This window comes from Myxosarcina sp. GI1, from assembly GCF_000756305.1.
GTDB lineage: Bacteria > Cyanobacteriota > Cyanobacteriia > Cyanobacteriales > Xenococcaceae > Myxosarcina.
The window spans coordinates 57,672-173,014 of record NZ_JRFE01000016.1 but is presented as its reverse complement, the minus strand read 5'-3'; the positions used below and the strand labels follow the sequence as shown (position 1 = coordinate 173,014).

Sequence of the window (115,343 nt, the reverse complement as noted above, 5' to 3'; positions counted from 1 at the left end):
ATCGCCCAATAGCATCGCCAGATCTTTTAATTCAAAAATTTGCAAAGCGATTAAAATATCTTGAATTTTTCCTTGGCTTATTGATGCTCTACCATCTACTTCAATGTCGTCAGCCGTTTGTCTAAAGCTACCTTCTAGCTGATAGACGCTGTCGCGCTGCTGAAACTTCCCGTTTTGCAAGGCAAAATAATTATCGCCATATTGAAAGTCACCAGTCAGTCGCTCGCCTTTGATACTAGCCCATGATGGCGAATCGATAACGACATTTTCACCCGAAGTTGCCAGGGTATTAAGGTTAAAAACAAACTTGCCCGATAATTTGCCCCCAATTGGCTGTACGGCAAAATTTTCTGGCACTTCAATATCTTCGCTTTTTATCGCTACGGTTTTGAGAAACTCTAAAGGAACATTATTGGTAGTTAATTCTAAAATTTCTGCTTCGCCCGTTCCTGTAATAGCAATATTGTTGCGGACGATCGCCAGTCGGACGGGTAAAAAGTCGCGATCTAGTACCAGTTCGATCTTATCTGGTTGAGGATCGCCAGCATCGGTTTGAGATAACTCTAAGTTGACACCGCTATCTACAGAAGTTTGAATGCTGCCAGTTAACAGGGAAGCAAAAGCAATATCTTCAACTCGAAAGTTACGTAAATTAATGCCACCGTCGATATCTATCGCCGCAGGAACACCGCTAATGCTGCCTGAAAAGTCGCCTCTGCCTGCATAATCTAAATTAGTCGCCCAACTCGGTAGGGTTACTCGTAATTTTCTAATATCGATCCAGTCAGCTCGATCGACATCAAATTCAAAATAGTTTACTGCCGCTAATTTATCGGGAATATCGCTAAAAAATGATTCGTCTAAATCTATATATCCCGTCGCTGCTAGTCCTTCTCCCTTTGCCTGTAAGACATCTAGGCGGCTACCGTTCCAACGTACTGCGGCAGAAAAAGGTTGTTCTAAAAGATCGATCCCCTGGCTAAAGGTAACATTCCCCGTTGCCGCGATCGCTGTAGGATCTAAATTATTGACATTGCCCGTTACTTCTAACTGTCCTCCTAACTGTCCATTAAGTTCGATATCGTCGGAATTAGGATCGGCAAACAAACTCAAATCGACATTCTGAGGAATAACCGTAGTTTTAAACTTACCGTTGGCGATTGCCAGATTTTGTGCCTCAAATACGCCTTCGGGCAGGGTTAAACTACCGTTACCTCTGGCAGTAATTGCTTCGGGAGTAATATTATCTGTAGTTCCCGACAGTTCCACAGTACCGTCGATTAAACCCGCAAACTGTTCGGGTGTACTGGAACTCAACTCTTTTAGCTGTAAATTACTTCCTGTGGCGATCGCCTTCCAATTTTCATCTACTATATTTAAGTCTCTAACTTCAACTCGTCCTTTTGCCAGATCGAGATCGCCAAAACCGTTGATAATTGCCGTGTCTTCTGGTTTGGTAGGAATATTGCCCGTAAGATAAAACTCGCCGCTAAGATCGTCATTAAATTCTGGAGGAACTTCGGGAAATAACCGCCGTAGTTGTAAATCATCAGTATTAGCGTCGGCTTGCCAAGTGCCGTTAGCTATTCTTACCTGTGGTAAAGCTATTTGTCCCCCTACCGTATCGAGATTGGCTTTACCCGTAGCGCGAACCCGATCGATATCGCCGTCGGTTTTACCAGATACATTAAATACGCCATCGACCAAACCTTTAGCTATTGTCGGCGCGCTGCCCTTACCAAAAGGTAAACTACCAAATTCTACATCTTGAGTTTCTACCTGTAGTTGCCAGTTGCCTTGACTGGAATTGAGGTTTTGCAGCCTAACCGTACCATTACCCAAAGCAAAATTTGCCGAACCATTATCGAACCGCAATGTTTCGAGATTACCAGCCTGGGCGAATAATTGAGTTTGACCAGATACTACGCCAATATCAATCGGTAGGGGATTATTATAGCTATCAGCGATCTTTTTTGCCGCAACATCTTGGGCAAAAATGCCAAACGCCAGATCTTGGCTATCGTCTAATTCTAAAGTTCCAGTTCCCCTTATTTGTCCTCCAGATAGAGGCAAGCTTTGAAACTCTCGCACGAATAAAGTCGTACCAATTAAATCCAAGTTTGCGGTAATCTGCTTAAAATCGATTTTATCGATACGGCTAGGGGTGACGGTATTTACATCAAAACTCACGACGGGAGTTAATATATCCCCTCTAACTCGCACGTTTCCCGCTATTTTGCCTTGTATGGGTACAGCAGGGGGTTCTATTTCCAGGGCTTCTACCACTTTATTAACCGCTACTGGAGCGATTTTAGTATCGACTTGATAATCTCCTTCTTCAGCCAAATCGATAGTACCGCTAGCAACTCCCGATACTTCTCCAAAGTTAGTAGCGACATTATTTAACTCTATTTCCGTACCGTCAAAGACTAGTTCGCCGTTGCTATTGCTAAAAGGTTTGACTAGTTCTGGTATTTGCAAGCTGACATCGTTTAGGGTTGCTTTCCCTTCTAATAGAGGAATGGGAAGATCGCTTATCGTAACGCCAATGGTTCCCGAAATATCTCCTTGCTGTAACTCGATGGGTAAAGCTAGCAAATTACTAACTTCGGTTGCGTCTAACCGTTCGGCTTCTAAAGTTAGATCGATAACTTTAGTTTTGCTAAAGCTTTCTCCGTTGACGGTAAAGTTGCCTCCCGCTGCTGCCTCTCCTGTGGTTGCAAACTTTATCTGTTCTCCGTCATCAAGCAGATTGACAATAGTGCGATCGAGTTCTAGCTCCACAGGGGGGTTTAAATTTCCCGTTTCTAGCTGCCGTGCGGCTAAAGTTAGTTTGCCTTTCTGTAGCTGAATAGTTTCGACATCGACTTTAATACCACCATCTTCCGTTGACTCGCTACCAAAATTAGTAGGAGTCCAAATTCGATCTTCGCCTTGTTCGAGATAAATATCGGGACGTACTAAAATAATGTCTAGCTGTAAAATGCGCCGACGCAAGAAATATAAAGGATCGAGTTTTACTCTGACTGCTTCAACTGCGATCGCATCGGGATTATTGGCAGTAGCGGGCAACGCGCTATTACCAAAACGCGCTCCCCAGGGAGATATTGTTTGCAGGTCGCCCAATTCTAAAGGACGATTGAGATATTTGCTAGTTTCGGTTTCAATTACAGGAATTAGTTTGTTTTGAATTAAATACCAACCATAAACTAAGCCACTAACGGTACCACCGAGAAGCAAGATTGCTATTGTTATTAGTATTTTGCGCCACTGAGGAGAAGTTTGGCGATCGCCAGAAGTATGGTGTTTTTCTAGGTTGCGATCGAATTTTTTTTTCATCTTGGGTCGGTTTATACTGAAAAAGGCGATCGTCGCTATTTCGCTAATCGTATATATATAAGATTCTTAACTTACTATTTGGTTTCCAATTGTTTTAATTTTGCGATAAAAATTAAGTATGGTTAATATCAACTGTTGCTAACAGTCTTAATTATTAAATTTAACTGGTTTTGTTTGTCATTTCTTCACTTTTTTAACAGCAAGCAAATGTCCGAGCTTGGCGAGCAATTGACCGATTGGGCGATCGCTATATCTTGAAGCTCTATTTAAACAGCTAGATTATAGCCTTGTTGTTAGTTATTTTATTTAATTAAATATACTTAAATTTATTAAATCTCGTAAAAATGAAAATTAAGGTAAAAGTCAAGCTCAATAGCAAACAGCAAAAAATAGAAACCGTAGACGATAATAATCTAATAGTAAAATTAAAACTACCACCGTTTGTTTTCAATATATTTAATAACTCTTTGATGAATATTTTGTGGGGTTTTAGTAGCATCAATGCTTAAAAATTTTCCCTTATAATTACTAAATATTTGCTGATAACTCTGACGCACTTTAATTAGCTTTTCTTTGGTCTCATAAATCTCTTTTGAAGAACGTTTGTCTAATCTATTCAAAGATTCTTTTACCGAAAGATCGAGATAAATAGTAAGATCGGGATTGGGAAATCGTGCATTTAAGCTGCTAACAAATTCAAACTGTTCTTTAGTGTCGCAATTGTAGACTAAAGAAGAAAAATAATATCTAGTGCTGATAACATGATACCCGTCGGCAATTAACTTAAAAACTCCATCAAAGTCATTGTATAAATGATCGTGGCGATCTGCGGCAAACAAATAAGCCATTTGTTCGTCAAATGAGGCGCGATTGCGACTAAAAACGATTTTTTGTTTCAATGCCTGTCTAATTATATTACCGACAATACCGTTAGAGGGTTCGGAACTAATTATTACTTTTTCTTCCTTATTTATAAAGTAGTTTAATAATAACTCTGCTTGGGTTGATTTCCCCGAACTATCAATTCCTTCAAAGACAATAAAAAGTTTTTTGTTTGTCGATTGCGATTGGCGGTTAATCATTAGTTGTTTGTGTACTTACTTGGTTATTGTCTATTGCTAGTTTTTATAAATAATGCTGAAGTGTTTGCTAACTAAAAACTGTCACGAAGCATGCTATTTTTTTCTAAAATCGAACCAAGTTTCTAGTAAGTTTAGCAACATTCGGTTTTTTGACATTTTTTGTAGGTAATATGCTCTTGCTGCCTGTTGCCAAATTTGAGCGAAGCTGAGATAAACGGCTGGAAAACTTACCTGCAAAAATCCCGTTATCGCAAAACGATTGAGTTTTATTTTTTGCTGCATTGCTAAAGCGATCGCACCAATTAATTCGGCAGCGCGATCGCCAATTAAAGTACAGCCAAGAATTTCGCCATTTTTACTCACTAATAACTTACACAATCCTGTAGTTTCACCTAAAATTTGCGCTTGGACAAGTCCTTTTAAATCTAGCTTGACTACATATACATTTTTATGCTCTTTTTTTGCCTGGGCTTCAGTCATACCTACTCTAGCAACATTAGGTTGGGTAAATATTGCCCAGGGAATACAACGATAATCTGCATGAAATCGAGGCAGAAATAAAGCATTTTTTAACGCTATGTTTACTTCATACCGAGCAATATTTGGCAGAGAATAACCGCCAAGAAGATCGCCGCAGGCATATATATGAGGATTGGTAGTTTGTAATTTACTATTTACGATTAAGCGATCGCGTTCGTATTTGACTTCAACTCCTGCTAAATTTAAACCCTCAATATTAGGAGTAAAGCGATCGCCAAAAAAAATAGCATCGGTTTCAACGGCTTTATTGCCTACCTGTAACCATTGAGTTCCTGCGATCAATTTGATTTGAGTAACTGGAGCAATTATAATTTCGATTCCTTCAGCCTCTAATTGCGCTTGAATTAGCCGAGAGGTTTCTGGTTCTTCTCGAGGTAAAAGCCGATGTTCGAGTATTAAAGTAATACTTTTACCAAATCTTGCTAGAATTTGGGCGATTTCCAAACTGCGAAGCGAACCACCGACAATAGCTATACTTTGGGGTAAAGTTGTTAATGCTCTTTGCCAAAGAGCGTCAAGAGTTAAATAGTTAGTTTGAGCAATGTCGTAAGCTGGCGAGAGCGCCAATCTCGAACCAGTAGCTAATAAATATTTGCGCGATCGCAAGTGTCGTTTACCAACATTAAAACCCAACTTAGGTAGCCGACAAAATTCCCCTTTACCAAAAATTACATCTACACCTAAAGCTGCCAAACTTTCTAAAGAATCTTCAGCGCGTACATTTGAATTAACGATTTGTCCCAAATCTATAGCCTCAGTTAAAGAAGCAGGTGGTGCAGCATCAAAAGCGATCGCTAAAGGTTTTTTTTGCTGCCAATAGAGCCAACGCCCTACTTCACTAATACTATGTTCGATAACTAAATTATTGTCCAAATAGTCACACTCGCTTTGTGTTACTAAAGCAACGCGAGCTTGAAGATAGGTAGCAGAAGCGGCAGCATAAATTCCTTCGGGGCTGCTACCAACTACTACCAGATCGTAATCTACCGCCATAGTTTAATTGAGAATTTTTGACCTAGATTAAACGATAGCAATTTTAGAGAAGCGATAAAGAAGGTCTGTTTAAATATAGTATTTGAGCCACAGCTTAAACTATTTAGAGTCTATTGCGCAACAACTCTAATATCAAACACAATCGGATATCGGTTTGCGATCTAACTCTCGACAAATTTTTCCCCGACAGTTGCGCAAACCAAGCGAGCGACGAGCATACTCTTTAATCACTTCAGGCTTAGTTGTTTTAGCTATATTTTGCAATTGATAGGGATCTCTGGTAAGGTCGTACAGTTCTCGATCGCCATTATCGTATTCAATGTAAGTACAGTTGGATGTCCGCAGACCAATATAATCGGGAATCATCGGAATCATCTGTTTGTTTTGTCGATGTTCGACTAAAAAAACTCGTCGCCACGAAGCAAGCGATCGCGAGTTATCGCGCCATAATTCTACCAAAGAACGACCATCGACAAAATTAGGAACATTTGCCCCTGCAAGTTTCGCAATAGTTGGTGCTAAGTCAATATTTCCTACAATCTCGTCGATAATTTTACCAGCAGGAATACCCGCTCCTCTCAAATAAAGTGGTAAATGAATATCTTCTTCGTACGCCGTCTCTTTTTCGGGAGGTAAACGATGTTGACCGAGGTGAAACCCATTATCGGAGGTGAAAATAATATAGGTGTTGTCTAACTGCTTATTGATTTTAAGCGTATTGATGAGTTTGACTAAACCTTCATCTACTGCTTGGAGCGATCGCAGTCTTTGACGATAGAGTCGGTCGATTTTGTTTTGTTGCTGCCGATTCAATAACGGTAAGTTACGAATATGTTTGGGTTTATCGCTTACATCTGTTTCATTAAAAGAGGGAATACGTGGCGCACTCTCTTTAGAAAATAAATGTCGATGTCGGGGGGCTGGAATTGCAGGCTGATGCGGCGCAAAATAGGATAGAAACACAAAAAAAGGTTGCTTATCTTTGATTGATTGAGTAATAAACTTCCTTGCCTTATCGGTATACACATCGGCACTGTAGTCTTGAGGGCGGTTTCTGTAACGAACTAAATTGCCATTTTCGTTAAGAGTATAGTTATATTCCAAATAACCAGTGTCATAAATTGGACTATCCCATTCATCCCAACCAGGAGGAACATAAGTTTTAGAGGCTCGGCGCGGATAGCCATTAAGATATTTTCCCATATAGGCGGTACGATAGCCTTGTTTCTGTAACCAAGTTGCGATCGTCGAGCGTTCTAAGCCCCGTCGATAGAAATAAATAAAGCTACCGTTGAGCTTGTGATTGGTAAAAACCCCCGTATTGTGTGCGTATTGTCCTCTGAGCATGGTAGCTCTTGAGGGGCAGCAAAGAGAGACATTGACGAAATAGTTACTAAAGCTTACTCCTCTGTCTATCAGCAGCGATTTTAGATGGGGCATATAGCCAACAGAAGCAGTATCTAAATCGTCGGTAAGGATAAATAAAATATTAGGAAGGCGATCGACGTTCGAGGATCTAAAAGGATTACAAGAAACAATAGCAATAGTTAACAAAAAGAGCGAACATAGACGCAAACCTAAGTAATGCTTTGATTTCAAGTTTTTAATCGAGACTCTTTTACTCAAAAAATACACCACAACTACTTATGGCTGACCAAATTAAAATTTGCTTTTAAATCGTTTTTGAAGCAATTTTTAACCATAACTGCCAGCGTTGGAAACGAGGGTCTTCTTTTGGAAGAAAGATAAACTCAATAATAGCCGATCGCCAGAGCTATAGGCCTTACAAAATTGACATATTAAAGACACACAACAGACAAAAATTTGTTCTAATATTGCTCCAGATTTAAAGGCAATAAACCAGGCTAGCAGTCTGGCACAAGCCCGCACTATATAGGTGCGGCTTTCGCGATTCAAGTCAATTAAAACTGGCAAAGTCCGAAATTTATTATCTTACCCTCGAACAATTTCACACAATAGCCGTTAATGAATACTCAAGTACCTCAAGAAATTGCTATAGAAAAAATCAAAATGCTTGCTTCGTTCAAAGAAGATATTTGCCGTTGGACTAATAGAGATTATCGTGCTTCGGATGTCGAACTGCTTCGCACTAAAATCTTGCAAAAGGTTCGGCACGTTCGTAGTATAGTTGTAGAAACTAACTGTCTCAAACTAATGCCCACTAAACCACCATCAATTACAGGAGGGTTGTTAATCAGAGACTACGATCCTTTTACCAACGTCTTGGAAACTCCTTGTTTTGGTATTTCTTTTATCCCAGAAATCATCAAGATGATTGATGAGGCAATTAGGGTTCTCAAAAGTCCTAAATATTTAGCAAAGTTGTTTGTCTACTTAGATAATAGGGATAAAACCACCAAAAGCTACACACAAGAAGGCTAGAGCTTCATAGTTTCTAATAGTTGTTCCATCTCAGCAACACTTAGACCCCTTTCTATGTATTGTGGTTCGTTGGGGTTATAAGGACTTACAAGTCGGTCGATCGCTACAATTTTAGAATCTGAGGCAATTACGGGTATGTCTGGATTGTAAGGTGTGGGATTGGTGAGGGAGCTAGAAAAGCCGTTGTAAATTGCGACTGTCTCTAGCTCGCCTTTAGCAGTTTTAACCTCAACCATTAAAACTTCTTGGCGTTGAATAGTGTATTGTTCTAAGCGTAAACCAATTAATTTAGACATTGTATAGTCGTATAAAAAATAATGTCCTAACACTTCCAGGTATTGCTATAACTATCTAAAATCGCACCAAGCTGAATATTTATTGTTCCATAGCCGATCGCCCTTGTTTGCCAAGACGAATCAAAATAAAATAAGCTAAATAAATTAAATAAATAACCAATCCTACTGCCGCAAAAAACCCTAAAACCCCCTCATTTCCAGGTTCGGAGTGGAAAAGTTGTCGATAGAGTAGAGGTGCTTCCAGCCAAACTTGACAAGAGGCGGTACTTAGAATTTGGTCTGACCAACCGCAAGGCAGGAATAAAGCATTAGCGATCGCTCCTAACAAACAGTAAGCGGTTATCGCCCAACGCCAGGAGCGAAAAATTAATTTTAAAGTACTTTTGGGGATGTCGCGAATTTCTTCATTCAAATCTACCCAAAACCAGAGCGAAAAAGGAATTAAAATACGTGCGGCTAATGCAGTAAAAAATCCAATTTTCCAGCCAGGAATTAGTAAATACACGGTAATCATCAACAAGCTTGCAACTCGCCAATAAATAATTAGCAATCTTTGCATTGCCTCTTGTCTTTGAAATAACGACCAAATTAGTAATACAAAAGGAATGATTACGGTGATTAACACTCCTAGTCGATAGTCCATCCAGACTAAAGGTCTAAACCAAACTTCGTTCATCGATTTAATTTAACTGTTTTTACTGCCAATACTCGAACCACTCTAAATTATCTCTTGCTAAAAGACAAAAAAATTCTAAAAAATTTTTACGGCAAAAGTTATTTTATAGTCGCTCTCAAAAAAAAGTGGGAATTGCACACAGCACTCCCACCCTTGATGACCAAAGAATATTTAGTAAATGTAAATTAAAAGATAATTGACCAAAGGTCACAGCAAAGCCATTTATTCAACGGCAAGCTACCTTCAGCAATCCCTGCCTCTTTAACGTCTAGTCTTCGTATACGCGACATTCGGGTGCATCGGGATTATCTTCACAATATTGCTCTAAAGAGTTTTTCTTAGGAGCTTTGGTGCGTTGATGAGATGCTTCTGCTTGCAGTTCTTCTACTGTATCCCAGGCAACAGCACAGTTTTCTGAAGAGTCTCCTTCAGTACTGCATACCTCTCTAGCTTTTTGTCTCTCCTGGTTGATTCTTTCTTGTATATCGCTCATTATTCCTCTTATTGCAACTTGTTTTAAATTATAATATGCCGAGTTTAGCTAAGATGAAACTTTTTAGGTTCGGTTTGCCGATTGGCTATTGTCGTAAGTATAGTTCCCGATCAAAACACCATTAGTTATGTTTTGGTGTTATCGCCTGTTTTCTCAAAATATAGCATATAGCTTTTTTGATAAGCCATTGCTCTTCAATTGACATCTTGGCATTTTAAAGTTTTTGTCTCACATACAGATTGAAAAAACAAACGACATATTTTTTCAAAATATGTTTATATGCGTTTGTGCTACAATATTTGAATTATGTAAGTAATTTATAATATATTTTAATTTTATTACTAATAACGATTTCATCCACAGTACGAAAAACCTAAATTATAAAGTTTCTATAACTTTATGTAATTTGTAATTGCCATTACAGTTTTAGGCAAGACAGAATATAAAACAACAAACGATTTATATTGTCACCCAATTAATTATTAAAAATTAAATTACTATACAAATTAAAATGTCAACCATATTTACCCATAAATCGGGATATTTAATATCAGTAAAATTACTGGCAAACAAAAAGACTATTCGTAGTTCAAAACCAAAGCTCGAACAACATTTTTTAGGCGATCGCGAAGCTGTTGAAAATATTTTATGTCTCGAAGAGCGATCGAGAACTATAGACACAAGCTCTTTAACCAATGAAAATAAATTTTTAATTGACGCAAAAGACTATAGTGACTATCCTCTGGAAAAACCTAGTTTTAATCGACTAGAAATAGCTATTAATAATTTTTTACTGGCATCTTTTACAATTGTTGCTGCTATAATTGCTGCATTTTTTATACCTTCGTTTTTAGTTTCTACAATCAAAAGATGCTACGGTAATACTAAAATAAGCTCTCTTTGGCGAACAAAATTTAAGTATTAATCTATTTCTACTATTCGCCAACATCAATAATCTTTTGCTGTAGTTCTTGTTGTCTGATTTTTACTCGTTCGTAAAGATAAATCAATTCTTCGTCATCGAGTTCTTCGGTCAATAAACCGTTTACCGTTTGCTCTAAATATTCAGCGGACGAGCCTAAAACACCTTTGGCTGTAGCCAGACAGTTAATAATTTGTTCTGTAGATAAATTGTTAATATACATTGGGTGCTGAGAATTAATAGTAAAGGCGATCGCCTCAAATTCTTGACTACCATCGAAAGCTTTAACCCAGGTAGGAAGGTAAGAACCAACTACCATTTCTCTACGCCAGAGTAATAGTAGTTCTGACTCTAAATCGCTGTCAATTTCCAAACGATAAGCAACACCGTAACAGCTACCACCTTTTTCTAAACCTAATACCAATCCAGGATTATCTAAAGTACCTCTGCCTAAAGGAGCTTTAAGGCAAAACTGACGATGCCAACCGTCAAGACTAACGATGCGGCGTTCTCGATACTCAAACAAAGGATTCCAAATTAGAGAACCGTAAGCAAAAATCCAAAGTTGTGAGAGATTCTTCTGTTGTAAGGTTTCTCGAATTGAGGTTAGTAACTCCTCATCACTCAAGATAGTTAAATTTAATTCGGGATGAGCTAACAGTTTTTGTAATAGTTTGGATTCGAGAGCTTGACGATTTAAGACCATTTCTGAGAATGACAATAAGTTATGCTCAATAGTCTAACAATGTGTTTATGCAGTAGGAAGAAGATTAGCTTGTTGCCAAATTCAACTTCACTTTCTAATCGAACTAACGTTTGATTAAAGTTGTATTATCAAGCACACTATTATCCTGTTGAGACTGAGGAAAATAACTTAAGGCATCATCGAGATGTTTTACTAGAGTAGTTTTAGGTAATGCTCCCTGAAGATGCTGCCAGGGTAAAATGCGATCGCGATGCCAATCTTGATGAACGTAGTAGTCTAAATCTGGGATTTGTCCTCTTAGCTGTTTGAAAGCTCGTTTGTAACTGCCAACCGACTCGCCGTAGGTTCTAGTCAACTTTAATAGTTTTGCCAGGCGGCGATCGCCTCTAGAAATTAAGGCTTGAATTATCGACCAATTATAGCTTTCGGGACGAAAATCGATACCGCGCTTGCCTAATTGTTTTTCTAAATACTTCAATCTTTTTTTTGCATCTGGGTTGACTCCTAACCATTGAAAAGGAGTGTGAGCTTTAGGCACAAAAGTACTGCACCCCAAAGTCAAACGCAAACCAGGTGCGGCTTGTTTGACTGCCTCCATCATGGCTACCGTTTGTTCTACATCGGTAACTTCTTCCCCTGGTATTCCTACCATGCCGTAAAACTTAATTGCTTTTAAACCACCTGCTTTAGCATTGACTGCCGCTTGAATAATTTCTTCATTACTTAGTTTTTTATTAACGATTTGGCGCAGTCTTGCCGAACCGCTTTCAATGGCAACAGTAATCGAACGGGTATCTCTGGCGGCTAGAGTTGCTGCCAGTTTTTTGGTAACGGTATTGGTGCGTACCGAAGCAATGCTGAGGCGAACATCACGATACTGAGGTTGTGATAAATAGTCCAGTAAAGCTTCAAATTCGGGATGCTGAGTTACCGACGCGCCAAGTAAACCAATGCGGTTAGTTACTTCTAAACCTCTTGCAATTGCAGGTATTAAAGAACCAGCTAAAGAGGCAGTACGAAACGGTAAAGTTAAATAGCTAGCCAAACAAAAACGGCACATTTCGGGGCAGCTACGGACTACTTCTACCATATAAATATTTTCCCAGGCAGCATTTTCGGTAACTACAGTAGAAGCCGATAGAACGTTACCGCGGTAAGTTTGTTTCTGTACCGTGTCGGGAATATCGGGGATGGTTGGCGCAATTTCGGTAATTTCTCTTTCTGGACTGTAGTAGCTTACCCGATACAAATTCGGAACGTAAACTCCTGGTACGGTTGCTAAATGACGTAATTTAGTAGCGCGATCGCATTTTCTAACTTCCTGATAGGCAGCGATAAAATTATCTAATAATTCTTCTCCGTCGCCTAGTAAAATAACGTCAAAAAAATCGGCAAAGGGTTCGGGGTTGGCTGTCAGAACCGAACCACCGCCAAATACTAAGGGATGATTGTTATCGCGATCGCAACTATGAAGCGAAATATCTAAAGACTCTAATAGATTGAAAATATTAATATAGTCTAGTTCCCAGGAAACAGAAAATCCCAAAAGTTCGGGGTTTCTGGGTAGCGGTTCGTGAAGATCGACAAACAAACGGCTGACATTTACATCGCTTCTCTGTGCCAGAGTCGCCCAGACTATCTGATAACCAAGACTAGTAATACCAATGCTATATTCATTGGGAAAAGCAAAAATAACGGGGACTGCGTCGCTATCTCCTGAGACGGGAGTAAATAACAGTTTTTCTTGTTGGAATACACTCACAAATAATTTTTATATCTAACAATACATTTTTATTATCGATCGCTTTTAGATTATTTTTCGGTCGTACGAGGTAATAAAGTTTATAAAAAACATTCTTGAAGAAACTGAGTAAATACTTTTACTTTAGTAGCAAGCTGGCGATTTACGGGATAGATAACACATAAGCTTAATTCTGGTGGATGATAATCGGACAGAACAATTTGTAGCTCTCCTCGCTCTAGTTCTCTTTCGACAATAAAAACTGGCAGAATAGCAATTCCCAAACCTCTAACAGCAGCATCTCTTAAAACTTCACCGTTATTAGAACAAAAAACTCCTTCAATTGCCACTCTTTCTTCTGCTTCTTTACTAATTAAATGCCACTGAAAACCCGTTGCTAAGTAACCGTAATGCAAACAACGATGGTTTTTTAGTTGACTTGGTTGAGTAGGAACTCCTGCTGTTTTAAGATAACTTGGTGCTGCACAAATAACGCGAGGTAGGGTAGTAAGATTTTTTGCTACTAAACTAGGTGATTCTAATGGCGTACCAATACGAATAACTAAGTCATAGCCTTCAGCGATTGGATCTACAAACCGATCTTCCAAAGTCAACTGAATTTTAAGATCTTGATAACGAGCCATAAATTCCGCTATTTGTGTTCCCAAAACCGAAACACCGAAAGACATGGGCGCATTAATTTTAAGTATGCCTTTGGGTTCGCTATGCTGTTGTGTAACCGCAATTTCTGCTTCTTCTACACTGCCAAGAATTTCTATACACCGTTCGTAAAAGGCTTTACCAGTATCTGTAGGTGTAACCTGACGAGTCGTGCGATAGAGTAACTGCACGCCTAAGCTATCTTCGAGGTTGATTACTAGCTTGTTAACAGCCGAACGGGATAGCTGCATCTTTCGCGCAGCAGCAGCAAAACCGCCTTCTTCTACTACCCGTGTAAAGGCACGCATACTTTCAAATTTATCCATAGATTGTAGATTTTTTGAATACAATGTGTCTATCAAATACTATATTGTCTTTTTTTGTTAAACAATACATAATATAACTAAGAACAAAATAATTCTCAAACAAGAGGTAAAAAAGATGATTACCGTTCGTCCAGCCCAAGAAAGAGGAAATGCTAATTTTGGTTGGCTCGATAGCAGACATACCTTTTCTTTTGGTAACTATTACGATCGCAACCACATGGGATTTGCCAGTCTGCGGGTAATTAATGAAGATTTAATCCAGCCAGGTATGGGTTTTGGTACACATAGCCACCGAGATATGGAAATTATTACCTACGTGTTGGCAGGAGAATTAGCTCATAAAGATAGTATTGGTAATGGTTCTGTTATTCGTCCTGGAGATGTGCAAAGGATGTCTGCGGGTACTGGTATTGCTCATAGCGAATTTAACGCCTCAAGCACCGATTTAGTTCACTTGCTACAAATTTGGATTTTGCCAGATCGTTCGGGAATCAAACCCAGCTACGAACAAAAACATTTTTCTTTAGCTGAAAGACAGGGAAAATTAAGGTTGGTAGCATCTCCAGATGGTAGAGATAATTCAGTCACAATTCATCAAGATGCCAATCTTTATGTAGCTAGTTTAAATGAAAGCGATCGCCTGGATTACATTACAGACAACAACCGCTCATTGTGGCTACAAATAGCCAGAGGAGCGGTAGAGATCGATGGTAAAGTTTTCCAGGCTGGTGATGGTGCTGCTATTACCCAAAAATCCGAAATTGCGATCGCTGCTACTACCAACGATACCGAAATTCTGTTGTTCGATCTTGCTTAATTAATAAAGGCAAGGCACTGCCTTGCCTCTACAATTATTTAATTAACGTTTGCCGCAACCTTCTCTCTATGATGGGGTTGGTCGAGATTGGTAAGATCGGGTCCAGCGGGAATAATTCCTCCAGGGTTGAGAGGGAATAAATTACCGTAATAGTCTCGTTTGATGCTTTCTAAATCGCAGGTGGCGGCGACTCCTGGTAACTGATATAAATCTCGCAGATAAGCCCCTAAATTATCGTAATCGCGAATGCGGCGGCGGTTGCACTTAAATAAACCGTGATAGACAATATCAAAGCGAAATAAAGTTGTAAACAGCCGCACATCAGCTAAAGTAACCGTATCGCCGCAGAGATAGCGATTGGTATTTAAAGCGCGATCGATTTCATCTAAAGTAGTAAACAATTCTTCGCAAGCGCGATCGTAAGCTGACTGAGTTTGAGCGAAACCGCAGCGATATACCCCATTATTAACTGTGTGATAAATTTTGTCGTTCCAGCGATCGATCTGCTCTTTTAGCTTATCTGGATAGAGATCTAAATCCGAATTTGTGCCGCAGCCAAACTTATTCAGCATCACGATGATTTCGGCACTTTCATTATTTACAATTGTCTGGTTCTTGCTATCCCACAATACGGGAACGGTGCAGCGTCCTTTATAACCAGGCTGCGCTAACTGATAGAGATCGGGTAAAGTCTGACAGCCCAATTCGGGTTTTTCTAATACCCAAATACCTGAATCTACAGAAGGGTAAACCAACGATACAGCGATCGCATCTTCTAAACCTTTTAAAGCTCTAGTTACCAAAGTACGATGCGCCCAGGGACAGCCCAAACCGACATACAGACGATAGCGATTAGCTTCTGGTTGGTAGGGGTTATCAGCTTCGGTGCTAATAAAGTCTCTAAACTGACTTTCAGGACGAATGTATTCTCCAGAGTCGCTGCGCGGCGCGAGTTGCGACATCATAATCTGCCACATAGTCGTCCAGACAAACTTGCCAAGTTTGACAATAAATTTGCTAGGAAGAGATTTATTTTTAGACATTGTGTAAAATTTTTTTTATCCTCTATTTTTATTATGGTGCAAGTAACTTTGTAGAGGCGATCGCTAATTTAACTTAATCGAAATAGCTAATAAGCACAAAATTCCAAACAAAATGATTGCTAAGGTGGCGATCGAATTAAAAGGACGACTGGGAAAAAGTAGATAATTATTACGCTCGATCGCTCTAACCTGTAATGAATACTGCCTAATTGCTAAAATTAATAAAAATATTCCCACACCAACAAAGGTCAAGCTTAAAAAATAAACAAGTTGTATTTTGAAGGTAAGATCGGTTAGAGGAAATATAACTTTAATACCTATATATATTTGCTCGAAGGCTACGCCAAAACCAATTAAAGCTACGCTTCTTTGTATCCAGCCAAGCAGAGTGCGTTCGGCAGCAGCGCGGTTGCGTTCTTTGGCTAATTCATTAGTCGAACTCATAGTTCTGAAAAATAGATTTACCTAAATGAGTTAATTACAATACCAGCAAAGGCAAATGCACCGATAAAAATCAATCCAATTGCTACAGTCAATCCTAAAGAGCGACGGGGTTTGTAGAAATATTGCTCTTTTTGAATATGAGTGAGTTCTTGTTGGTGTTCGATCGCTGCTGCTAGCATGGCGTAAGTACCCAGGGCAATAAATGCCAGTCCGAGAAGGCGAGATAGATGCAGAGAATTAAAACGTTCGTTTGCTTGAGAAGCATCAATTGCCGCTACGACGCGATCGATTCCAAAACCAAAGCTAATCAGCGAAAGACAGGTGCGAATCCACGCCATCAAGGTGCGTTCGGCAGCAGCACGATTGCGTTCTTTGGCAAGTTCGGTAGCGACATTTCTTGAATTTTCAGGAGGTATTCGGCTCATGAGCTACTGATAAAAAGTTATTGCTGTTTTGCCGTAGGTTTTAGTGCGATAGATTTCTAAGCCTGGTATCTTTTTGGGTTGCCACAGTCGAGGATCGTGTTCGACGGCAATTTCACCTGCGGGTGCCAGTAATTTTAAAGAGGAAATTGCTTTGAGAACTGGTAGGTATAAGTAACTGTCATAAGGCGGATCGAAATAGATGCGATCGAACTGTTGTCCTGCCAGTCGCTTGATTTTAGATAAAACATCTCCTTTAATAATTTGCCAGTTCTGTTCGGGTTTGGCTAGCTGTTGCCAGTTTTCGCGAATTACGCCACAGGCTTTACCATATTTTTCTATTCCAACTACTTTTTGAGCGTCGCGGCATAAAGCCTCTGCACCCATCGAGCCGTTGCCAGCACACAAATCCAACCAGCAACAGTCTGCAATTTCTCCCTGCCAAATATTAAAGATTGCTTCTCTGACTTTGGCTGATGTTGGGCGAGTGGCTTGTCCTGGTATGGTTTTTAGCTGTCGATTGCCATAAATTCTCATTGGGTTTTAAAATTTAGTTTGGCATAATCTCAGAACATATTCTCCGTTTTTTTAGCGATCGCTATGTAATTGATTTTGCATAAGCATAAGTTCTTATAAGAACTGGCTAGTGGCGATAATTAATATATAAATATGGTGGTTATAAATCTTATTTTTCAAACCATTTGCTATTTTTCTATCCTCGCTCAAAAGTAAAAAAGGTGAGTTAATAATATTAACCCACCTCTTTTAAAATTAATTTCAAAAGACTAACTAGCTAGCTTTATACCAGGTAACATCTTTTTCTTTGCTAGACCAGAACATATCGTGGATTTTATGAACTGCATCCATTAGTTCGTTAGCGTGTTGGGAGCTTACTTCTACCTTACAAGCAGAGCAAAGTTTGGCTGCTTTCCAGAAAGTATCATGTAAATCGGGGTATTGTTCTAAATGTTTGGGTTTAAAGTAATCTGTCCACAAAATCAAAAGCTCGTCTTTGGTGATTTGAGCTTGTTCTTCTTTAATGGTAACAAAGCGAGACAAAGTATTATGATATTCAATCATCGCTGACTTGTTACCAATGTCGGGATGCTCTAATTCAAGAATTTTTTTAGTCATCGAAACTACTGCTTCGGCAGCAATACGAGCCGATGCAGGGTCGTAAACGCCACAGGGACCATCGCAGTGTGCGCTAACTTCTGGTGCGGGAAAGAAATTTTTAAATGTAGTAATTAGTTGTTTCAACATAGTTTATTTTTGATGGGGTGTGCAAGCTCGAACCGAGTCGCGCTCGCGTTCGGTCGTAAATGTTTGCATCGGAAAAGAAAAGATTGTATTTTTATATCTTTGTTTTCTTTTCCTATTTAGAGCTTAGTGCGATCGTGTGTTGCTTTGCAAGAAGTATACATTTTTAAGGCGATAAGCCCAGAAGGCTTATGCTTTGCAGTCACATCTATTCTTGACTGGAACTAGCATTAGAAGTAGCGGGAGTAACATTATCTATTACTTCTAGACTGCCATCATCTTTTACTTGCCAGACATCATAACTACCGACAACATCGCCATTACTATCAATATCGACATTACCGCTCGCTCCCTGATAGTTAATATCTTCACCATTACGAACCAACTCCATCGCTTCGCAAGCATCGCTGACTTCCGTACCAGGAGCATTAGCTACTTCAAGAATATTGTTTTTAATTCCTTCACCCGTATTTTCATCGGCAGCTTCGGCAGCTAGCATCATTAAAACTGCGGCATCCCAGTTATGAGGTAAAAAAGCCGTTAATTCTTTACCCGTTTCTTCTTGCCAGAGTTGGGTAAAAGATTCTAGTGCTTGTCCGTTAGCACCAGGAACCGTTCCTAAAGCTCCACTAATAATCGATTTGCCATCTTGGGTTTCACCTACTTGCCTGATAAAATCTTCGGAATACACGCCATCGGTTAGTAATACCGTTACCCCATCAGTCAAACCTTGCTCGTAAGCAGATTTAAGCAATACGCTACCAGTTTCGGCATAAAGTATGGCAGCCACAGCATCGGGATTATTACTAAAAGCAGCTTTAGCTTCAGTATCAAAGGTAGCGGCTTTAGCATCGTAGCGGACTGGTTGGCTTTTATCAGTAATTTTACCGCCCAAACCTTCAAAAGCTTTGACGAACTGTTGCTCGAAACCAACACCGTAGTCATTATTGATTACCACAGTAGAAACATTTGTAAAGCCCTGTTTTTCTGCTAACGCGGCTAGAGCTTGGGCTTGATAGGTATCTGGAGGAGCGGTACGCGCCCAGTAGCCGTTAAAGTCGCCATTACTGGCACGTTCGGTAAATACGGGGCTGGTGCTACCTGGCGAAACCATCATCACGTTATTGCGTACGGCAATATCTACAGCCGCACTAGAAACGCTACTGGCAAAAGCTCCGACTACGCCAGCTACTCTATCTACTTCCGCTAACTGGGTCATCGCCGTACTACCTGCCGTAGGATCGGTTTGACTATCTTGAGTAGTTAGGCTGACAGAACTTTCATTTACTCCACCACACTCATTGATGGTATCTACCGCTAGCTGAACGGCGAGAGGCCAATTTTGCCCAATAGAAGCCAAATCACCAGTTGTAGGGGCTAAAACTCCTAACTTCAAACCATCTCCACTCTCGCCCCCTGCATCGGTTTGACCGCCACTACCCGAATCCCCACTCTGGCAGCTAACCGTCAGGAAACTGGTAGCAACGATCGCCGAAACAGACAAAGCAAATTTGTGGTTGGAGCGATCGCCGTTAAAAATTTTCATATTTCAAATTCCTATTCAATTTAGAGCTATTTTACTCAATTGGAATTTAATATAATGCTTTTGCGCTCTTGTCAACCAACTAATATATGATTTCCTGGCTTTATAAGGTACACTTTGCTCTTGAGAGGCGAGAAACAAGAGGCAAGAGGCAATAAAAATTCTAGCTATTTTTGTTTGATTATTTAACGCTTTCTGGCACAAAGTGCGAGCCATCCAGGATTTTTGTTTCCTTGCTGATTAGCATAATAACCAGGGACGCGATGAAGTTTAAAGTCTTCTGGCTTAAATCCAGCAGACATCGCATAGGTTTGAAAGTCTGGTAGCTTGGAAGAACCTAAATAAGGTTCTGAATTAACCCATACTTCGGTATCTCGAAAATAACGAGAAAATAAGTTGGGCGGCGATAAAAATAACTGACTTTCCAAATGAACCATGATGCCTCCTGGTTTTAATAGTCGATAGCTTTCAGCGAACACTTGTTTCCTGGCACCACAAGGAATTTCGTGTAGCAAGATATGACTGACAACTAGATCGAAAGAACTATCTTTAAAATCTGTTTTTTCGGCATTTTGTTGGGCAAAATAAACTTTTTTACTTAAAGCTTTGGCTCTGGCACTAGCGTATCTTAATAAAGATGCTCCTAAGTCTATTCCCCACACCTCGGCATTGGGATATTCTGAAGCATAAGGCAGAGTGCTATGACCGACCGAACAACCCAGATCTAAAATCTTTTGTGGGGTAAATTCGGGATAATAATTACGCAGAACATTGTTTATTAACGTGTAGCCCAATTCATCATTTAGACCGCCAAACCATCCCTGTCCGTAGAGAAATACGCCGTGGTCGTAAATCGCTCCCGTCCAAAAATCAGCTTCATCTAAGCTTTGTAAATAGCCTCCAGGCATCCGATGAATATCGACTTTTGATTGATAGCGGGGATAGACAAATTTTGAATCTAATTCTACTCTCCCCTTTTCTTCGAGCTTTTGATAGCTTTTAAATTCCTTTTCCAATCTCTGGCGATCGCTTTCAAGCTCGCTAGTAGCTTGTTGCCAAAGACGATCTTGCAACTCGCTACGGCGTTGGTGTGCTGCCTGGATTTCTGGAGTTGCGTCTAATTCTTTACGAATATGACGATAAACTGATTCGGAATTTTGAGACTCGGAATATTTAGCCTCTAATTCTTCAATTTTATTTTTAAGTAATAGAAAAAAATCTCGACGAAAGTTTTTAGTTTCGCTAGCCAAAGCTAAATCTGCTTCGGGCGAATGAGCTTGAGGAATCAGAGGATGTATGGTTTGAGGATAAAGAAAGACCATGATTTTAAATTGAGTGCCTTAAACTCTCTAATTATTATTTTAGTAGGTAAGAAATTTAGCGCGTTTTGTTGGTAACGAGCGATTTAATTAAGATTTTTTTGCTATCTTCTGGCAAGATCGACTGAAATTTGGATTTGTCACCCAGCTAAATGAACGAGCGAATAATTTCTGTACTCGGATTAATAGTTTTTGTCGGATGCGCTTATTTGCTTTCTGTCAATCGCCGAGCAATTAACTGGTCTACAGTACTTTGGGGAATAGGTTTGCAGTTAATTTTAGCGGTTTTTATTCTTAAAACGGCGATCGGACTAACTATCTTTAAATTTTTAGGCGATCGCGCCCAACAGTTTCTCGATTTTTCCGATTCGGGCGCGAGATTCGTCTTTGGCGATGGTTTTGAGGAACACTTTATTGCTTTTAAGGTTTTACCGACAATTATCTTTTTTTCGGCTTTTATTTCTTTGCTCTATCACTACCAAATATTACCAAAAGTCGTCGCTGCTTTAGGCTGGGTGATGATGCGAACCATGAAAACTTCGGGCGCAGAGTCTTTAAGCTGTGCGGCTAATATTTTTGTCGGACAGACAGAAGCACCATTGATGGTCAAGCCCTACTTACCCACACTAACTATGTCAGAACTTCATGCAGTGATGACTGGCGGTTTTGCCACCATTGCAGGAGGGGTAATGGCGGCATATATTTCTTTTGGCATACCTGCCGAACATTTAATTGCAGCTTCGGTAATGTCTGCACCAGCAGCGTTAGCTATGGCAAAAATCTTTTATCCAGAAACAGATAAACCTCTTACTACAGACAAAATAAAAGTCAAAACCAAACAAACTTATACTAATGCGATCGATGCAGTTACTATCGGCGCGCTAGATGGCTTAAAACTAGCTTTTAATGTCGGGGCAATGTTAATCGCCTTTTTAGGACTGCTAGCTTTGATTAACGCGATTTTAGGCTGGTTGGGAATGCAATTGGGATTGCCACAGTTATCTTTGGAATGGATTTTGTCTTATTTGATGTTTCCCGTAGCTTGGTTGATGGGCATACCTATAGCTGACTGTCTGTCAATAGGAAGCGTGTTGGGAAAAAAAGTCATTCTCAATGAGTTTATCGCTTATTTAGATTTAAAAGAGCTAATGCCGACTATTTCTCCAAGAGCTACGATTATTACTACCTACGCTTTATGTGGCTTTTCCAATCTCGGTTCGATTGGCATTCAAATTGGAGGTCTTAGCGCGATCGCGCCCAGGCGACAGCAGGATTTGGCAGTTTTAGGATTGAGAGCAATGATTGCAGGTTCTTTTGCCTGTTTTATGACAGCTTGTGTTACGGGGATACTATTGTAATCTAGCGGTAGATGTTTCTATTAGACAATTGGATAATTAAAAGAAAGTTATTAGCAATTAGTGGATGAATAAGCCAAAGACCAGCAGTAATAAGTTTTGGCAACACTTAAACAATAGTCAGTTAGTTCGCTATCTGTTGTTATTTGGGTTGGCTTGGGCGATCGCCGAGCTAATAGCCTATTTTGAAACTGTATTAATAATTTTTATCTTTGCGACAATTGTGGCATTTTTGCTCGATTACCCGGTTAGCCGAGTGTCACGCTTCATGCCCCGATGGTTAGCAGTTATTCTAGTCTTTTTGCTGGCACTGGTCATTTTAGGCACTTTAATGGCAACTCTGGGATTGACGATGGTTTCTCAGATACGGCAACTACTAGAACAGGCTCCCGAACTCTCGTCTAATGCACTCGAATTTCTCAATAACCTACCTTTTTTACAAAATAATGAGATCGATCTTAATGCTTTCGAGGCACAGTTACGCGAAAAAGCACTTGGTTTGATTGGTAAGGGACTGGCTGGAATTCAAAACGTACTGGTTAGCCTGCTAGATTTGGTTTTGATTGCTGTGGTTGCTTTTTTTATGCTGCTGGATGGTAAGCCGTTATGGAACTTTGCCCTCAGCCTTTTTCCCGCCCATTTACGTGAAGATTTAACAGTGGCAATTTCTAAAAACTTTCTGGGGTTTTTCTGGGGTAGATTGCTACTGTCAATTTTCTTCGCCCTGTCTGCATTTTTGGTATTTGTTTTACTAGGCATTCCCTATGCTGTGGCATTAGCTGCGATCGCAGGAGTCTTCGATCTAATTCCTGGTATTGGAGCAACATTGGGCATTGGCTTGATTTGTCTGATTATCTTACCCCAGGGAATTTTGCTCGGTTTCAAAGTATTAATTAGCTGCATCTTACTACAGCAAGTAGAGGAAAATTTGCTCATGCCCAGAATTATGCAAGGTTGCATTCAAATGAATCCAGTAGTAATGTTTTTGGCATTGCTAGTAGGTGCTAGAGTTGCTGGATTGATTGGTGTATTTCTTTCCATTCCTTTAGCAGGGATTTTAATTAGTCTTTTTAATGTAGATGAAATACGTGGCAAAACCTAAAGTAGGGAGAATTTATATAACTACTTTCTAGCTATTGCGATCGGGCATCGGTCTTCCTTTGGTTTCTGGCAAACTCGGATTGGGTTTATAGGGCATAGGGATATACTGTACTGAAGGTCTACCACCTGAAGGTTGGGGATATAGTTCCATCAGGCTGTAGATAAATTTAGGCAAGCCTACAGTTATTGGCAAACCAATTTCGCTAGCTTCTTCTGCTGGAATGGGGCAGTCGTGGGTAATTTTTCCCGTTGTTAATAACTCGATAATTCCTTCAACGTTTTCGGGAGCAATTTTTGGCTGGGGAATTTCATCTTTAAGTAAGGTACGTACAAAACGCTGTACTTGAGCGATCGCCTTTTGCGAAAGATCTGCCATAATCAAGGTTTGGTCATCGATTTTTTCAATCGGTTTTTGCTTTAACACCTGCAAAATACTTGCTGCTGCCTATTACCCAGTTGAGGATCTACAGGACCAAGTACGGCATTTTCGTCCATGATAATTTCATCTGCTGCCAAAGCTAACATTGTTCCACCACTCATTGCATAGTGGGGTACGAATACCGTTACCTTAGCTCGATGGCGGATTAAAGCCCTGGCAATTTGTTCGGTTGCTAGAACCAAACCGCCAGGCGTATGCAAGATTAAATCGATGGGAGTATCTGGAGGAGTAAGCCTTATGGCTCGCAAGACTTGCTCTGAATCTTCAATGGAGATATAGCGTGAGAGGGGAATACCTAGTAAACTAATAGACTCTTGACGATGAATCAATAAAATAACTCGACTTTTTCGCTGTCTTTCTAATTCTCTAATTGCCTGTATGCGTTGAGCTTCGATGCGGCGACGTTGCCAAACTGGTTGCAAAGAAGAAATAGCCAGAAAAACCCAGAAAAGATCGAAAAAGTTAAAGTTCATAGTTACAACCAGGTAAATTATCGAATATACCCCGTCTATTGTTTCAGTTTTTGGAACTTTGAAGATCTATCTTGAGTTGTCATGTGCATTGCCTGTTGATAGGTTCTAGTAAGACGATAAGTACATACAGCCATGTTTAAAAAATACATTGGTTCTCAATCGTATGAGGGACAGGGGTTGTTTAAGCAGGGGAGCAGGGTGCAGGATGCAGGGGGATTTTTGTCCGACTAATTTACCCCTGCTCTCAAGCGAAGCGATACTTCATTTCCTTAAAGGACGAAGCAAGGTTCCAATTCTCTGCTAAATTATCGCTAGTTTACACAACCAAAATTGTCAGAGTGCAGTTTAGTACGCCACTGCCTCTAGACTGTTGAACCACGTTAGTATCTACACCTGAAAGCCTGACTTCAATTTCAGATGAATTAGGAGAATACTGGGCTGAAATTTCAATAACGTTAGTGCCAATTGATAAATAGGGTGAGAGATTAAGATGTGAACGATTGCTGTTTAACTGAGCGACTGCTTTACCGTTTACTGTAACAGTACCGTTGAGACTAGCGGCTGAAGTATTTACATTGAGATTATAAGGGTAGTTGATATTAGCTGCATCGAGATTAACAAAAGCTTGCTGAGAAGCAGTGCCGCTAGACGAACTCGAACTGCTAGAACTTCGAGTGTACTGTCCGCTGCTTACAGCACTAAAGCTGCTCGTCCGTTGTTTATTAGTAAAACGAAAGTCTTTCATGTTGGTTAACTCCAATAATTAGCAAGTTGTTTGCGCCTTGACTTAAAAGTATCGAGCGTATTGTAAGCTGTTTTAATTTTTCTATAATGCTTAGTTTTACTTTATTCTTCGATACTACTAGTTATGAAGTTTGAATACTACTAGTTTTAACCAACTGCAACGTAAACAAAACTCTAGCAGCTAAGAATCTACTGAAAGTTGCCTTTAACTACATCAAACTGAAACATAAAAATAGCCACAATCAGTAGAATTAGAATAATTGTCCAAAAAGTAGTTACGATTCCAGTTATTTTGCCTGCCTGAAATTTTTGCCACCACTTCTGTGGACGAATATCCCGCAGCCAAAAGGTAGCGATCGCGGCTAAGTTGAGACAAGCAATATTAGTTAGTACCAAAACAGCAGTTTCTACAGCAGGTTGCCACAGTTGAGAACCAATTAGCATCCCCAAAGCTACCAAAGGAGGTAATAATGCCACCGAAACCATTACTCCTACTACCGCGCTTTGTTCTCCCACCGTTAGCGAAATAGCACCAGCCGCTCCCGAAGCAAAAGCTAATACGACATCGGAAAAGTTTACACTAGTTCTAATGGCAATTTCTTGCATACATAGATTGACTGGCACCAGGATGCCCAAACAGATTGAAAGTAATAAAGATAGAAAAATTTCTGTCAGACCTACTTTAACGGTTTTAATTGCCAGAGATAAATCTCCAAAAGTAGTAGCAACGGCTAGTGCCATATTGGGTTTGAGCAGAGGTGCAATTACCATCGCCCCAATAATTACGACTTCACTCCCTTCTACCAGACCAATAGCTGCGATCGCCGTAGAGAGAATTACTAAAGAAATTTCGGTACTGCAAAGATGAATACTTTCCGCTACTCGGTCGTAAATTTCTTGATTGCGTTTGTCTTTATGGTAAAGGGAATTTTCAGCTGACTCTGAATCATTTTGAATTGGCAAGCTTTCTACTGGCAACAGCAATAGTTGAAAATCTTCCAGGTGAGCAAATTTTTCTTTTAGTTTGCTTGCCACACTCTCAAGCCATTCTTCTTCGAGTAAGATTTGAACTAAAAGTTGCTCTTGTGACTTAAAGATAGATTCCTTCGTCCAGTGAGAATCAGACGAAAGCAGTTGCCGAATATTTTTTTCTTCCGTTAGAGGTAAGAAAACTTCAATTAAGCGTAGAGCCATTAACTTTTTAACCAAATTGTATTAAATGTATTTGGTACGAACATCAGCGATCGCAACTCAATCATAGCCTGAAAGATATTAAATTGAATTTTAGACTGCATTTGGGCGATCGCTCAGTAGACGTTTTAGGTATTGTAAAATTCCAAAGCCAAAAACAATCGAAATCGCACAAATTAACCAAAAATAGTTGATAAATCGATCGTGGTCTAAAGCCCAACCACCGAGAGGAGGTCCGATAAAATAACCAATTGCCCAACATTGAGAATTAAGAGAAAAATAAACGCCTCGCAAAGATTCTGGTGCTAAATCGGCAACTAAAGCCGAAGCCGATGGCGTATAGCTAGTCATGCCTAAAGACATCACCCCCAAAGTCAAAACTGCCCAAACTATAGTCCAGTCTTTTACGACTCCCGTTACCATGACTAAAATAAATCCTACGCCCCAGAATACCAAAGACAACATCAACCCGCGAATGCGAGTCAGTCGATTGAGTAGTCTTGCCATTGGTAGCTGACAAATAGCAGCAAAGACAATATGCCAGGTAAATAAACCGCTAATAGCCTGTTCGGAAAAGCCAACAGTTTCTCCCATTTGGACAAAGTTTTTGAAATAAAGCGGAATGGTGCTTTGAACCTGAGAGAGATAGGTCGTAAACAGAATACTGACGAGCAGATATACCATTAAGGCGCGATCTCTTAATGCCGCTCCCCAACCACTGCTAGTTTTAGGTTGTTTTTCGTCAAATTTATAGGTTTCGACAATGGCAAAGTAAATAACGCCAAAAAACACCACAAAAGAAATTCCGTCAATGATAAATAAAGTGCGGTAACTACCCGAATTAGCAATTAATGCTCCTCCTAAAACCACACCTAAGCCCAAACCCAAGCTATCGGCAAGTCTGGTAATACCAAAGGCTTCATTGCGCTGTTCTTTAGTAGTTAGATCGATAATTGCGGCTTCGGTAGCAGGCCAGTACATCCCAACTCCAAAACCCATAAGTAAATTGCCGATAACCAACATGGGAAAATTGCCAGCAGCAGCCAAAAAGACATCGGCTAAAGCCGAAACAGCGGCAGCAGCCAACAAAATCCCCCTACGACCCCATCGAGGTGAATCTGCACCTTGTCCGCCTAAAAAACGTCCTACCACTCCCGAAACCGAACCGCTACCAATAGCAACACCGACTAAAGTTGCCGAAATTCCTACTTGATTGACAAAAAATATTGGTGCGTAAAACAGGGTAAATCCAGTGCCAATTTCTAGCAGCAACCTCCCAGTAGCTAAAATCCAAACTTGGCGATCGAAATTAGGTAAACGAAATTGAGATTTAAACATTAATCATCGGCAACAGAAGCTTTTACAGCGAGGTTCTTATTAGATAAGTACAAATTTCGATCGAGTAATAATCGTTAAAATTTCTAGAGCTTAGTGCTCGGTTGCTAGTGCCTTACCAATCCAAAGTTTACCTAATGTGACTGATAAATGCTGTTTGAGTTGACAAAAAAAAGCTTCGGTTGACAAACCGAAGGCAGAGTTCAGGAGAAATCGATTGTTAAATGAGTTGTCAGCAAAACTACTTACTGTTGCAGACAGAGATAAAAATTACGCTATATTTAGCAAGCCTATATATTTAGATTGGCTGGCGTTTTTTAACTTATGTAAATTAGTGTAACAAAAAATTTACATAACGACAACTACAAAAATTGGGGGCAATAACTAAAATGCCCCCACAAGAGTGAAACTATTTAACTATTATCCCGAACTATTACTGCCATTTTTCAGCGACTAATTCTGCCAAATCGACAACTCGTTGCGAGTAACCCCACTCATTGTCATACCAGGCAATAACTTTAACCATGTCACCGTCCATAACCATAGTTAACGAACCATCGACAGTTGAAGAAACATCAGTTTTACGAAAATCGCTAGATACCAACTCTTTGTCAGTAAAACCTAAAATACCTTTCATTTCGCCTTCAGCAGCAGCTCTTAATGCACCGTTAACTTCTTCGGTAATAGTCTTTTTCTCAACTTGAGCGACGAGATCGACAACCGAGACGTTAGGAGTAGGTACGCGCAAAGCAATACCATTTAACTTACCTTTGAGTTCTGGTATTACTAATGCTACTGCTTTAGCTGCACCAGTAGAGGTGGGAACGATATTAATTGCCGCAGCTCTAGCACGACGAATATCGCGATGGCTGGCATCGAGAATACGTTGGTCGCCTGTATAGCTGTGCGTAGTAGTCATCGACCCTTTGATAATGCCAAATTTATCATGGATGACTTTAGCTACAGGGGCAAGACAGTTAGTCGTACAGCTAGCGTTACTGAGAACATCAAATTCACCAGGTTTGTAATCTTTGTCATTGACCCCCATAACATAAGTGCCAATTTTACCTCCTTTTCCAGGAGCGGTAATGATTACTTTCTTGGCACCAGCCTGTAAATGTTTGCCCGCACCTGCTTCATCACGAAAAACGCCAGTAGATTCGATGACGATGTCAATATCCCATTCTTTCCAAGGTAAATTTAAAGGATTGCGGTCTGATACACATTTAATAGTTTTGCCGTTGACAATTAAAGAATTTGCATCGGCTTCAATATCAGCATCGCAAATGCCCAACATTGAATCGTATTTCAATAGATGAGCATTAGTATCGGGATCGGAAGTATCGTTAATTCCTATTACCTCTAGGTTACTACTGTCTCTGCTCAACCAGCATCTTAAAAAATTACGTCCAATACGTCCGAAACCGTTAATTGCTACTCTAACCACTACTTATTGCCCTCTAATTCTGTAGGTTAATTGATTAATACATACTTAATAAGACTAATAATATCGTAAAGCACGAACATTTCATGAGGTTAATTGCAACCGATTGGATGAATAAAACTTTTTTGAGAAGTAAAACTAAGGTTAGTGAAGAAAGCCAAAAAACTGTCGAATTTCAAACCGATCTCGCACCTAGAGGAATTTTCGGAAACGACCAGCAAGAGTATGTTTCCTCTTATTACCGAATCAAAGATTCTGTGAGGTTTTAAAAAGCTCGGATGCTAGCCTTTGTAACCGAACTTCAACCTTAAAAAAATATATCTCGTATTTTTTTAAGAAACGTTAATTAAGCTCTAAATGGCATCTTTTAAAAGCTAGAGATGCGATCGCGCCACATTTTAGTTGTTTATCAATTCAAATCATTAATTTGGGTATTTATAACTGCTTGTTTTTAACTAACTCTAAAAAATTATTGCTATCATAGCCCGTATTGTCGAGCAGCAATGCCGCAGCCATAAGTTCACATCGTGTGTGTTACGCAAGGAGAATAGAGAGTGTCAAAAGTAGATCTGACAGGCAGACCGTTTCATTTTATTGGAATTGGCGGCATAGGAATGTCGGCATTGGCTTATGTTGTTGCTCGACGCAAGCTGCCAGTATCGGGTTCTGACCTCAAAGAAAGCCACATTACCCAACGTCTTCAGTCTTTGGGCGTAAATATTTTTAATCGTCAAGAAGCCAAAAATATACAATTTTTTAGCGATCGCTTTAAGGAACGTCTGCCCATATCGACACACGCAGCTAACTCAGGCGAAGAATTAGTCACAAGGTATAGTGTTGCAGCTAAAGATGCAGCAGATTTTTTACCACAAGTTATTTGTTCTACGGCGATCGCTAAAACCAATCCCGAATATCGCGCAGCAGTAGAATTAGGCTGTCCGATTTTTCATCGCTCCGATTTATTGGCAGCATCGATCGACGAATATGAAAGTATTGCCGTTTCGGGAACGCACGGTAAAACTACCACCAGCAGTATGATTGGCTATATGCTATTGGAAACAGATTTAGACCCCACAATTATTGTTGGCGGCGAGGTAGATGCCTGGCAGGGTAACGCTCGCGTAGGTAATAGCAACTATTTGGTAGCCGAAGCAGACGAATCTGATGGCTCTTTAGTCAAACATTCTCCGAATATTGGAGTAATTACCAATATTGAGTTAGATCATCCCGATCGCTATAAAGATATTAGAGAAGTCGTAGATATTTTTCAGATTTTTGCAGGACAGTGTAATACTTTAATTGGCTGTCTCGACGATCGCCTCATTCGCGAAGAATTAGCCATCACTATTAGTTACAGCCTCGACCCAGAACGAGGAGCCGACTATACGGTGACAGAAGTAACTTATGGCGATCGCGGTAGTAAAGCTAAAGTTTGGGAACGGGGTGTTTGTCTGGGAGAATTGCAGCTACAGCTACTCGGCAAACACAATCTAAGTAACGCTCTAGCAGCAGTAGCAGTAGGCAGAAAGCTGGGTTTGGAATTTGGTGCAATTGCTAAGGCTCTAGCTGGTTTTGGCGGCACTAAACGACGGTTCGAGCATCGCGGGGAAGCTGGCGGCATCACCTTTATCGATGACTACGCTCACCATCCAAGTGAAATTGAAGTTACTCTAGCAGCAGCACGTTTGAGAGTAGAAGGAGACAATAATTTTAAAAGAGTTGTGGCGATTTTTCAGCCCCATCGCTATACTCGTACGGAAACTTTTCTTCAGGAATTTGCGACTGTTTTTAGTGATGCCGACCTAGTAGTAATTACCGATATATATAGTGCGGGAGAAACTAACGTTAACGGCATCAGTGGTAAAGACTTAGTAGCAGAGATTGCCAAAAATCATCAACAAGTTTACTATCACGACGATCTGGCAACTTTAGATAAGTTTCTCAACAGCGAGATTTTACGGTCGGGAGATTTGGCAATGTTTCTGGGAGCGGGAAATCTCAATCAAATCATACCTAAAGCGATCGAGATAATAAACGATGAACGATGAAAGATGTCTAATACAAGCTGGCGTATCTCTAGCACCCCAAACTTCCTATAAAGTTGGTGGCAGTGCCGAGTGGTATGTAGCACCGAGAAACTGGGACGAACTTGCCGCTAGCTTTGAATGGTATCTCAAGCAGGATTTACCCCTAACTCTACTGGGTGCGGGATCGAATTTACTGATTAGCGATCGCGGCATTGCTGGGTTGACTATTTCTACTCGCAACCTGCGCGGCTATGAGTTCGATCCCGAAACGGGTTTGCTAACTGCAGAAGGGGGAGAGGCGATCGCCAAACTGGCTTGGAAAGCTGCCAAAAGAGGTTTAAAGGGGCTGGAGTGGGCAGTGGGTATTCCAGGTACTGTAGGCGGCGGAGTAGTGATGAATGCAGGGGCGCATCAACAGTGCATGGCAGACATTTTGGTCAGTGCAACTGTGTTATCTCCCGACGGAACTATAGAAGAATTAAAACCTGAAGATTTGGCTTATGCCTATCGTACTTCTAACCTGCAAGGAGATAACCGACTGGTAGTTAAAGCCACCATGCAGCTAGAGCCAGGCTTTAGCAAGCAAGAAATATCGGCGATATCTCAGCAAAACTGGACGCAGCGTAAAACCACCCAGCCCTATCATCTTCCTAGCTGTGGTAGCGTATTTCGTAACCCTCAGCCCCGCGCTGCTGGCTGGCTGATCGAGCAGCTTGGCTTAAAAGGCTATAAAATTGGCGATGCTCAAATCGCTCAGCGCCACGCCAACTTTATTCTTAACTGCGGCGCGGCTAAAGCAGTTGATGTATTTAACCTGATTCGTTACGCTCAAGAGAAAGTAGAAGCTCATTGGTCGGTAACTTTAGAGCCAGAAGTTAGACTAATAGGGGAATTTTAGGCGAGTCTATTTTATAGTAAAATTGTCCGCTCTAATTAATTTTGTAGTTAACACAATAGAATAAATAATCAACATGGTAGGAAAAGGATTTGGTCCACTCGGAAAAATGAAAGAACTTGCCAACGCTTTTCAAAAAGCGCAGGAAGTTCAAAAGGGAGCGCAGGCACTTCAAGCTGAGTTAGAACAGCTAGAAATTGAAGGTACTAGCGCAGACGGCTTAGTTAAGGTAGTAATGAGCGGTAACCAGGAACCCCGTCGCGTAGAAATTTCTCCCGATGCTATGGGTCAAGGTGCGGAAACTCTGTCCGAATCTGTCTCCACAGCAATGAAAGATGCTTACGACAAATCTACAGAAATGATGCGATCGCGCATGGAAGAACTTACCAGCGGTTTAAATCTTCCTGGAATGTAGAACAAAAGGTAAAAGGTAAAAGGTAAAAGGTAAAAAAGAATATTTTAAAATTCTGATCCTTTATCCCTTACCCTTTACCCTTCAAAACCTTTTTGCTTCACTACACTTTTTATTAGTTGCGATTCCAGGTAGTTACGCCGCCTGGTTTATCAATAAGCGTAATTCCCTGTGCCTGTAGTTCGTCTCTAAGGCGATCGCTCTCGGCATAGTTTTTGGCTTTTCTGGCTTCGTGACGCTGTTGAATTAACGCTTCAATTTCTGCATCGCTCATGCCGCCCGTAACCTCTTGACTGTCTGCTTCTAGTTTGGCTTTAAAGCCCAAAACCTCGGCAAGCTCTACTAAAGTGCGCCACTGAGTTGCTAATTCCTCAGCAGCAGTTAAGATTTCTCCCTGATGAACTAAAATATTACCTTCTTTAGCCAATTTTTTAGCGATTTCAAACAGAACTGCCAAACCACCAGCAAAGTTAAAATCGTCATTTACCGCTTCTCTAAAGCGATTTATCAGAGTTTCGTCGGTTTTTTCTGGTAAAGTAGCAAAACCCAATTGTTTGCCAAAGCGATCGCCAAATAACAATCCTTCTTTGAGAGTGTGCCAACCGTTAGTAGCTGCCGTTAATGCCTCATCTGTAAAATCAATCGGTTTGCGATGCTGTGCCTGTAAAATAAATAACCGCACCGCCATCGATTCTACTGGACGGTCTAATAAATCTCGAATAGTCGTAAAATTACCCAACGACTTAGACATCTTTTCGCCGCCTACCTTGACCATGCCGTTATGCAGCCAATATTTAGCTAATGGCTTGCCCGTTACCGCTTCAGATTGAGCAATTTCATTTTCGTGATGGGGAAATACTAAATCGCTACCGCCAACGTGTAGGTCAATTGTCTCTCCTAGCCTTTCTCTGACCATTGCCGAACATTCAATGTGCCAACCAGGGCGACCTTTACCCCAAGGAGATTCCCAGGAAGGTTCTCCCTCTTTCGCCCCTTTCCACAGCGCAAAATCAAACGGATCGCGTTTTTTGACAGCTTCGGTGTCTTCTACCGCCACTCTGCCACTAGCACCAGCCTGAAGATCTTCCAGCTTGCGTCCCGATAGCTTACCGTAGGTAGGAAATTGACGCACCGCATAGTAAACATCTCCTGCCGTTGGATAGGCAAAGCCTTTTTGTTCCAGTTCGTAAACCAAACGTTTGATGCCGTCTAGGGTATGAGTGGCGCGGGGATAGGCATCGGCTTGACCCACTCCCAACCGTTCCATATCTTCAAAATACGCCTCGATAAAGCGTTCTGAAACGGCTTCCATCGAAGTACCTTCCTGTCTGGCGCGATTGAGAATCTTATCGTCAATATCGGTAAAATTTTGAATATACTGCACCTCGTAGCCCCACCACTGTAAATAGCGGCGCACTACATCCCAAACCAAACAAGTGCGTGCATGACCTAAATGGCAGTAGTCATAGACTGTTATTCCACAACAATACATCCGTACCCGATTGGGTTCGATAGTTTCAAAAGCTTCCTTGTTACGAGTAAGGGTATTGTAAACAGTTAAAGACATGAGGATGTATTGATGTTATTGCAGACACGCAAATTATATAGCAATTCACGGTTTAATTAGATGTCTGGCTACTTTCGACTTTCCTAAAGATGCCATACTTCTCCATGTCCGCGACGACGGCTCAAAATTGCTTCGGCGCAGCGTAGAGAATTGCTTGGTGCTTCGATCGCAATTAAATATTTACCTCGCTGAAATAACCGCTGAAAAAACTGCCAGCTTTTGTCTGAAGAGTTAAAAAAATGCTTATTAAAGCGATCGCAAGTACGCAAACCTTTTAGCCAACTATATTGCCAACAGTTTTGAGAAATAAGCGTAATCCACTTTAAGGGAAAACCCGCATCTTGCAAATCTTGCAAAGCCACTTTAGCATCGCGATGGTGAAGAAACACACCTACGGTACGACTGTTGTTTTTGGCAATAACGTTATTAGCAAATGTACGATTGACTCGGTTTTCTGTTCCTAAAGCTGGAGTTATCATTGTTTGTGCATATTATATTTATTAAACTTATGTTTTAATCTAGCGACAGAATTTGTCATTGAGATGACAAAGTTATGAAATTGTTGTCTTATGTCATTTTGTCAAGAATAGATATTACTCTAAAACCTTAAACTAGACACAAAAAGATCGCTTCTAACGATTATTGTTTTCTTAAGCTGTTTGCTATTTGCCAACATCCGTATATACCGACAATAAACATTCCTTCTGCAAAGATTTTTATCGAATCTTCGATCGCGCCAACCCATTGTTGTATCGATAGTTCGAGAGTAGGATCGTCTGTCATCATGGAGATAAACAAGTTGTTGTTACTAAATATATCTAGCATTACCATTGCTAGAGTTAAAACAAATCCCAGCTTGAAAAAAATAAATGATGGCTGAAAAATTTTAAGGTTTCGCCATTGAAAAGCCACAAAAATTGTTAAGAAAACTAAATATCCTCCAACAATAAAATCATCTGCCAAATCCGTTAACTTTGTTTCTTCGATCGCCAACAGATTATGTAGCCATAAATCTATATGTTCGTGAATTTCAAATATATCGTCTAATGCTAAAAATAATAATCCAATAGAGCTTACTAACCAGAAAAACCTGCTTTTTGCCAACTTTCGTGGAGTTTTAGCTATTCGGAAAATCTGCCAAGCCAAAATAGCAGCGATCGCAAACTGCAAACAGGAAATATAGGTAACGTAACCTTGGCGATCGATTTCGCTAAAGTAAGTCGTCGGCGATCTGTCTAAGATAACTGCTCCTGCAATTGCTATAGTAACAACTAGACTTTCAATGAATAGGGTAATAAATAAGATTTTTTTAGTTGTAAAAATTGAATTATTTCGAGCCATTATTAAGTAAACATTTGCCCTCTTTTTAATTCTTGCCAACACAGATACAAAGCGCGGGGTACATGAAAACACCCCTTCCATTTTCCACCTTTAAGATTTAAGATAACTTCGCCTCGGCGATCGCAATAGCCAAACCACTCCCCATATTCTTTGTCGCTAAAATGCTGCCACGAATAGTCATGTACTCGCTCGAACCACTGCCAGCACTCTTTTCTTTGCGTTAGGTTATAACCCTTTAATAAAGCTACTAAAGTCTCTAAATGCACCCACCAGAGTTTTTGGTTCCACTCCAACTGTTGAGGAGGATGTCCTTTAATATCCATAAAGTAATAGATTCCACCATATTCTTTATCCCAACCAAAATCGAGTATATTTAAGATCGTATCTACAGCTTGGTTAATTAATTGAGTATCGTTACGACGATGGGCAATATCCATCAAAAACCACATCGCCTCGATGCCATGTCCTGGATTGATTAATCTACCGTCAAAACAGTCGAGATGAGAACCATCGGGAGTTACGTTTTCATACAATAAACCCGTTTCGGCATCGAGAAAATCATTCATTACTTCATTTACAGTGCGATCGAGAACGGTTTCTAATTCTTCTCCCGACAGCAACCAATCCATTTCTAAAGTTAAATTGGCTAAAATCATCGGCACTGCCATAGTTTTGAGCGATCGCGTTCCAGGATAGGCTTTGTTGTATTTTCCTTTGGGATTATCCTGACGGCGTAAAACGTTGTGATAAGCCTGTAAAGCCACCTCTTTTGCCCAACTTTCACCCGAAGCTAGGGCATATTTACTAAAAGCCATTGCCGCAAAGCAGTCGGAAAAAACATTGTAGGGTTGCACCAAAGGTTCTCCTTGGCGATTTAAAGCAAAGTACCAGTTACCATCGCTATCTCTACCATGTTTGGCTAAAAACTCAGCACCATGACGGGCAATTGTAAGCCAATCTTCTTTTTGCTCCAAGCAGTTGTAAAATACCGAAAACATCCATACCTGACGATTTTGCAGCCAGATAAATTTATCCGTATCGTAGACATTGCCTTGACGATCTAAACAGCTAAAATAACCACCATAATCCCAATCTACTGAATGCTGCTCCCAAAATGGAATTACATTTTGCAGCAGGGTGTTTTGGTATAGTTCGGCTAGCTGAGGCAAATTTTTATTCATTATCACTAAAACAAATAAATATTTAATTTTTGTAATATGGGCAAGGTACTGCCTTGCCCCCTACGATACTATTTCTACCGCAAGCTTATAGATTTTTCGGCGCGAAAAATTTGATATTTTAGCCAAATAGCTGCTAGCTTGCGATCGCGTCATGCCCTGTTTTAATAGCTGCTCTAATTCGGTAATTAATTCTGCCTCAGTAGCGATCGCAACTTCTGGTATCGCTCCTGCAACCACTAGTGTGTATTCTCCTTTTGGCTGACGACTAGTTTCATAAAGTGCGATCGCTTCATTAATGCTTCCCCGCCAAAATTCTTCGTGAATTTTGGTTAGTTCTCTGGCAATAACGATTTGTCGTTCAATTCCCAAACTAGCGCCTAGATCCTTTAAGGTTTGTTGGAGACGATGGGGTGCTTCGTAAAAAATTGTCGTTCTGGTTTCAGATTGTAGTGCGTCCAACCGCTCTTTTTTGAACTTATTTTTTTGCGGCAAAAAGCCTTCAAACACAAACCTATAAGTAGGCAAACCCGATGCGGCTAAAGCACAAACTGCTGCTGTTACTCCAGGAATGGGAACTACTGTAACTGAATTGGCGATCGCTTCTCTAACAAGTTCGTAACCCGGATCGGAAATACTGGGCATTCCAGCATCGGTAACTAAAGCTATTTTTGCACCTTGTCGAAGACGAGCTAGTAGATTCTCAATTCGGGAGCTATGATTGTGTTCGTAATAGCTAATTTGAGGAGTATCGATTTGTAAATGTTGCAATAATTTGCCAGTTCTACGGGTATCTTCAGCAGCAATGGTATCTACCTGTTGTAAGATGCGTATTGCTCTTAAAGTAATATCTTCTAAATTTCCAATAGGAGTTCCTACTAAGTAAAGTATTCCCGAAGATAAATCTTCCATTATGTCAATTAGTTAATAAAGTAGACATCACATTTGTTTTATCGAGCCAAGCTCCAAAATAATAAATATTTTCGTAAAAAAACTACGACTTTATGACTACTTTATTGTAACTAGATAAACTCTATTTTAATACAGATGAGTGCAAACAATAATTTAGAAAATTTTTTGATTCCTCTGCCACGACAAAAGTTTACAGGTGTTGTAACTGTAGAGACTCAAAAAGATAAACAATGGAAAATGTATTTTTACTTAGGGAAATTTCTCTGGATAGAAGGTGGATATCATCCTAATCGCTTCTGGCAAAAATACATGAGCCAACATTTTTCAGATCTAGATCTAAAACTGATGGTTTTAGATCTAGATCTGTTGTCAAAAAGTAAAAATAATTTAGAACAACTAAAGTATAATTTTTTAGTTTCTTTGGTTCAAAAAAATCATATCAAACCAGAAAAAGCCATAGCTTTAATAACAACTAGAACTCAAGACAGCTTTTTCGATATTATTCAGCAAGAACACAAACAAGAATTACAGTACCAAAAGCAAAATTACTCGGCGCATCAAATACTTAAAAGTGGTTTTAACTTATCTTTAGCGCGAATCGATATAGAGCGCGTAATGTTTGAATCGCAGCAACAGTGGTTGGCGTGGAAATATAAAGGTTTAGCTTCTTGTTCGCCCAATTTAGCTCCTTTACTAACAAATGCTAGAGAATTGGAGGAAAAACTACCAGACATGATTTTTAAAAATATGTCTCGTCTGCTTAACGGAAAACATACCATACGCGATCTAGAACTTAAAATGAATAAAAGTTTACTAGATGTAGCGTGCGGACTAATACCATACTTTTTTAAAGGTTACTTAAAATTTAAAGAAATTCCAGATTTAGCAGAGATAGATATATCCAATTTATTAACTTACAAATTGATGTTTGAAACCTAACAGTATGGTTGACCCTAAAGCTAATTTAAATAATATTCAAGAACCGATAAATTCTGCATCTCCAGAAGCAAAAGCCATAATAGAGCGAGTGCTAAAACTAGAAAAAGATAAACTATATTTAAAAACACCAAGAAATATAAACGAAGATATTTTAAAAATTATCAAACAAGTAGTTCGATGAAGCTAAAATCTTTACAGCTATGTAATTTCAGGCAATTTTATGGTAGAACACCAGTAATCAAATTTGCTAGTGGAGAACAGAACACTACCGCAATCTATGGCAATAACGGTGCGGGAAAAACTAGTATTTTAAATGCTTTTACCTGGATACTATATGAAAGATTTACGGCAGCTTTTGCTTCTCCTGAGCTACTAATCAATCAGCGTGCGATTAATGAAGCTAAAGTCGGTACGGCAGTTGAATGCTGGGTAGAGCTTCAGTTCGAGCGCGATCGCAAGCTGTATCAAGTCAAACGTAAGTGTTACGCAACTAAAGAATTAGATAGCGTTCGCTATAGTTCCACAAAATTATTTATGTTGGTGGCAGCTGATGATGGACGCTGGTATCCACCATTAGAAGCACCAGAAGAAATTATTGAAAGTATTTTACCTGCTAGTTTGCATCAGTACTTCTTTTTTGATGGCGAGCGCATCGACCGCTTTTTTCGTGGCGAGAGAGACAATAATATCGCCGATGATACCAAAGAGTTGCTAGGGGTTAAAGTTTTAGATCGAGCCATAGAGCATTTAAAAACTGCCAAACGAACTTTACAAGAAGAACTGCAACTTCTCGGCGATCCAGCTATCAAACAGCTATTACAGGCACAAATGGAAGCAGAAACTCAAAGCGATCGTCTAACGCAGCGACAGGCAGAAATTAGTAGAGAAATTACCAGTTTAGAATCGCGCAAAAAGCAAATTTCAGCCAGTTTATTAGAGTCGAGTGGTGCCGATAAACTACAGCAGTTAAGAGCTAAGTTAATCGAACAAGAACAAACGGTTAAAAATAGTCTAGTTAAAACTAAATCAGATTTAAAAAAGACTATCTCTCAAGCTGGCTATACAGTTTATCTAGAAACTATCAACGCTAATTTCTTGCAGTTAGTTGGCAATTTGCGCGATCGCAGACTACTATCTACAGGCATCAAACGAGAATTTGTCGCTCGCTTACTTACCGAAGGACGCTGTATCTGCGGTGAGAAACTAGAACCCCAGACTACTTCCTATCAGCAAGTTAGTTCTTGGCTCGATAAAGTCGATCTTCAAGAAATAGAAGCAGCAGCGATGCGTTTGGAAATGCAGGTCGAACGTTCTCTAGCAAACTCTGTCGAGTTTTGGCAACAAGTAGATTTGCATCAAGCAAAAACAAACGATTTATATCGGCAGCTCAACGAATTAGAAACCGAACTGGAAAAAACTACCAAAAAACTCAAAAATTTCCCCGACCGAGATATTCAAAATTTACATTCCGACTTAGAACGAATTGAAGAAAAAATCAAAAGTTTGGTTTTAGAGCAAGGAGAACAAAGGCAGCAGTTAGCGGATATTCGCTACAGCATCGCCAAAAATGTTACCGAAATAGAGCGACAAAAACTTACCGAACATAAGCAAGCTGTAGCCAAAAAGCGCGTTGATGTCACAGTTGAATCTATTGTCAAACTGAATGAAATAAGAAACCGTTTGGAAACTCAATTTCGGTTTTCCTTAGAACAAAAATTAAGAGAAATATTTAGCTTTATTTCTTTTACCCCCTATCTTCCTCGCCTCGACCATAACTATCAGCTGACTTTAATTGAAAATACTTCTGGAGTAGAGGTTACGGTTGCCGCATCTACAGGAGAAAATCAAATTCTGAGCCTTAGTTTTATTGGCGCGATTATCGACCGTGTTAGAGAATGGAGCCAACGCAATACCCTAATGGGACCTGATAGTAGCACTTTTCCTGTAGTTATGGATTCTCCCTTTGGCAGCCTAGATCGCATATATCGCCGACAGGTAGCTAGAGCTATTCCTCAATTAGCAAACCAGTTAGTGGTGTTAGCAACTAAAACACAATGGCAGGGAGAAGTAGAAACCGAGATCGAACAACGAGTTGGACGAGAATATGTTTTAGTTTATAACTCTCCCAAACCAGACTGCGAATTAGATTATCTACAGCTAGGAGATACAAACTATCCTTTAGTAAAACACAGTGAAAATAATTTTGAATATACTGAAATTGTTATGATAAAACGATATAAATAGTGTTTAAAAACAGCGTAGTATTTAAAATTTCAAGCCAAAAACTTTAATTAAAATCATTGCTCGACAATAGGAGAAAATACTGATGTTGATGTTAGATTCCGAACAAGTTGAATATCGTAAAGTTACGGGTTATGTAGATGATCGGGAAAAAACTACATCGGGATTGATTTATCAAGGGAATATTTTTACTTTGGCAAAATCTTTCGATCGCAGCGAATTGCAGCAGGCAATTAAAGAATGTCGAGAAGAATACTTAGATCACGAAGAGCGGACGCTAATTCCTACTTTATTAGTTAAAGATACAAATAGTGTCGGTATTTGGATGCGAGATGACCGTTATCGCATCAGTCAGGAAGCTAATGGAGACGTAGCTACCGCTCAAGAGACTCCTCAAAATGCTGCCAAACTAGACAAAATTAGCGTCAGACAGTTAGCTCTCGAAATGCGAGCCGAAAAAGGTGTCGAGATTAAAACTCGCCGACAAAAATTAAAACTATATCAGCGTTGTTTTGTTGGTAGTGAAGCAGTAGACTGGATCGTTAAAAAGTACGATGTTTCTCGTGCTGATGCTGTCTCGTTAGGACAAAAACTAATCGACAAAAAAATTGCTCATCACATAACAGATGAAGAAAAATTTGAAGATAAGGAATTATACTATCGTTTTTATGAAGATGAAGGTAAAAGTATTTGGACTGATAAAATTGTCTAGTTCTAGGCTTTGGTGGTCTGTCGATATTTAATTGTCGAGCTTTTTTTCAGGCAGGGGAAGCAAGATGTAACAGTGCAGGAGAGATCGTAGTCTAATTTTAACTCTCTTCCTTAGTCCCTGCTCCCAAGCAAAGCAATTGCTCTCTTTGTCAATCGAACGGTAACTTTACCGCTCGGAGACAATCATCGGTCATTGAGAGGTATTTGTCGGTTTGAGGAACCAAATTATTTAAAAGATCGGCCAAACGTTCTCTTTGTTCGAGAGATAGCTGACGATCTACCTGTGCCTGCTGTAGATTTTGGAGATAGCTACCTAAATAATTATCCAGGTTGGCAAAAAAGTTATTTACCTGCTGCTGTAGGTCTAGTTCTAAATAAGCGTCAATTTTGTTACTAATTGCCTCGATAAACTTTTCGCTAGAGCTATTTATTTCCGATACTAACTCATGAATTGAAACAGTATAGTAATTTTCTTTTTTATAAGGTTTTCTAATTTGCTCTTGGCTATAAAAAGGAACGATACCCAACCAATAGTACCAAGCTCTTTTTCGCACTAGCTTTTCTTCATAACCGCGATCGACCAAACGAGTTTTGGTTTTAACCAACTGTTGTCCTATAGCGATTTCTTCTTCAGATTGCAGAACTGGAGGAGGTAAATCTAAATCGATATTAAAGTTTGTTTGTAGTCTGCTTTTAGCACGATTGATAATTGGTAGAGTTTCTTCGGTCAAAAATTCTGCCAAACTCAAACTCGCTGCTTCAATTTCCAGTTCGGTATTATGACGAACTTTAGACAGCAAAATGTCTAATCTTTGTTTTGCCCAAAGAACTGCTTTTTCAGCAAATTCTGCTGCTTCGGCTTCGGTTTTAAACGATATTACCTCAGCAATTTTATATTCAAAACTAGATTTTAAATTGCTGGATATCCATTTAGGAAACAATTCAAAATTGCCAATGTTACTGAGTAACAATTCTCTGGCTTTAATGTCGGCTTTACCTAAAGAATCGGCACGTTCGTATTCTTCGCGAGTAAAATAGTCTTCTACACTAACCACAGCTTCTTTTTTGAGTTCCTCTAACATTACGGCTAAATTTTGCTGTAGCTTGCTTTTTATCTGTTCGATCTCTCCGAGACGCTGGCGACATGACTCCAAACAAGCAAGATCGTTTTCTAAAGCCTTTACTTCTGTCTGTAGCTTTTCTGTATCCTGAGAAATAGCATTGCTACGAAGTTTGAGATCGTCTCTGATTTCTAGTAAACGATAGCGACTCAAACTCAAAGCTGATATTAAACATTTAGGCGCGGCATTAGTCATCAAAGCAGCGATCGCACCATTAAGAAAAGGAGCAAAGCCAGACTTTTGCCACAGCTTTTTGGCTTTTTTAAAAAGAGTTTGGATGTCTATATCTTCTAGCTCTTCTTCCCAGTCGATGCCAAAAATTTCTTGCGCCAGGGTTTCTACAGACTTGAGGTCTTGTAGTTTGGCTTCGGGACGATGCTTGAGTTCCTGTAAAAACTCCGTAGCGGCAAAGGCTCGAAGTGCCGATACTTCAAAAATGCGATCGCGATCGTCATTTGAGCTTAATTCTAAATCGGCAACAACAAAATCTTTAACTTGTTCTGTGGTCATATCTCCCCTGCGTCGGCAGTCTACTTTATTGACCAAAACATAAAGATTATTTTTGCCAATTGTTTCTATTATTGGCTTTACCTGCCTTTTAATTGCTTCGGCAGCTTGATTATTGAGCTGGGTAAAGTCGAGTACGATTAAAACAATCGAACTGCGGTGCAGTTGTTCTTCCACCACTGCGGTTAACTTAAGATTTTCTCCCGCTTCATTAGGACCTGGAGTATCGATAATAGTCAGATTACCCAGGTTTTTGTTAGTTTCGCTATTCTCCAAACTTAGAAAAGGAGTTTGAATTTGAGGAACGTCTTTAAGTTTGGCGAGTGGTTCGCTTAAAGGATCGATGACGCTATACAAACGAATAACGTGATTGAGATAGTTCAGAGTATTAGAGATTGCATCTCGCCCGACAATTTGCTCGGCAAAAGATAACTGTTCTATAGCTTCAATTTTGGTCAGCAGTTCGATTAAATGGGGATAACGAGCTAATTTTTGCTGAAGCGTCTCAATTCCGAATTGGGCAATTTGTTGCTTAATTGCTAGAAAAAGAGCGTTAAAAACCTCAAGGGTATTGTCACTGAGGTTTAAGATAGGTTGCGTTAATTGCGAATTAAAGGAAATTTCTGTAGGAATTGTGGTCATTGCCGCCGCGCAATTAGGCAATAATTCTTGTCCGACGATCGCATTAATAATGGTTGATTTTCCTGCCTTCATCGGAGCTACAATTGCCATTCTCAACTGTAGTTCTGCTACATTTTGGCTGGCATCACTTATTTGCTGCTCGAACAGTTCGTATTTTTCTTCGGCAGCATCATTAATTAAATTAGCTTGAGTATCTTTAATTAAAGTATTAACGCCAGTTAATACTTTAATTACTTCTCGTTGTAAGTTATCTAACTCAACTAATTCGTTTGAGTTTTGGCAATCCGCTCGTGTATCAACCATTGGGCAGACCAAGTTACTTTTACCTGAGTCTGGCATATGTTTCGGTTAACGAACACCGTAAAAACTCATATTTACAGGCTTTAGGCTTTAAATAGTTAAGGAAAAATTTAGATAAAAGTAATTGGAATTGAGCTAGAAAAAACCAGATCTGGTAATAAATTATGTATTGCTACAGAGCTACTTGATTCTGGTTGTGGTTTGCCAACTAGAATATTGATAGCTTGGTGCTTGTAGGCTAAATCTAATATTGTTTTGTTATTAACATTACTAACAGTAATAAATTGATAGCGAATATCTAGCAATAAATTAGCTGTAAGTTTTTTTAGGTGAGGCAAATCGCGATTACGCTCCGCGTACCGCCAAGGGTGATTGCCATTATTAATAAATAAAACAACTATTTCTCCGTTACTACGTCTGGCTAAGTCGGCAGCAGTAGTTAAAACTTTATTAGTTGTATCAGAACCATCGATCGCCGCTAAAAAAACTGCCCGCGAAGCTACATTTACTTTAGTGGGATCTACCGCATCTTTAGTTAATAACTGCGGTGCAAAAGTAGGGATAGCCCAGGCACCGATAGGGGCAGTAATCAAGATTGACCAAGCGGCGATCGCCAGAATTATCTCTCCTCCTGCTACACCTTGACTGAGGGGAATTGCGCCAATAGCCGCCTGTACCGTTGCTTTAGCCGAGTTCCCTGGTAGTAAGAATAATCTTTCTCGCCAGTTCCAGTTGCTGCCTAAAGTAGACAAATACCAGCCAATGGTGCGTCCGCAAAACAAACCAATTGCCAATAACAATATTCCTTTAACTAAAGTAGCTTCTAAAACCTCTAGTTCGATACTCGCCCCCATTAAAACGAATAAAATAATTTCGGCAGCTACCCAGAGATGATTGAATTCAGTTCGTAGCTGTCTGGCTAGAGGCGGATCGAGTTCGATAATAAAAAAACCCATTGCCATCGTTGCTAAATAACCAGAATACGGTAGTTTTTGCGCCAAAACGATAATCAGTATGGCTAGAGTAGCCACAATTAAAGTTTTTTGCACTACATTTTGCGTCCATCTCTTTTTTGTTGTTACCCAAATAATTATTAGCGCGATCGCCCAACCAATAGCTATGCCCAGAATAATTTGTAAGATAACCTGCAACGGCAGTAACCACACGCTATTATTGCTGGCTGTTCCTCCCGTTAAAAAATTAAGCAACAGGCTAAATAACAGTAAGACTAGAACGTCAGATAAGGCACTTCCAGTTAAAATTACATCGGGAATGCCTTTAGCCACACCCCAACCCAAACTTTTGAGGCGCAACATTCCAGGTACGATTACCGCAGGAGATTCGGCACCGACAACACTACCCAAAAGTAAACCCGTCAGCAGATCGAAGTTAAATAAAAACATTGCGGCAATAGCAATAATAATTCCTTCGGTAAGTGCGGGGAGAAAACCCAGGCGAATTGCTACCGAACCCTGTTTGACTAGCTTGTCTCGATCTAAACCCAGTCCCGCCCGCATTAAAATTACCATGACCGCCAGCGATCGCCAATCTGCTGCCGTATCTAATACTACTGGGGCAATAAAATTACCGAGTTCTGGACCAATAATAATACCCGTCAAAATAGCACCAATCAAAGGCGGTGCGCCAAGTTTGTGCATTAGTTGACCGCTAATGAAGCCCAAAAGCAAAATTAAAGCAATACTGAATAACATAAATAGATATTGGACGGCGATCGATAACTAATTATCAATGAGCAATGAGCAATGAGCAATTATCAATGAGCAATAGGAATTTAACTGCCAAGCGTTCACTGTTCACTGTTCATTATTCATTGTTGAATAGCAATCTTGTGTTTTTAGCTGCTCTTAGTTAATAAACTTTATTGTCAAGAATCATCAAAAACCTCTATTATTGTCAATAAAGAGAATTAATTGAAAGTTAATTGCTATGGCTCACTATACAGCCTCCTCATTAAAATCAGAACTCAACTCTAGAGGATGGCGCATGACCCCTCAGAGAGAGACAATTCTGCACGTATTTCAAAATTTACCTAAAGGCGATCACCTAAGTGCAGAAGAGCTGCATAATTTATTAGACAAACGTGGCGAGGCAATTAGTCTATCTACTATCTATCGCAGCGTTAAATTGATGACGCGCATGGGAATTTTGAGAGAATTAGAACTAGCCGAAGGACACAAGCATTACGAACTAAACCAGCCCTATCCCCACCATCACCATCACGTAGTTTGCATTCAATGTAATAAAACCATCGAGTTTCGAGATGATTCGATTTTAAAACACAGTCTCAAACAGTGTAAAAAAGAAGGATTCGAGCTGATTGACTGCCAATTAACGGTAATGACAATTTGTCCCGAAGCTATTAGAAAAGGATGGCCCTCGGCACTGCCTAGTGATTGGGCTTGTACGCGAGCGATCTCCGAAACCGAAGCACCAGCAGATGCCCAATAACTGATGTTACGTACTCATTAATCTGTGAGGGCAGGGAAAAGCGCACCGCCCTGTCTGAGGTTTCCTCAGACGTAAGGACGAAGCAAGAAGGTTAAGGGGAAAAGAGAAAAGGGAAAAGGATTGATTATTCTTTTTTCATTTCTTATTGAAACTACCGATCTTTCATTATTCTGCGTATCGTCAGTAAGTAACATCAATTCTCCTGCATTTGCAATTTGGGAGAGAGTATACGCTAGCACTAGGCAATCTACTCGCTACTTGCTACTCGCTACTTGCTACTTGCTACTCGCTACTTCCGCGTAGCAGTACTAGGCAGATGTTTCTAACTCGAACTCTAAAGCTTTTTTCTGCATCATCTGAAAAATATTATAAAAACCATTAGCGCGGGAGGGAGTCAGGCTAACTTTCAATCCCGTCTCTTCAATAAAATTGGGCTGAATCTTGATTATGGCTTCTGGTGGTAAGTCGTTTAAGCCTTCAATTAATAATGCCACTAATCCTTTTACCAACTGCGCGTCCGAGTCACCCTGATATTTCACCTTACCCTCATGCAAGGTAGCTGTAATATAAACTTGCGAAACGCACCCCTTTACTTTGTTGGCTGGGGTTTTTTCCGTCTCTGGCATTGGGGGAAGTTTTTTAGCATACCAAAGTAGCTGCTCGTATTTTTGTTTGGGATCGGAGCGGCGTTTGAAGCGAGCGACTATTTTTTCTAACTTAGGTGATAAAGATTTTGAGTCGGATGGCATAAGCTATAAATAACTAGGTGCAAAAAAATTAACATCTAGTTACACTCTATCAAAACTAAGTATACAATTAGAGGCTTTAAAAAAGCCAAAACTTGGTTGAAAAAAAAATTTTGTTATTTAGATAACAACTGTTTGAAGAATCTGTCCCTCAGTCAGATAAACTTGACTTTGAGAGGCAAAGCCAGTTGCGAGGTTTTTATTAGTGAAAAAAGTATTAGGCATTATTCTCGGAGGCGGCGCGGGTACTCGTTTGTATCCTTTAACCAAATTAAGGGCAAAACCAGCAGTACCGTTAGCCGGTAAATATCGTTTAATTGACATACCAATTAGTAACTGTATTAATTCAGAAATTGTCAAAATCTATGTTTTAACTCAGTTCAACTCTGCTTCTCTCAATCGACATCTAAATCGCAGCTATAATTTTTCTGGATTTAGAGAAGGATTTGTAGAAGTATTAGCAGCACAGCAAACAAAAGATAACTCTGGATGGTTTCAGGGAACGGCTGATGCGGTTCGTCAGTATCTCAATGTACTTCAAGACTGGGATGTAGAAGACTGTATTATTCTTTCAGGAGATCATCTCTATCGCATGGACTACAGCAAGTTTATCGATCATCACCGAGAAACTGATGCCGATATCACTCTATCTGTATTGCCAATTGATGAAAAAAGAGCCTCTAGCTTTGGTTTGATGAAAATTGACAATAACGGAAGAATTATCGATTTTTCAGAAAAACCAGAAGGTGAAGCTTTGAAACAGATGCAGGTAGATACCACCGTCTTAGGCTTAGATGCCGAACAAGCTAAAGAGAAACCCTATATTGCATCTATGGGTATCTATGTATTTAAAAAAGATGTTTTAGTTAAGCTACTTGAAAAAAACCCAGAGCAAACAGACTTTGGTAAAGAAATTATTCCCAGCGCCAATAAAAACCATCAAATCAACGCTTTCTTATTTGATGGATATTGGGAAGATATTGGAACTGTTGAATCTTTTTATGAAGCTAATTTGGCTTTGACTATTCAGCCCAAACCGCCCTTTAGCTTTTTTGACGAGCAAGCCCCGATCTACACTCGTTCTCGCTATCTACCTCCTACTAAACTGCTCAACAGTAGCGTTACAGAATCGATGATTGCTGAAGGCTGTATTATAAAAGACTGTCGCATCAACCATTCAGTAATCGGTCTGCGCTCTCGGATAGAATCTAACTGCACTATTGAAGATACTTTAATTATGGGTGCTGATTTTTACGAGTCTTTACCAGAACGCGAAACAACAGTTGAGAACGGACAAATTCCTGTTGGAATTGGTGGAGGCTCGACCATCCGCAAAGCAATTGTCGATAAAAATGCTCGGATCGGGCAGAATGTACAAATTGTTAACAAAGATCGAGTAGAAGATGCTCAAAGAGAAGAAGAAGGTTTTTATATTCGTAGTGGAATTGTAGTTGTTTTGAAAAATGCTACCCTAGCCGACGGTACGGTAATTTAAACTCAAACAGCTAATAGTTCGCTAAATATTCTTTCTGTGGTATGGCAACTCAGTTGCCATACCTTTTATCTTTCTAAAAGAAAGGGTTACACTCTAAAGAAGAAGCTTAATTTTTGGTTGAAGTTAAATTAATTGTCACAGAAACTTTGCTTTTGCAAGCTAAGGTTTCTTGCAACCGCTTCCAAAATTAACTAGAACTTTTAAGGAGAAAACTAAAGCGAATGCCTTCTGCCGAATTTAAAGACTATTACGCTGTTTTGGGAGTAAGTAAAACAGCTAGTAGCAGTGAAATTAAAAAAAAGTTTCGTCAACTCGCTTTAAAATATCATCCCGATCGCAACCCTGGCGATCGCCAAGCAGAAAATAAATTTAAAGAAATTAGCGAAGCTTACGAAGTACTTTCCGATGAGGATAAACGCACCAAGTACGATCGTTTCGGTCAGTATTGGCAGCAGGCAGAACGCGGTGGAACGGCAGGCTGGTCGGGAGCTAGAAATGTAGGCGTTGACGTTAACGGCTTCGACTTTAGCAAGTATGGTAACTTTGAAGAATTTATCAATGAGTTATTAGGTCGTTTTTCAACACCAGAAGGTTCTGGCAGCAGCAGCTACAATTATTCCAGTCGGACTGGCAACACACGAAATGCCTATAGTAATGTTAATATGGGCGATTTCGGCAACTTTGGCAGCACTCGCACTCGCAGTAGTACTCCTGCCAATAGCGAAGCTAATATTACCCTTAGCTTTGCCGAAGCCTTTAGGGGAACGACAAAACGTCTTAACCTGGGTAGCGAAACTGTAGAAGTGCGTATCCCTGCGGGAGTCAAACCAGGTAGCCGTATTCGCCTGCGTGGCAAAGGTCAGACTAATGCTTATACCAAACAAAGAGGCGATCTATATCTCAACGTAGACTTGCAATCCCATTCTTTCTACACGTTTGAAGGGGATAATCTCAGTTGTGAAGTGCCGATCGCTCCAGATGAAGCCGTACTAGGAGCTTCAATCGACGTACCCACTCCCGACGGTATGGTAACAGTAAAAGTACCTGCCGGAATTCGTCCCGGTCAAACCCTGCGGCTTAAAGGCAAGGGTTGGTCTTTACCCAAAGGGGGTAGAAGCGATCAGTTAGTTAAAATCACCATTGCCACTCCCAAACAAGTCAGTAAGGCAGAACGAGAACTTTACGAAAAAATTCGCGCTCTCCGCAGTGAAGAACCTCGTAGCGGTTTTCAAAAGATCGATTTATAAATTTAATACTTTGGATAGATTTTAAACGCAACTTATAAGTAAAATTTAGTGAAAACTACAAACCATACAATGTTGGTATTAAAAAAAGTAAATTTTTATCAGTTTTTAACCGCTTCGCGCTAGCTATAAGCTCTTATTAGCTAATGGCTAACGGCTAAAAGCTTTTTAAAGCGTATTACCTTAATCGCATCCAAGTCGTGGCTCTGCTAAGGAGTTTAATTTTACCGAGGCGATCGCGAATTAATCTGAATCTAGATATAGAATGAGCGAATCCTCTTCCCAGCCAAAACAGCAAAATAACTTTTATATTGTGGCAATTGGAGCTTCTGCTGGAGGAGTACAGGCATTAGAATCATTTTTTAGTAACTTACCCGACCATCCTAATGCCGCTTTTGTAGTCGTGCAGCATCTCTCGCCAGACTTTGAGAGTATGATGAGCGACATACTACAGCGTAAGACCTCGATGCGCGTTAGTACCATCCAAGACGAAGTGGCAATCGAACCTGGACGAGTTTATGTTTTGCCACCCAAAAAACATTTAGTCTTAAGAAATCGTCGCCTGCACTTAATTAAATCTCCCGAATCTTTTGATTATCCCATCGATAAATTTTTTCAATCTTTGGTAGAAGGATGGGGAGAAAAAATAATTGCGATCGTGCTTTCGGGAACTGGTAGCGATGGAACTAAAGGAATAAAAGCAATTAGTAAAATTGGCGGTATCGGTTTGGTACAGTCTCCAGAAACCGCGCAGTTTACCAGTATGCCCAGTAGCGCCATACCTTCTGGTTCGGTAGATGAAATTCTCTCCCCTCAAGAGCTTGCCGAAACCGTATACGAACTGATCCGCTATTCGGAAAACTTTCCCGAAGCTTCACCAGAAGAAGCGGTTTTAATCGATCCAGAACGTCTGCAACAGATTTTAGATATCCTCGCCGAACGGGAAGAAGTTGACTTTTCTCACTACAAAATTAGTACTCTTTCCCGTCGCATTCACCATCGCTGTGCCTTGACCCGCATTTCAAACCTAGAAGAATATATCGCCCTGCTTGAAGATTCAGAAGAAGAGCAAAAACTACTGCGCCAGGACTTATTAATCGGCGCGACTCAATTCTTTCGCGATAAACCAGCTTGGAAATTTTTAGAAGATCGGGTACTGCCTAAGATAATTGAGAACTTAGAACCGCAAGAACAGTTAAGAATTTGGGTTACGGCTTGCGCGAGTGGAGAAGAGGCTTATTCGATGGCGATGTTGGTTGATGAAGCAGTTGCCAAAGTCGATAAGCCAATCAAAGTCAAAATTTTTGCTACCGATATTGATAATAATGCTTTAGAAACAACCGCTAAAGGAGTTTATCCCGACAGCATCAGCAATGATGTCTCTGCCGAACGCCTGGAAAAATACTTTACCTTTAGCGGTAATCGCTTTCAGGTCAAGCGTTTTTTGCGAGAGATGCTAATCGTCGCACCTCACAACCTTACCAAAAATGCGGGTTTTTCTAAAATGAACCTGGTTAGCTGTCGCAACGTGCTGATTTATATGCAGCCTCAGCTACAGCAACAGGTACTGCGCTTGCTCCATTTTGCTCTGGCTCCTCAAGGTGTCTTGTTTTTAGGAAGTTCGGAAACTTTAGGTGATTTGAATGATGAATTTAACTGCTTAGAATCAAAGTGGAAACTATTCCGCAAGCGGCGTGATGTTACTTTTTCTTTAGGACAAATTGCTAGGCGCACTGTAGTTACTCCCATTCAATCTATAACTCGTAACAAATCCAAAAACGATCGCGTAGAGCGGTTGTTAAAAGAAGTATTTAAGTATTGTTTGAGCGACCGCAAAATTACCTGTGTTTTAGTCGATATAGAGAACCAACTGTTGCGAGTGTTTCATAATGCGGCGGGGTTGTTAGAATTTCCTATTGGCGAAGCGATGCTAGACATTACCGAAATCGTCAATCCCAGTCTCAGACTGCCCCTTACTACTGCTCTCTATCGTGCCAAACGCGATCGCGCCTCTGTTCTCTATACGGGAATTAAAATTCGGCGAGATGAAGAAGAACTTACGGTTAGTTTGCGTATAGGTTTTAAGGCAGACGATACCGCTTTAGAAGATTATCTCATCGTCGTCTTAGAAATAGAAGAGCCAGTTGCATCCTCGTCTTCTACTAGAAGATTTGAAGTAGATGAAGAAGCAGCACAACAGCTTACCGAACTAGAATACGAACTGCAACAAACCCGCGAAAACTTGCAGGTAACAATTGAAGAATTAGAAACTACCAATGAAGAACAACAGGCGACTAATGAAGAACTGTTAGCTTCTAACGAAGAACTGCAAAGCACCAACGAGGAATTACAGTCGGTCAATGAAGAACTATATACCGTCAATGCCGAACATCAAAACAAAATTGACGAACTAACCCAACTCAACAATGATATCGATAACTTACTTCGCAGTACCGATATCGGTGTGGTATTTTTAGACCGCCATCTTAATATTCGTAAATTTACTCCTGCGGCAACTCAAGCAATCAATATTAGATCCAAAGATATTGGTCGTCCCATAAGAGATCTGACTAACAATTTAAACTACCCCAATCTTGCAGAAACTTTGCAGCAGGTTATAGACAAAAAAAAGTCATTCCAGCAAGAAGTAAGTATTTCCCAAACAAAAGAGCATTTATTGATGCGGGTCAATGTCTATTTGCAGGAAAATGGGCAGAGCGACGGTGTAGTAGTTACCTTTGTCAAAATTGACGAACTAAAACAGGTAGAAGAAAGACTCCATCAGACAAATTCTCTGTTAGAAAGTTTGTATGCTACTAGTCCTGCTGGTTTGAGCCTCCACGACTCGGAATTAAAATACGTACGCATCAATCAGGCATTAGCTAATATCAATGGTTTTTCTGTAGAAGAACATATCGGTAAAACTACTAGAGAAATTTTACCCGAACTAGCCGATACTATAGAACCAATTTTGCGCCGAGTAATCGAAACCGCTCAACCGAGATGTAATGTCGAGATTTGCGGTAGTACTCTTGCCGAGCCAACAGTAGAACGTTGCTGGAATGCCAGTTACTATCCCGTCGATTTACTCGATGGCAAACGGGGTGTCGGCTCGGTAATCGTAGAAATTACCGATCGCAAACAGGCAGAACAAGCTTTAAGAGATAGTGAAACCAAACTACTAGAAGCCCAAAAACTAGCTCGTATGGGCAGTTGGGAAATGGAAGTTGGCAAACAGTTCGATCTCGCTCTAGCCAGGGCTGTTTGGTCGGCAGAATTGTTTGATATTTATGGTTTAGATCCCAAGCAACCCGTTCCAACTTTTGGAGAATTGCTGGAGCTACATCCACCCGAAGACCGTCAGACAATACGCGAGGCATTCGAGCAGTTACTAGCTAACTGTACTCCCTATAACTTAGATATTCGTTGCGATCGCCCAGATGGAGAAGTACGCTATCTCAACACTATAGGCAGAGCTATTTGTGAGGATAGATCTCGCTCTCAGCCGATAAAGCTTTATGGAACGATAATTGATATTAGCGATCGCAAACAGATCGAAGCCGAATTAGTGCGTCAAAATCGGGCATTAGAAGAAGCGATCGCTGTCGCCCAGGCAGCAGACTCTGCCAATCAGGCAAAGAGCGACTTTTTAGCCAATATGAGTCATGAAATTCGCACCCCCATGAATGCTATTTTAAGCGTCGGACAGCTACTAGAACTTACCGAACTCAATTCCGAACAGCGCGAGTTTTTAAAGACTCTCAAATCTAACGGCAAAAGACTGTTGACATTAATCGATGACATTCTCGATTTGTCTAAAATTGAGGCTAAGGAACTAAAACTGGAAGAGAGCGAATTTGCCCTTCAGTCAGTCATGCAAAATTTGCTCGACTCTTTTAGCCCCCAAGCTGATGCTAAAGGTATTGAGTTAAACGCTAATACTGCTTCGGAGCTACCTCAATATCTCATTGGTGATGAATTTAGATTGCAGCAGGTTTTGGGTAATCTGGTTAACAATGCTCTAAAATTTACAGAACGAGGCAACATTACCATTGAAGTTTACCCGATAAACCATTCTCAGGCAGAAACTTCATCTATTACCGTTGGCTTTAGCGTTAGAGATACAGGCATTGGTATTCCCGAAGGCGATCGCCAAAATCTGTTTCAACCATTTACTCAAGCCGATAGTTCTACCACGCGCAAGTATGGAGGCACTGGTTTGGGATTGACTATTTGTCGGCGGATCGTGGAATTGATGAACGGTAAAATTGGTTTGGAAAGTACCGTTGGTGAAGGTTCGACATTTTGGTTCAGCGTTCCCTTGAGAATAGCAGCGCAACCTGCGCTCGCCAATTCTTCAATTTTTGATACTACGCAAAAAACCGATACCAAGGCAGCCGCGTCAACCTCGATTTTAGTTGTCGAAGATTACCCCGACAATCGCGATTTATTAATCTTTATGCTTGAAGCTATGGGTTACAAAACCGACTATGGGGTTAACGGGAAAGAAGCATTAAATAAGTTGGCAGCAAAAAAATACGATCTGGTGTTAATGGACTGTCAGATGCCAATCTTAGATGGCTATCAAGCTACTAAAACTCTACGACAACGGGAAGCCGACGGTAATAACTCAGACTCTGACACCCCTCATACTGTAGTAATTGGCTTGACTGCCCATGCTATGGAAGGCGATCGCCAAAAATGTTTGGCGGCAGGTATGGACGACTACTTAAGCAAACCCATAGATATGGAAAAATTAGCTGAGATAGTCCGAAAATGGACTTAAAAACTCTAGTAGCTCATTTTTATGACCATACCATTAGACATTAGCGAAATTTGGGAAAAATTAGCCATACCTAGAGGAGGCAAAATTATTTATGTCGTTCTCGATGGTGTAGGTGGTCTGCCAGATATTAGCCGTGGCGGAACCGAACTACAAGTAGCTCAGACTCCCAATCTGGATGCCTTAGCCAAACAATCCAGTTGCGGTTTATTAGAAATTGTCGGTCCAGGCATTACTCCAGGTAGCGGTCCCGGACATTTGACTCTTTTTGGCTATCATCCCCTGAGATACAGTTTGGGTAGGGGTGTCCTGTCGGCTATGGGTATCGATCTCGAACTGCAAGAAGGAGACGTAGCAGCACGGGCTAACTTTGCCACTATCGACGAGGCGGGAAAAGTCAGCGATCGCCGCGCTGGGAGAATTGCTACCGAACTAAATCAACACCTCTGTCAAAAAATTCGCGATAAGGTAGAGCTAGATTTTGACGGCGAGTTTTTCTTTAAAACCGTGAGCGAGCATCGAGCGGTACTAGTTTTAAGAGGATCGGGATTGAGCGGCGACTTACCCGATACCGATCCCCAACAGACTGGAATTGCACCCCACGAACCTCAACCAAATTCGGAAGCGGCGCGACTGACAGCACATTTAGTAAGTACCTTTATCGATCGAGTTCGAGAAGTTTTAGCCGACGAACAATCAGCCAATGGCATCTTATTAAGAGGTTTCGAGCAGTACCATCCCTTACCTGGCTTGGGCGATCGCTTCAAGCTCGATGGAGTTTGTATTGCTGACTACCCAATGTATCGTGGCGTTAGTCGTTTATTGGGAATGAAGATTTTACCACATCCAGGTGGGGTAGAAGAGCGTTTTCAAGCACTGGCAGATTGCTATGGTGATGACTTTGACTTTTACTTTCTGCACGTTAAAAAAACCGATAGCTATGGCGAAGATGCAGATTTCGATCATAAAGTAAAGACAATTGAGATGGTAGATAACCTCATACCTCAAGTAACCGCTCTCAATCCAGATGTGTTAATTGTAACTGCCGACCACTCCACACCCTCCACTATGGGAAAACATAGCTGGCATCCCGTCCCAGTAATGCTTTCTGCTGCCACTGCTAAAATAGATGCCGTAGACAGCTTTGATGAATATTCTTGTATGCGTGGGTCTTTAGGAACTCGCCCTGGTACTCACTTAATGGGTCTAGCTTTAGCTCATGCAGGACGACTAGAAAAATTTGGTGCTTAAATCTATTAATAAACAATGAGCAATGAGCAGCTAGACCCTTGTTGTTCAATGTTCAATGTTCAATGTTTTGCAAGCTATTTTGACTGTCAATTTCTATTTGTCGAAATTTGTCAATTAAAGGCAAAACTTTTTCTTCTTCATCCTTTACATAATTGTAGATTTCGACAAAATTACGGTCTATTTCTTCGTAAATAATGTCCAGTTTGGAACCCAATCTATCTTTTAGTTCCCGCTCGAAGCGTACTTTTTCACCCTCCAGTTTATTTTCAAAGCGAGCGATCATTTGTTGTTTTTTGAGCAATAAAGCACCGCCAGCAAATAAAATACCAACTCCAGCAAACGCAGTACCAATAATATCTAAAATTAAAATTTCGGTAATGGCAGCGATCGCGCCTCCCGCCACAGTTGCCGCACTACCGCCCAAAAAAGTGGGGGCGACACTCGCACTAATCGATTCGATCGATCTTAAGAAATCGCGACCGTCTAGCAAACCAGCAACTTTTCGCTGTACGACTTCTACAACTTCTTGACGGTTTTCAATGGTTTCGATAATGATATTGCTACTATCGACGCGATCGATTTTCATTTGCTGTAAGTCTCCTAGCAAATCGCGCAATAGCTGACGAATACCGCTCATAAAATGCTCGATGCCATCTTGAGATATGTCTCGCAGCGAAGTTTTGAGTTCGGCTTCGCAACTTTGCTTTAATTCTTCCATCCACAGAGGAGCGGATTTGTTAGCACTAAATAGAGTTGTAAAAGAACCTTTGATTAAATTTGGCAAAGTTAGCTTATCGCGAAATTCAACCTTGACGCGATTGGTAATTGAGTCATATTTAGCCAGCAATCTAATTATTAGAGAATCTAACTCAAAACCAGACTGTTGTTTGTTTTGCTGTAGCTTAGTTTCAATGTTGGTAACTACGGCGCGATCGATTTCTAGCTGTTGCTGTAAATTGTCCAGTTCTTGTCCTAACTGTTTGACAATTGCGGCGGTAGTATTGGCAACACCTTGGAGCTTGAGTTTTTGAGTATTAGCACCCAGAGTATTGTTAATGTAGTTTCTAACCTCAGCAAAACCGCTATTAGCTTCGCCATTAAATTCTAGTTCGGCTGAAGTAGCAAAAATAATCGGCGCACTAATTTCTTTTTGTTTTGCCAACTGTTCCAGGTTGGCTCGATTTTTGGCTAATTCTTCTGGCTTGGTCAGATCGGCTTGCTGTAAGATAAAAACTACTTTTTTACGCCATTGAAGATTGACGTAGTCTAACAACTCCCAAGCACTTTGTGTATAGGGATTTTTAGCAAAAAAAACAAAAAAGATTAAATCGCTGTTGGGAATAAACTGTTTGGTAATTGCCTGATGATTGTCAATAACTGTATTCGTACCAGGGGTATCGACAATCGATACGGTTTTCAAAATTTCAACCGACAAACCAACTTTTTTTAAATAGGGACTGATAAATTTATCATAGGGGCGATCGCTCCAGACAATTTGCTGAATTAGATCGGTACAGGGTTCGGCAGCGGTCGGACAGATGTTTTCTTGTAGTAAAGCATTAATAAAACTGCTTTTACCTGCTTTTACCTCACCCACAACTACAAACAAAAAAGGTTCGTCTAGATTTTTTCTTAAGTTTTCAATAGTTGTCTGTAATTGTCGGTTTTTAATCTCTGCGGCAAAGTTTTTTAACTGATGCAGCAAGTTACCTAGACGAGATTTCTGCTGGACTAGCTGTTTATCGACTATTAAATCGCTCATTTTTGGTTAACGTAGTCGTCGGGTAAGGTAATACTTAAATATAAGCTTTAGGCTTTAGGAGAATCGGTTCTTTCTACTATTTTCCCACATCAATATATACTGAGCGAAAGAAAGATTGGCTTAAAAACGATGAGTAAGACTAAAGCAGTGTTGTGTGGCTATTATGGCAAAGGTAATGGTGGAGATGAAGCCTTATTGATGACTTTGCTACAGATGCTGCCAGAAACAGTAGAGCCAATCGTGCTTTCTGCCAACCCAAAAGCAACGCAAAAATTTTACGGTGTGGCTAGCTGCAATCGTACTTCGGCATTTTCCCTACTCCAGGCTTTGAAAATTTCAGATATCTTTATTTGGGGTGGTGGTAGTTTGATGCAGGATGCTACTAGTTTTACCAGTCCAGTTTACTACGCTGGCTTGATGGCGTTAGCGCAACAGCGCGGTTTAAAAACTATTGCCTGGGCGCAGGGAATAGGACCGCTCAATCGCTCCTTTTCTCGTTGGCTGACAAGACAGGTATTATCAGGCTGTACTGCTATTAGCGTTAGAGATAGAGCTTCAGCAGAGTTATTAACCAACTGGAACTTTACGCCTTTGGTAGCTCCCGATCCCGTTTGGGCATTAGAGAGTTCTGCGGTTAGTGGCTTGTGGGATTTACCAGCCCCCAGGGTAGCAGTAACTCTACGTTCTCATCTCCTGCTAACTCCCCAACGTCTGCAAACTTTAACTAAAGCACTGATAGAATTTCAAGCTGCAACTCAATGTTTTATTTTGCTCGTACCCTTTCAACAGAGTCAAGATCTAGCGATCGCCAAACAGATTGCCGCGCAGCTAAAAAATTGCAGCCAAATTATCACCACGCAAAACCCCAAAGAGTTGAAAGGTATTTTTAGAGGGGTAGAAATGGCAATTGGTATGCGGCTTCATAGTTTAATCATGGCAGCCGCCGAAGAATGCCGCTGTTTTGCTCTCAGTTACGATCCTAAAGTCACTCAACTGATGGAAGAACTAGATTTACCTGGATGGGAACTGGCACATTTACCAGAAGCTGCCAGCACTATTAGCATGGCTTGGCTCGAAAACTACACGAATGCAGAAGCTTTAGACAAAACCCGAATCGAATCGCTGATAGATCGAGCTTTGCTTCATCAAGAACTGTTAATAAACTCTATTAATTAGGGCGGCGATCTTGGCAATTACTAAAGCTGAGTATAAGCTTTATCTAATTGAATATAAAGCTATTACAAAGCAAAAAGTTATCTTGGTAATTAGTATTTATACTTAATGCTATGCCAAAATCTCTTATCGTTTCCGTTAATATTGACGGAGCAGCCAATCGGACAACCAATTAGAACTATTTAGCACTATTGAAATCTTATGAGTGAAGTCAATCAAAATTCCACTTCTTTCAATGCCCAATCTGATTCCGAACTCGTAAAAACTATAGAAATAACCGTTGATGAAGTGGTAAAAGATGAAGTAGTCAGTCATAGCGATCGCACCTTTTCTGAGGACGCAAAAGAGTCTTGTAACCCCAAGCAAAAGATCGACTGGCATAAAATAGCTCACAAGTTGCGCGAACAAAACCGCAAACTATTCAAACAGGTATTTCAACTAGAGCAAGAAAAAGCCGATTTAGATAACCGACTACAAAAACAACTAGAAACCTCTTATAGCAGCGATGCTACTATAGCCAAACAAGCAGCGCAAATCGAACACAGCCTCGAACAGATTTCTCTGCTAACAGAACAGCTAGAAATTTCTCGGCAAGAAGCTAGAAGCGATCGCGATACCTTAAATCATTTAGCACAGAAATTAGAATCATCGCAACAACATACTGCTCGATTGGAAAGAGAATGCGCCTTATTGCAAGAAAATCATAACGAAAAAACTTATCAGTTGCTCGACAAAGACAAACAAATACAAAAACTGTCTGCCCGTCTGAGAAGACAAGAAGATAAAGCACTACAAGATGACTCTACACTAAATATGCACGAGCGTCATACTTTACTAACTTCTCAATCTACACCGGCTAAAATTACTCGCATAAAAAATCAACCAATTCAGGCATGGTCGATGGCGATGCGAGAACAAAACCTGCCTTTACCAGAAACTTCTCAATCTACACCAAATAATGCTTCTAGACAAACTCATAAATGGCTCGCTCCAGCGATCGCTAAATCGGAACAAACCAAAATTGAATCTCTAGCAGCGGTAAAACTGCCCAAATTTCCTCGTAAAAGTTAGTTCGAGCAAGAAGAAAAGCAGAGGGGCATCGCTTCGCGCTTCGAGGCATCACTTCGCTAGATGCGGAGGTGCAGAAGGATTTCTTAACTAAAGATTTCTCCCTGCTCCTGCCCCCGCTCCCCTGCCTGGAATACTTCCCTACTTACAGGCAAATGTTGCTATTAATACCGAACCCCAAGATGAAATAGATTATTGTCAAAAAGATAATCTGCATCGGGTTAGGAGGCTGGCAGCGCAACAATCATGCGAATCGAGCAACTACAAACTTTTTTAGCCATAACGCAAACGGGAAATTTCGGACAGGCTGCCAAACAGTGTGGTTTAACTCAATCGACCATTAGCCGTCAGATACAATCTTTAGAACAAGATTTGGGATTGTCGTTATTTCACCGTACCGCTCAGGCTAAGTTAACTATTGGTGGAGAAAAGTTGCTGCCTCATGCCCAAAGAATTTGTCAGGAATGGGAAAAAGCGATCGCAGAATGTAAAGATTTAATAGCAGGCAAGCAACCAGAACTGTGCGTAGCGGCAATTCATTCGGTTTGTGCCTATTATTTGCCGCCAATTTTACGCCAATTTTGCCGAGATTATCCCGAAATTCAGTTGCGCGTAACTGCATTGGGTAGCGATCGCGCTTTAAAAGTGCTGCGCGATGGTTTGATCGATGTGGCAATCGTAATGAATAATCGCTTTCTTACCGCTTCGGCAGAAATAGAAATTGAGGTGCTGTACGAAGAAGAAATTGAAGTATTGATGTCTGCCAATCATCCACTAGCCGAATGCGAACGCGTGTCCCTTCAAGATTTGGCGGACTATCCTCAAGCAGTTTTTAAAGATGGTTATGGTATGCAAAGATTGGTTAGAGACTGGTTTTCCAGTCAAAATTTACCCCTCAAACCAATTATGGAGTTAAATACTTTAGATGCTTTTCGCGGTGTCGTTAGGCAGGGAGAAATAGTAGCCTTGTTACCCCACAAAGCTTTAATCGACTCTAATAAAGATCCGACTCTGGCAGTAAGAAAGATTGCCAAGCCCAAGTTAATCGACTCCTCGACTATAGTTAGAAACCTCTGGCAAAATACTCTAACTCGCCAAGTAGTGATGGTAACTACCAGCGATCGCCTCGATATACCTCCCATAGCTCATTTTTACCATTTAGTAAAAAAGATTGCTAAATCTTCTAGTACCCAAACTTTAATAGATAATTTTCAAACAGTATGATTAGATAAGTTATGAGTGATGAGTTTCGAGAATTATTAAAGAAAGTTGGGAGTGGAGTACATACGGGAAAAAATTTAACTCGCAGCGAAGCCGAAGCCGCCACGATAATGATGTTGCAGCAAACAGCAACACCCGCTCAAATCGGTGCATTTGCCATCGCTCATCGCATCAAACGTCCTACTCCTGAAGAATTGGCAGGAATGCTTGATGCTTACGATCGCCTGGGGAAAAAATTAACCTGCAATTCCCAACCAGCAATAGTATTGGGCAATCCTTACGACGGGCGATCGCGTACCGTTCCCGTAACTCCGATTACCGCTCTAATTTTAGCTACCGCAGGGTTTTCAGTTATTATGCACGGCGGCGAACGGATGCCTACCAAATACGGCATTCCTACAATCGAGATTTGGCAAAAGTTAGGTGTAGACTTTGCCAGTTTTTCTTTAGTTCAGTCTGAAGCATTTTTAAGCAAAACCAAAATTGGCTTTGTTTATTTACCCCAATACTTCCCTCTGGCACATCAACTCGTACCCTATCGAGAACAAATTGGCAAACGCCCTCCCTTAGCTACTTTAGAATTAATTTGGTGTCCTGTCGTCGGACAAACAAGTATAGTGGCAGGATTCGTACATCCTCCTACAGAAGAACGCTTTCAAAAGACATTTATTCTCAGAAAAATTGAAGACTACACTACAGTTAAAGGCTTAGAAGGTAGTTGCGATCTCGCTCGCAGTCGTACCGCGATAATTGGCATCAAAAAGCCCCACGCCGACTTTGAACGACTGTTGCTGCATCCGTCAGATTATGATTTAGGAGGCAAAGATCTAACGCTAGAATCAGAACCACTGGCAATTGAGGAAATTCGGGCAGTAATTGAAGGAAAAAAAAGCGAGTTGATGTCTACCGCAATTTTAAATGGTGGTTTTTATCTCTGGCGTTTGGGAATTTGTCAGACTATCGCAGCAGGTTGCGATTGCGCAGAAAAGATGCTGATAAAAGGAGAAATTGCTGATAAATTATCTCAGTTACGAAGTTTTCGTGAGGAGATAAGAACAGAACAAGGCAAGTAGCAATACTCAAAGTAAAAATAATTTAATATACATAACACTTCTAAACCACCAACGATATTTTGAAATAATCGGAATTTCTGAAGTTGTCCTTGCTATCAATTGATTGCCAGATAAAAAAATCAGACACCAGATAAAAATTAAAAAATTAAATGATGTCTGTATTTATCTTATTAATATTTCTTCTTTTCTTTTAGCTATCTGCTAGCTCATCAGGAGCAGTTCTTTTAGCATTATCCTTATACATTCCACCCATGTCTTTTACAGCTTCTACTGACTCTTTGCCAATTTCTTTTAGTCTTTCTAAAGGAGCATCTTCTGTGCGACTAGCTTGCTGTTCCCACTCTCTCTTATTCGTGGGACGTTCGGGGTTGCTGCTTTCAAGAACGTCGCTATCGACATTTTTGGTAGTTCCTTGAGCCGCGTAACTAGGACTACTAGTCAATAGTATCAATCCTACTAAACCAGCAGCTAAAAGGCTGGTAACTCCGATCTTTTTAACCAAAGAACCGAGTTGAGCGATTGCTTGAGAAAGTAATTCAATCATAATTAGTTTTTTTGAAGTTAAATTTTTGTCTTAGAGTTTTACTAGTTAGTGGCTTATTTAGATGAAATTGCAATTGTTACCAGAGCAAAATTCAACTATTAATAGCTATAAGGTTCAAACACTAAACTAGAATAACTAGAAAAACCCTATTAATCCGTCTAACAAAAGTTAGAAGCTGTTAGAGAGACGGAGTGTATGAATGCAGTGGCTATTGCCGCAAGCGTCGCTATAACAGCCTCTTGGCTTCTTCCAGGTTCGATAATTTACTGCGTTCAATTAGGTAGACCACACCGAATTAAGTTTAATAATCGGCTTTTAGCTTATAGCTGCACGACGCAAAGCGTCGAAGCGTTGCCGAACAGCCGTTGAAGACGGCACGTCCTTTTTCAAAGAGCAGTAGTAGAGCAGAGTGCTCGGTCTATATAGCTAAAGAATGATGTTTTATATGTTGCAAACCCATATACTTCATAAAAATTAAAATTTATTTGCTATTTGTAGGTAATTATGGGTAAATTAATAAATTTTGAATTATTCGCTCCTTATAACAAAGAAGCAGCATTAATCGGTTCTTTTTCTGACTGGGAACCCATCGAGATGAAAAAAGGCGACGATGGCTATTTTCGTACAGAAGTAGAACTAGAAGATGGAGAATATCACTATAAATACAAAGTTCGCTCTAAAAGCTGGTTTTTAGAACCAGATGAATGGGTAGATGTTGTCGATCCCTATGCTAAAAACATCGACGAAGAAACTCAAAATGGTACTGTGCTAATCAAAGACGGAGCTAAAATAGTCGATACTTACGTTTGGCAACACGACGATGTATCCTTACCGAGCGATCGCGAATTAGTTATTTACGAACTGCACATTGGCGACTTTTCTGGAGGAGAGGGAGACAACCAAACCAAAGGTAAGTATCAGCACGTTATTGAAAAGCTAGATTACTTAGTCGATTTAGGCATTAATGCGATCGAACTGATGCCCGTCAAAGAAAATCCAGGAACCTACACTTGGGGCTATAGTCCCCAACACTTTTTTGCTGCCGAGTCTAATTATGGCTCTAGTTACGAACTAAAGCATCTTATTGATGAATGTCATGGTAAAGGCATTCGCGTACTGATGGACGGTATTTACAATCACACCAATACCGATTGCCCTCTAACTCAAATCGACCACGACTATTGGTTTCATCACGAACCAACCGATCTCGACAATAGCTGGGGACCTGAATTTAATTACGAACACTACGACGAAAACCTAGATCTCAAACCAGCTTGGAAATTCGTCGGTGCTACAGTTGACTATTGGGTTGGAGAATATCATCTAGATGGCATTCGCTACGATGCGGCGCGACAAATTGGTAACTATGATTTTATGCATTGGATAGTTGATAAAGCTAAAAATACGGCTGGKCCCAAACCTTTTTACAACGTTGCCGAACACATCCCTGAAACTTCCGACATCACTAATGTTGATGGACCGATGGATGGCTGTTGGCACTTTAGTTTTTACTATACTCTCAAAGAACATCTCTGCGGTGAAAAATTCGAGCTAGAAGAACTTAAAGATGTTCTAGATGGCAAGCGTCAAGGATATCTCGGTGCGACCAACATAGTTAATTATCTTTCAAATCATGACCACGAACGTCTAATAATCGAGTTGGGTAATCGTGAAATTTTGGACGATGCTGCTTTCCAACGAGCTAGGTTGGGTTATGCCTTGCTATTTACTGCGGTTGGGATACCGATGATTTGGATGGGCGAAGAATTTGGCGATGACAATCCTTTAAGCCAGGAATCGCTCAAACTAGATTGGCAATTACTTAGTAACGATCGCAATAAAAATCTTCACGAATATTGTCGGGGTTTAATCCATCTGCGTAAAGAAAATCACGCTCTTTATACCGAAAACATCGATTTTTTCCACGAAGATGTAGAATCAAAGGTTTTTGCCTACACCCGCTGGAATGACGAAGGCTCGCGCATCGTAGTAGTGGTTAACTTTTCCGATAAATTCCTGGCTGGCTATACAGTACCCAACTTCCCCGAAAACGGTACCTGGCACGAATGGACTGGCAATTATGACATCGAAGCAGGGGACAATCAGATTCAAATCGATATCGGAGAATACGAAGCCAAAGTTTTTGTTTGGTGATTTGTAACCCCATAACATGTAGGGTGGGCAAATAATAATTGGAGCCAGGTATCATTTCAAGGATAACTCTTTGCCCACCAAATTCTGCATCGGAGACTTAAGATGTTTCCCGATTTTTTGCCTCAACAAGTTAATTTATTAAAAAATAGCGATTCAGTTTTTATAGCAAAAAAGATCGAGCGTTATCCCGTATCAACTTCTCTATCTAGTCAGGCGATCGCTACAGCTTATGTCAAGTTGGGAACTGCCTTTCCTACTATCCTCTTACTACACGGATTTGATAGTTCTTTGTTAGAGTTTCGTCACCTAATTCCCTTACTAGTAACAAAATATCAAACCTGGGCAGTAGATCTCCTTGGCTTTGGTTTTACCGCTCGTCTGCCAAACCTTTCTTATAATCCCGATACTATAAGAGAACATTTTTACTCTTTTTGGCGAAGCTTAATTAATCGCCCCGTCATCCTAATTGGAGCATCGATGGGTGGAGCCACTGCTATTGACTTTACTCAAGCTCATCCAGAGGCAGTACAAAAATTAATCCTGATTAATTCAGTTGGCTATAGCGGTAGTTTTCCTATCGGTAGGTTGTTATTCGAGCCAATAGCTGGACTGGCGGTAGAATATTGGCGACAGCGACGCATTCAAAGCTTGTGCTGGGGCAAAAACCTGGGATTACTGGACTCTAGAACCGAAGATGCTATTTGCTGCGCTGCCTTGCCATCGTTTATGCCTGAATGGCAACGAGCGATTAGTGATTTTACCCGTAGCGGTGGTTACGATCGACTCAGTCAGCGTATACCTTTTATCGACAAACCTACATTACTTCTCTGGGGCGAACAAGATGATGTAGTAGGAACTGAAGTTGCTTACAAGTTTGAAAAGACAATCGTAGGTTCTAAGTTAGTTTGGCTACCAAAAGTCGGTCACGTACCCCAGTGGGAGCATCCTGAGTTATTAGCAACCCATATTCTTGAGTGGCTCGATGGTTGAGGTATTTATCTAAATAATTGATGTTACTAAAAGCCAGCAACCGCCAAGTTTAGGTTCGGAAAACTACACTACCTAAGTAGGACGAATAACTTGCACTATATAGATGTATCCACGATGCGAAAGCTGAGGCGAGGCAAGTCAGCCCGTTAGAACTCAAAACTCAAAGCATTGTAATTGTATCTCATTCTCAAAAGAATTTTTTAGTCTTGTTGTTAAATAAATTTGGAGTATTGCTTAAAATATGGCAAAAGTTGTTGGTATTGACCTAGGAACTACAAACTCTTGTGTGGCAGTGATGGAAGGTGGTAAGCCAACTGTTATCGCTAATGCAGAAGGTTTTAGAACCACTCCCTCAGTTGTAGCTTACGCTAAAAATGGTGATTTACTAGTCGGTCAAATTGCCAAACGTCAGGCAGTAATGAACCCTGGTAATACTTTTTATTCTGTCAAACGCTTTATCGGACGTAAATCTGATGAAGTAACGAATGAAACTAAAGAAGTAGCATATAAAGTACTACGCGATAATAACGGTAACGTTAAGTTAGATGCACCCGCTCAAACTAAGCAGTTTGCCCCAGAAGAGATTTCGGCACAAGTCCTACGCAAACTAATCGAAGATGCAAGTAAATATTTAGGCGAAAAGGTAACTCAAGCAGTAATTACAGTTCCTGCCTATTTTAATGACTCTCAACGTCAGGCAACTAAAGATGCTGGTAAAATTGCTGGTGTTGAAGTATTGCGGATCATCAACGAACCTACCGCAGCATCTTTGGCTTACGGTTTAGACAAAAAAAGTAATGAAACTATCTTAGTATTTGACTTGGGTGGTGGTACTTTTGACGTGTCGATTTTAGAAGTAGGAGACGGCGTATTTGAAGTTCTAGCTACTTCTGGAGACACTCACTTAGGTGGTGATGACTTCGATAAAAAAATTGTCGATTATTTAGCCGAAGATTTTCAAAGAAACGAAGGTATAGACCTGCGTAAAGACAATCAGGCTTTACAGCGTCTGACAGAAGCAGCAGAAAAAGCCAAAATCGAATTGTCTAGTACCACTCAAACTGATATTAACCTTCCCTTTATTACAGCTACTCAAGAAGGACCCAAGCACCTCGATATGTCTCTTACCAGAGCTAAATTTGAGGAACTTTGTTCTGATTTGATCGATCGCTGTCGCGTTCCTGTAGAACAGGCTCTTAAAGATGCCAAAATCGGCAAAGATGCGATCGACGAAGTAGTAATGGTAGGTGGTTCGACTCGTATTCCTGCCGTCATTGAAGTAGTCAAACGAGTCTTAGACAAATCTCCCAACCAAACCGTTAACCCCGATGAGGTGGTAGCAATTGGGGCTGCTATTCAGGCTGGCGTACTAGCAGGTGAAGTCAAAGACATTCTGCTACTAGACGTTACCCCTCTTTCTCTCGGTGTCGAAACTTTGGGTGGCGTAATGACCAAAATCATTCCTCGTAACACCACAATTCCTACCAAAAAATCAGAGACTTTCTCTACCGCAGTTGACGGACAGACTAACGTAGAAATCCACGTACTGCAAGGGGAAAGAGAGTTTGGTAAAGATAACAAAAGTCTCGGTACTTTCCGCCTGGACGGAATTCCTCCCGCACCTCGTGGCGTACCTCAAATTGAAGTTACCTTTGATATTGACGCTAACGGTATACTCAACGTTACCGCTAAAGACAAAGGAACTGGTAAGGAACAGTCTATTAGTATTACTGGTGCATCTACTCTTCCCGATGATGAAGTAGACCGCATGGTACAAGAAGCAGAAAGCAATGCTTCTGCTGACAAAGAGCGTCGTGAAAAAATCGATCGCAAGAATCAAGCCGACTCTTTGGTCTATCAAGCCGAAAAACAGCTTAATGAACTCGGCGACAAAGTTCCTGCCGACGACAAATCTAAAGCTGAAGGTTTGATTAAAGACCTCAAAGATGCGGTAGCTGCTGAAGATGACGAAAAAATTAAGACTGTAATGCCAGAACTACAGCAGATTCTCTACACTATCGGTAGCAACATCTATCAGCAAGCTGGTGGTGCAGATGCAGCCGCAGGTGCCGGCGCGCCTGGTGCCGATGCGCCTAATGGTGCCGATGCTGGTGCTGAAACTTCCAGCGACAGTGGTGATGATGTAATCGATGCTGAGTTTTCTGAAACTAAGTAGAGTTACAAAGAAAAATCTGGCTAAGAACAATTTTTAATTAGTTTGTAGGGTTATTGAATCAATAACCCTATATTTTTTATCTATTCTTAATACAAGATTATGTATAGCATCTTTTTTGGATTTCATATTATTAGTCGATCGCGATAGTAATAATACGAAAATCTCTCTCTATACCTTTGAGTTTTATGATTTCTATCTGTTGAATTTGAAGATCCTTGAGACAGTCAGCTAAAGTCTGGGAAATAGCAATAGTATTAGGAGTAGCAATTTGCTCTAGGCGAGCGGCGATATTGACCACTCTACCGATAGCTGTATAATCTTTTCTTTGTTTGCCGCCAAACATTCCAACTATGGCTTTACCCTGGTGTATGCCACAGCGCATTTGTAAAATAGGCATTTTCTCTGCACCTATTTTACTAGTCTGCCATTTTTGATTTAGCTGTTTGAGATAAAAGTACATGGTTTTAGCCGTAGCGATCGCCTTTTGGGCTTGTTCCAAACGAGATAAATGTTCGGGTGCGCCAAATATCGCCATCAATCCGTCTCCCGTATATTTATCTACCGTTCCTTCATGGTCGAAAACAGCTTGATTCATTGCTTCGAGATATTCATTCAGTAGTTGGGCTAATAATCGCGTACCTAACTGACTGGACAAATTGGTAAACCCGACAAGATCGCAAAACAAAACTGTAATACGATGGGGTTCGGGATGCAAATCTAAAGCCAGCTCTCCTTTAGCGGCTTTGTTAGCGATTGCCTCTGGTAAAAATCGCTTTAAGATGGACTCTGTTAGATAATTGTTTAGATTTTTAACTTTTTGTTCTTTAATTCGCAGTTTTTCTGCTTGTTGTCTGGTGGTTTCGTAGAGTTTTGCCTGCTGTACGGCGATCGCCGCTTGCGAGGCTACGGCTTCGGCTAGTTCGATCTCCGAGTTACTCCAAGTCCGAGTGGTAGACTGACGTAAAGTAATACTGCCGATAATTTCACCCTCTACAATTAAAGGCACGATAAGTAAAGCTCTTGCTTTGGCATGCCAGGGAAGTTCGTAGCGAGCAAGATTTTTCTGTCTTTCTAAGTCTTCTGAGAGTACGGGCTTTTTAGTAGATAATAGGGCTTGTAGAATTGGGTTTTCTGAAATCGGCACTAATGACTTGGTAGCCTGCTGTTTTGCTATATCGTTTGGTTGCGTTTCTTCTGCTTCATGAGGATTATACAGACCGACGCATTCTACAAAATGGTCGTGTTTCGTCCACAGAGATAGGGTACAGCCATCGACGTTTAACGCCTGTCCTAACTCTTTGGCGATCGCCGCAAACATAATTTGCGGTTCCAAACTATAGCGAATGGTAGCAGTAATGCGATTGATTGTCGTTTCTCTTTGTGCAAGGGTTTTGACTCGTTCGTAAGCCAATACTTGAGAGATTGCCAAGGCTGCTTGTGAAGCTACGGCTTTAGCCAATTCGATCTCTGAACTACTCCAACTACGAGAATCTGACTGACGTAATGTAATACTGCCAATTATTTCCCCTTCTACAATCAAAGGCACAACCAGTAAAGCTCTCGCTTTGGCATGCCAGGGAAGTTCGTGGCGAGCGATATTTTGCTGTTGTTCGAGATCTTCCGATAGAACTGGCTGTTTGGTTTGCAGTAATTTTTGTAAAATTGGATTTTCCGCAATGGGAACTACAGATTTATCGGCTTGCTGATAACTGCCGCAATCGTTTTCTGTTTCATGAGGATTGTATAGACCAACACAGCGAACGAAGCGATCGTGTTTCGTCCACAGAGATAGGGTGCAGCCATCGACATTTAAAGCTTGTCCCAACTCTTTGACAATTGCCGCAAACATAACGTGTGGTTCTAAACTAGAGCGTATAGTAGCGGTAATCCGATTAATAGTAGTTTCGCGCCGTGCCAGTGCCGAAGCGCGATCGCAATTTAGAACTTGAGAAACAAGCGAAGATGCTTGTGCTGCCATTATTCTGGCTAGTTCTATTTCTTCGTCCTGCCAAAATTGCGGTTGACAGCGATGTAGTGTTAGAGAAGCAACTAAATTTTGTTCGTTGAATAAAGGTATAGCTATACTGTGGAAAATTTGGGCTGCCAGACAAGCTCGCTCTACCGAATGGGGTCGTTTGGTAGCTTTAGCCCGATAACTGGAAATAATTAGATCCTTAGTAGTTTGAAACTCTACTGTCGGTCTTACCGTCTGCTTGAGTAAAGCTTTTTGTCGCTTGTCGATCCTAGAGGCGAATTGCTGATAAATAAAATATTTTTCAGTTGGTAATGTCCAGTTATTTAAATGTAGAATAGCAATCTCGATCTTCAATACCCGTCCCACTGTATCGACAATATTTTGTCCGATAGTTTGCCAAGAAAAATTGTTTGGCGATCGATCGCGATCGCTTGAGATCGTTAGAATCATAAAAATTTAGTGTTTTACACAGCTATACCAGCTAGAAAACTAAAATGAGCTAGCTCAATCTATTGGTAGGTATCGGTAGCAGCAGTCGAGGGCATAATATTAATATGCCCAAACCAGATATAAAAGAACCACTGTTTCTCAATTGCCATAATTCAGGGAAAGTTGCCAGCGTAGTTTTAAGTTATACTTTTGAAATCAACTAATAATGCAGATACCAATTTTCAATTAGTTATCCGTTCGGCACAACTCGCCGATACGCGAGAAATCGGTGGAATCTTAGCGAGTAGTTTTTACGAACTGCCTCAGTTTGTAGACTGGATTTATCCCCTGCTACGCTTTACTATTGGCGAAGATTTGCGCTATCGTATGCGTTTGGCTGCTCCTTATTATTGCTGTTTGGTAGCTCTAGCTCATAGCGGTGATAGTCAATCGATCGTGGGTACGGTAGAAATTTCACTGCGTTCGACCTCTTTTTGGACAGATAGCGATCGCTTTCCTTATATTTCTAATTTAGCGGTGAAAAAAAACTATCGCCGTCAGGGAGTAGCCAGCAAGCTACTGGCTAGATGCGAACAAATTGCCAGAAACTGGGGGTATCGAGAAATTTTTTTGCACGTTATTGAAAGTAACTATTCTGCCAAGCAGCTTTACTGTCAGAATGAATACCAAATCCTGCAAATCAAACCTATTTGGGGTCAACTGTTACCTTATAACCCTTCTCGCTTGTTGCTCAAAAAAACTATACAATCTCGTTGAAAATTGCAAATTGTCTGTCCGTTTTTTAATAAGGATGTTAATTTTGAGGCGATTTAAATAAACTTTATAATTGATGACAACGGTATTTCCAGAGTGAACGAACCCAATTATTCCAATCGTGGCTTTCAAACTGACGAGATTTTAGCTCAACTAAAAGCAGGCGAATTATCGATTGTCAATCCTCGCCGCAAAAACGGTTTGATCGTATGCAAAAAATATCATGCCGAATTTGTAGGTCCTGGAGCTATTGTTGGCGGACATTTCGATGTTGATGCCGTCGATGTAGTTCCCGTAGGCAATATTTCCTTAATCTATCCTCAAGATTCTCAGGCTAAAAAGCAAGCTTACAAAATGCGGCGACAGTGGATTAGGTTAACCAAACAAATTACCGATAATCCTGTAGCCACAGAAAGAGCGCAGGTAATTCTCAATCAATTCGAGCATTGGTTCGATGCGGAGACAGTTGCCAAACTACCCGATGAAGTTTTTGCTTTATTGGTAGGCGTTTTACCTCAAACTATTCGTAAGGTACGCAATAGCGAGCTACTTTAACCGCTTCGCGGTAAGCCTCAAATCAGGAAGTCTCAAGTTTCAAGTCTCAAATCTTAAGTTTTTTTCTACTAGAAAGATCGGGAGTATCTTTACTGGTTGCTAGTTTATCAGACATACTTCAGACTTTAGACTTCAGACTTAAAGAAGACTTCAGACTTTATAATTCGGCTAACAGCTAATAGCTGTGTTTTAATAATTCTTGCAGTCTGGCGATCGCTCTAGCATTTTCTGCTTTAGTACCAATAGTAATTCTTAGTCCACCGCCAGTATAGCGAATTGATGTTCCTCTGAGTTTGAGTTCGTCAATTAGCTGAGTATATTTTTGGCTGTCATGGTTAGGATCGCAATCTTTAAGTTTTACATAAAGAAAATTAGCTTGACTCTGCCAAACTTTTAATTGGGGGATAGCAGCTAAAATATTCCACATTTTTATTTTTTCCTGTAGCGTCTCGCTAACGAGAGGCAAAATCAAGCTGCGCTGCTGGAGAGCTATTTTGGCAGCAATTTGAGCAAATCCAGGTAGATTGTACGGTAAACGAACTTTCTCTAAAACCGCAATTAAATCGGGATGGGCAATGGCATATCCTACGCGATGGGCAGCGAGTCGAAAAGCTTTAGAAAAAGTACGCAGGATGACCCAGTTAGGATGCTCTGCTAGCTCGTTAACGACCGATGTTTGGCTAAATTCAAAGTAAGCCTCATCAATAACTACTAAAATATTTGAAGGCAAATTACGTAACCAGTCTAATTCTGAGTGACTTAAGATATTACCCGTCGGCGAATTAGGATGTACGACAAACACCACTTTAATTGGTGGATTCCGAACTGTAGCGATCGCTTGTCGGGCTGTATCTAATTCGGTTGTCCAGTCGGTTTCTCTTCTCGGTACGGTTACGCTAGAAATACCCAGAGTTTTAGCTAAAATGCCATACATTGAAAAAGTAGGATTAGCCGTAAGAATTGCTCCTTCACCATTCAAACAGGTGGCAATAAGTAAAGATCTAATTAGTTCATCCGAACCGTTGCCTACAGAAATATTAGCGGCAGCAATCGCATTATCCAAATTAGCAGAATCGTTAACGTATTGGGCGATCGCTTCTCGGAGTTGCCAGTGACCGCCATCGGGATAGCGGTTGGTGGCTATTTCTTGTTGATAAATCCAGGCTAACTTGGCTTTAAGTTCTTCGGGCAAATCATAGGGACTTTCATTAGCATCAAGACGGTCTAGAGAACTAAGATCTTTACCTCCAGGATTGGGAGTATAAGCTGCAAGTTCGCTTAAATCGGAACGAATAAAAGCAGGGCAATCGCTCATTAGTATCTATTTGATGGGACGAACATTAAAATTATAGGAATAAAATTATTATTCCAAAATTTGGCAAATAGTAGAGTTATTATCAATGAGCATTTAACATTTAACATTAAGCATTTATCAATGAGCAATCATCAAACATCAACGGATCGGTAAATATTGTTCACTGTTCATTGTTCCCTGTTCATTGTTCATTGCTCATTGCTCACTGTTCATTGTTCATTGTCATGACTACTACTGCTAAAGCCAGGGTTTCTCGTACTCGTATTCGTTTCAATCCCTCAGTAATTTTAACGATTATTGGATTAATTATTACTATCTCTTTTATCGCCATTGCCTTATTAGCACCTGCTTTCCAAGAAATAGGCTGGTTACAAGATCCTACCGAAGCTTTGAGCAATCCCGTTCACGAACCGCCAGGAGCAGATTATTGGTTTGGTACCTCTCGCCAGGGATACGATGTTTTTTCAAGAACTTTGTTTGGCACCCAAGCGGCTTTAAAAGTAGTGATTTTAGCAACTACAATTAGCTCGGTTATTGGAGTTCCTTTAGGCTTAGTTAGCGGTTATCTGGGAGGAAAAATTGATAAAGTGTTAATTTTTTTCATGGATACCGTGTATACGCTCCCAGGACTACTGCTATCGGTTACTTTAGCTTTTGTCGTGGGTAAAGGCGTAGTTAATGCTGCGATCGCTCTTAGTATCGCCTACATACCACAGTATTATCGTCTGGTTCGCAATCACACTACTAGCGTCAAAACCGAATTATTTATCGAAGCGGCTAGAGCAATGGGTGCGCCTACTTCGAGAATTTTGTCTCGCTACTTATTTCTAAATGTAATCCAAAGCGTTCCCGTACTGTTTACCCTCAATGCTGCCGATGCTATTTTGATTTTGGGAGGATTGGGTTTTTTAGGTCTGGGACTACCCCCAGAAACGCCAGAATGGGGACACGATTTGCGCCTGGCATTGGATGCACTGCCTATAGGAATTTGGTGGTCGGCAACTTTTCCAGGTCTGGCAATGACTTTGATGGTAACTGGTTTATCTTTAGTAGGTGAAGGTGCGGGTGAATTTTTTAACCGCAAATCTCGTTAGGGTTAAAAAAATTATTACAATTTAGAGAACACCTAAGCAAACGATTAGGGATATGGATACCAATCTCATCGGCAGAAGTATTCAGGGTCGGTATCGTATTACTCGGCAACTAGGTAGAGGTGGAGCGGGAATTACTTTTCTAGCTGAAGATTTGCAGTGCTTTAGTATGCCTTGTGTAGTCAAGCAGTTAAAGCCCAGATCGAATCATCCCAAAACTCTGAGCGTTGCCAGACGTTTGTTCGCCCGCGAAGCTGAAATTCTCAACACTCTAGGTCATTGCGATCGCATTCCCCGTTTACTGGCATATTTTGAATCTGAAGGCGATTTTTTTTTGGTACAGGAATTAATCGAAGGAGAAGATTTAAGTCGAGAAATTATTGCCGACTGTCCCTGGTCGGAGGTGCAAACCATTGCCTTATTGACCGATATTCTCGAAGTTCTATCAGTAATTCAACAACATGGTGTCATTCATCGCGACCTTAAACCGTCTAATCTAATGAGACGTACTAGGGATGGCAAAATTGTCGCCATTGATTTTGGTTCTGTAAAGCAAGTAAGCTCTCAAATTATCGATAGCTCTGGTCAAATAAAGCATACCATTGCAGTAGGAACCAGGTCTTATATGCCTACAGAGCAACTGATGGGTCATCCTGGATTTTATAGTGATATTTATGCTGTAGGTGTCATTGCCATTCAAGCTCTAACGGGAGTACCACCGCGTCAGCTACCAGTAGATAATGATGGCGAATTAATTTGGCGCGATTGCCTCAGAAACAATGACCGCTATAACCCTCTATTTTTAAAGCTTCTCGATAAAATGGTATGTCATCAGTTTCAAGAACGCTATACCTGGGCTGAAAACGTACTGCTAGAGCTTGAAAAGTTATCGAATAAAAAAAATAGCGAGCGTACCACACTGGCTATTAATACTGCCAAACAGCAACCCCAACTAATAGACCGTACTAAAATAATTCCTGCAGTTGCAGGTAAAATATCTAAACCACCACAGAAAACCAAACCCAAATCCAAATTAACTTTAATATTTTCTTTCTTCGCTGCGATCGCTGCTGCGCTAATTATCTGGGGATTTTGGCGGTACCAAGATTCGAGAACTATCCCTCTGATACCATATAGCGATCGAGAACAGGGTTTTGCGATTGTTTATCCTCAAACTTGGACGCAGCAAAACAGAGACGATTTTGTTGCTGTGGGAGTCATTTTTGTTTCTACGCCAGAAACCGAAACTGATAATTTTCAAGAAACAGTCAGCGTTTTAATTGAAAATTTATCTACTGATATGTCTTTAGATGAGTACACCGATAAATCGATCTTGGAAATTCAAACATTATCCGATCCAGCAGTAACCTTTCCCAAGCCAGTTACTTTGGGTCAAAACGAAGCTAAAACGGTAATCTATCAAGGCGAAGAAAATGGCGTTCGAGTCAAAAGAATGCAAACTTGGACTGTAGAACAAGACCGAGCCTATATTGTTACCTATACTGCTGCTCCTGAAAAGTATAATTTTTATCTGCCTGTAGTAAATAAAATGCTCGACTCTTTTAAGCTTGTCAATCGTCCGACAAATAAGTAGCAAGTAGTAATTAACTTTCTGTTCGGCGATCGCTTTTCAAACAATTAAAATAAGCAGTAATAGAAATAGAAAGTAAGTGAAGCTTGTTTCTATAAAAATTGAAGATTTTAAAGATTTCATTTCTTACCTCAGCACCTACAAATTAATTGGCGTTCTAATTGGTAATAGGTTGGCAATCAGCAATTTATGCAACGTGTTTTACTGTCTACCTGACATAATCTATGTCAATCTAAGTATTTTTTGTGTAAAAAAGAAATATAGTATTACGAGCTTGGATTAGGATATTCATTACTTAATCAATTAGCAATTAGCAACTAAACTCTTATTGTTTATTGTTCATCGCTCTAATTAACTCGTCCCAACCAATAAATATACTGAGATATTTTGCCTTCAAACGGCATAGTTTAATGCTTTACCTGCTAAACCATCATAGAGAGCCAGCATGCGATCGTGCCAAGCATCAATAGGATCTTCTTTTGCTAATTTTATACGATCGCTTCGTTTGCCTGTCGCTCTCGTAACCACTGGGTAGCGGCAGTAGCAGATAGAGGTTTGGAAAATAGATAGCCCTGGGCATAGTTACAGCCAATTTCCTTGAGTAAACTTAGCTGTTGTTCTTCTTCTACCCCTTCGGCTATAGTAGTTAGCTGCAACTGTTGCGCTAGTTTGGCAATAGTTTCAATAATACGGTAGGCGCGATCTCGATCGACCATTAATCGCACAAAAGATTTATCTATCTTAAGATTAGAAATTGAAAACCGATGCAAATAACTCAAAGAGGAATAGCCCGTTCCAAAGTCGTCAATACTAACAGAGATATTTCGCTGACGAAGCCGATCGAGAATAAATAAGACTTCTTCGGCATCTTCAATTAAAATGCTTTCAGTAATTTCTAAAGTTAAACAGCGTCCGTTCAGGTTGGTATCGGTTAAGATGCGATCGATATCCTGCAAAAAGTGTGGATCTTTTAATTGAACGACAGAAATATTAACGTTGATTGAGAAACACTGTGGCGAGGGAAACTGTTCTTGCCATGTTTTTAGCTGGCGACATGCCTCTGCCAAAATCCATTTGCCCAAGGGAATAATTATTCCAGTTTCTTCGGCAACTCGAACAAACTTGGCAGGAACTCTAATATTTTTTTGTCGATCGCGCCAGCGTACCAAAGCTTCAAACCCTACTATTTTCTTGGTTTCAAGGGAAAATATAGGTTGATAGTAAAGCAAAAATTCTCTTTTTTCTAAAGCCTTACGCAACTCATTTTCTAAATCTAAACGTTTGCATACCTCTAGGTGCATAGACTTGTCAAACACTATATACTTATCTTGGGCTCCCGATTTTGCCCGATACATGGCAATATCTGCATCGCGGATTATTTCTGAAGCGTTTTGATAATTGGAGTCAATCCCTACAATGCCAACACTAGCACTGACAAAAATTTTCTGAGAGAAGATATAAAAAGGCTGTTCTATTTCTCTAATAATACGTTTGGCGATATGAATCGATTCATTTAAGTCATTAATTTCTCGCAATAAGACTACAAACTCGTCTCCACCGAGCCTAGCTACTAGATCTATCGCTCGAACAGCTTTGATTAAGCGGTCGGCTACTTCAATTAATAATTTGTCTCCAGCAAGATGTCCCAAACTATCGTTGACGATCTTGAACCGATTCAAATCGATAAACAGTACTGCCGAGCGAGAACAGTTAAATTTCTGAGATTGAGCAATTGCGATATTAATTTGTTCTGCAAACAGACTACGATTTGCTAAGCCTGTAAGTGCGTCATGAAATGCTTTATGCTCTAGGTGACGAGATTCTTCAAGGGCATTAGTGTACTTAATTACTTTCTCAGATAGCAGGCGAGCTTCTAAAAGTGCCACAACTTGACCTGCTATAATTTTTAAAACTTCGACTTGTTCGGTCGAAATTTCTCTAGGTACATAATCAATAACGCACAACACTCCTAAAGTATATCCACCAGATGAAATTAGCGGTACTGCTGCATAAAAGCGAATTTTTGGCTCGTTTGTAACCAGTGGACTATCTTTTACCAGAAAATCTTTGGTAGCATCAGATACGATAAAGGGTTCTTTATGACAAATTGCATAGCTACAAAATGCTCGCTCTCTCGGTAGCTCGGCAATATCTAGTCCGTACCGCGATTTAAACCACAGTCGATGTTTGTCTACCAGGCTAATCAAACTAACTGGCGATTGACAGATATGGGCGGCAAGATAGGTTAAATTGTCAAAATTCTCTTCACTTGGAGTATCCAGTATGGCATAGCGATACAACTCTGCTAAACGCTCTTCTTCATTTTCAGGCAAAGAGGCGGTAGACATAATAAATTGAGATAAAAAATTTATCTCTTATATATTCGCTCAATAAAAGCGTTTAGCGCAAATAATTAATTATTATTATTGTTTTGCTGTTTTAAATAAGCAAATACTGACTTATCGCCAATATCGGGATCTATTTCTTGAGTTAGTTTGCGTACGGCGAAAATAGTAAATCCAATCGTCCAAACTGCTAGTAGCACCTGTTCTATATCTACCGATAACCAGCCTGTTAAATGACCTAAAAGTAACAATGGTACCAGGGGAGTTAAAACTTTGGTTTCAAGGCGATTAAAACAAAAAGCTTCTTTGAAATAAATGCCAGTCAAAGCGGCAAAGATAAACCCTACTCCTAATAAAGTTAAGGGGTGTTCGTATACATACAGTGCCAGGGGTTCGCTAGATTGCCAGGCTATAGCGATCGCCGAAACCGTTCCTACTACCCAGAAAGCTTGTAATAGCCTGTGTAATGGGGCTAGATAGATATGAATGGTTAATAGACTTACCCCCAAACCGATAGCAAAAGCAGCAAATAGAGGAGTTATCCAAGGTAATACGATTTCGCCTTTAGCAAAAAAAAGATTAGTCGCGATCGCAAAACTAGCGGCAGCAAGTGCCAATCCCAAACGATAGACAATTACCTCCAGGCGATCGTTTTTGGCAATTGTATATTTGCCAAATTGACCTTCATAAGTTGTTGGTTCTTTGTCGAGTATAGCTATCATCGATTTTATTATTGGATATTTTTAAATATTGTATTTTTATATTTTACAAAAGAGGAGAAAAGGTCAGCAGATAAATCTTTACCCCTTAATTTAATACTAATTGCTGTAGACTAAATTACTTCCTACTCGCTACTCGCTACTTTATACTCTCCTCTCACCGCGCAGAAAATTGACGATCGCTCAGCCAGTCACGAATTTCTCTAGCCAACCAAATTAACTCGGCTTCACTCAGGCTTTGTCCGAATAAATATCGATTGAATCGATTAGAAAAAGCCGAAGTTTTGGTATTAATTACTAAGGAACTAGTTATCATTTCGGTACTATTGCGAGTGTTAGCAACATAGTTAACCGAAACATCTTGGATGCGATTGGTTGCGTCTCGCTGACTCTGTTTCGACCAGAAAAACCGCGTTTCAATCTCAAACTTTTTAGCGTCAATAGATAACTGAGTTGTAGAAAAAAAATATTTTAGCATCGTGTAGCCGATAGCGATGCCAATTGGCATTAGCACCAGGGTAAAACCAGCTATACCAAAAACTACAAACGGCAGCATTCTTAATAAAACTATTGCAGGTATCGAACCGCAGCAAATAATCAGTAAAGCCAGTCGTATCCAGGTTGCTAAAGTTTTGTCTCTAATTAAAAACTCGCCTCGCATCGGTACAGTAATGGTTAAAAGTTCGGGGGAACGATCGAGCTTGACTTCAGTATCGAAAGGTTTGAGCAGCTTCCGCTGAAAATTTATAGTTGCACTTTGAAGCTCGCCATCTTGAGAATCTAAACTTTTGAGAGCCTGTTTGGCAGCAGAAAATCTTTTTTCGAGTGCAGGTGCTGTCATTTTCTCTAACCAATTAGCCAGCTTGTTGCTGACACTGGTTCGTTCTCTAAACTGAATTTTTAAATCTCGTTGGGGTAATTCCGCAGGAGGAATTCGAGTTAACAAATGAATTAAAGTCGCACCCAAAGCATATAAGTCTGAAGCAGGAATGGTTCTACCGCCAAACTGTTCGAGCGGAGCGTAACCATAGGTACCAACTATAGTAAAAGTAGCTCCTTCAGTTGCGGCACGGTCTTGTACCGCACCAAAATCTACTAAATATACTCGACAATTTTCATCCAAAATTAAATTGCCTGGTTTGATATCTCGATGCAGTAATGGAGGGTTGAGTGAATGAAGATAAATTAAAATTTGTAATACTCCTCTGGCAATACTGTTAATTTCTGATTCGCTAAAACGTTTGCCCTCAGACAATAATTGCTTGAGAGAAGAACCAGGTAAATATTGCTGTACTAAAGCAAACCAAAGAATGCGGTCGTCGATGGAAAAATAATCTTTATATTGAGGAATTTGAGGATGGTTTAGCTGCTTGAGCGTCTGTGCTTCGCGCTCGAACAATCTTAAGTCTTCCCACTGTACATCGCCGCCAAACGCCAAAAATTTGATGACTACTCGTTCTTTGGATGTGGTATTTAAATCTCTTGCCAACCAGGTTTGTCTACCTGCATTACGACCCAATTTATGTTCGAGAATATAGCGATCGCCGACAATGTTGCCTACTTCTAACATCATGTGTGTTGGTGGTGGGGCAGATTTATTTTTTTTATCTAACACATTTTTTAGATAAGTTGTCTGTCAAATAAACGAGCCTTGGTTAACTTTTCTAAAGTTCTGGGTACTCGAACACAAACAGTAATTTTACCGATCGCAGTCTAATATTAACCGAAACGCAATCGCTTTTTTAAAGATTTAGTTACCGTAAAGTTTGCATATAGTAACTGATAACTAATAGCCGATCGCCCCTTTCATAAGCGATACTTGGTCTAATGCAAGTTAAGTTAGATTATGGTTTTAGTCGTTCAAAAATATGGCGGTACGTCTGTAGGCTCGGTAGAGCGCATCAAAGCAGTCGCTCGTAGAATCCAAACAACCGTACAACAGGGAAATCGAGTTGTAGTAGTAGTATCGGCAATGGGTAAAAGCACCGATACTTTAGTTCGGTTAGCTGATGAAATTTCCAGTAATCCCTCTCGTCGGGAAATGGATATGCTGCTATCTACAGGAGAACAGGTTTCCATTGCCCTATTGAGCATGGCTTTACAAGAGTTAAACCAGCCAGCAATTTCACTTACGGGAGCGCAGGTAGGGATTGTCACTGAGGCAGAACACAGTCGCGCCAGAATTTTGCAAATTTGCGATAAAAGAATTACCAGACATCTCGATAAAGGAGAAGTTGTTGTAGTTGCAGGGTTTCAGGGAATTAGCAACACAGAAGACTTTGAAATTACAACTCTGGGCAGGGGTGGCTCTGACACTTCGGCAGTGGCTCTGGCGGCGGCTCTCAAAGCTAACCGTTGCGAAATTTATACCGACGTACCTGGAATTCTCACTACCGATCCCCGCCTCGTGCCTTCGGCTCGCTTGATGGAAGAAATTACCGCCGATGAAATGCTGGAATTAGCCAGTTTAGGAGCTAAAGTGCTGCATCCCCGCGCTGTAGAAATCGCTCGTAACTTTGGCATCCCGCTGGTAGTCTTGTCAAGTTGGAGCGATGCACCAGGAACTAAAGTTGTATCTCCCTTGCCGCAACCGCGTTCTTTACAGGGACTAGAGCTAGCCAAGGCGGTAGATGGAGTGGCAGTAGATACAGATCGAGCCAAAGTCGCCCTATTAAGAGTACCAGACCGCCCTGGAGTTGCCGCTCGTTTGTTTGGCGAAATTTCTCGTCAAGAAATAGATGTCGATCTAATTATTCAATCGATTCATGAAGGTAATTCTAATGATATTGCTTTTACCGTATTCGATCGCTTACTTGCTAAAGCCGAAGCCGTAACCGAAGCGATCGCTCCTGCCTTACGCAATTATCCCAACTCTACAGATGAAGCAGAAGCTATTGTCGAACGCGATATCGCTCAGGTTGCTATTTCTGGTGCGGGAATGATCGGTCGTCCTGGAATTGCCGCTATGATGTTCCAAACTCTTGCCGATGCAGGAATTAATATTCAGATGATTTCTACTTCGGAAGTTAAAGTAAGCTGCGTTATTAATAAAGCAGAATGCGATCGCGCTTTGGCAGTTCTCGCCCAGGCATTTGATGTCGAACTCAATGCCCAACCAGCCACAACCAGATACGAATCTTCAATCGCTCGTCCGCCAGTTCGAGGGGTGGCATTAGATAGCCAACAGGCACAAATTGCGATTCGCCACGTCCCAGACCGTCCTGGTATGGCAGCACGAATTTTTGGTTTGCTAGCTGAGAAAAAAATTAGCGTCGATTCGATCATTCAATCTCAACGCTGTCGCATTGTTAACGATATTGCTACCCGCGATATTGCTTTTACGGTAGTTCGCTCGGATGCAGACCGCGTCTGTGAATTGATTTGCGAATTAAACTGCGGTGAAGTTTCGGCAGACAAAGCGATCGCCAAAGTTAGCATAGTCGGTGCGGGAATGATAGCTCAACCAGGGGTAGCAGCCAAGTTTTTTGCAGCATTGGCTACAGAAAATATCAACATTAGAATGATTACCACCTCGGAAATTAAAATTAGCTGCGTAGTTGACGAACACAATGGAGTAAAAGCCTTAAAAGCCGTTCACGAAACTTTTGAATTGTCTGGAGAACAGCGCGTTCGAGTTTCTGCTTGATATAAAGCTATAAGCTTTTACTTAATGCCTTATTTAATTCATAGAAACCACTCAACTACAAATCAGGCTTGAGTGGAGTTACTTTCTGTTGACTGAGAAGTTTTGCTGCTGCAATTGCAGTTTACTTCTTTGCTGTAGCCAATACCGCGATAGGTAAACATAGCTAAAGATTTGGAAAATACTCGCAGGTAAGGCGAAAGCTCGGAAGCTTTGCCACGATATTTGCCAGTGACTTCTGAAGTAGATAAATTGAGATTTGGTAGAGTCTGAGTTTGGTATTTTGCACCGCGATAAGTTAACTGCATAGTTCTGCTCCTGTTTATTGCTAGTAAGTAATGCAATCGCTGCCAGAATTATTTGGTTTGCTATTACTTATTAGGTGCGAGATAGTTTACTAATGCAGTTTTAGGCAAAGTTAACTATTATTTTTTCGTTCTTCTAGTTTCAAACGAATCTCGGCGTGTTTTTCCTTGGTAATGGGATAGAAATAAGCCAGAATCAACCCGAGAATTAGAGCGATCGTTGGTAGTGGCGCGACGGCAATCCGAATGGCTAGCAAAGCACTGTCTGGCTGAATGGGAATCTCTCCCCCTGGAGGTCTTTCGACAAATCCCGACCACTCTAAAGCCAAGCCTACTAAAAATAGAGCTAGTGCCAAACCAAATTTTTGCAGCAGCACCATAAAACTATAGAAAATTCCTTCTCGTCTCTGTCCTGTATTTAGTTCGTCCAGTTCGATGACATCGGGAATCATCGACCAGGGAACCAAATAGGCTACCGATACGCCACAGCCTGCCATAATTGCCAGAATATAAAGCAAGGTAGTTTGTCCTGGCTGAATGAGAAATAGTCCTCCCTGAGCGATAATCCAAATCAGCGAACCGAGAAAATAAATTACTTTTTTATCTAGCTTTTCACCGACCCATTTCCAGAAGAACAACATTACTAATGCCGTTCCCTGAACTGCGATCGCCACTAAGGGAAAAGCCGCCTCATCCATGCCCATCCAGCTAACTACAAAATAAATTAAAATTGAAGCCGTAAGCTGAACCGCCAGCCAAGAGCATAAATAAATGCCAATGATGTAGAGAAAAGGTTTATTGGTAAAAGCAATTTTTAACTGTTCTTTTAATGGGGTGGTGGGAACGGTATTGGCTTTGTTTCTGGCTTCAACTGCCAAACTATCGCTCAGGTGAGTTTCGACTTTGGCATAAGTTAAAGTCAATCCAAAGGCGGTAAGCTGAATACCGATAAAAATCCCCAAGACACCGTATAAAACTATCGCTGCCGAACCTAAAGTTAAATTGTAAATACCGTAGGCGATTGCTGCAATTCCCAAGGCAGTCAACCCCAAGCCGAGAATTTTTCTACCCTGTCGTCCCAAGATTGGTGAAGCGCCTCGTTCTTGAATTGACAGCGTACACCACAAAAGAGCCACCATCGAGATTAGCGTACTAACCCCACCCAATACTAAATATTGCTGCTTGGGATTATCGTATGCTCGAAAGACAAAAATCGCCAGCATCAAAGATAAAATACTGCCGCCAATGGAGAAAGCAAAGCGATAACTATTGAGGGTGGTTCGTTCGTTATAGTCTTGGGTTAGTTCTGGAGTTAGAGCCGTGTAGGGCAAATTTACTACCGTGTATGCCAGATTAAAGAAAATGGCGATCGCAATGTAATAGGCAAATTGACCCCAGTTATTGACCGTTACATCGTCGCTAAACTCAGGTACGATCCACTGCAAGAAAAAGAAAATTCCAAAGGGAATCGTGCCAAATAGCATCCAGGGAATCCGTCTACCCCATTTACTACGGGTGCGATCGCTCAAAATTCCCGCGATGGGGTCATTAATTGCATCGCCAATTTTGCTAATTGCTAAAATACTGCCAGCCAAACCTGCGGGTAATCCGGCAACATTAGTAAAAAAATAAAGCAAATAAAATACTAGTATATTCGCCGTAATCGCAGGTCCCATGTCTCCAGAACCATAAGCCAGCTTAGTGGTAAAATTTAGCTTTTCTCGATCCATTGGCTTCCCGTTAATATGTGATTATTGTCTAGATTCACTACAGTTATGACAGATTTATACGTCTCTTGGTCGGATTATCACCAAAAAATTGAAACTTTAGCGGTTAAAATTCACCAGTCTGGCTGGCAGTTCGATCGCATTGTTTGTATTGCCAAAGGCGGTTTGCGTGTCGGGGATATTTTTTGTCGTTTGTTCGGACAACCTCTAGCTATTGTCACTGCTGCTTCTTATGGTGGAAAAGATAATCGTCAGCAGGGTGAAATAGCTTTTTCCCAACATCTATCGATGATTGAAGCCGAACTCGGCAAAAAAGTTTTATTAGTAGACGATTTAGTAGATTCTGGAGTTAGTTTAATCGAATCGTTAAATTGGCTTAAAGCAAGATATGGTGAAGAGATAGAAGAAGTTCGCACCGCGGTAATCTGGTATAAGAGTACTTCTAAGATTGCTCCAGATTACTATGTCGATTATCTTCCCGATAGTCCCTGGATACACCAGCCTTTTGAACGCTACGAACAACTGTCTGTTGCCCAATTGGCCCAAAATTGCCCTGATTACACTTCGGCAGATGTATAGTTACATAAAATAGTTTTTGTGCTTAGACTCTATGAAATAATTTAGGCTCTAGGTTTTAAGCATTTTCTGTAACTGCTATTTTTTTAGTACCTTTTTTAAATAAATACGATCTTTGCTGTTTATAAGATTACAGTTAGGCGATCGAAGCAAATACTTTTAAAAAATTATCGAATACGCTCTATAAAGTATATGAATAATTCGTCTGATTACGTGTATTTACTGTAGACATTCAGGCTAAAAGAATATTATTTTATATCTTAGATTGTAGATTGCTTCGGTAATTCTAAGGTGTAGGAGTGATTTTACTGGTAGTAATAAATACCGAATTAAAGCCAAAAAATAAGGGATATTGTCAGCCAAACAATATCCCTAGAACCAACCATATAGAACTGTTAAGCAATATCTATATTATAGAGTCGTAAATTGAGGAGTGCTTTAGTAAAGACCTACTACACTTCCTTACCTATATTTTATAACGGGGATCGCTCATTTAGGAGCTTTAAACTTCTGACTTTCTGACTTTGCTCTAACAAAAGCTTTTCTTTACTGGTTTATGCTTTTGTAAATTTTTTTTAAGCAACATTACAATTAGGGAACACTGGTCAAACAAGTTTAACTAATGCTACAAAAATATTGTAACTACGAGCAACCACAGACTTTAAAACAAGCTCAATTGAGTTGCAACCTTTAAATTATTCCAAGGAAGAGTAAGAAGGGAAGAATTTTGCTGTTGTAATAAAGAATAAAAATATCGTGCCGTATCTGTCGAACGCTCTTCTTGAGGACAGTGTACGAAGAAATAAACGGTTTTGCCCTGACGCAGCCAGCGATCTATGATTTGAGTCCATTCTTCTAAATAAGATTGGTTGTATTTTGCCTGGGGATGGCTAATAAAACGTACTAAACTACAGTTATTTGTGACAATGGGTTGCACTGGAACCTTGGGCTTGCGGCGAGTAGAATTAGCCTGGGGATCTTTTGGTGAACTGTAAATTGGGCGAGTATCTAACAGCACTCTAGCAACATTCATTGCTGTCAACATTTGGTTGAGGCGATCGCAATATGGTTGCTTAAACCAGTCTAAATGACGAACTTCCACTGCTAGAGAAACTTTGTTATCAATAGCTTGCAAAAATGCTGTTAAATCGTCAAAATATTGGGGACTATAGCTTGGTGGTAATTGAATAAATACCGTTCCTAGGCGATCGCCCAAACCAGATATTCTATCGATAAAGTTAAAAGCTTCTGGTATGGCAGCTTGCAGCAAACCGCTATGGGTAATTTGGCGGGGAAATTTGGGACAGAATTTGAATTCTGGTGAAGTTTGACTTGCCCACTTCGCTACAGTAGCAGCAGAGGGAACTGCATAAAAGGTAGTATTACCTTCAACAGCAGTAAAGCGTTGGCTGTAAAGCTGTAAAAAATCTCGCTCGCGGCTTTGGGGAGGATAAAAGTTACCTACCCAGGGTTTATAAGACCAAACCGCGCAGCCCAGATAAAAATTCACAAGCAGAGAAACAATGTCAGAGTTGAGTAATGGTAAAGTATATCTCGTCGGGGCAGGAACGGGAAATATTGCCTATCTTACTTTAAGAGGCAAAGAATTACTAGCCGAGGCTGAGATTTTAATTTACGATGCTTTGGTAGATTCTCAGCTATTAGCTTTAGTACCTGCTGACTGTTTACAAATCGCAGCAGGTAAGCGAGGCGGACAAACCAGCACTCCTCAAGATAGAATCAATCAATTATTAGTAGCATACTGTTTGCAAGGCAAGCAGGTAGTCAGACTAAAAAGCGGCGATCCCTTTATTTTTGGTCGAGCAAACGAAGAAATAGAGGCACTACAGACAGCAAATTGTGACTACGAACTCGTACCAGGGATCTCGTCGGCTTTAGCCGCACCCTTACTTGCAGGTATTCCTCTAACCGATAAGTATTTAAGCAGTTGTTTTGCGGTATTGAGCGGACACCAACCAGAACAGCTTGACTGGCAGGCTTTAGCGCGTATAGATACCTTGGCTATTTTAATGGGAGGACGTACTTTATCCGTAATTGTTGGAGAGTTAATAGCCAACGGGAGATCGCCTCAAGAACCAGTGGCAATTGTGTGTCATTGCAGCCAAAGACAGCAACAAGTTTTTTGGGGAACGTTAACCGATATAGTAAGTAAAACAGAGCAGATTTCTCTCTCTCCAGCAGTCATTATTATCGGACAAGTCGTGTCATTAAGCAGTCAGTATAGCGATCGCCAGCTTCCTCTCAAAGATAAAACTATCTTGGTAACTCGCGCTAGCGAACAGGCGAGTAATTTTACTGCCTTACTCGAACGACAAGGAGCAAAGGTTATCGAAATGCCAGCTTTAGTTATTACTCCTCCTTCAAGCTGGCAAGAATTAGACAAAGCGATCGCTACTATTGAGCTTTTTGACTGGTTGATTCTCACTTCGGCTAACGGCGTTAATTATTTTTGCGATCGCCTACTAAGTTTGGGCAAAGATTATCGAGTTTTAGGTAAGCTAAAAATTGCGGTAGTAGGTAAAAAAACCGCAGATGTTCTCTATAAAAGAAACTTGCAGCCAGACTTTATTCCTCCAGATTTTGTTGCTGACTCGCTGGTAGTTAACTTTCCCGAAGCTTTAAACGGCAAAAATGTTTTATTTCCCCGCGTTGAAACTGGTGGTAGAGAAGTATTAGTGAGAGAATTAACTAGCCAAGGTGGAGTAGTAACCGAAGTCGCTGTATATCAATCTCAATGTCCCGATCGCCTCGAACCTTCAGTTTGGCAAGCTTTGCAGCAAAAACAAATCGATATTGTCACCTTTGCCAGTTCCAAAACCGTTAAAAACTTTTATCATTTAATCGAACGAGAGTTACCAGCAGATACCAAACCAGAATCCATTTTAGAAACCGTTTCTATAGCTTCGATCGGTCCTCAAACCTCTAAAACTTGCGTAGAATTATTAGGCAGAGTAAATATTGAAGCTGTCGAATATACTTTGGAAGGATTGACCGAGGCGATACAAGAAGCTTCAAAATAGCGCATTGCATCATGATGGGATAGTTGAGATTAGCAGGGTGCAGGGTGCAGGGGAGATACTTTCAAAATCTCATCCCGTAGTTATGCAACGCCCAAAACAGATTAATTTTGTTACTCTTGGAATAATTCTTCAGCGCGAAAATGAAAAATAGATGGAAACAATATTAGCTAATGCTCTAGAAGCCTTTAACAAACACAGTGGATGGATTATCTGGAACTTGTTTTTAGCTTTTATTCCTTTAGTTCTTAGCTTTTGGTTGTTTCTTCGGCGTAGTAACAGGCGATCGCTATTTTGGTGGATCGGCTTAGTTGTTTTTATTCTCTTTTTGCCCAATGCTCCTTATTTATTAACAGATGTTATTCATCTAATAGAAGCAATCAGAGCGGGTTATTCAATTTGGGTTACTACTTTAATTTTTATTCCTCTACACTCTTTGGCAATTTTAATTGGTTGGGAGGCTTATACAATTTCTCTAATCGCTCAAAGTTATTATTTAGAAAAACAAGGTGCTAAAAAATATATTTTTGCCTGCGAGTTACTAACTCATGCTCTATGTGCGATCGGTATTTTCATGGGTCGATTTCGCCGCTTTAATAGTTGGGATTTAGTTACCAAGCCAGATGTTTTATTGGTTACAACTATAAGCGATCTAACTGATAAACAACCCTTGTTAGTAATTGCTATTACTTTTATTATTTTGACTGGCTTATATTGGCTGACCAAGCAAGTTACTTTAGGAATTATTTTGCGAATCAAGCTGTTTTTAGATGATTTGAATTCTGAAAACAATTCAAGATAGTTAGCAAAAAAACAGCAAAGAGGGTTTGTTGCTATTTATAATAACTATGTACTTATAGCAAAAATAGAATATTGGTTCAATGAGTTTGCATTACGACTGGGCAATAGCGTTCGACTTGAAACTAGACACGCCACAGTTGGTTATCGATACGCTTAAATACATGACTCGTTCGCAATATTACGATTTCGATACTACCTTCAACGATCTCTTTTTCAGAAGTATATAGTTGGAGGAGTATGCTGCAAATCAAAAGTGAGTCTTTTTCTTACTGCCCTGGTGAAGCTGGTAGTTTATTTCGCCAAGTCTACCAATACAAAAACGCCAAATTAGACCTTGAGTATCATTTGAAATTATTTCTCTAGCTTGAATAAGTTTTTCTATTCATTTCCAGCATAACTAAATCGAGCCAACCATCACAGACATTTTGACAAAAAGAGTGCGATCGCGCTAAATATTTTTCTATATCTTGCTGCAACTGTTGGGGAAAATCTGGACGATGTTGCCAGATGTGTTGTCTGTTTTCGTCAATCCAGCTTAAAATAATTGCTTCATCCACTTCAAAGTGACATTGAAAGCCATAAATATTGTCACTAATACGGTAAGCTTGATTGTGACATTTATCGCCAGTTAAGAGTAATTTAGCTTCATCTGGCAAGTCAAAAGTATCAAAATGCCACTCCATTATCCGAATAGGTTCGAGACAATTTTTTAGTAAGGGATCGGTTTTAGTAACTTCACTAAGTGGATACAGTGGCGTGAAGCCAAGTTCTTCTTCTTGATGTTGATAAACTCTTTTTCCAAAAGCTCTGGCAATAAGTTGCGCTCCCAAACAAATACCGAGAATGGGTAAATGTTTGACAGCAAATAAATGAATTAGGCGTACAATTTCTTCGAGATACGGATAGCTTTCGTCGTCTTCGGCATTCATCGCACCACCGAGAATAATCAAACCATCGTAGGAATTGATGTTAGTAGGAAGTACATCATTGGAAAAAAGAGTAACAATTTCTATATTTACATTTCTTTCGACGATGCACTTACCCAAATATCCTAAAGAAGCAAGTTGAGAATTTTGAATTATCAGCAGGTTCATAAGCGATCGCCATTTACTATAATTTATTTAGGTAATATACGACAACAATTTGCAAAACTAAAGTGTACATGACAAATCCCAGTCTTACTTTAGAAGAAATCAAACAAATAATTTTTCAGTTGTCAATACAAGAACAAATAACACTAATTGAGGATTTAGAAGAAAAACTATCAACCACTCAGATGATGCAATTAGCTGAAACTGGTTTTTCTGAATGGAATGACGAAGAAGAAGATATTTATGATATCTAATCCTCAGCTTGAAGAAATATGGCTAGTTAAATTCCCTTTTAGCGATTTAACGTCAGCAAAACTCAGACCTGCACTAATTTTATCGGTTCATAGAGAAGAAGTGATTATTTTGGGGATTTTTTCTAAAATTCCTACGGGTAGTTTACAAGCTAGCTGGGTACTCATTGAAAACAGCAATCCTCAATTTGCTCGATTGGGCTTGAAAAAAACATCTTTGATTAGAGTAGATAAAATAGCTACAGTTAGTAAATCGGTTTTGCAAAGAAAACTAGGTACTTTATCTACAGATTTATTAGTTGAAGTTCAGAAAGCTTTGAAGATAGCTCTTAATCTTGCTTAGAAATGCAAGATAAGCTAAGTCGCATTTAAACTAAGTTGTCTTATAATGACTGCTTGGAAGTGAAGATAAATTTCATTCTCTAAGCCACTACACTATCTACCTGTAAAAAATCTCTTACTGCCTGTAAATAACTTTCCTTATCTTCCAGCATAGGGAAATGAGATGTTTTGGGCAATTCGACATAAGTAATATTGTTGTTTAGGGCGGCGGCTTGTTTACCCATTGCAGCGGGAATAATAATATCTTTTTCACCCGAAATCATTAGAGTGGGAACGCTAATTTTGGTAAACTCTTTTGGCATTATATCCACAGCTTTTTTGCTTACCGAAGTATAGATCGTGCCTGCGGCTGCGTCGTAATCTGCAAGTAAAAAATCTTCTAAAAAAGCCACGCGATCGCGCTTATTAATGGGACGATGGAGAAACCGCGCCATAAACATCTGGTCGGCAAAGGGAACTTTTAAAAACCAGTTGTAGCGAAACTTGACTACATAGCCGCCAAACTTATGAAACGCGGCAAAAGCCTTGGCATCGTATTCAAAGATACCATTGCAGGTAAGAATTGCCTGACGGACGCGATCGCTATGGCGGTTGATAAACAAAGCGGCGATTGAGGCACCCATCGAATGAGAATTGAGATAAACTCGGTCTAGATTTAAAGCATCTAACAATAATGCCAAATCGTCGGCATATTCTTCTAATTCGTAGTCAATCTCAACTGGTTCGGTGGGTAAAAGAGAACGTCCAAAACCCCTGAGATCGTATAGCAAACAGTCAAAATCATTAGCTAAAGCTTCGGCAGTACTGCGCCAGTATCTTGCCGAACCACCCCAACCATGAACGAACACCATTACGGGTTTGGTAGAGTTGGATGAGTTGCGAATCCATTCGTAGTAGTGATTTACACCGCGAATATTTACTATAGGCATTTTATCTATTATGAGCGTGCTGATTATAGATATTTAGTGTAGTGTTTAATACATTAGAAATTTCCCCCAAGTTAAAATTAATTCACTTCTGGTTTTACTAATAAATATATGGAACTCAACGGTAGTAGTCCCGCGATCGATTACGATGATTTATTCGATACTATTAGCGAATTAGTTTTATTACACTCTCCTAGCGGTGTAGAAGCAGAAATAGACAAAGTATTGCTCGATCGCTTTCAAGCTCTAGGGGTAGAAACCTGGCAAGATAGAGCCAGTAACATTATTGCTAAAATTCCTGGTAGCAAAGAAGGAAATGCGATCGCTATTACCGCCCATAAAGATGAGATTGGAGCGGCTGTTAAGTCTATCGAAGCAGAAGGATGTCTCCAGGTACGTCGCCTCGGTGGTTCGTTTCCCTGGGTTTATGGTGAAGGGGTTGTAGATATTATTGGCGATCGCCAGACAATTAGCGGCATTCTCTCTTTTGGTTCCCGTCACGTTTCCCACGAATCTCCCCAAAAAGCCCAGCAGGAAGATGCCCCTTTATTATGGGAAGATGCTTGGGTAGAAACTAAGTGTACTGATGAGGAGTTAGAGAAATCTGGCGTTCGTCCTGGTAGTAGGGTAGTAGTAGGCAAACATCGCAAACGACCATTTCGCCTCAAAAACTATATAGCTAGCTATACCTTAGACAATAAAGCCTCGGTAGCTATCTTGCTGTTATTAGCCAAATATCTGACTAACCCTCCTGTAGATGTTTATTTAGTAGCTTCGGCAAAAGAAGAAGTTGGGGCGATCGGGGCTTTATACTTTACTCAAAACCAAGCTTTAGATGCCTTAATTGCCTTAGAAATATGTCCTTTAGCGGCAGAGTTTGCTTTACAGTCCGATCGAGCACCAGTGTTGCTATCTAGAGACAGCTATGGAATTTACGATGAAAACCTCAATGCCGAAATCTTGCAGGCAGCTAAAAAAGCGCGTATTCCCCTCCAGTTTGCCGCGCTAGAGGGTTTTGGTAGCGATGGTTCGATCGCCATGAAATTCGGACACGTAGCCAGGGCAGCCTGTTTGAGTTTTCCCACCGAAAATACTCACGGATACGAAATTGCCCATCTAGAAGCGATCGCCAACTGCGTCAAAGTTTTGTTGTCTTATGGTTCTAACAGTGAGTTTTTAAAAGATATGTACTAACAATGAAATTTATCGGAATCGATTTTGGTTGGGTATCGGGTGATAGCGGACTGTGTTGTTTGGAGTGGCATAACAATAAACTAAAAATTTTAGAACTAACAACAAAGGCAGAAATAACAGAGATTTTAACCTGGATCGATCGCCATGTATCGGACAACGAACCTGCTTTGATTGCCGTAGATGCACCAACAATTATTCCCAATCAAACAGGAACGAGATTACCAGATAAATTAACCCACAAATACTTTGGTCGCTATCATGCAGGGTGTTATCCTGCCAATTTAAATCGTCCTTTTGCCGATCGCACTACTAGTTTTGGTCTTAGTTTGTCAGCCAGAAACTTTATTCACGCACCAGCGATCGAAGCACAAAAATTAGGTCGGTATCAAATCGAGGTTTATCCCCATCCTGCCATAGTAAATTTATTCGGTTTGCAAAAAATTTTAAAATATAAAAAAGGCAAGCTGGCAGATCGTAAAACGGAACTAATAAAGCTACGCGACTACATTGTTAATCAGCTACCACTATTAGAACCATCATTAGCAATCCTCGATACAGAAACCAGCCTGAAAAATCTAGTACCTATAATTGACGACAAAATAACGGGAAAAGAACTCAAGGCAATTGAAGATCGGCTAGACAGTTCGATCTGTGCTTATGTCGGTGCGTACTGGTGGTATTGGGGAAAAAGCAAAAATTTGGTTTTGGGAGATGTTAGTACGGGCTATATTGTCGTTCCCGCATCGCTGTACCATTAAAACATGGCACAATAAAAACGTTTTCTAAAAAAATCATTAATCATACTGAGTAGAATTCTCTGCTAGTAATTTTATTTACTGTTAAACAAAAAAATTAATATGACTGCAACACTACCCGCACCTGCCAAAACTCGCCGCGTAGTTTTTCCCTTCACGGCAATTGTCGGTCAAGAAGAGATGAAGCTGGCTCTAATTTTAAATGTTATCGACCCAAAAATTGGTGGCGTAATGATTATGGGCGATCGCGGTACGGGCAAGTCCACTACAATTCGCGCTTTAGCCGACCTCTTACCAGAAATTGAAGTAGTAGCAGGAGATCCTTTTAATAGCGATCCAGTTGATTCTGACTTGATGAGCGAAGAAGTCAAGCAAGCGATCGAACAGCAACTTCCCATCGAAATTGTTAAGAAAAAAGTACAAATGGTCGATCTACCATTAGGCGCAACCGAAGACCGCGTCTGCGGCACTATTGATATTGAAAAGGCTCTGGCAGAAGGAGTTAAGGCATTTGAACCAGGTTTGTTAGCCAAAGCCAATCGCGGTATTCTCTATGTAGATGAGGTCAATCTGTTAGACGACCATTTGGTAGATGTACTACTAGACTCGGCTGCTGGCGGTTGGAATACCGTAGAAAGAGAAGGAATATCTATCAGACACCCCGCAAGATTTGTCATGGTCGGTTCGGGTAACCCCGAAGAAGGAGAATTGCGTCCTCAGCTATTAGACCGTTTTGGGATGCACGCCGAGATCCATACGGTCAAAGAACCAGAATTAAGAGTGCAAATTGTCGAGCAAAGAGCCGAATTTGATGGCGATCCCAATGCTTTTTGTCAGAAATATTTTGAAGAGCAAGAAAAATTACAGTCTCAAATCGTTCGGGCGCAAGAGTTACTGCCTCAAGTTACTATCGATCGCGATTTACAGGTCAAAATTTCAGAAATTTGCTCCGAACTAGATGTAGACGGGTTGCGAGGCGATATCGTTACCAATCGTGCTGCTAAAGCACTTGCGGCTTTTGAGGGACGCAGCGAAGTTACTATTGAAGATATTCGTCGCGTTATCGTCCTCTGTCTGCGCCATCGCTTACGTAAAGATCCTCTGGAAAATATTGATTCTGGTTACAAAGTAGAAAAATCCGTAGCGCGAGTTTTTGGTTTAGAAGTTGCCGAGTAGAATAAAACGAGGAAGCGCGCCGAGGTTTCCTCGGCAAGCGCAAGTCTCGTTTAAAAGTCCAACTACTTCTCTACTGATACAACTATGGTCGATAGCACAAACGGCAAAGAACCGCCTTTAATTGAGTTAAGAGGGGTTAGCAAATGCTTTGGCAACAAAGTAATTCTCGATCGCGTCGATTTAAAGATCGATCGCGGTGAAGCTTTGGTAATTATCGGACCTTCTGGTACTGGTAAATCTACAATTTTGCGAATGATTGCTGGTTTGATCCCTATAGACCGAGGAGAAATCTATATTAGAGGCAAAAAACGTCTGGGTCTGATCGAAGATGCAGAAGACCGAATTGTTATCAGTATGGTGTTTCAACAAGCAGCACTGTTTGATTCTCTAACGGTCGAGCAAAACGTAGGCTTTTATTTATTCGAGCACTCCGATCTAAGCTACAAACAAATCAGGAAATTAGTTGATGAAAAATTAGAAATGGTAGGACTATCGGGAACTAATGATAGCTATCCTGCCGAATTGTCTGGAGGTATGCGGAAGCGAGTCAGCTTTGCACGGGCGGTTATGTCTAATCCCGAAGACGAAGACAGTAAAGCCGATGTAGTGCTTTATGACGAACCTACCGCAGGTCTAGATCCGATCGCTTCGACGGTGATTGAAGATTTAGTGCGTGACTTACAGTGTACCGAAAGAGGGTGTGGTACTTATTTAATGGTAACTCACCAAGAAAGTACCATCCGCCGCACTGCCGATCGCGTTATCTTTTTATACGGAGGCAAAATTCAGTGGCAGGGAAAAGTCGAGGAAATCGATACTACTGATAATCCTTTGGTCAGGCAATTTTTTAGTGCCAGTATTGAAGGTCCAATTGGAGTCGGCGATTAAACTATATTTAAGAGTGAGAGGATAGAATTTATCATGCGATCGCGCACTGTAAGAGAAGGCTCTGTCGGTTTATTAATTATCGTTGGTGTTGCCTTAGTAGCAGGAATTGCTCTTTGGTTGAGAGGAATTAAGTTTGGTAGCAGAAGTTACCAAATCCAAGTCGAATTTCCCGACGTTAATGGTATTCAAGTAGGTGATGGAGTTCGCTACCGAGGACTGAGAGTAGGCAAAATTGCCAATATTCAATCGGGTACTAATGGAGTCGATGTTACTCTCGAAATTTCTTCTTCTGACTTAGTTATTCCCAGAGATGTCAACGTTAAAGCTACAAGTTCTGGCTTGATTGGCGAAACCTTTATCGATATCATTCCCGAAACTCAACTATCGGCAGACCAGTTAGAGTTAAATCCCGTTGGTAACAATTGCAATGCTAACGCGATCTTATGCAATAATGCTCGCCTTCCTGGAGAAAAAGGTTTGACTCTAGACGATTTGCTGCCCTTGACCTACCGTTTTAGCCAGCTTTACGGCGATCCAGAGTTTTTTGCCAAAATTGATTCTGTAGTTGTCAATGCCTCTAGAGCCGCCGCAGGAGTAGCCGATCTGAGTCAAGATGTCTCTTTGTTGGTAAAAGATGTCGAACGAGAGCTTGCTGGCGTTTCGCAGATAACTAATAATTTGAGCGATATTGCTAATAATACTTCTAGCGAATTAGTGACCACCGCTCAAAAATATCAGACTACTGCCGATCGCGTCAGTGAATTAACCACCAATGTCAATCGCTTATTAGAACAAAATCAAGGCAATCTAACTACAACTTTAAATAGTATTAGTACCACGAGCGATCGCCTGCAAGGTTTGATTGTCAAACTAGACAATACTTTAGGTACTACCGACACCGAACAGCTAGCACAAAATTTAGAGACTCTCACGGCTAATGCTGCAGCAGCATCGGAAAATCTTAAAAATATTTCCGAGACATTTAACGATCCCAACAGCTTGGTGACGCTGCAACAAACACTAGACTCGGCTAGAGTTACTTTTGCCAATGCTCAAAAAATCACCTCCGATTTAGAAGCTTTTACTGGCGATCCTGCATTTTTAGAAAACGTCAGAAATTTAGTTAACGGCTTGAGTAATTTAGTTTCTTCTGCCGACCGTCTCGAACGTCAAATAGAAACTAGAGCTACGATTAGTTCTGCCAGTGCGCAAGGCGCGATTACGCCCCGCGTACCGCCAAAGGCGATCGCACCAATAAATGAAACTCTATCTTTTTCCAAGTTTCAGCCAGAGTCAACAACTAATTTTTCTTTCGATAAAAATAAACATCAAAGTAATGAATTTTGGCAAGAAAAATAAGGTTAGATTGGGTCACATTTTAAAACTAATAGTTTTTATATTTAATAAATATAGTTATTCCAAAAAGAAACTATAGGTATTAATTAACTAAAATGACTATAAAACTTGTTTTTCGTTGCTTCTCTTAAAACTTCTTTTGTTCGCGACTTGACACAGATTATTTTCGATAGCTAGAGTTGCCTACCCATTCGGAACTAGAGTTGCAGGTTATTTTATCAAAGCGACGAGTAGAACTTGCGTCTTTAAGATTAGCTTGGGCTAAATAAGGTTTGATTAACTTAACAATTTTAGACCAAGAAAATTCACCATTGGGTAAATACTTGGCTAACTCTTGCAAGGCTTTTCTAGCTTCTTCAATATCCTTAGTATCGTCGTTAATACTTGGCTCAGTAGATTCAATCAAGGGAACGGAATAACGCAATAAATCTTGCTGTACCGCCGCAAAACCTCGACGAACGGCTTGAGTAATTTCTACGCTGTGTTCCGCACGTCCTTTTAATTTTTGTTTGTTAAATCCTTGCTGAGAAGAAGCATATAAAGCTGGCAATCTATTTAACGCATAAGTAGCTACTTCTAAAAGATTGATTTTTTTGACAACATTTGACGGATAGCGGCGAATTTGTCTGTCAATTTCTTCTTTAACTAAAATTTCCATGACATTGCGATTTACCCAGTTGCCCTCTTGCGCTCCAATTTTCATCAATCTATCTCCGTTAATATTTTTTTAAGTAAATAAAACTAAAAATTAAATATTTTGCTTTACTCCATATATACATAAATAAATTTAAATGACTAGATATGCCGTCACAGAATCGACAAACTTCATCTAAATTTTTAACTATTAGGTTGTAAAACTTACTTTACTTTATTGAAAACTTAAATTAATTCGGTAAAAGTAACTAAAAGGTTTTAGTCTAAAATAAGTATTCCTAAGTTTAGCTAGAGAGATAACAATGCGCTTACAACAAATGCTGTTTGTCACGCTGCGAGAAAATCCAGCAGAGGCAGAAATTCCCAGTCATCAGTTGCTGCTGCGTGCGGGTTACATTCGTCGCATCGGTAGCGGTATTTACGCTTATTTACCCCTAATGTGGCGGGTGCTGCAAAAAGTCTCTCAAATCGTGCGTGAAGAAATGGATAAAACAGGGGCGCAGGAATGTTTGTTACCCCAAATACAGCCAGCACAGCTATGGCAAGAGTCGGGGCGTTGGGATACCTATACTAAAGCCGAAGGAATTATGTTTTCCTTAGTCGATCGCCAGCAGCGAGAGCTGGGATTAGGTCCCACTCATGAGGAAGTAATTACCGCGATCGCTAGAGATGCTATCCGTTCTTACCGTCAGCTACCGCTAAATTTATACCAGATTCAAACTAAATTTCGCGACGAAATTCGCCCTCGTTTTGGCTTGATGCGCGGTCGAGAATTTATTATGAAAGATGCCTATTCGTTTCATACCGATGAAGCTAGCCTCAAACAAACCTATCGAGATATGGATCGGGCATATAATAATATTCTCAAACGTTGCGGTTTGCAGTTTCGGGCAGTAGAAGCAGATTCGGGAGCCATTGGCGGTTCTGGTTCTCAGGAGTTTATGATTCTAGCAGAGGCGGGAGAAGATGAAATTCTTTACACCGAAGACGGTAAATACGCGGCAAATGTTGAAAAAGCGGTTTCTCTGCCAACCGATGCCGTAGCTTCGCCATTTACTAGCTACGAAAAGATAGAAACCCCAGACACCGCAACTATTGCCAAACTAGCAGAGTTTTTAAAATGTTCGCCTACCGCGATTGTTAAAAACGTTCTTTACGAAGCTATTTACGACAACGGTATCAAAGTATTAGTTTTAATTAGCATTCGTGGCGATCTTGATATTAATGAAGTCAAACTGCAAAACGAATTAGTTAAACTCGCTCCCCAATATAATGCCAATACCGTCATCGGTTTGAACGTACCCGATGAAACGGCACAGAAGAAATGGGCAGCAAAACCTCTGCCTCTAGGTTATATTGCTCCCAATCTCGATGATGACTGTATTAGTCCTGCTAAAGAGGTGGCACCGAAGTTTTTACGACTGGCAGATAAAACGGTAGTAAAGTTAGAAAACTTTATTACTGGTGCTAATGAGTCTAGCTACCACGTAGTAGGAGCTAATTGGGGTAAGGAGTTTACCCTTCCAGAATTGGTGGTAGATATTAAAGCAGCTAAGGTAGGCGAACGCTCGGTACTAGATTCCAGTCAAACCCTTCAAAGTGCCAGAGGAATTGAAGCAGGACATATTTTTCAGTTGGGAACTAAATATTCTCAGGCAATGGGGGCTACTTACGCTAGCGAGGCAGGTACGGAAGAACCTTTGTGGATGGGTTGCTACGGTATCGGGGTTTCGCGTCTGGCACAAGCTGCGGTGGAACAATCTTACGATAAAGACGGTATTATTTGGCCAGTAGCGATCGCACCATATCAGGTAATTATCGTGATTCCCAATATGTCCGACTCCTCACAGGTAGAAACTGCCGAACAACTCTATCAAGAATTAAACCAGGCTAACGTGGAGACTTTACTAGACGATCGCCAGGAAAGAGCGGGGGCTAAGTTTAAAGATAGCGATCTGATCGGTATTCCCTATCGGATTGTTACGGGGCGCTCGCTTAAATCGGGAAAAGTTGAAGTAGTTAAGAGAGCTAACCACGAATCTCAAGAAATCCCCCTTGCTGAGGTGACTTCGACAATTAAAACTTGGTTGGAAAAAGATACATAGATAAAAGCATGGGAGCATTGCTGTCCTTAGCAGGGAGCAGGGAGAATTTTTCTTCCGTACTCTGTCCTGCTACTCTAACTCTTTAAAGCCTAGCAACTTCTTCGGATTTGTACTCGATTAGAAATTAAGGTTATCGCGCTTTGGCTTCAATCTCTCGCATTCTACTAATAGTGCAGTGCATAATTGTTACCGAGCGAACAATTCTATTTAGTTCGGTAGCCACTGGAGTCTGTTCTCGTATCGATCGCAAAGTAGGAGTTACGGCAATAGAATGAGCAGTCATTTCTAGGAAACGAGCTGCATGTAATTTTTCGAGGCGATCGCCAATAACTGCCAGATAATTATCTAAAGCTGGTAAAGGTTGGGGTTCTTCTCCTCGATTGAGAGCGGTGGCTAAATTGTCTAACACTCTTGCAATTGCCTCAGTAAGATCTTCGATGTGAGCAAAGCGATTTTCTTCACTGAGTTCTGCTAAATGTTCGCTCAAAGCAGTTACAGAGCTAAAAAAGCTACGAATATACAGCATTAGAGTCATAACGGGTTCGATTTCTCCGCGAATATGACGCGGTTCGCTAAATAATCTTTGGGCTGCTGCTTCGGCATTGGCGTTTTCTAATGCTGCTCGATGGCGCGATCGCTGTAGCGAACTTTCACCATCATTGTTTTTAGCTAAATATATAGAGATTACTGCCTGAAAATAAGCCAGATTAGCTTGAATCGTTTGCTCTAGTTGGGTGGGAAGCTGCTCTTTTTCCCAATTAGGAAACAGTAAGTAACTGCCCAAAAGTGCCAGCCCCCCTCCAATTAAACTATCGATAATTCGCAGGATGCCAATTTTCCAGTCTCCAACTCCAATAACGTTGAGTAGCAAAATAATTACGGGTGTGAGTAAAGTAATAAAAATGCTGTAGCTCAAAGAACGCAACGACATCGCACCAAACATCAACAGCAAAACCAATGAGGCGATCGCCACAGAGTTATGAATTTGAGTCACTAAAACAATGCCAATAATACTGCCGACAATAGTTCCAAGAACCCTTTGCCCCGTACTCTGAAATGTTCCACCAAAGTTAGGTTTTAGAGCGACCAGTGCTGTTAGAGTAATCCAATAACCTCTAGATATGGGCAACACATAAGCAATTAATTGGGCGGTGATGACAATCGCTGCCAAACGTAAAGCATGACGGAAAGAAACCGAACGAAAGTTAAAATTATTTTTAATCGTGTCCCACCAAAAAGAAGGTTGTGGCTGGGTTAGAAAGAAACTGTTCGAGGGAGTAGAGCTAAAACTCAAATTAGTCGCAATTTCTGCATCGGTATGAATTTGTTGTGATAGCTTAGTCAAACTCGTAACGATTTTTCTGAGATTGACGAGTTCTGCATAATCACTAGTTTGAATTTTAAGGGTTTGCTGATGGATGCGATCGCGCACGCTTTGCCATTGGTGTTCTAACGCCTCTATACTTCGTTCTAAATCTTCTAAACCCCGTCCAGTTTGAAAACTGGAGTTTTGGCTCAAAATCAAATAGGCTGATTAAGAGAAGAAAAATAAGATCGATTTGATGTTAAAAGTAGATTACGCTCGTTGGAATCAAAGCAAAGAGTTATTAAGAACAGAGGCATTGGCTGCCAAACATCCTCGAACAAGAGAGAGACTGATGGCATTGTATGAAATTAGTGAAGGGAAAAGTGCTACAAAGGTAGGGGAACAAACCCGAAGAAATCCCCAAACAGTAATGGAATGGGTGCATCGTTATAATCAAGAAGGTCTCAAAGCCGTCGAGTATCAAAGAACGGGAGGAAGAAACCCTTTTTTTCCGAAACGGTGCGAAAAGATTTAGGGAATCAAATCCAGAAAGCTCTTTTAAGGTCAGCATTAGCACCACAAGAAAGAGGGAGGAAATCTCAAGGGTTTCCACGTTGGACGTTAAAAAGATTCGTCCACTGGCTGAAACAGAAGTGGAAGATAAATTGTTGTCGAGAGACAGTCAGAAAAACTCTTAAGCAGATGGGTTTTTCCTGGAAGAAAGCGAAGAAGTTGCTTAATAAAGGCAATACCGCCAAAAGAGCTGAATTTGTCGAACAAATTACTGAATTATTAGAGGATGCACTTCATCAAAAGCGATTAATTATCTATATTGATGAAGCCCATATACATTTAGATACCGATGAAGGTTACGGTTGGTCAATTCGGGGAGAAAGGTTTTGGGTCAGCTCTAGTTCTCCTGGAAGAAAGAAAGTCTCTTTTTATGGTGTTTACCTCTATAATCAGGCGCAAACCAGAATTTTTCCTTATGAGAAAGCAGAGAAAATTAATACCATTGATGTTCTCAAAAAGTTGCGAGTCGAATTTCCCCAGCAACAAATAACTGTGGTTTGGGATGGCGCACCATATCATCGTGCTAAAGTGGTCACCGAGGCAGCATCAGCAATGGACATCCATCTTCTACAATTACCTGGCTATAGCCCAGATTTTATGCCTGTCGAACATCTTTGGCAATGGCTCAGAGAAGACATAACTTATCATGTTTGTTATGACCAACAACAAGAGTTAATTTCTGCTGTTGCTGATTTTCAGCATCTAATTAATACTACTCCACTGTTTTTAAGCGATCGCTTGTGGGTTAAAAAACACCTCGATCCAGAAGAAGAAAAACTACGGTTTTCAAAGTAGATGCGGTTTAAAGGTATCGATCGCTCTTTTTTTAAAGCAGTTGACAATCTCTGCAAACTTACTACTATTTGTTCTGTCCCTCTTTCGATTTCTGGTTGTAAAAGAGCGAATAAAGACTTCTGAGAAGCGATCGCGATTAATTCTGCCAATGCCACCAGGGAATTAGCAATTTGATTGGCATCTTCCAACAACACCAGCAATCGTTCTCCTCTGGGATTATCGGTTTTTTCTTTAGTCCAAACCGAAGTCCACATATCGCGGGCAAAAATTATATTTTGAATTGCTGCATCTTGTGTTTGTAAAAAATTTGTATCTTCCTGTTGCAAATTGGTTACTCGGTTCTGTGCTAACTGAGTCAATTTACTCAAAGCAAGATAGCAATCGGCAACTGACTGAATGACGGGTTTATAGGGTCGTACTATCCATAAGCTCAACGACAATACCATAGTCCACAGTCCGCCAGCCAGACAAAGCAGACATTGTTCGAGAATCGTAACCAAATTGGGAAACGACGAAAATCTAGCTAGTGAGATAATAAACATCATCGAAATAACTAAGCTAACTCTCGCCGCTGCCGCATCATACAAACCAGCCAAACCGAGGACAAAAATGACTGTAAAGGTCGTGGCAATAGTCAACCAAAAATTACTACTAACTAAATTGGCGATTAACAAAGCCAAAGTAATACCAACTGTTGCCGTACCGATTGCTAGAGCTTGCTGGCGATAAGTTCCATTAATATTAACCATTCCGACAAATAAAGCCGAGATAGTTGCGATCGCACTTGCCGTAGGTTTACCGAGAAGAAATCCTACTGCAATAGGTGCTCCTAAGACTAAAAGTGTTCGCAAGCCATAGATGTAAGCGGGTTTACCCTGCTGGAGTTGAAACTGCTGCCATAACCAACCAAGAAACTGCCGATTTTTTGGGGACATTAACTTACTGTCTGCGATGTAGAAATAAATACATAAATTTAGAATAAATTTGTGATGAAGGGAATTAAAGTTTTAATGAATCAAGATGTTGCAAAAATACATTTAGTAGTTGCTGCAATCTTTGTTATAGATGTTGTTCGGGCGATCGAAGTAGACATTTTAATTAACTGAGTCGCGTTACAAACTCACGACAGTAAATAAAAACTATGGCAGTATAAGTGTAATCACTTAAGTGAAAACACTCGTTCTAAATATTTTAGTTTTTATTTTTTAAATATGTTCTTCTCTCGCCTACTCAAGTTCACTCAAACTCTACCCTTTGTTTGGTTTAGCTGTCTGACAGGAGTAATTATTTTACAATGTCAGCAATATCGAGATTTTTTCACTCCATCTTCATCAAACAACTATTATCAAGAAGAACAAGAGCAAAAAAGATTGGTTAACGCTCAACAACAACTTCCTGGTTTAGATTATGACAACATAGTTGCTGATTGGACTTATTTGAATTTTATTCAATATTATGGCGATAAACCAGCTAGAGAACAGACTGGTCACTCATTGGTTACAGATTATTTTAAAACAATTAGCAGTTTCGATCCTCGTTTCTCTAAAGCCTATTTAACTCTTTCTACTGCTAATACTATCCATGCTGGTAAGCCCGAAGAAACTATTATTTTAATGGAAAAGGTTTTAAAGTCAGTTTCTCCAGAATCGCCAGAAGCTGCCTTATTATGGACAGCAAAAGGTTTAGATGAGTTATTGTATTTAGGGGATATTCAAGCGGCTAAAAATTCTTATAAAACGGCAGCAGACTTAGCTTCTATTCATGGAGAGAGCGGTGCAGAACTAGCTGTTCGCTATCGTAATACTGCTGAGTTTTTAGCTCAAAATCCCGACATTACTGAGGCTCAAATTTTAGCCTGGTCGCTGGTTCTTCCTAATATTCGAGATAAGCAGCACCGACAAGAAATTATCACTAAAATTGATGAACTTAAATCTAAATTACAAACTGCTCAAGAAACCGAGCAATAATTATTAACTAATGTTTATTTACTAACAACTAGCAACTAACGTCTAACTACCGTATTTAGTTAACTTCATTCTTGAAATTATACTTATTTTTATCGCGACACTCAAAAACTTTGGCTGGAGTTTCTAAATAGCAATCTTCAATGCGATCGACTCTCTTAATAGTAGACTCAAAAAAATCTTAGTAGTTTGGTGGTAGATAGCCTGGATGGTGTAAGTAAGCATCACCATCTTTGGTATTGAGTTTAGGTGCTCGTTCGTATACAGACTCCTTTTTTAAGGTTTGCAGTAATCGCTCGTAAACTCTGTCACCTAGTTTTTCTTTCAGGCGATTGGAAACTAGCAATGCTACCCCTGGAATATTTTTACTTTTACCAATAAGTTTAAGCTCATTATTTATTTTGCCAAAAGCCATAATATCTTCCTACAATAGTTTTTTGAGGTTTGCTAAGTATATCGACCCAATTAAATTAAAAACCTTTAAATAGCCATAATTCCCTTTTGCCTTTTGACTTTCGACTTTTGACTTCCGCATAGCGGTACTATGCTTCATCTTCAAACTTATATCCCACTCCCACTACAGTTTTAACAAAAGTAGGATTAGCAGTATCAGGCTCAATTTTTTTACGCAAGCGTCTGATGTGAGTATCGACTACACGTTCGTCACCAAAAAAATCATTACCCCAAAGCTTATCTATTAGTTGGGTACGACTCCAAACCCGACCTGGATAGCTGATAAAAGTCGCCAATAAATTAAATTCCAAAGTAGTGAGATCGAGATTTTCTGCCGCTTGAGAGTTTAGCTGACGAGTTGCAATACGCTGGTCTAAATCAACTGTAAAATGCTTGGTGCGATAAATTTGAGATGATTCTTGTGTGCTATGACGCAGACTGCGGCGCAATAAAGCTCTAACTCTCGCTACTAATTCTCTGGGGCTAAATGGTTTGACTAAATAATCATCGGCACCAGTAGAAAGACCAATAACGCGATCTATTTCTTCTCCTCTGGCGGTCAGCATCAAAATGTAAGGATCTTTAACGTTAGGCTGTTGGCGAATGCGAGTACATACTTCCAAACCGTCCAAACCAGGAAGCATGAGATCGAGAATTACTAAATCGGGTTCTTGCTGTTTAAAGCTTTCTAGTGCCAGTAAGCCGTTACTCGCGACCGCACAACTAAAATTTTCTCTTTCTAAGGTTTGTTTAATTAGTTGAGCGATTTCGCTTTCGTCTTCAACTATTAAAATTTCCATTTTTGCTAACCCCTACTAAGTAACTTCACTTAATTAAACATAAAATATTTTGATTTGGAGAGTAAGGAAGTAGGGAATTAGAGAAGTAGGGAGATTTCCTCAAGTCCTTTATATCCCCAAGTCCTCAAGCGTCGATCGGGGTAATTAGTTTGACATTTAATTAGTAAAGGTGTCAGTTGGTTGTAAGGTGAAATACTGATAAACAAGATGAGACATCTGCTGAATAAATTCTTTAGCCTGTGGGTCGTTGTCGGGACGCTTGACTAATACAGAGGCTATGTAGCGTTTACCGTTAGGCATATCGATAATCCCTGCATCTCCTAAAACTGATTTAATATCTCCTGTTTTGTGAGCGATTATCGCTCCTGCTTCTAAACCTTCAGGAAGAAGCGTATTACGGACAATACTTCTCATAATTAACAGCAGGCGATCGCGCGATTGTATAGAAACTAATTCGCCGCGAGCGAGTTGAACCAGTAAATTGCCCAAATCTTCGGTACTGGTAGTGTTAGTTCCTGTTAAATCTGGTAATGGGTTTTGCAATCTAGTAGCAGTTAAACCCAAATCAATAAATCTTTGATTGAGAGCAGCTTGTCCCCCCAAACGCTCGATCAACATATTAGTAGCAGTATTGTCGCTTACCGTAATCATTAAAGTAACAGTTTCGAGAGCGGTATATTTTGTGCCTATGGGTTCGTACTGCATACCACCCGAACCACCACCAACAACTTCTTCGGTTATAGTTAGTTCTTCCTGTAGGTCGATCTTGCCCGCGTCTACATCTTGGAAGAAAGCAATCAGTATTGGTAATTTAATCGTACTAGCGGAAGAAAGTGGGGTTTGACCATCAATACTGACATAGCTTTGAGTATCGAGATCGGCGAGAAATACTTTTGGTTCTAGTTGGGGATATTGAGCAGCTAAGTCTTCTAATTGGGCTTGAAGAGCGGGAATTTCTTTGCCCAACTCAGCAATAGGAAACAACTTTTCTAATCGAGAGGTATTGCTGTCGGCGTTTTCTGCCAAAACTTTATCTGGTGAAACATTATCTTGAGGTGAAGTTACCTGAAGTGAATTGGCTATAGAGATGGTCGTTCCCAAAATAGTACTCAAACCAACGGCAATTACTGCTAAATTTAGCGTTACCAAAAAAGGTATGTATAAAGGAGAAGCTCGAAAGCGAGAGTGCCAGAAAGTAGTAGGATGTTTAGCTGTTCTTGGCTGTAAATCGGCAGTAAACTTTTGGCGAGTGCGGCTTTTGGGCTGTTGGTGGTTGCTAGATGATAGTCGATTTACAGCTGCCGAAGTCGAATCGCTCCAGTTCGCACGACGGAATAATTTAAGACTGCGGCGAGCGCGATTGGCTTTTGGTTTAGAAATACTTTCGGGTTTGGGACTCACGGCTTGTTTCTTCTCCGACACAAATTAGAAATATACTACCCAGATTGAAAGAACGATCGGACGTAGAATTTTCCTACATTTACTACCCGCCCGATCTCTATTCTTTCGTTTTCGACGAGTTGTTTATCGACCACTGTATTTGACGGAGTATTCCTCGCAACATTGCTACCTCGTTACTTGTAAGCTCGGCTCGATTATAAAGCCGTCGAAACTTATCCATTCTGGCTGTAGCCGTATGGGGATAGAGATAGCCTATATCTAACAGTACAGCTTCAAGATGCTGGTAATAAGCTTCTAAAACTTCCAGCGAGGCGCTATTTGCTGAGTTAGCGTTGTTGCTGCCAGTAGGATTTTTAACAACGTCAACCGCAGACTGGGCAAAATTACTCGATTTCTCCTGTACGGTAACATAGCCAACAAACTTGTCAAGATTGTTTCGCCAGCTTTGGTACAGTTCGTAAGCGCAAACAGCCACCGCTTGCGCCAAATTTAACGAAGGATAATCGGGATGGGAGTCGATACAGACAAACCTCTGAGCGTATTTTAGTTCGCTGTTACTCAGTCCTCGTTCTTCGGCACCAAAAATTAAAGCGGTGTTTGAGTTTGGGGACAATAACCAGGGTAAAGCTGCTGAGGGAGATTCTAACTTAATCGGAAAAGTGCGCTGTCGAACGGTAGTGGCGATCGCTCTTTGACAGCCTACTAATGCGGTGGGCAAACTATCTACAATAACAGCATTTTCTAAGACATCAATAGCGTGTACCGCCATTTTTTTTGCTTCATCAGAGTAGCGATCGCAGCGGGGATTTACTAAGATTAATTGGGACAAACCCATATTTTTCATTACCCGAGCGATCGAACCAACATTTAACGCTCCTGCTGGTTCGACCAAAACAATTTTAATCTTGGCTAGGGGATTCACTAATCTTATTTGTCAAGTGATAGCTGCAATTCTGGCTTTGAGGGCGTGGAATATTCTGCCAATAGCTCGCGGAATTCTTTACCGTCAATAGTTTCTCGTTCGATTAACAAATCGACCAGGCGATCGACTGCCAATCTATTGTCGCGGATAATTGCTTTAGCTCGTTCGTAACATTCTACCGCGATCGCTCTAATTTGAGCGTCAATTCGAGCGGCTACCGATTCAGAATATTCGGCACGCTGCATCGAATCACCACCTAAAAAGACTGGTTGCTCTTGCCCTTCTAATGCCAGCAAGCCTAAATCGGACATACCGAACTTAGTTACCATTTTACGTGCCAGATCGGTCAGCATTTTAATATCTTGTTGTGCGCCCTGGGTCACTTCATCCCTACCAAAAACAATTTCTTCAGCCGCTCTTCCGCCTAAAGTCGCGGTAATCTGCGCCATAATTTTAGATTTAGATTCCAAACCCAGTTCTTCATCGGGGGTAAACCAGGTCAAACCGCCCGCACCACCTCTGGGAATAATGGTTACTTTCTCTACAGGGTAGTGATTGGGAGTTAGAGTGGCAACTACTGCATGACCGACTTCGTGATAGGCAATCAAACGTTTGTATTTACTGTCAATTAAAGGTATACCTTCCATTCCCGCCACGATGCGGTCTATAGCATCATTGATTTCTAGCATAGTAGCAGCAGCTTTGTAGCGTCTGGCGGTCAAAATTGCCGCCTCATTGAGTAAATTAGCTAAATCCGCCCCGCTAAATCCCGGGGTACGACGAGCCACAGCTTCTAAAGAAACTTCGGGATCGATTTTTTTACCCCGTGCGTGAACTTCTAAAATTCCCAATCTACCGCGAAAATCGGGATAATCTACTACTACCTGGCGATCGAAACGACCAGGACGCAACAGAGCGGGATCGAGAACGTCGGGACGGTTGGTGGCAGCGATAATAATAATGCCAGAATTGCCTTCAAAGCCGTCCATTTCAGTCAACAACTGATTGAGGGTTTGTTCTCGTTCGTCGTTACCACCGCCTATTCCCGAACCTCGTTGACGACCGACGGCATCAATTTCATCGATAAATACCAAACAAGGAGCGTTTTCTTTGGCTTTTTTAAACAGATCGCGGACGCGAGAAGCACCCACACCGACAAACATTTCGACGAATTCCGAACCAGAGATGCTAAAAAAAGGTACGCCCGCCTCTCCAGCGATCGCTTTTGCCAGCAGGGTTTTACCAGTTCCTGGCGGTCCAATTAACAACATCCCTCTGGGAATTTTCGCGCCTACGGCGGTAAATTTTTCTGGCTCTTTTAGAAAAGTTACTACTTCCTGTAGTTCTTCTTTAGCTTCTTCTATACCAGCGACATCGTCAAACTTGGTTTCAGTTTTGGCTTCCATCTGAAATCTGGCTCTAGATTTACCAAAGCTAAAAGCTTGACCAGAAGCATTTGCCGAACGGCGGATTATCATAATTAATCCTGCCAGCAAGACAAAGATAATTGCTAGATTGAGTAAAACGCCAACAGCAGTAGAGCGATCGATCGATTCGTCAACGCTAAAATCTATACCTCGACTGCGAATTTCAGAAATCAAACCTTCGTTGCGATCGAACAACAATACTTCTTTAGGTTCGGCGTTTTCAGGTTGTCCCTTTAACTCAACCCTGGCTGTATTGGTAGTTTTATCTAGTTCGACTTTAGTAACATCCCCTGCTGCTAGTTTTTCTTTAAACTGGCTATAGCTTAATTCGTTATCCGATTTTTGTTGTGCCAAAGCCGGTGTTACTGGCATTAAAGTCTGTAAAATAGTCAAACCTACAGCCAGTTTGCCGACAGCAGCAGTAATAAAATGTTTGCGTTGCGGTTTTCCTTTAGTAGTTAGCTTAATATTTGTACCAATATTTGGTTTTTTCTTAGAGATCCAACCCTTATTTTTCATAGGTAGTCTTATATAAAAAAATGGTATTCGAGATAATTTAAGCCTAACCAAAATATTTTGGTTTTCGCTACTATTTAACTCACTATGCTGGCGTTTTTCGGTGAACTCGTTTAAAAATCGACTTCGAGGGATATAAAAAAATTTTACAATAGCAAGTTTTTACATTTGTTTTGTAGCTTGAAGCCAAAATAGCTTTAGTTTTGTCCTTGGCGATAAAATTCAAACAGTGTCTAAGTCTAAAAATATTGCTATGAAAATTTGGCAAGTCGATTTTAATCATCTTCCTGCTACTAAAAACAATTTATCAAGACAGTGGGAATTAGTAATTTGCGATCGCGACACGGTTTATAGTGCAAGATGTGATTCAGAGTGGGCTAATTCGCAGTGGTTAGAGACTCAGTTTACTACTGTAGCTCAAAACGAGCTACCAAAAAAAATCCAGGTGTTTCGCCCTCAAGCCTTGGGTTTAATAACTTTAGCTGCCGAAAAGTTGGGCATTACTGTAGAAGCTACCAGACATACTGAAACTTTAAAGATTGCCCTTACTCAGAGAGCTAAATCTATACCCAACTACAATCCTTTAGCATTAGAAAAGCCTCCACCACAACCCCTACCAGAAAGTATTCGGGGTGATGAACTAAATTTTGCCAATATTGCCGCAGGAGAAATAGTAAGTTTGTTTGGCGATCGCCCGATTCCTATTCTCGACTTACCAGAAACTTTTTTACCTATAAATATGCGAGTTGCTTCTAACATCATGATTCCAGGAATTGTAGTTTATGGTGGTAAGAACTCGATGGTTTTAGCCCGTTGGCTACAGCAACAACAGCCCGTATCTTTAGACTATGTGACGACAGAAGTAGGTAAGTCTGGAGGTTTGGTTCTAGAAACAGGACTGGTAGATCGCTGGATCTTTAATACTTTTGCAGGGGAAAATACTATCCGAGTAGCAGAAGATTACCAGCAGAAAAAACAGATTAGTAAAGGACTGCATTTTTTGTTAATTCAACCCGATGATTCTGGCATGACCTATACGGGTTTTTGGCTGCTTAAAAATGAATCGTAGTAATTTTAGTTACAACCAACCTAGTTCTACGGCGCGATCGCGGGCTGATTTCGGTACGTCGCTAGCTACAAAATGTTCGTGCATCATCTGAACGCTAAGTAGATGATTGATAACCGCATCTAGCTGCACTCGTTCGGAAACTGGGGTATCTTCGTCGCCATGACGCTGAAGAACTTTCTTAACTCCTGCGTTATCTAGCAAACCGCTATCGGCGATCGCCTGCGAAGATAAATAATTGTCGGCTAAACCTCGCATTGCCTTTTGCTTTTCTAAATCGGTATGAGAAGGAGGAGCCATAAACGCAAATTTTTGTCGTTCGTAAAGTGCTTTGGGTAGTAAAGGACGCATCATTTCTCGTAAAATATATTTATCCTGACGACCCCGCAAGCGCATTTCGATGGGTAAAGTAACGGCAAATTCTACTAAGGGATGGTCTAGAAAAGCGGGACGAGCTTCTAAAGAGTTAGCCATATCCACGCGATCGCCCGCCCATCCTAAAACCTGAGACTCAAACTGAGTTTTGATCCAGATATACTGAGCTTTATCTAAAGGATGACGATTTTCAAGCTGCTTTCTATCTAAAGTCTGCGCGATCGCTGCACCAGGGGAGTAATCTTTTGTTGCCGTGCGATGTTCGGGATGTAGTAAATTGGGAACCAGAGATGCAGCAGATAACCACGACTGTAAGCAACTGGGGGTAAAGCCTACTATATCGGTGAGAGCGCGATCGTTGATGGTTTTTTCTGCTAACAAGTTTCCTTTAAATAAACTATTGCTTTCTTGCAGCCATGCCTGTAAATCGGCTTTTTCTTCGGGTGGGGCATTGTCCATACCGTGAAGAATATAATCTAGTCGCAGTTGGGGATAGCCAGCAAACAGTTCGTCGGAACCTTCTCCCGTAACTACCACCTTGTAGCCAGCATTGTGTACGTATTCACTCATTAACAGCTTAGCAACAGTAAAAGTATTGTAGATACTGCGTTCGGTATGCCAAATCGTCCTGCTAAAGTTTTCGTAAAGCTGTTCGCCGTCGATCGTCAGAATATCTTGATCGGCATTTACCGCCTCAGCCATTTCTTTGGCGATCGCCGTTTCGTCGTAATCGCGATCGTCAAACCCGATGGTAAAAGCTTTTACTGGCGACTGCTGACAGGCGGCGGCAACACCCATAATCGAGCAAGAATCGATGCCGCCAGAAAGATAACAGGCAACGGGTACATCGGCTTCTAAGCGTAACTGAATTGCTTCGACAAAATGATGGCGTAATTGCTCGATATACGCTTCATCGGGTAGAGATTTACCACGTTCGCCAAGGTGAGGAAAGTTTAAATCCCAATACTTCTGCTTGCGAACCTGTAAGCGTCCATCTCGCCGCTCAAAAGTTACCATTTGCCCTGGTTCTACTGCATAGATACCTTCAAAAGCAGTCGTACCAGGCACCATTAACTGCATCAGTTGGTGATAGAGTCCTTGAGAGGAAAAGCGGCGTTTTACGGCTGGATGTGCGAATAATACTTTAATTTCCGAGCCAAAAACCAAACCTTCTGGGGTTAGTGTCCAGTATAAAGGTTTAACCCCAAAGCGATCGCGCACCAATGTCAGACGATCTGCCGAGCGTTGGTAGAGTGCAAAGGCAAATTCTCCACGCAGATGGGGTAAAGCCGCTTCCAGTCCCAATCTGTCAGTTAAATGCAATACTAATTCTGAATCACACTTACTAAAAAACTGATAACCTCTTGAAGTTAAATCCGCTCGCAGATATTTATAATCGTAAAACTCACCATTGTGAATAACTGCGTACTCCCCATCGCGAGAAATAAACGGCTGCTGCGCTCGATCTGGATCTAGATCGATAATTGCCAGACGCGCCTGCCCAAAACCCACTCCGCGATCTTCAATTGTCTTCCAGCCAGCCTTATCGGGACCTCGATGAGATTGAATTGCTGCCATTGCGATTAGCGTCTCTGGATCGACAGGACGAGAAGGGTCGTGATTCATTACGCCAGCAATTCCACACATGGATCGATAAACTCTTATTTAAAACACTAAAAGCAGTATAGTAGATTGCTCGATCGGGTTTCTATAGAATGTCAGGCGATCGTTAATTTAAATAATTAATAATTTAAAGCATAAATTAAACAGAACGAGAATAATGTTTAGTTCTGTGAGACAGAATAAGATTAAACGAGCGTATGAACAAACCATAGTAGAAAAGCAGTGTATGACAGATAAAGAAGACAAAGCATTAGAAATTGCTATTCAGACTTTTGCTGAAATTAAAACTCGTTTTCCTCATCTACAGATAATTGATAACCGAGATGCCCCTGTAGAACTATCGGTAATCATACCCGTTCAGCAAGGACTTAAACATGAAGTAAATTTGAACTTTCAGAACAGAGATGAACTGCATTTTTCTGTCTCACACCTATGGTTGAGGTGGTTTCCTTGCACAAATCCTACTTATGTTAATGAGTATCTCGATGCAGTTTCAGGCTTTTTATCTGGAAAGTATCAAATAATCGAACATTACCGAGGCAGCAAATGTTTTAAGGCTGAATTTCAATCTCCCTGCGGTAAAGACTGGAAAACTATAGCCACGTCTAATCCCTTTCAACTGACGTTTCCCTGGGAAAAAAGAAGACTGGAAAAAGTGAGTAATACTTGAACTTAAGATTTGCTTTATAAACGGTTTCTCATCTTCCAGATGGTATAGTATTATTTATTTGCTCGATCGTGAGCCAATTGTATTGAGACTGCTAAACGGAGTGGTTTCTGAAATTGTACATCGAAACTTCGCTCCAAATGAATATCGGCAATGGTGGATTGGTGAAGATGATTGATGAAGAAGCAATTTTTCTTTGCTTTGTTTGACTGTTGTTAGTAATCTACACTTACAAAGCAGATTTAAGATTGAGATATTTGGTAAACGGCTCAAAATCTTTGTCCGAGTAAAGTAAGGGTAATTTATTTTCTATACAGTACGTTGCAATTAAACAATCGATGGTTTTTCTAATAGTAATGCCTTGCTTGCGAAGTTTTCGATAATTATTAGCAGATTTAATCCCATAAGAAACATTGCACAAAGAAATAAGTTCGAGTTCTGTTAATAACTGTTTAGCAAACCGATAATCTTTATCTGCTCTAAAACCTTGTAAAATTTCAGTAAGTATTAAGTCGCCAACAATCACTATAGTTGAAGACAGTAAAATATCTAACTTTTCTGTCTGTGCGGTATTTTTTCCGTTAAAATAATCAATCCAAACACTAGTATCTACAAGTACCATCAATCAATTCTCATGTGTTCGAGATCTCCTTCCCATTTAAGCTTTCCTTTGTATTGTTTAAGCTTTTCTTGTTTTCTTATTTGAATCAAAGTTTTAAGTCCGAGTTCTACAGCTTCTTTTTTGGTTTTTAATCCAGTCAACGCTAAAGCTTCTTTCATTAATTTATCGTCAATAACTATATTCGTACGCATAAATTATTTGATGTGTATATATATCTATTATTTTACGCATAGATCGTATATATCGCTATGTATAAAAGTTGCTAAGGGAGCGATCGCTTTTATCAAAGCATTTACAAAAATGTTAAATCGATCGCAATAAACCAAATTTCCTTATGTTATACCAGAGCTATAAATACTGTATACATAAGTCAAGTTTAGATAAGATATATGACCTTCTCGATTGTGGCTTGGGACGAAACTACACGCATGACTGGTGTTGCAGTAGCAACCAAACATTTAGCAGTAGGGGCATTAGTACCCCATGCTAAAGCTAATATTGGCGCGATCGCCACTCAAGCACAAACCAATCCACTATTGGGAATTTTGGGTCTTCAGTTGTTACAGCAAGCAGAGACAACTACGCCTCAAGAGATAATAGATACCCTGTTAAATGATGACAAAGACCGTCAGCAGCGCCAGCTTCATCTCGTAGACCGCTACGGTCATACTGCCGCGTGGACGGGAAAAAACTGCGTTGATTGGGCAGGACATTTTACCTTTCCTAATTTTTCAGTGGCGGGAAATATGCTGGTAGGAGAACGAACTTTAACCGCGATGGCAGATGCCTATCAAGCTAAGGCAGGCATGGAGTTTTGCGAAAGACTACTACAGGCTTTAGAAGCAGGAGAGGCTGCGGGAGGCGATAAGCGGGGTCGTCAGTCTGCTGCCATTTATGTGGTTCATCAAGATGATTATCCCCATCTAGATTTACGCATCGATCATCACGATAATCCGATCGCTCAACTACGCTATTTGTTTGAAGAATCTCGTAAGGATTATTATCAGTCTTTTCGCCAGTCGATGCCGACTAAACGTTTTCAACGCAATCTCAGTTTGTCTACTGTCGAGTCAGAATTAAAATCGGCAAAAAGCGTTTAGCAAGCAGCAATTTAGTACCTGAGCATCAATGTAACAATAAATAAATTTCTTTTAATAGACGC

General features: G+C 40.5%; 100 protein-coding genes and 1 pseudogene (1 of these 101 only partly in view). 47 read left to right on the top strand and 54 right to left on the bottom strand.

The genetic code is table 11. The annotated features are described in order from the left end of the window. The 4 genes from KV40_RS12370 to KV40_RS12355 form a co-directional block, all read right to left on the bottom strand. Positions 1 to 3,339 carry the 5' portion of a translocation/assembly module TamB domain-containing protein gene (locus tag KV40_RS12370; protein WP_052055592.1) on the bottom strand. The gene continues 2,181 nt to the left of window position 1, outside the view, so the window shows 3,339 of its 5,520 coding nt (coding positions 1-3,339); its start codon is at positions 3,337 to 3,339; its stop codon lies off the left edge, out of view. A 431-nt stretch (positions 3,340 to 3,770) separates the two neighbouring features. Next, positions 3,771 to 4,421 carry a dTMP kinase gene (gene tmk, locus KV40_RS12365; RefSeq protein WP_036481649.1) on the bottom strand — a complete coding sequence of 217 codons (651 nt, stop codon included), beginning with the start codon at positions 4,419 to 4,421 and terminating at the stop codon, positions 3,771 to 3,773. Positions 4,422 to 4,514: 93 nt separating this feature from the next. Further along, the gene (locus tag KV40_RS12360) at positions 4,515 to 5,954 is read right to left on the bottom strand and encodes an NAD(P)/FAD-dependent oxidoreductase (protein WP_036481646.1); all 1,440 of its coding nucleotides are present in this window, start codon (positions 5,952 to 5,954) and stop codon (positions 4,515 to 4,517) included. A gap of 132 nt (positions 5,955 to 6,086) precedes the next feature. Then, on the bottom strand, positions 6,087 to 7,508 hold the full coding sequence (locus KV40_RS12355) for a sulfatase (RefSeq protein ID WP_172657280.1): 1,422 nt from the start codon (positions 7,506 to 7,508) through the stop codon (positions 6,087 to 6,089). A gap of 432 nt (positions 7,509 to 7,940) precedes the next feature. On the opposite strand from KV40_RS12355, the gene KV40_RS12350 reads away from it, so the two are divergent. Then, entirely contained in the window at positions 7,941 to 8,357 is a 417-nt protein-coding gene (locus KV40_RS12350; RefSeq protein WP_052055590.1) for a hypothetical protein, read from the top strand. Here the strand turns inward: KV40_RS12350 and KV40_RS12345 are convergent. The 3 genes from KV40_RS12345 to KV40_RS12335 all read right to left on the bottom strand — a co-directional run bounded on the left by KV40_RS12345 (position 8,354) and on the right by KV40_RS12335 (position 9,822). Then, entirely contained in the window at positions 8,354 to 8,653 is a 300-nt protein-coding gene (locus tag KV40_RS12345) for a hypothetical protein (protein ID WP_036481930.1), read from the bottom strand. The two genes, KV40_RS12350 and KV40_RS12345, sit on opposite strands and share 4 nt — an antisense overlap. A gap of 79 nt (positions 8,654 to 8,732) precedes the next feature. Beyond that, on the bottom strand, positions 8,733 to 9,329 hold the full coding sequence (locus KV40_RS12340) for a DUF3177 family protein (RefSeq protein WP_036481643.1): 597 nt from the start codon (positions 9,327 to 9,329) through the stop codon (positions 8,733 to 8,735). Positions 9,330 to 9,597: 268 nt separating this feature from the next. Continuing rightward, on the bottom strand, positions 9,598 to 9,822 hold the full coding sequence (locus tag KV40_RS12335) for a Calvin cycle protein CP12 (RefSeq protein WP_036481640.1): 225 nt from the start codon (positions 9,820 to 9,822) through the stop codon (positions 9,598 to 9,600). 511 nt (positions 9,823 to 10,333) lie between these two features. Between KV40_RS12335 and KV40_RS12330 the strand changes: the two genes are divergently transcribed. Further along, a complete protein-coding gene (locus KV40_RS12330; protein ID WP_036481637.1) occupies positions 10,334 to 10,747 on the top strand; it encodes a hypothetical protein in 414 nt (137 codons plus the stop codon). A gap of 10 nt (positions 10,748 to 10,757) precedes the next feature. On the opposite strand, the gene KV40_RS12325 is transcribed toward KV40_RS12330, so the two are convergent. From KV40_RS12325 to KV40_RS12315, 3 genes are all read right to left on the bottom strand, one after another. Continuing rightward, on the bottom strand, positions 10,758 to 11,450 hold the full coding sequence (locus KV40_RS12325; RefSeq protein WP_036481635.1) for a gamma-glutamylcyclotransferase: 693 nt from the start codon (positions 11,448 to 11,450) through the stop codon (positions 10,758 to 10,760). A gap of 103 nt (positions 11,451 to 11,553) precedes the next feature. After that, on the bottom strand, positions 11,554 to 13,212 hold the full coding sequence (locus KV40_RS12320) for a radical SAM protein (RefSeq protein WP_036481632.1): 1,659 nt from the start codon (positions 13,210 to 13,212) through the stop codon (positions 11,554 to 11,556). Between the two features lie 80 nt (positions 13,213 to 13,292). After that, a complete protein-coding gene (locus KV40_RS12315; RefSeq protein ID WP_036481629.1) occupies positions 13,293 to 14,177 on the bottom strand; it encodes a LysR family transcriptional regulator in 885 nt (294 codons plus the stop codon). 115 nt (positions 14,178 to 14,292) lie between these two features. Here KV40_RS12315 and KV40_RS12310 point away from each other — a divergent pair, with 115 nt between their 5' ends. Beyond that, the gene (locus tag KV40_RS12310; RefSeq protein WP_036481627.1) at positions 14,293 to 14,994 is read left to right on the top strand and encodes a pirin family protein; all 702 of its coding nucleotides are present in this window, start codon (positions 14,293 to 14,295) and stop codon (positions 14,992 to 14,994) included. Between the two features lie 38 nt (positions 14,995 to 15,032). On the opposite strand, the gene KV40_RS12305 is transcribed toward KV40_RS12310, so the two are convergent. From KV40_RS12305 to KV40_RS12275, 7 genes are all read right to left on the bottom strand, one after another. After that, the gene (locus KV40_RS12305) at positions 15,033 to 16,037 is read right to left on the bottom strand and encodes a glutathione S-transferase family protein (protein WP_036481625.1); all 1,005 of its coding nucleotides are present in this window, start codon (positions 16,035 to 16,037) and stop codon (positions 15,033 to 15,035) included. A 63-nt stretch (positions 16,038 to 16,100) separates the two neighbouring features. After that, on the bottom strand, positions 16,101 to 16,481 hold the full coding sequence (locus tag KV40_RS12300; protein ID WP_036481622.1) for a YidH family protein: 381 nt from the start codon (positions 16,479 to 16,481) through the stop codon (positions 16,101 to 16,103). Between the two features lie 17 nt (positions 16,482 to 16,498). Further along, positions 16,499 to 16,906, bottom strand: coding sequence for a YidH family protein (locus tag KV40_RS12295; protein WP_036481618.1), 408 nt, complete (start codon positions 16,904 to 16,906; stop codon positions 16,499 to 16,501). 3 nt (positions 16,907 to 16,909) lie between these two features. Further along, complete coding sequence (gene rsmD / locus KV40_RS12290) at positions 16,910 to 17,440, bottom strand: 16S rRNA (guanine(966)-N(2))-methyltransferase RsmD (RefSeq protein ID WP_036481615.1); 531 nt, start codon at positions 17,438 to 17,440, stop codon at positions 16,910 to 16,912. 252 nt (positions 17,441 to 17,692) lie between these two features. Continuing rightward, complete coding sequence (sodN, locus tag KV40_RS12285) at positions 17,693 to 18,166, bottom strand: superoxide dismutase, Ni (RefSeq protein ID WP_036481611.1); 474 nt, start codon at positions 18,164 to 18,166, stop codon at positions 17,693 to 17,695. A 205-nt stretch (positions 18,167 to 18,371) separates the two neighbouring features. Continuing rightward, positions 18,372 to 19,709 carry an ABC transporter substrate-binding protein gene (locus KV40_RS12280; RefSeq protein ID WP_052055589.1) on the bottom strand — a complete coding sequence of 446 codons (1,338 nt, stop codon included), beginning with the start codon at positions 19,707 to 19,709 and terminating at the stop codon, positions 18,372 to 18,374. 182 nt (positions 19,710 to 19,891) lie between these two features. Continuing rightward, positions 19,892 to 21,028: a methyltransferase domain-containing protein gene (locus KV40_RS12275; protein ID WP_036481608.1), complete on the bottom strand. Its 1,137-nt coding sequence runs from the start codon at positions 21,026 to 21,028 to the stop codon at positions 19,892 to 19,894. A 149-nt stretch (positions 21,029 to 21,177) separates the two neighbouring features. Here KV40_RS12275 and KV40_RS12270 point away from each other — a divergent pair, with 149 nt between their 5' ends. Together KV40_RS12270 and KV40_RS12265 are read left to right on the top strand one after the other, a co-directional pair. Next, positions 21,178 to 22,383 carry a NupC/NupG family nucleoside CNT transporter gene (locus KV40_RS12270; protein WP_036481605.1) on the top strand — a complete coding sequence of 402 codons (1,206 nt, stop codon included), beginning with the start codon at positions 21,178 to 21,180 and terminating at the stop codon, positions 22,381 to 22,383. 64 nt (positions 22,384 to 22,447) lie between these two features. Further along, on the top strand, positions 22,448 to 23,482 hold the full coding sequence (locus KV40_RS12265; RefSeq protein WP_036481602.1) for an AI-2E family transporter: 1,035 nt from the start codon (positions 22,448 to 22,450) through the stop codon (positions 23,480 to 23,482). A gap of 27 nt (positions 23,483 to 23,509) precedes the next feature. On the opposite strand, the pseudogene KV40_RS37305 reads toward KV40_RS12265, so the two are convergent. From KV40_RS37305 to KV40_RS12240, 5 genes and pseudogenes are all read right to left on the bottom strand, one after another. Further along, positions 23,510 to 24,393 (bottom strand): annotated as a pseudogene (locus tag KV40_RS37305) (ATP-dependent Clp protease proteolytic subunit). 316 nt (positions 24,394 to 24,709) lie between these two features. Next, a complete protein-coding gene (locus tag KV40_RS12255; protein WP_052055588.1) occupies positions 24,710 to 25,138 on the bottom strand; it encodes a hypothetical protein in 429 nt (142 codons plus the stop codon). 188 nt (positions 25,139 to 25,326) lie between these two features. Next, on the bottom strand, positions 25,327 to 26,331 hold the full coding sequence (locus tag KV40_RS12250) for a TIGR00341 family protein (protein ID WP_036481919.1): 1,005 nt from the start codon (positions 26,329 to 26,331) through the stop codon (positions 25,327 to 25,329). 90 nt (positions 26,332 to 26,421) lie between these two features. After that, the gene (locus KV40_RS12245; RefSeq protein ID WP_036481599.1) at positions 26,422 to 27,666 is read right to left on the bottom strand and encodes an MFS transporter; all 1,245 of its coding nucleotides are present in this window, start codon (positions 27,664 to 27,666) and stop codon (positions 26,422 to 26,424) included. Between the two features lie 430 nt (positions 27,667 to 28,096). Then, the gene (locus KV40_RS12240; protein ID WP_036481597.1) at positions 28,097 to 29,110 is read right to left on the bottom strand and encodes a type I glyceraldehyde-3-phosphate dehydrogenase; all 1,014 of its coding nucleotides are present in this window, start codon (positions 29,108 to 29,110) and stop codon (positions 28,097 to 28,099) included. 83 nt (positions 29,111 to 29,193) lie between these two features. On the opposite strand from KV40_RS12240, the gene KV40_RS12235 reads away from it, so the two are divergent. The 4 genes from KV40_RS12235 (at position 29,194) to KV40_RS12220 (ending at position 32,444) form a co-directional block, all read left to right on the top strand. Then, on the top strand, positions 29,194 to 29,376 hold the full coding sequence (locus KV40_RS12235; RefSeq protein WP_036481595.1) for a hypothetical protein: 183 nt from the start codon (positions 29,194 to 29,196) through the stop codon (positions 29,374 to 29,376). Positions 29,377 to 29,721: 345 nt separating this feature from the next. Beyond that, positions 29,722 to 31,155 carry a UDP-N-acetylmuramate--L-alanine ligase gene (gene murC / locus KV40_RS12230; protein ID WP_371260777.1) on the top strand — a complete coding sequence of 478 codons (1,434 nt, stop codon included), beginning with the start codon at positions 29,722 to 29,724 and terminating at the stop codon, positions 31,153 to 31,155. Continuing rightward, positions 31,145 to 32,032 carry a UDP-N-acetylmuramate dehydrogenase gene (murB, locus tag KV40_RS12225; RefSeq protein ID WP_036481589.1) on the top strand — a complete coding sequence of 296 codons (888 nt, stop codon included), beginning with the start codon at positions 31,145 to 31,147 and terminating at the stop codon, positions 32,030 to 32,032. Before murC ends, murB begins: the two co-directional genes overlap by 11 nt. Positions 32,033 to 32,105: 73 nt before the next feature. After that, a complete protein-coding gene (locus KV40_RS12220) occupies positions 32,106 to 32,444 on the top strand; it encodes a YbaB/EbfC family nucleoid-associated protein (protein ID WP_036481587.1) in 339 nt (112 codons plus the stop codon). A 112-nt stretch (positions 32,445 to 32,556) separates the two neighbouring features. On the opposite strand, the gene cysS is transcribed toward KV40_RS12220, so the two are convergent. The 5 genes from cysS to rsmI form a co-directional block, all read right to left on the bottom strand. Beyond that, a complete protein-coding gene (gene cysS / locus KV40_RS12215; protein ID WP_036481585.1) occupies positions 32,557 to 34,008 on the bottom strand; it encodes a cysteine--tRNA ligase in 1,452 nt (483 codons plus the stop codon). 83 nt (positions 34,009 to 34,091) lie between these two features. Further along, complete coding sequence (locus KV40_RS12210; protein WP_052055586.1) at positions 34,092 to 34,487, bottom strand: hypothetical protein; 396 nt, start codon at positions 34,485 to 34,487, stop codon at positions 34,092 to 34,094. A gap of 160 nt (positions 34,488 to 34,647) precedes the next feature. Beyond that, the gene (locus KV40_RS12205; RefSeq protein ID WP_036481583.1) at positions 34,648 to 35,349 is read right to left on the bottom strand and encodes a hypothetical protein; all 702 of its coding nucleotides are present in this window, start codon (positions 35,347 to 35,349) and stop codon (positions 34,648 to 34,650) included. A gap of 2 nt (positions 35,350 to 35,351) precedes the next feature. After that, complete coding sequence (locus KV40_RS12200) at positions 35,352 to 36,530, bottom strand: AGE family epimerase/isomerase (protein ID WP_036481581.1); 1,179 nt, start codon at positions 36,528 to 36,530, stop codon at positions 35,352 to 35,354. Between the two features lie 60 nt (positions 36,531 to 36,590). Further along, positions 36,591 to 37,442: a 16S rRNA (cytidine(1402)-2'-O)-methyltransferase gene (gene rsmI / locus KV40_RS12195; protein ID WP_371260776.1), complete on the bottom strand. Its 852-nt coding sequence runs from the start codon at positions 37,440 to 37,442 to the stop codon at positions 36,591 to 36,593. Positions 37,443 to 37,574: 132 nt separating this feature from the next. Here rsmI and KV40_RS12190 point away from each other — a divergent pair, with 132 nt between their 5' ends. The 4 genes from KV40_RS12190 (at position 37,575) to KV40_RS12175 (ending at position 41,331) form a co-directional block, all read left to right on the top strand. Continuing rightward, positions 37,575 to 38,378, top strand: a complete 804-nt coding sequence (locus tag KV40_RS12190) for a hypothetical protein (protein ID WP_036481577.1) — start codon at positions 37,575 to 37,577, stop codon at positions 38,376 to 38,378. Between the two features lie 4 nt (positions 38,379 to 38,382). After that, entirely contained in the window at positions 38,383 to 38,559 is a 177-nt protein-coding gene (locus tag KV40_RS35720; RefSeq protein WP_172657279.1) for a hypothetical protein, read from the top strand. After that, positions 38,556 to 40,622 carry an AAA family ATPase gene (locus tag KV40_RS12180; RefSeq protein WP_036481573.1) on the top strand — a complete coding sequence of 689 codons (2,067 nt, stop codon included), beginning with the start codon at positions 38,556 to 38,558 and terminating at the stop codon, positions 40,620 to 40,622. Before KV40_RS35720 ends, KV40_RS12180 begins: the two co-directional genes overlap by 4 nt. Before the next feature lie 88 nt (positions 40,623 to 40,710). Beyond that, complete coding sequence (locus tag KV40_RS12175; protein WP_036481571.1) at positions 40,711 to 41,331, top strand: DEP domain-containing protein; 621 nt, start codon at positions 40,711 to 40,713, stop codon at positions 41,329 to 41,331. 148 nt (positions 41,332 to 41,479) lie between these two features. On the opposite strand, the gene KV40_RS12170 is transcribed toward KV40_RS12175, so the two are convergent. Further along, positions 41,480 to 43,903 carry a dynamin family protein gene (locus KV40_RS12170; RefSeq protein ID WP_072013818.1) on the bottom strand — a complete coding sequence of 808 codons (2,424 nt, stop codon included), beginning with the start codon at positions 43,901 to 43,903 and terminating at the stop codon, positions 41,480 to 41,482. 107 nt (positions 43,904 to 44,010) lie between these two features. Further along, positions 44,011 to 45,612, bottom strand: a complete 1,602-nt coding sequence (locus KV40_RS12165; protein WP_036481569.1) for a sodium:proton antiporter — start codon at positions 45,610 to 45,612, stop codon at positions 44,011 to 44,013. A 235-nt stretch (positions 45,613 to 45,847) separates the two neighbouring features. Between KV40_RS12165 and KV40_RS12160 the strand changes: the two genes are divergently transcribed. Then, positions 45,848 to 46,369 carry a transcriptional repressor gene (locus KV40_RS12160; protein WP_036481567.1) on the top strand — a complete coding sequence of 174 codons (522 nt, stop codon included), beginning with the start codon at positions 45,848 to 45,850 and terminating at the stop codon, positions 46,367 to 46,369. Between the two features lie 308 nt (positions 46,370 to 46,677). Here KV40_RS12160 and KV40_RS12155 read toward each other — a convergent pair whose 3' ends face one another. Beyond that, complete coding sequence (locus KV40_RS12155) at positions 46,678 to 47,118, bottom strand: SufE family protein (protein ID WP_036481564.1); 441 nt, start codon at positions 47,116 to 47,118, stop codon at positions 46,678 to 46,680. 202 nt (positions 47,119 to 47,320) lie between these two features. Here KV40_RS12155 and KV40_RS12150 point away from each other — a divergent pair, with 202 nt between their 5' ends. The 4 genes from KV40_RS12150 to KV40_RS12135 all read left to right on the top strand — a co-directional run bounded on the left by KV40_RS12150 (position 47,321) and on the right by KV40_RS12135 (position 55,888). Then, positions 47,321 to 48,610: a glucose-1-phosphate adenylyltransferase gene (locus KV40_RS12150; RefSeq protein ID WP_036481562.1), complete on the top strand. Its 1,290-nt coding sequence runs from the start codon at positions 47,321 to 47,323 to the stop codon at positions 48,608 to 48,610. A gap of 221 nt (positions 48,611 to 48,831) precedes the next feature. Then, complete coding sequence (locus tag KV40_RS12145; protein WP_036481560.1) at positions 48,832 to 49,857, top strand: DnaJ C-terminal domain-containing protein; 1,026 nt, start codon at positions 48,832 to 48,834, stop codon at positions 49,855 to 49,857. A gap of 262 nt (positions 49,858 to 50,119) precedes the next feature. After that, a complete protein-coding gene (locus tag KV40_RS12140) occupies positions 50,120 to 54,640 on the top strand; it encodes a chemotaxis protein CheB (RefSeq protein WP_036481558.1) in 4,521 nt (1,506 codons plus the stop codon). A 21-nt stretch (positions 54,641 to 54,661) separates the two neighbouring features. Next, a complete protein-coding gene (locus tag KV40_RS12135; protein WP_036481556.1) occupies positions 54,662 to 55,888 on the top strand; it encodes a 2,3-bisphosphoglycerate-independent phosphoglycerate mutase in 1,227 nt (408 codons plus the stop codon). A gap of 52 nt (positions 55,889 to 55,940) precedes the next feature. Here the strand turns inward: KV40_RS12135 and KV40_RS12130 are convergent, their stop codons facing one another. Beyond that, positions 55,941 to 57,650 (bottom strand): dynamin family protein, encoded by a 1,710-nt coding sequence (locus KV40_RS12130; protein ID WP_036481554.1) that lies wholly within the window; start codon positions 57,648 to 57,650, stop codon positions 55,941 to 55,943. A gap of 129 nt (positions 57,651 to 57,779) precedes the next feature. On the opposite strand from KV40_RS12130, the gene csaB reads away from it, so the two are divergent. The 4 genes from csaB (at position 57,780) to KV40_RS12110 (ending at position 62,185) form a co-directional block, all read left to right on the top strand. After that, positions 57,780 to 58,826, top strand: coding sequence for a polysaccharide pyruvyl transferase CsaB (gene csaB, locus KV40_RS12125; RefSeq protein WP_036481551.1), 1,047 nt, complete (start codon positions 57,780 to 57,782; stop codon positions 58,824 to 58,826). 198 nt (positions 58,827 to 59,024) lie between these two features. Next, a complete protein-coding gene (locus KV40_RS12120) occupies positions 59,025 to 59,894 on the top strand; it encodes a hypothetical protein (RefSeq protein ID WP_036481548.1) in 870 nt (289 codons plus the stop codon). 243 nt (positions 59,895 to 60,137) lie between these two features. Beyond that, entirely contained in the window at positions 60,138 to 61,115 is a 978-nt protein-coding gene (locus KV40_RS12115; RefSeq protein WP_036481546.1) for a LysR family transcriptional regulator, read from the top strand. An 11-nt stretch (positions 61,116 to 61,126) separates the two neighbouring features. After that, complete coding sequence (locus KV40_RS12110) at positions 61,127 to 62,185, top strand: anthranilate phosphoribosyltransferase family protein (RefSeq protein ID WP_036481543.1); 1,059 nt, start codon at positions 61,127 to 61,129, stop codon at positions 62,183 to 62,185. A 190-nt stretch (positions 62,186 to 62,375) separates the two neighbouring features. On the opposite strand, the gene KV40_RS12105 is transcribed toward KV40_RS12110, so the two are convergent. Beyond that, entirely contained in the window at positions 62,376 to 62,729 is a 354-nt protein-coding gene (locus KV40_RS12105; protein ID WP_052055584.1) for a hypothetical protein, read from the bottom strand. A 504-nt stretch (positions 62,730 to 63,233) separates the two neighbouring features. Between KV40_RS12105 and KV40_RS12100 the strand changes: the two genes are divergently transcribed. The 3 genes from KV40_RS12100 (at position 63,234) to dnaK (ending at position 68,049) form a co-directional block, all read left to right on the top strand. Then, a complete protein-coding gene (locus KV40_RS12100) occupies positions 63,234 to 64,883 on the top strand; it encodes an alpha-amylase family glycosyl hydrolase (RefSeq protein WP_036481541.1) in 1,650 nt (549 codons plus the stop codon). Between the two features lie 102 nt (positions 64,884 to 64,985). Beyond that, positions 64,986 to 65,873, top strand: coding sequence for an alpha/beta fold hydrolase (locus tag KV40_RS12095; protein ID WP_036481539.1), 888 nt, complete (start codon positions 64,986 to 64,988; stop codon positions 65,871 to 65,873). A gap of 241 nt (positions 65,874 to 66,114) precedes the next feature. Continuing rightward, positions 66,115 to 68,049 (top strand): molecular chaperone DnaK, encoded by a 1,935-nt coding sequence (dnaK, locus tag KV40_RS12090; protein WP_036481538.1) that lies wholly within the window; start codon positions 66,115 to 66,117, stop codon positions 68,047 to 68,049. Positions 68,050 to 68,179: 130 nt separating this feature from the next. Here the strand turns inward: dnaK and KV40_RS12085 are convergent, their stop codons facing one another. Further along, a complete protein-coding gene (locus KV40_RS12085) occupies positions 68,180 to 70,474 on the bottom strand; it encodes a GAF domain-containing protein (RefSeq protein ID WP_081942837.1) in 2,295 nt (764 codons plus the stop codon). 189 nt (positions 70,475 to 70,663) lie between these two features. Between KV40_RS12085 and KV40_RS12080 the strand changes: the two genes are divergently transcribed. Together KV40_RS12080 and KV40_RS12075 are read left to right on the top strand one after the other, a co-directional pair. Further along, the gene (locus tag KV40_RS12080; protein WP_052055583.1) at positions 70,664 to 71,230 is read left to right on the top strand and encodes a GNAT family N-acetyltransferase; all 567 of its coding nucleotides are present in this window, start codon (positions 70,664 to 70,666) and stop codon (positions 71,228 to 71,230) included. A gap of 93 nt (positions 71,231 to 71,323) precedes the next feature. Beyond that, positions 71,324 to 71,782, top strand: coding sequence for a hypothetical protein (locus KV40_RS12075; RefSeq protein ID WP_036481533.1), 459 nt, complete (start codon positions 71,324 to 71,326; stop codon positions 71,780 to 71,782). 175 nt (positions 71,783 to 71,957) lie between these two features. Here the strand turns inward: KV40_RS12075 and KV40_RS12070 are convergent, their stop codons facing one another. Then, a complete protein-coding gene (locus tag KV40_RS12070) occupies positions 71,958 to 73,097 on the bottom strand; it encodes a histidinol-phosphate transaminase (protein WP_036481531.1) in 1,140 nt (379 codons plus the stop codon). A 224-nt stretch (positions 73,098 to 73,321) separates the two neighbouring features. Here KV40_RS12070 and KV40_RS12065 point away from each other — a divergent pair, with 224 nt between their 5' ends. After that, a complete protein-coding gene (locus tag KV40_RS12065) occupies positions 73,322 to 74,191 on the top strand; it encodes an ABC transporter permease (RefSeq protein ID WP_036481529.1) in 870 nt (289 codons plus the stop codon). Positions 74,192 to 74,243: 52 nt separating this feature from the next. Next, positions 74,244 to 75,782 carry a serine/threonine-protein kinase gene (locus tag KV40_RS12060; RefSeq protein WP_036481527.1) on the top strand — a complete coding sequence of 513 codons (1,539 nt, stop codon included), beginning with the start codon at positions 74,244 to 74,246 and terminating at the stop codon, positions 75,780 to 75,782. 390 nt (positions 75,783 to 76,172) lie between these two features. Here KV40_RS12060 and KV40_RS36960 read toward each other — a convergent pair whose 3' ends face one another. The 4 genes from KV40_RS36960 to KV40_RS12045 all read right to left on the bottom strand — a co-directional run bounded on the left by KV40_RS36960 (position 76,173) and on the right by KV40_RS12045 (position 80,458). After that, positions 76,173 to 76,307 carry a hypothetical protein gene (locus KV40_RS36960; protein ID WP_256381121.1) on the bottom strand — a complete coding sequence of 45 codons (135 nt, stop codon included), beginning with the start codon at positions 76,305 to 76,307 and terminating at the stop codon, positions 76,173 to 76,175. Further along, a complete protein-coding gene (locus KV40_RS12055) occupies positions 76,268 to 78,127 on the bottom strand; it encodes an EAL domain-containing protein (RefSeq protein WP_052055581.1) in 1,860 nt (619 codons plus the stop codon). Before KV40_RS12055 ends, KV40_RS36960 begins: the two co-directional genes overlap by 40 nt. A 65-nt stretch (positions 78,128 to 78,192) precedes the next feature. After that, positions 78,193 to 78,846 (bottom strand): DUF2301 domain-containing membrane protein, encoded by a 654-nt coding sequence (locus KV40_RS12050; protein ID WP_036481525.1) that lies wholly within the window; start codon positions 78,844 to 78,846, stop codon positions 78,193 to 78,195. 154 nt (positions 78,847 to 79,000) lie between these two features. Further along, positions 79,001 to 80,458, bottom strand: coding sequence for a serine/threonine-protein kinase (locus KV40_RS12045; RefSeq protein WP_253274238.1), 1,458 nt, complete (start codon positions 80,456 to 80,458; stop codon positions 79,001 to 79,003). A gap of 231 nt (positions 80,459 to 80,689) precedes the next feature. Here KV40_RS12045 and KV40_RS12040 point away from each other — a divergent pair, with 231 nt between their 5' ends. Continuing rightward, positions 80,690 to 82,489: an aspartate kinase gene (locus KV40_RS12040; protein WP_036481521.1), complete on the top strand. Its 1,800-nt coding sequence runs from the start codon at positions 80,690 to 80,692 to the stop codon at positions 82,487 to 82,489. A 62-nt stretch (positions 82,490 to 82,551) separates the two neighbouring features. On the opposite strand, the gene KV40_RS12035 is transcribed toward KV40_RS12040, so the two are convergent. Both KV40_RS12035 and KV40_RS12030 read right to left on the bottom strand, forming a co-directional pair. Beyond that, a complete protein-coding gene (locus tag KV40_RS12035) occupies positions 82,552 to 82,794 on the bottom strand; it encodes a DUF4278 domain-containing protein (protein WP_036481520.1) in 243 nt (80 codons plus the stop codon). 110 nt (positions 82,795 to 82,904) lie between these two features. Then, entirely contained in the window at positions 82,905 to 84,521 is a 1,617-nt protein-coding gene (locus tag KV40_RS12030; protein WP_036481517.1) for an MFS transporter, read from the bottom strand. Between the two features lie 45 nt (positions 84,522 to 84,566). Between KV40_RS12030 and KV40_RS12025 the strand changes: the two genes are divergently transcribed. Then, positions 84,567 to 85,097, top strand: coding sequence for a phosphoribosyltransferase (locus tag KV40_RS12025; RefSeq protein WP_036481514.1), 531 nt, complete (start codon positions 84,567 to 84,569; stop codon positions 85,095 to 85,097). A 658-nt stretch (positions 85,098 to 85,755) separates the two neighbouring features. Here KV40_RS12025 and KV40_RS12020 read toward each other — a convergent pair. After that, on the bottom strand, positions 85,756 to 86,604 hold the full coding sequence (locus KV40_RS12020; protein ID WP_036481510.1) for a DUF72 domain-containing protein: 849 nt from the start codon (positions 86,602 to 86,604) through the stop codon (positions 85,756 to 85,758). A 13-nt stretch (positions 86,605 to 86,617) separates the two neighbouring features. On the opposite strand from KV40_RS12020, the gene cobA reads away from it, so the two are divergent. After that, complete coding sequence (gene cobA, locus KV40_RS12015) at positions 86,618 to 88,135, top strand: uroporphyrinogen-III C-methyltransferase (protein WP_036481508.1); 1,518 nt, start codon at positions 86,618 to 86,620, stop codon at positions 88,133 to 88,135. 151 nt (positions 88,136 to 88,286) lie between these two features. Next, positions 88,287 to 88,934 (top strand): DUF1361 domain-containing protein, encoded by a 648-nt coding sequence (locus KV40_RS12010; RefSeq protein ID WP_036481506.1) that lies wholly within the window; start codon positions 88,287 to 88,289, stop codon positions 88,932 to 88,934. Between the two features lie 358 nt (positions 88,935 to 89,292). On the opposite strand, the gene KV40_RS12005 is transcribed toward KV40_RS12010, so the two are convergent. After that, positions 89,293 to 90,027: a type 1 glutamine amidotransferase gene (locus KV40_RS12005; RefSeq protein ID WP_036481503.1), complete on the bottom strand. Its 735-nt coding sequence runs from the start codon at positions 90,025 to 90,027 to the stop codon at positions 89,293 to 89,295. A 68-nt stretch (positions 90,028 to 90,095) separates the two neighbouring features. Between KV40_RS12005 and KV40_RS12000 the strand changes: the two genes are divergently transcribed. After that, positions 90,096 to 90,278: a hypothetical protein gene (locus KV40_RS12000; RefSeq protein ID WP_036481501.1), complete on the top strand. Its 183-nt coding sequence runs from the start codon at positions 90,096 to 90,098 to the stop codon at positions 90,276 to 90,278. Beyond that, positions 90,268 to 90,618, top strand: coding sequence for a type II toxin-antitoxin system PemK/MazF family toxin (locus KV40_RS11995; RefSeq protein WP_036481498.1), 351 nt, complete (start codon positions 90,268 to 90,270; stop codon positions 90,616 to 90,618). Before KV40_RS12000 ends, KV40_RS11995 begins: the two co-directional genes overlap by 11 nt. Positions 90,619 to 90,697: 79 nt before the next feature. On the opposite strand, the gene KV40_RS11990 is transcribed toward KV40_RS11995, so the two are convergent. Beyond that, positions 90,698 to 91,546, bottom strand: coding sequence for an alpha/beta fold hydrolase (locus KV40_RS11990; protein ID WP_036481495.1), 849 nt, complete (start codon positions 91,544 to 91,546; stop codon positions 90,698 to 90,700). A 108-nt stretch (positions 91,547 to 91,654) separates the two neighbouring features. Here KV40_RS11990 and KV40_RS11985 point away from each other — a divergent pair, with 108 nt between their 5' ends. The 5 genes from KV40_RS11985 to KV40_RS11965 all read left to right on the top strand — a co-directional run bounded on the left by KV40_RS11985 (position 91,655) and on the right by KV40_RS11965 (position 96,915). Continuing rightward, the gene (locus tag KV40_RS11985; RefSeq protein WP_036481492.1) at positions 91,655 to 92,737 is read left to right on the top strand and encodes a M42 family metallopeptidase; all 1,083 of its coding nucleotides are present in this window, start codon (positions 91,655 to 91,657) and stop codon (positions 92,735 to 92,737) included. 2 nt (positions 92,738 to 92,739) lie between these two features. Then, on the top strand, positions 92,740 to 93,495 hold the full coding sequence (locus tag KV40_RS11980; protein WP_036481490.1) for a DUF429 domain-containing protein: 756 nt from the start codon (positions 92,740 to 92,742) through the stop codon (positions 93,493 to 93,495). Positions 93,496 to 93,594: 99 nt separating this feature from the next. After that, positions 93,595 to 94,668: a magnesium chelatase ATPase subunit I gene (gene bchI / locus KV40_RS11975; RefSeq protein ID WP_036481487.1), complete on the top strand. Its 1,074-nt coding sequence runs from the start codon at positions 93,595 to 93,597 to the stop codon at positions 94,666 to 94,668. Positions 94,669 to 94,752: 84 nt separating this feature from the next. Then, positions 94,753 to 95,556, top strand: coding sequence for an ABC transporter ATP-binding protein (locus tag KV40_RS11970; protein WP_036481483.1), 804 nt, complete (start codon positions 94,753 to 94,755; stop codon positions 95,554 to 95,556). 33 nt (positions 95,557 to 95,589) lie between these two features. Next, on the top strand, positions 95,590 to 96,915 hold the full coding sequence (locus KV40_RS11965) for an MlaD family protein (protein WP_072013816.1): 1,326 nt from the start codon (positions 95,590 to 95,592) through the stop codon (positions 96,913 to 96,915). Between the two features lie 157 nt (positions 96,916 to 97,072). On the opposite strand, the gene KV40_RS11960 is transcribed toward KV40_RS11965, so the two are convergent. Next, positions 97,073 to 97,615 (bottom strand): late competence development ComFB family protein, encoded by a 543-nt coding sequence (locus KV40_RS11960; RefSeq protein ID WP_036481480.1) that lies wholly within the window; start codon positions 97,613 to 97,615, stop codon positions 97,073 to 97,075. A gap of 253 nt (positions 97,616 to 97,868) precedes the next feature. Between KV40_RS11960 and proS the strand changes: the two genes are divergently transcribed. After that, on the top strand, positions 97,869 to 99,671 hold the full coding sequence (gene proS, locus KV40_RS11955) for a proline--tRNA ligase (protein WP_036481477.1): 1,803 nt from the start codon (positions 97,869 to 97,871) through the stop codon (positions 99,669 to 99,671). Positions 99,672 to 99,801: 130 nt separating this feature from the next. Here proS and KV40_RS11950 read toward each other — a convergent pair whose 3' ends face one another. Further along, on the bottom strand, positions 99,802 to 101,190 hold the full coding sequence (locus KV40_RS11950; protein ID WP_172657278.1) for an FUSC family protein: 1,389 nt from the start codon (positions 101,188 to 101,190) through the stop codon (positions 99,802 to 99,804). Between the two features lie 43 nt (positions 101,191 to 101,233). Between KV40_RS11950 and KV40_RS11945 the strand changes: the two genes are divergently transcribed. Continuing rightward, positions 101,234 to 101,512, top strand: coding sequence for a helix-turn-helix domain-containing protein (locus tag KV40_RS11945; protein ID WP_036476788.1), 279 nt, complete (start codon positions 101,234 to 101,236; stop codon positions 101,510 to 101,512). Continuing rightward, complete coding sequence (locus KV40_RS11940; protein WP_072013741.1) at positions 101,497 to 102,345, top strand: IS630 family transposase; 849 nt, start codon at positions 101,497 to 101,499, stop codon at positions 102,343 to 102,345. The genes KV40_RS11945 and KV40_RS11940 overlap by 16 nt, the downstream gene beginning before the upstream one ends. Here the strand turns inward: KV40_RS11940 and KV40_RS11935 are convergent. Continuing rightward, entirely contained in the window at positions 102,246 to 103,280 is a 1,035-nt protein-coding gene (locus tag KV40_RS11935; protein ID WP_052055579.1) for an FUSC family membrane protein, read from the bottom strand. The genes KV40_RS11940 and KV40_RS11935 overlap by 100 nt on opposite strands. A 276-nt stretch (positions 103,281 to 103,556) precedes the next feature. On the opposite strand from KV40_RS11935, the gene KV40_RS11930 reads away from it, so the two are divergent. Beyond that, entirely contained in the window at positions 103,557 to 104,312 is a 756-nt protein-coding gene (locus tag KV40_RS11930) for a hypothetical protein (protein ID WP_036481473.1), read from the top strand. Between the two features lie 178 nt (positions 104,313 to 104,490). On the opposite strand, the gene KV40_RS11925 is transcribed toward KV40_RS11930, so the two are convergent. The 5 genes from KV40_RS11925 to ftsH all read right to left on the bottom strand — a co-directional run bounded on the left by KV40_RS11925 (position 104,491) and on the right by ftsH (position 109,831). After that, complete coding sequence (locus KV40_RS11925; RefSeq protein WP_036481470.1) at positions 104,491 to 104,724, bottom strand: hypothetical protein; 234 nt, start codon at positions 104,722 to 104,724, stop codon at positions 104,491 to 104,493. A gap of 127 nt (positions 104,725 to 104,851) precedes the next feature. Then, positions 104,852 to 105,562 (bottom strand): response regulator, encoded by a 711-nt coding sequence (locus KV40_RS11920; RefSeq protein WP_036481468.1) that lies wholly within the window; start codon positions 105,560 to 105,562, stop codon positions 104,852 to 104,854. 156 nt (positions 105,563 to 105,718) lie between these two features. Beyond that, positions 105,719 to 106,963 carry a serine hydrolase gene (locus KV40_RS11915; protein WP_253274237.1) on the bottom strand — a complete coding sequence of 415 codons (1,245 nt, stop codon included), beginning with the start codon at positions 106,961 to 106,963 and terminating at the stop codon, positions 105,719 to 105,721. A gap of 97 nt (positions 106,964 to 107,060) precedes the next feature. After that, the gene (locus tag KV40_RS11910; protein ID WP_036481463.1) at positions 107,061 to 107,885 is read right to left on the bottom strand and encodes an RNA methyltransferase; all 825 of its coding nucleotides are present in this window, start codon (positions 107,883 to 107,885) and stop codon (positions 107,061 to 107,063) included. A 5-nt stretch (positions 107,886 to 107,890) separates the two neighbouring features. Then, positions 107,891 to 109,831 carry an ATP-dependent zinc metalloprotease FtsH gene (gene ftsH / locus KV40_RS11905; protein ID WP_081942836.1) on the bottom strand — a complete coding sequence of 647 codons (1,941 nt, stop codon included), beginning with the start codon at positions 109,829 to 109,831 and terminating at the stop codon, positions 107,891 to 107,893. 226 nt (positions 109,832 to 110,057) lie between these two features. Between ftsH and KV40_RS11895 the strand changes: the two genes are divergently transcribed. After that, complete coding sequence (locus tag KV40_RS11895) at positions 110,058 to 110,897, top strand: Tab2/Atab2 family RNA-binding protein (protein WP_253274236.1); 840 nt, start codon at positions 110,058 to 110,060, stop codon at positions 110,895 to 110,897. 9 nt (positions 110,898 to 110,906) lie between these two features. Here KV40_RS11895 and asnB read toward each other — a convergent pair whose 3' ends face one another. Next, positions 110,907 to 112,916, bottom strand: coding sequence for an asparagine synthase (glutamine-hydrolyzing) (asnB, locus tag KV40_RS11890; RefSeq protein ID WP_036481456.1), 2,010 nt, complete (start codon positions 112,914 to 112,916; stop codon positions 110,907 to 110,909). A 202-nt stretch (positions 112,917 to 113,118) separates the two neighbouring features. Here asnB and KV40_RS11885 point away from each other — a divergent pair, with 202 nt between their 5' ends. Continuing rightward, a complete protein-coding gene (locus KV40_RS11885) occupies positions 113,119 to 113,562 on the top strand; it encodes a hypothetical protein (protein WP_036481454.1) in 444 nt (147 codons plus the stop codon). Between the two features lie 226 nt (positions 113,563 to 113,788). Here KV40_RS11885 and KV40_RS11880 read toward each other — a convergent pair whose 3' ends face one another. Then, positions 113,789 to 114,181: a PIN domain nuclease gene (locus KV40_RS11880; protein WP_172657277.1), complete on the bottom strand. Its 393-nt coding sequence runs from the start codon at positions 114,179 to 114,181 to the stop codon at positions 113,789 to 113,791. Then, on the bottom strand, positions 114,181 to 114,372 hold the full coding sequence (locus tag KV40_RS11875; RefSeq protein WP_036481450.1) for a type II toxin-antitoxin system VapB family antitoxin: 192 nt from the start codon (positions 114,370 to 114,372) through the stop codon (positions 114,181 to 114,183). The genes KV40_RS11880 and KV40_RS11875 overlap by 1 nt, the downstream gene beginning before the upstream one ends. A 198-nt stretch (positions 114,373 to 114,570) precedes the next feature. Here KV40_RS11875 and KV40_RS11870 point away from each other — a divergent pair, with 198 nt between their 5' ends. Next, positions 114,571 to 115,281 carry a DUF1028 domain-containing protein gene (locus KV40_RS11870; RefSeq protein WP_036481448.1) on the top strand — a complete coding sequence of 237 codons (711 nt, stop codon included), beginning with the start codon at positions 114,571 to 114,573 and terminating at the stop codon, positions 115,279 to 115,281. Positions 115,282 to 115,343: the final 62 nt, after the last annotated feature.

What these genes read in the sequence shown, in the direction of transcription:
- tmk (WP_036481649.1), bottom strand. Translation starts at nt 4,421, where the DNA reads ATGATTAACCGCCAATCGCAATCGACAAACAAAAAACTTTTTATTGTC.
- KV40_RS12360 (WP_036481646.1), bottom strand. Translation starts at nt 5,954, where the DNA reads ATGGCGGTAGATTACGATCTGGTAGTAGTTGGTAGCAGCCCCGAAGGA.
- KV40_RS12350 (WP_052055590.1), top strand. Translation starts at nt 7,941, where the DNA reads ATGAATACTCAAGTACCTCAAGAAATTGCTATAGAAAAAATCAAAATG.
- KV40_RS12345 (WP_036481930.1), bottom strand. Translation starts at nt 8,653, where the DNA reads ATGTCTAAATTAATTGGTTTACGCTTAGAACAATACACTATTCAACGC.
- KV40_RS12340 (WP_036481643.1), bottom strand. Translation starts at nt 9,329, where the DNA reads ATGAACGAAGTTTGGTTTAGACCTTTAGTCTGGATGGACTATCGACTA.
- KV40_RS12335 (WP_036481640.1), bottom strand. Translation starts at nt 9,822, where the DNA reads ATGAGCGATATACAAGAAAGAATCAACCAGGAGAGACAAAAAGCTAGA.
- KV40_RS12330 (WP_036481637.1), top strand. Translation starts at nt 10,334, where the DNA reads ATGTCAACCATATTTACCCATAAATCGGGATATTTAATATCAGTAAAA.
- KV40_RS12325 (WP_036481635.1), bottom strand. Translation starts at nt 11,450, where the DNA reads ATGGTCTTAAATCGTCAAGCTCTCGAATCCAAACTATTACAAAAACTG.
- KV40_RS12315 (WP_036481629.1), bottom strand. Translation starts at nt 14,177, where the DNA reads ATGGATAAATTTGAAAGTATGCGTGCCTTTACACGGGTAGTAGAAGAA.
- KV40_RS12310 (WP_036481627.1), top strand. Translation starts at nt 14,293, where the DNA reads ATGATTACCGTTCGTCCAGCCCAAGAAAGAGGAAATGCTAATTTTGGT.
- KV40_RS12305 (WP_036481625.1), bottom strand. Translation starts at nt 16,037, where the DNA reads ATGTCTAAAAATAAATCTCTTCCTAGCAAATTTATTGTCAAACTTGGC.
- KV40_RS12300 (WP_036481622.1), bottom strand. Translation starts at nt 16,481, where the DNA reads ATGAGTTCGACTAATGAATTAGCCAAAGAACGCAACCGCGCTGCTGCC.
- KV40_RS12295 (WP_036481618.1), bottom strand. Translation starts at nt 16,906, where the DNA reads ATGAGCCGAATACCTCCTGAAAATTCAAGAAATGTCGCTACCGAACTT.
- rsmD (WP_036481615.1), bottom strand. Translation starts at nt 17,440, where the DNA reads ATGAGAATTTATGGCAATCGACAGCTAAAAACCATACCAGGACAAGCC.
- sodN (WP_036481611.1), bottom strand. Translation starts at nt 18,166, where the DNA reads ATGTTGAAACAACTAATTACTACATTTAAAAATTTCTTTCCCGCACCA.
- KV40_RS12280 (WP_052055589.1), bottom strand. Translation starts at nt 19,709, where the DNA reads ATGAAAATTTTTAACGGCGATCGCTCCAACCACAAATTTGCTTTGTCT.
- KV40_RS12275 (WP_036481608.1), bottom strand. Translation starts at nt 21,028, where the DNA reads ATGGTCTTTCTTTATCCTCAAACCATACATCCTCTGATTCCTCAAGCT.
- KV40_RS12270 (WP_036481605.1), top strand. Translation starts at nt 21,178, where the DNA reads ATGAACGAGCGAATAATTTCTGTACTCGGATTAATAGTTTTTGTCGGA.
- KV40_RS12265 (WP_036481602.1), top strand. Translation starts at nt 22,448, where the DNA reads ATGAATAAGCCAAAGACCAGCAGTAATAAGTTTTGGCAACACTTAAAC.
- KV40_RS12255 (WP_052055588.1), bottom strand. Translation starts at nt 25,138, where the DNA reads ATGAAAGACTTTCGTTTTACTAATAAACAACGGACGAGCAGCTTTAGT.
- KV40_RS12250 (WP_036481919.1), bottom strand. Translation starts at nt 26,331, where the DNA reads ATGGCTCTACGCTTAATTGAAGTTTTCTTACCTCTAACGGAAGAAAAA.
- KV40_RS12245 (WP_036481599.1), bottom strand. Translation starts at nt 27,666, where the DNA reads ATGTTTAAATCTCAATTTCGTTTACCTAATTTCGATCGCCAAGTTTGG.
- KV40_RS12235 (WP_036481595.1), top strand. Translation starts at nt 29,194, where the DNA reads ATGAGGTTAATTGCAACCGATTGGATGAATAAAACTTTTTTGAGAAGT.
- murC (WP_371260777.1), top strand. Translation starts at nt 29,722, where the DNA reads ATGTCGGCATTGGCTTATGTTGTTGCTCGACGCAAGCTGCCAGTATCG.
- murB (WP_036481589.1), top strand. Translation starts at nt 31,145, where the DNA reads ATGAACGATGAAAGATGTCTAATACAAGCTGGCGTATCTCTAGCACCC.
- KV40_RS12220 (WP_036481587.1), top strand. Translation starts at nt 32,106, where the DNA reads ATGGTAGGAAAAGGATTTGGTCCACTCGGAAAAATGAAAGAACTTGCC.
- cysS (WP_036481585.1), bottom strand. Translation starts at nt 34,008, where the DNA reads ATGTCTTTAACTGTTTACAATACCCTTACTCGTAACAAGGAAGCTTTT.
- KV40_RS12210 (WP_052055586.1), bottom strand. Translation starts at nt 34,487, where the DNA reads ATGATAACTCCAGCTTTAGGAACAGAAAACCGAGTCAATCGTACATTT.
- KV40_RS12205 (WP_036481583.1), bottom strand. Translation starts at nt 35,349, where the DNA reads ATGGCTCGAAATAATTCAATTTTTACAACTAAAAAAATCTTATTTATT.
- KV40_RS12200 (WP_036481581.1), bottom strand. Translation starts at nt 36,530, where the DNA reads ATGAATAAAAATTTGCCTCAGCTAGCCGAACTATACCAAAACACCCTG.
- KV40_RS12190 (WP_036481577.1), top strand. Translation starts at nt 37,575, where the DNA reads ATGAGTGCAAACAATAATTTAGAAAATTTTTTGATTCCTCTGCCACGA.
- KV40_RS35720 (WP_172657279.1), top strand. Translation starts at nt 38,383, where the DNA reads ATGGTTGACCCTAAAGCTAATTTAAATAATATTCAAGAACCGATAAAT.
- KV40_RS12180 (WP_036481573.1), top strand. Translation starts at nt 38,556, where the DNA reads ATGAAGCTAAAATCTTTACAGCTATGTAATTTCAGGCAATTTTATGGT.
- KV40_RS12175 (WP_036481571.1), top strand. Translation starts at nt 40,711, where the DNA reads ATGTTAGATTCCGAACAAGTTGAATATCGTAAAGTTACGGGTTATGTA.
- KV40_RS12170 (WP_072013818.1), bottom strand. Translation starts at nt 43,903, where the DNA reads ATGGTTGATACACGAGCGGATTGCCAAAACTCAAACGAATTAGTTGAG.
- KV40_RS12165 (WP_036481569.1), bottom strand. Translation starts at nt 45,612, where the DNA reads ATGTTATTCAGTATTGCTTTAATTTTGCTTTTGGGCTTCATTAGCGGT.
- KV40_RS12160 (WP_036481567.1), top strand. Translation starts at nt 45,848, where the DNA reads ATGGCTCACTATACAGCCTCCTCATTAAAATCAGAACTCAACTCTAGA.
- KV40_RS12155 (WP_036481564.1), bottom strand. Translation starts at nt 47,118, where the DNA reads ATGCCATCCGACTCAAAATCTTTATCACCTAAGTTAGAAAAAATAGTC.
- KV40_RS12145 (WP_036481560.1), top strand. Translation starts at nt 48,832, where the DNA reads ATGCCTTCTGCCGAATTTAAAGACTATTACGCTGTTTTGGGAGTAAGT.
- KV40_RS12140 (WP_036481558.1), top strand. Translation starts at nt 50,120, where the DNA reads ATGAGCGAATCCTCTTCCCAGCCAAAACAGCAAAATAACTTTTATATT.
- KV40_RS12135 (WP_036481556.1), top strand. Translation starts at nt 54,662, where the DNA reads ATGACCATACCATTAGACATTAGCGAAATTTGGGAAAAATTAGCCATA.
- KV40_RS12130 (WP_036481554.1), bottom strand. Translation starts at nt 57,650, where the DNA reads ATGAGCGATTTAATAGTCGATAAACAGCTAGTCCAGCAGAAATCTCGT.
- csaB (WP_036481551.1), top strand. Translation starts at nt 57,780, where the DNA reads ATGAGTAAGACTAAAGCAGTGTTGTGTGGCTATTATGGCAAAGGTAAT.
- KV40_RS12120 (WP_036481548.1), top strand. Translation starts at nt 59,025, where the DNA reads ATGAGTGAAGTCAATCAAAATTCCACTTCTTTCAATGCCCAATCTGAT.
- KV40_RS12115 (WP_036481546.1), top strand. Translation starts at nt 60,138, where the DNA reads ATGCGAATCGAGCAACTACAAACTTTTTTAGCCATAACGCAAACGGGA.
- KV40_RS12110 (WP_036481543.1), top strand. Translation starts at nt 61,127, where the DNA reads ATGAGTGATGAGTTTCGAGAATTATTAAAGAAAGTTGGGAGTGGAGTA.
- KV40_RS12105 (WP_052055584.1), bottom strand. Translation starts at nt 62,729, where the DNA reads ATGATTGAATTACTTTCTCAAGCAATCGCTCAACTCGGTTCTTTGGTT.
- KV40_RS12095 (WP_036481539.1), top strand. Translation starts at nt 64,986, where the DNA reads ATGTTTCCCGATTTTTTGCCTCAACAAGTTAATTTATTAAAAAATAGC.
- dnaK (WP_036481538.1), top strand. Translation starts at nt 66,115, where the DNA reads ATGGCAAAAGTTGTTGGTATTGACCTAGGAACTACAAACTCTTGTGTG.
- KV40_RS12085 (WP_081942837.1), bottom strand. Translation starts at nt 70,474, where the DNA reads ATGATTCTAACGATCTCAAGCGATCGCGATCGATCGCCAAACAATTTT.
- KV40_RS12070 (WP_036481531.1), bottom strand. Translation starts at nt 73,097, where the DNA reads ATGAGCGATTGCCCTGCTTTTATTCGTTCCGATTTAAGCGAACTTGCA.
- KV40_RS12065 (WP_036481529.1), top strand. Translation starts at nt 73,322, where the DNA reads ATGACTACTACTGCTAAAGCCAGGGTTTCTCGTACTCGTATTCGTTTC.
- KV40_RS12060 (WP_036481527.1), top strand. Translation starts at nt 74,244, where the DNA reads ATGGATACCAATCTCATCGGCAGAAGTATTCAGGGTCGGTATCGTATT.
- KV40_RS12055 (WP_052055581.1), bottom strand. Translation starts at nt 78,127, where the DNA reads ATGTCTACCGCCTCTTTGCCTGAAAATGAAGAAGAGCGTTTAGCAGAG.
- KV40_RS12050 (WP_036481525.1), bottom strand. Translation starts at nt 78,846, where the DNA reads ATGATAGCTATACTCGACAAAGAACCAACAACTTATGAAGGTCAATTT.
- KV40_RS12040 (WP_036481521.1), top strand. Translation starts at nt 80,690, where the DNA reads ATGGTTTTAGTCGTTCAAAAATATGGCGGTACGTCTGTAGGCTCGGTA.
- KV40_RS12035 (WP_036481520.1), bottom strand. Translation starts at nt 82,794, where the DNA reads ATGCAGTTAACTTATCGCGGTGCAAAATACCAAACTCAGACTCTACCA.
- KV40_RS12030 (WP_036481517.1), bottom strand. Translation starts at nt 84,521, where the DNA reads ATGGATCGAGAAAAGCTAAATTTTACCACTAAGCTGGCTTATGGTTCT.
- KV40_RS12025 (WP_036481514.1), top strand. Translation starts at nt 84,567, where the DNA reads ATGACAGATTTATACGTCTCTTGGTCGGATTATCACCAAAAAATTGAA.
- cobA (WP_036481508.1), top strand. Translation starts at nt 86,618, where the DNA reads ATGTCAGAGTTGAGTAATGGTAAAGTATATCTCGTCGGGGCAGGAACG.
- KV40_RS12010 (WP_036481506.1), top strand. Translation starts at nt 88,287, where the DNA reads ATGGAAACAATATTAGCTAATGCTCTAGAAGCCTTTAACAAACACAGT.
- KV40_RS12005 (WP_036481503.1), bottom strand. Translation starts at nt 90,027, where the DNA reads ATGAACCTGCTGATAATTCAAAATTCTCAACTTGCTTCTTTAGGATAT.
- KV40_RS12000 (WP_036481501.1), top strand. Translation starts at nt 90,096, where the DNA reads ATGACAAATCCCAGTCTTACTTTAGAAGAAATCAAACAAATAATTTTT.
- KV40_RS11995 (WP_036481498.1), top strand. Translation starts at nt 90,268, where the DNA reads ATGATATCTAATCCTCAGCTTGAAGAAATATGGCTAGTTAAATTCCCT.
- KV40_RS11990 (WP_036481495.1), bottom strand. Translation starts at nt 91,546, where the DNA reads ATGCCTATAGTAAATATTCGCGGTGTAAATCACTACTACGAATGGATT.
- KV40_RS11985 (WP_036481492.1), top strand. Translation starts at nt 91,655, where the DNA reads ATGGAACTCAACGGTAGTAGTCCCGCGATCGATTACGATGATTTATTC.
- KV40_RS11980 (WP_036481490.1), top strand. Translation starts at nt 92,740, where the DNA reads ATGAAATTTATCGGAATCGATTTTGGTTGGGTATCGGGTGATAGCGGA.
- bchI (WP_036481487.1), top strand. Translation starts at nt 93,595, where the DNA reads ATGACTGCAACACTACCCGCACCTGCCAAAACTCGCCGCGTAGTTTTT.
- KV40_RS11970 (WP_036481483.1), top strand. Translation starts at nt 94,753, where the DNA reads ATGGTCGATAGCACAAACGGCAAAGAACCGCCTTTAATTGAGTTAAGA.
- KV40_RS11965 (WP_072013816.1), top strand. Translation starts at nt 95,590, where the DNA reads ATGCGATCGCGCACTGTAAGAGAAGGCTCTGTCGGTTTATTAATTATC.
- KV40_RS11960 (WP_036481480.1), bottom strand. Translation starts at nt 97,615, where the DNA reads ATGAAAATTGGAGCGCAAGAGGGCAACTGGGTAAATCGCAATGTCATG.
- proS (WP_036481477.1), top strand. Translation starts at nt 97,869, where the DNA reads ATGCGCTTACAACAAATGCTGTTTGTCACGCTGCGAGAAAATCCAGCA.
- KV40_RS11945 (WP_036476788.1), top strand. Translation starts at nt 101,234, where the DNA reads ATGTTAAAAGTAGATTACGCTCGTTGGAATCAAAGCAAAGAGTTATTA.
- KV40_RS11935 (WP_052055579.1), bottom strand. Translation starts at nt 103,280, where the DNA reads ATGTCCCCAAAAAATCGGCAGTTTCTTGGTTGGTTATGGCAGCAGTTT.
- KV40_RS11930 (WP_036481473.1), top strand. Translation starts at nt 103,557, where the DNA reads ATGTTCTTCTCTCGCCTACTCAAGTTCACTCAAACTCTACCCTTTGTT.
- KV40_RS11925 (WP_036481470.1), bottom strand. Translation starts at nt 104,724, where the DNA reads ATGGCTTTTGGCAAAATAAATAATGAGCTTAAACTTATTGGTAAAAGT.
- KV40_RS11920 (WP_036481468.1), bottom strand. Translation starts at nt 105,562, where the DNA reads ATGGAAATTTTAATAGTTGAAGACGAAAGCGAAATCGCTCAACTAATT.
- ftsH (WP_081942836.1), bottom strand. Translation starts at nt 109,831, where the DNA reads ATGAAAAATAAGGGTTGGATCTCTAAGAAAAAACCAAATATTGGTACA.
- asnB (WP_036481456.1), bottom strand. Translation starts at nt 112,916, where the DNA reads ATGTGTGGAATTGCTGGCGTAATGAATCACGACCCTTCTCGTCCTGTC.
- KV40_RS11885 (WP_036481454.1), top strand. Translation starts at nt 113,119, where the DNA reads ATGACAGATAAAGAAGACAAAGCATTAGAAATTGCTATTCAGACTTTT.
- KV40_RS11880 (WP_172657277.1), bottom strand. Translation starts at nt 114,181, where the DNA reads ATGGTACTTGTAGATACTAGTGTTTGGATTGATTATTTTAACGGAAAA.
- KV40_RS11875 (WP_036481450.1), bottom strand. Translation starts at nt 114,372, where the DNA reads ATGCGTACGAATATAGTTATTGACGATAAATTAATGAAAGAAGCTTTA.
- KV40_RS11870 (WP_036481448.1), top strand. Translation starts at nt 114,571, where the DNA reads ATGACCTTCTCGATTGTGGCTTGGGACGAAACTACACGCATGACTGGT.